The 115,343-nt window shown below is 59.8% G+C and carries 97 protein-coding genes, 6 tRNA genes and 1 pseudogene (2 of these 104 cut by a window edge); 62 read left to right on the top strand and 42 right to left on the bottom strand.

Going from position 1 to position 115,343, the window contains the following annotated elements:
* Nucleotides 1-3,120, bottom strand: partial view of a transcription-repair coupling factor gene (gene mfd, locus BM036_RS02055; protein WP_091848548.1) — the 5' portion only. The gene continues 387 nt to the left of window position 1, outside the view; only the first 3,120 of its 3,507 coding nucleotides appear in the window; the start codon lies at nt 3,118-3,120; the stop codon falls past the left edge of the window.
* A gap of 280 nt (nt 3,121-3,400) precedes the next feature.
* Between mfd and BM036_RS02050 the strand changes: the two genes are divergently transcribed.
* From BM036_RS02050 to sthA, 10 genes are all read left to right on the top strand, one after another.
* The gene (locus BM036_RS02050; protein ID WP_091848547.1) at nt 3,401-4,897 is read left to right on the top strand and encodes a glyceraldehyde-3-phosphate dehydrogenase; all 1,497 of its coding nucleotides are present in this window, start codon (nt 3,401-3,403) and stop codon (nt 4,895-4,897) included.
* A 364-nt stretch (nt 4,898-5,261) separates the two neighbouring features.
* Nucleotides 5,262-6,608, top strand: a complete 1,347-nt coding sequence (locus BM036_RS02045; RefSeq protein WP_091848546.1) for a Na(+)-translocating NADH-quinone reductase subunit A — start codon at nt 5,262-5,264, stop codon at nt 6,606-6,608.
* 3 nt (nt 6,609-6,611) lie between these two features.
* Nucleotides 6,612-7,820, top strand: coding sequence for an NADH:ubiquinone reductase (Na(+)-transporting) subunit B (locus BM036_RS02040; protein WP_091848545.1), 1,209 nt, complete (start codon nt 6,612-6,614; stop codon nt 7,818-7,820).
* Complete coding sequence (locus BM036_RS02035) at nt 7,813-8,616, top strand: Na(+)-translocating NADH-quinone reductase subunit C (protein ID WP_091848544.1); 804 nt, start codon at nt 7,813-7,815, stop codon at nt 8,614-8,616. The genes BM036_RS02040 and BM036_RS02035 overlap by 8 nt, the downstream gene beginning before the upstream one ends.
* Nucleotides 8,617-8,618: 2 nt before the next feature.
* Nucleotides 8,619-9,284, top strand: coding sequence for an NADH:ubiquinone reductase (Na(+)-transporting) subunit D (locus tag BM036_RS02030; protein WP_091848543.1), 666 nt, complete (start codon nt 8,619-8,621; stop codon nt 9,282-9,284).
* A complete protein-coding gene (nqrE, locus tag BM036_RS02025) occupies nt 9,284-9,892 on the top strand; it encodes an NADH:ubiquinone reductase (Na(+)-transporting) subunit E (protein ID WP_091848542.1) in 609 nt (202 codons plus the stop codon). Before BM036_RS02030 ends, nqrE begins: the two co-directional genes overlap by 1 nt.
* A gap of 37 nt (nt 9,893-9,929) precedes the next feature.
* Nucleotides 9,930-11,156 carry an NADH:ubiquinone reductase (Na(+)-transporting) subunit F gene (nqrF, locus tag BM036_RS02020; RefSeq protein ID WP_091848541.1) on the top strand — a complete coding sequence of 409 codons (1,227 nt, stop codon included), beginning with the start codon at nt 9,930-9,932 and terminating at the stop codon, nt 11,154-11,156.
* Between the two features lie 21 nt (nt 11,157-11,177).
* Nucleotides 11,178-12,215 carry an FAD:protein FMN transferase gene (locus tag BM036_RS02015; protein WP_245742403.1) on the top strand — a complete coding sequence of 346 codons (1,038 nt, stop codon included), beginning with the start codon at nt 11,178-11,180 and terminating at the stop codon, nt 12,213-12,215.
* Nucleotides 12,216-12,227: 12 nt separating this feature from the next.
* Entirely contained in the window at nt 12,228-12,470 is a 243-nt protein-coding gene (nqrM, locus tag BM036_RS02010; protein ID WP_091848539.1) for a (Na+)-NQR maturation NqrM, read from the top strand.
* Nucleotides 12,471-12,571: 101 nt separating this feature from the next.
* A complete protein-coding gene (sthA, locus tag BM036_RS02005) occupies nt 12,572-13,966 on the top strand; it encodes a Si-specific NAD(P)(+) transhydrogenase (protein WP_091848538.1) in 1,395 nt (464 codons plus the stop codon).
* A 52-nt stretch (nt 13,967-14,018) separates the two neighbouring features.
* On the opposite strand, the gene BM036_RS02000 is transcribed toward sthA, so the two are convergent.
* The 5 genes from BM036_RS02000 to dusA form a co-directional block, all read right to left on the bottom strand.
* The gene (locus tag BM036_RS02000; protein WP_091848537.1) at nt 14,019-14,810 is read right to left on the bottom strand and encodes a glycerophosphodiester phosphodiesterase; all 792 of its coding nucleotides are present in this window, start codon (nt 14,808-14,810) and stop codon (nt 14,019-14,021) included.
* Nucleotides 14,807-15,934: a 3-deoxy-7-phosphoheptulonate synthase gene (locus BM036_RS01995; protein ID WP_091848536.1), complete on the bottom strand. Its 1,128-nt coding sequence runs from the start codon at nt 15,932-15,934 to the stop codon at nt 14,807-14,809. The genes BM036_RS02000 and BM036_RS01995 overlap by 4 nt, the downstream gene beginning before the upstream one ends.
* 73 nt (nt 15,935-16,007) lie before the next feature.
* Entirely contained in the window at nt 16,008-16,466 is a 459-nt protein-coding gene (locus BM036_RS01990; RefSeq protein WP_091848535.1) for a tellurite resistance TerB family protein, read from the bottom strand.
* Between the two features lie 18 nt (nt 16,467-16,484).
* Nucleotides 16,485-17,450 (bottom strand): transaldolase, encoded by a 966-nt coding sequence (tal, locus tag BM036_RS01985; protein ID WP_091848534.1) that lies wholly within the window; start codon nt 17,448-17,450, stop codon nt 16,485-16,487.
* A 186-nt stretch (nt 17,451-17,636) separates the two neighbouring features.
* Nucleotides 17,637-18,596, bottom strand: coding sequence for a tRNA dihydrouridine(20/20a) synthase DusA (gene dusA / locus BM036_RS01980; protein ID WP_245742401.1), 960 nt, complete (start codon nt 18,594-18,596; stop codon nt 17,637-17,639).
* A 220-nt stretch (nt 18,597-18,816) separates the two neighbouring features.
* Here dusA and potA point away from each other — a divergent pair, with 220 nt between their 5' ends.
* The 5 genes from potA to BM036_RS01955 all read left to right on the top strand — a co-directional run bounded on the left by potA (nt 18,817) and on the right by BM036_RS01955 (nt 23,632).
* On the top strand, nt 18,817-19,938 hold the full coding sequence (gene potA, locus BM036_RS01975) for a spermidine/putrescine ABC transporter ATP-binding protein PotA (RefSeq protein WP_091848532.1): 1,122 nt from the start codon (nt 18,817-18,819) through the stop codon (nt 19,936-19,938).
* Nucleotides 19,931-20,791, top strand: coding sequence for a spermidine/putrescine ABC transporter permease PotB (gene potB / locus BM036_RS01970; protein ID WP_091848531.1), 861 nt, complete (start codon nt 19,931-19,933; stop codon nt 20,789-20,791). Before potA ends, potB begins: the two co-directional genes overlap by 8 nt.
* Nucleotides 20,788-21,558 (top strand): spermidine/putrescine ABC transporter permease PotC, encoded by a 771-nt coding sequence (potC, locus tag BM036_RS01965; RefSeq protein WP_091848530.1) that lies wholly within the window; start codon nt 20,788-20,790, stop codon nt 21,556-21,558. Before potB ends, potC begins: the two co-directional genes overlap by 4 nt.
* A complete protein-coding gene (locus tag BM036_RS01960; protein WP_091848529.1) occupies nt 21,555-22,601 on the top strand; it encodes an extracellular solute-binding protein in 1,047 nt (348 codons plus the stop codon). Before potC ends, BM036_RS01960 begins: the two co-directional genes overlap by 4 nt.
* Nucleotides 22,602-22,708: 107 nt before the next feature.
* Nucleotides 22,709-23,632, top strand: a complete 924-nt coding sequence (locus BM036_RS01955; protein WP_091848528.1) for an AEC family transporter — start codon at nt 22,709-22,711, stop codon at nt 23,630-23,632.
* On the opposite strand, the gene BM036_RS01950 is transcribed toward BM036_RS01955, so the two are convergent.
* Nucleotides 23,603-24,601: a zinc ABC transporter substrate-binding protein gene (locus BM036_RS01950; RefSeq protein ID WP_091848527.1), complete on the bottom strand. Its 999-nt coding sequence runs from the start codon at nt 24,599-24,601 to the stop codon at nt 23,603-23,605. The two genes, BM036_RS01955 and BM036_RS01950, sit on opposite strands and share 30 nt — an antisense overlap.
* Before the next feature lie 176 nt (nt 24,602-24,777).
* On the opposite strand from BM036_RS01950, the gene gltX reads away from it, so the two are divergent.
* The 3 genes from gltX to BM036_RS01935 all read left to right on the top strand — a co-directional run bounded on the left by gltX (nt 24,778) and on the right by BM036_RS01935 (nt 26,533).
* Entirely contained in the window at nt 24,778-26,262 is a 1,485-nt protein-coding gene (gltX, locus tag BM036_RS01945) for a glutamate--tRNA ligase (protein ID WP_091848526.1), read from the top strand.
* Nucleotides 26,263-26,374: 112 nt separating this feature from the next.
* Nucleotides 26,375-26,450: transfer RNA gene (locus tag BM036_RS01940), tRNA-Ala, on the top strand.
* A 7-nt stretch (nt 26,451-26,457) separates the two neighbouring features.
* Nucleotides 26,458-26,533 (top strand) — tRNA-Glu (locus BM036_RS01935).
* A gap of 607 nt (nt 26,534-27,140) precedes the next feature.
* On the opposite strand, the gene BM036_RS01930 is transcribed toward BM036_RS01935, so the two are convergent.
* From BM036_RS01930 to BM036_RS01920, 3 genes are all read right to left on the bottom strand, one after another.
* Entirely contained in the window at nt 27,141-27,989 is an 849-nt protein-coding gene (locus tag BM036_RS01930; protein WP_091848525.1) for a 6-pyruvoyl trahydropterin synthase family protein, read from the bottom strand.
* Nucleotides 27,990-28,123: 134 nt separating this feature from the next.
* Complete coding sequence (locus tag BM036_RS01925; protein WP_091848524.1) at nt 28,124-29,137, bottom strand: response regulator; 1,014 nt, start codon at nt 29,135-29,137, stop codon at nt 28,124-28,126.
* A 102-nt stretch (nt 29,138-29,239) separates the two neighbouring features.
* Nucleotides 29,240-29,713 carry a hypothetical protein gene (locus tag BM036_RS01920; protein WP_177185963.1) on the bottom strand — a complete coding sequence of 158 codons (474 nt, stop codon included), beginning with the start codon at nt 29,711-29,713 and terminating at the stop codon, nt 29,240-29,242.
* Between the two features lie 255 nt (nt 29,714-29,968).
* Between BM036_RS01920 and BM036_RS01915 the strand changes: the two genes are divergently transcribed.
* Nucleotides 29,969-32,893: an insulinase family protein gene (locus BM036_RS01915; RefSeq protein WP_091848523.1), complete on the top strand. Its 2,925-nt coding sequence runs from the start codon at nt 29,969-29,971 to the stop codon at nt 32,891-32,893.
* A gap of 89 nt (nt 32,894-32,982) precedes the next feature.
* Here the strand turns inward: BM036_RS01915 and ppsR are convergent, their stop codons facing one another.
* The gene (ppsR, locus tag BM036_RS01910; protein ID WP_091848522.1) at nt 32,983-33,798 is read right to left on the bottom strand and encodes a posphoenolpyruvate synthetase regulatory kinase/phosphorylase PpsR; all 816 of its coding nucleotides are present in this window, start codon (nt 33,796-33,798) and stop codon (nt 32,983-32,985) included.
* A gap of 191 nt (nt 33,799-33,989) precedes the next feature.
* Between ppsR and ppsA the strand changes: the two genes are divergently transcribed.
* Nucleotides 33,990-36,362, top strand: coding sequence for a phosphoenolpyruvate synthase (gene ppsA / locus BM036_RS01905; protein WP_091848521.1), 2,373 nt, complete (start codon nt 33,990-33,992; stop codon nt 36,360-36,362).
* 38 nt (nt 36,363-36,400) lie between these two features.
* Nucleotides 36,401-36,877, top strand: a complete 477-nt coding sequence (gene rraA / locus BM036_RS01900; protein WP_091848520.1) for a ribonuclease E activity regulator RraA — start codon at nt 36,401-36,403, stop codon at nt 36,875-36,877.
* Nucleotides 36,878-36,934: 57 nt separating this feature from the next.
* On the opposite strand, the gene BM036_RS01895 is transcribed toward rraA, so the two are convergent.
* The 3 genes from BM036_RS01895 to BM036_RS01885 form a co-directional block, all read right to left on the bottom strand.
* Complete coding sequence (locus tag BM036_RS01895) at nt 36,935-37,237, bottom strand: PilZ domain-containing protein (RefSeq protein ID WP_245742400.1); 303 nt, start codon at nt 37,235-37,237, stop codon at nt 36,935-36,937.
* Nucleotides 37,238-37,459: 222 nt separating this feature from the next.
* Nucleotides 37,460-38,167: a TIGR04211 family SH3 domain-containing protein gene (locus BM036_RS01890; protein ID WP_091848519.1), complete on the bottom strand. Its 708-nt coding sequence runs from the start codon at nt 38,165-38,167 to the stop codon at nt 37,460-37,462.
* Between the two features lie 184 nt (nt 38,168-38,351).
* Nucleotides 38,352-38,651, bottom strand: coding sequence for a YciI family protein (locus BM036_RS01885; protein ID WP_091848518.1), 300 nt, complete (start codon nt 38,649-38,651; stop codon nt 38,352-38,354).
* Between the two features lie 83 nt (nt 38,652-38,734).
* Here BM036_RS01885 and BM036_RS01880 point away from each other — a divergent pair, with 83 nt between their 5' ends.
* Nucleotides 38,735-39,607: a PHP domain-containing protein gene (locus BM036_RS01880; RefSeq protein ID WP_091848517.1), complete on the top strand. Its 873-nt coding sequence runs from the start codon at nt 38,735-38,737 to the stop codon at nt 39,605-39,607.
* 29 nt (nt 39,608-39,636) lie between these two features.
* Here the strand turns inward: BM036_RS01880 and BM036_RS01875 are convergent, their stop codons facing one another.
* Together BM036_RS01875 and rne are read right to left on the bottom strand one after the other, a co-directional pair.
* Nucleotides 39,637-40,176: a YecA/YgfB family protein gene (locus tag BM036_RS01875; RefSeq protein WP_091848516.1), complete on the bottom strand. Its 540-nt coding sequence runs from the start codon at nt 40,174-40,176 to the stop codon at nt 39,637-39,639.
* 75 nt (nt 40,177-40,251) lie between these two features.
* Nucleotides 40,252-43,617: a ribonuclease E gene (gene rne / locus BM036_RS01870; RefSeq protein ID WP_091848515.1), complete on the bottom strand. Its 3,366-nt coding sequence runs from the start codon at nt 43,615-43,617 to the stop codon at nt 40,252-40,254.
* Between the two features lie 731 nt (nt 43,618-44,348).
* On the opposite strand from rne, the gene rluC reads away from it, so the two are divergent.
* Genes rluC through BM036_RS01855 form a run of 3 tightly spaced genes read left to right on the top strand, consistent with a single transcriptional unit; the run spans nt 44,349 to nt 47,083 of the window.
* Nucleotides 44,349-45,344 (top strand): 23S rRNA pseudouridine(955/2504/2580) synthase RluC, encoded by a 996-nt coding sequence (gene rluC / locus BM036_RS01865; RefSeq protein ID WP_091848514.1) that lies wholly within the window; start codon nt 44,349-44,351, stop codon nt 45,342-45,344.
* Nucleotides 45,345-45,366: 22 nt separating this feature from the next.
* A complete protein-coding gene (locus BM036_RS01860; protein ID WP_091848513.1) occupies nt 45,367-46,014 on the top strand; it encodes an HAD family hydrolase in 648 nt (215 codons plus the stop codon).
* A 40-nt stretch (nt 46,015-46,054) separates the two neighbouring features.
* The gene (locus tag BM036_RS01855; RefSeq protein WP_091848512.1) at nt 46,055-47,083 is read left to right on the top strand and encodes a S49 family peptidase; all 1,029 of its coding nucleotides are present in this window, start codon (nt 46,055-46,057) and stop codon (nt 47,081-47,083) included.
* On the opposite strand, the gene BM036_RS01850 is transcribed toward BM036_RS01855, so the two are convergent.
* Complete coding sequence (locus tag BM036_RS01850) at nt 47,068-47,676, bottom strand: Maf family protein (protein ID WP_091848511.1); 609 nt, start codon at nt 47,674-47,676, stop codon at nt 47,068-47,070. The two genes, BM036_RS01855 and BM036_RS01850, sit on opposite strands and share 16 nt — an antisense overlap.
* A gap of 151 nt (nt 47,677-47,827) precedes the next feature.
* Between BM036_RS01850 and BM036_RS01845 the strand changes: the two genes are divergently transcribed.
* The 11 genes from BM036_RS01845 (at nt 47,828) to putP (ending at nt 57,180) form a co-directional block, all read left to right on the top strand.
* Complete coding sequence (locus BM036_RS01845; protein ID WP_091848510.1) at nt 47,828-48,385, top strand: YceD family protein; 558 nt, start codon at nt 47,828-47,830, stop codon at nt 48,383-48,385.
* 55 nt (nt 48,386-48,440) lie between these two features.
* Entirely contained in the window at nt 48,441-48,620 is a 180-nt protein-coding gene (gene rpmF / locus BM036_RS01840) for a 50S ribosomal protein L32 (protein WP_091848509.1), read from the top strand.
* Nucleotides 48,621-48,677: 57 nt separating this feature from the next.
* Nucleotides 48,678-49,679, top strand: coding sequence for a phosphate acyltransferase PlsX (gene plsX / locus BM036_RS01835; RefSeq protein WP_091848508.1), 1,002 nt, complete (start codon nt 48,678-48,680; stop codon nt 49,677-49,679).
* A 120-nt stretch (nt 49,680-49,799) separates the two neighbouring features.
* On the top strand, nt 49,800-50,738 hold the full coding sequence (gene fabD, locus BM036_RS01830) for an ACP S-malonyltransferase (RefSeq protein ID WP_091848507.1): 939 nt from the start codon (nt 49,800-49,802) through the stop codon (nt 50,736-50,738).
* 62 nt (nt 50,739-50,800) lie between these two features.
* On the top strand, nt 50,801-51,544 hold the full coding sequence (gene fabG, locus BM036_RS01825; RefSeq protein WP_091848506.1) for a 3-oxoacyl-ACP reductase FabG: 744 nt from the start codon (nt 50,801-50,803) through the stop codon (nt 51,542-51,544).
* Between the two features lie 121 nt (nt 51,545-51,665).
* Complete coding sequence (acpP, locus tag BM036_RS01820; protein WP_091848505.1) at nt 51,666-51,899, top strand: acyl carrier protein; 234 nt, start codon at nt 51,666-51,668, stop codon at nt 51,897-51,899.
* A gap of 79 nt (nt 51,900-51,978) precedes the next feature.
* Nucleotides 51,979-52,812: an aminotransferase class IV gene (locus BM036_RS01815; RefSeq protein WP_091848504.1), complete on the top strand. Its 834-nt coding sequence runs from the start codon at nt 51,979-51,981 to the stop codon at nt 52,810-52,812.
* Complete coding sequence (mltG, locus tag BM036_RS01810) at nt 52,809-53,867, top strand: endolytic transglycosylase MltG (protein ID WP_091848503.1); 1,059 nt, start codon at nt 52,809-52,811, stop codon at nt 53,865-53,867. The genes BM036_RS01815 and mltG overlap by 4 nt, the downstream gene beginning before the upstream one ends.
* A complete protein-coding gene (gene tmk, locus BM036_RS01805; RefSeq protein WP_091848502.1) occupies nt 53,864-54,487 on the top strand; it encodes a dTMP kinase in 624 nt (207 codons plus the stop codon). The genes mltG and tmk overlap by 4 nt, the downstream gene beginning before the upstream one ends.
* Nucleotides 54,488-54,530: 43 nt before the next feature.
* Nucleotides 54,531-55,304, top strand: a complete 774-nt coding sequence (locus BM036_RS01800; protein ID WP_091848501.1) for a helix-turn-helix transcriptional regulator — start codon at nt 54,531-54,533, stop codon at nt 55,302-55,304.
* Nucleotides 55,305-55,689: 385 nt separating this feature from the next.
* On the top strand, nt 55,690-57,180 hold the full coding sequence (gene putP / locus BM036_RS01795; RefSeq protein WP_091848500.1) for a sodium/proline symporter PutP: 1,491 nt from the start codon (nt 55,690-55,692) through the stop codon (nt 57,178-57,180).
* Between the two features lie 182 nt (nt 57,181-57,362).
* On the opposite strand, the gene BM036_RS01790 is transcribed toward putP, so the two are convergent.
* Nucleotides 57,363-59,957, bottom strand: coding sequence for a bifunctional aconitate hydratase 2/2-methylisocitrate dehydratase (locus tag BM036_RS01790; protein ID WP_091848683.1), 2,595 nt, complete (start codon nt 59,955-59,957; stop codon nt 57,363-57,365).
* 195 nt (nt 59,958-60,152) lie between these two features.
* On the opposite strand from BM036_RS01790, the gene BM036_RS01785 reads away from it, so the two are divergent.
* Nucleotides 60,153-60,770: a MiaE family protein gene (locus BM036_RS01785; protein ID WP_091848499.1), complete on the top strand. Its 618-nt coding sequence runs from the start codon at nt 60,153-60,155 to the stop codon at nt 60,768-60,770.
* A 442-nt stretch (nt 60,771-61,212) separates the two neighbouring features.
* Here the strand turns inward: BM036_RS01785 and BM036_RS01775 are convergent, their stop codons facing one another.
* A complete protein-coding gene (locus tag BM036_RS01775) occupies nt 61,213-62,097 on the bottom strand; it encodes a LysR family transcriptional regulator (protein ID WP_091848497.1) in 885 nt (294 codons plus the stop codon).
* A 127-nt stretch (nt 62,098-62,224) separates the two neighbouring features.
* Between BM036_RS01775 and BM036_RS01770 the strand changes: the two genes are divergently transcribed.
* The 3 genes from BM036_RS01770 to BM036_RS01760 all read left to right on the top strand — a co-directional run bounded on the left by BM036_RS01770 (nt 62,225) and on the right by BM036_RS01760 (nt 64,969).
* Entirely contained in the window at nt 62,225-62,995 is a 771-nt protein-coding gene (locus BM036_RS01770; RefSeq protein ID WP_091848496.1) for a ferredoxin--NADP reductase, read from the top strand.
* 188 nt (nt 62,996-63,183) lie between these two features.
* Entirely contained in the window at nt 63,184-64,080 is an 897-nt protein-coding gene (locus BM036_RS01765) for a sulfotransferase domain-containing protein (protein WP_177185962.1), read from the top strand.
* A 31-nt stretch (nt 64,081-64,111) separates the two neighbouring features.
* Entirely contained in the window at nt 64,112-64,969 is an 858-nt protein-coding gene (locus BM036_RS01760; RefSeq protein ID WP_091848494.1) for a hypothetical protein, read from the top strand.
* A gap of 34 nt (nt 64,970-65,003) precedes the next feature.
* On the opposite strand, the gene BM036_RS01755 is transcribed toward BM036_RS01760, so the two are convergent.
* From BM036_RS01755 to BM036_RS01740, 4 genes are read right to left on the bottom strand one after another with little or no spacing between them, the layout of a single operon-like run.
* Complete coding sequence (locus BM036_RS01755) at nt 65,004-66,800, bottom strand: glycerophosphodiester phosphodiesterase (protein WP_091848493.1); 1,797 nt, start codon at nt 66,798-66,800, stop codon at nt 65,004-65,006.
* The gene (locus tag BM036_RS01750; RefSeq protein WP_091848492.1) at nt 66,800-68,656 is read right to left on the bottom strand and encodes an LTA synthase family protein; all 1,857 of its coding nucleotides are present in this window, start codon (nt 68,654-68,656) and stop codon (nt 66,800-66,802) included. The genes BM036_RS01755 and BM036_RS01750 overlap by 1 nt, the downstream gene beginning before the upstream one ends.
* A gap of 32 nt (nt 68,657-68,688) precedes the next feature.
* A complete protein-coding gene (gene lpxH / locus BM036_RS01745) occupies nt 68,689-69,414 on the bottom strand; it encodes a UDP-2,3-diacylglucosamine diphosphatase (RefSeq protein WP_091848491.1) in 726 nt (241 codons plus the stop codon).
* Nucleotides 69,411-69,920 (bottom strand): peptidylprolyl isomerase, encoded by a 510-nt coding sequence (locus BM036_RS01740; RefSeq protein WP_091848490.1) that lies wholly within the window; start codon nt 69,918-69,920, stop codon nt 69,411-69,413. Before BM036_RS01740 ends, lpxH begins: the two co-directional genes overlap by 4 nt.
* 138 nt (nt 69,921-70,058) lie before the next feature.
* Between BM036_RS01740 and BM036_RS01735 the strand changes: the two genes are divergently transcribed.
* The 3 genes from BM036_RS01735 to BM036_RS01725 all read left to right on the top strand — a co-directional run bounded on the left by BM036_RS01735 (nt 70,059) and on the right by BM036_RS01725 (nt 75,533).
* Nucleotides 70,059-71,735 carry a glutamine--tRNA ligase/YqeY domain fusion protein gene (locus BM036_RS01735; RefSeq protein WP_091848489.1) on the top strand — a complete coding sequence of 559 codons (1,677 nt, stop codon included), beginning with the start codon at nt 70,059-70,061 and terminating at the stop codon, nt 71,733-71,735.
* 75 nt (nt 71,736-71,810) lie between these two features.
* On the top strand, nt 71,811-73,217 hold the full coding sequence (gene cysS / locus BM036_RS01730) for a cysteine--tRNA ligase (RefSeq protein ID WP_245742399.1): 1,407 nt from the start codon (nt 71,811-71,813) through the stop codon (nt 73,215-73,217).
* Nucleotides 73,218-73,352: 135 nt separating this feature from the next.
* On the top strand, nt 73,353-75,533 hold the full coding sequence (locus BM036_RS01725; RefSeq protein ID WP_091848488.1) for a malate synthase G: 2,181 nt from the start codon (nt 73,353-73,355) through the stop codon (nt 75,531-75,533).
* Between the two features lie 276 nt (nt 75,534-75,809).
* Here BM036_RS01725 and folD read toward each other — a convergent pair whose 3' ends face one another.
* Nucleotides 75,810-76,667, bottom strand: coding sequence for a bifunctional methylenetetrahydrofolate dehydrogenase/methenyltetrahydrofolate cyclohydrolase FolD (gene folD, locus BM036_RS01720; protein ID WP_091848487.1), 858 nt, complete (start codon nt 76,665-76,667; stop codon nt 75,810-75,812).
* 193 nt (nt 76,668-76,860) lie between these two features.
* Here folD and BM036_RS01715 point away from each other — a divergent pair.
* From BM036_RS01715 to BM036_RS01700, 4 genes are all read left to right on the top strand, one after another.
* Nucleotides 76,861-76,937, top strand: a tRNA-Pro gene (locus BM036_RS01715).
* Between the two features lie 35 nt (nt 76,938-76,972).
* Nucleotides 76,973-77,049 (top strand) — tRNA-Arg (locus BM036_RS01710).
* 88 nt (nt 77,050-77,137) lie between these two features.
* Nucleotides 77,138-77,213 (top strand) — tRNA-His (locus BM036_RS01705).
* 96 nt (nt 77,214-77,309) lie between these two features.
* Nucleotides 77,310-77,394, top strand: a tRNA-Leu gene (locus tag BM036_RS01700).
* A 436-nt stretch (nt 77,395-77,830) separates the two neighbouring features.
* Here the strand turns inward: BM036_RS01700 and BM036_RS01695 are convergent.
* Genes BM036_RS01695 through atzD form a run of 4 tightly spaced genes read right to left on the bottom strand, consistent with a single transcriptional unit; the run spans nt 77,831 to nt 81,502 of the window.
* The gene (locus tag BM036_RS01695; protein WP_091848486.1) at nt 77,831-78,178 is read right to left on the bottom strand and encodes an AzlD domain-containing protein; all 348 of its coding nucleotides are present in this window, start codon (nt 78,176-78,178) and stop codon (nt 77,831-77,833) included.
* Nucleotides 78,160-78,858 carry an AzlC family ABC transporter permease gene (locus tag BM036_RS01690; protein ID WP_091848485.1) on the bottom strand — a complete coding sequence of 233 codons (699 nt, stop codon included), beginning with the start codon at nt 78,856-78,858 and terminating at the stop codon, nt 78,160-78,162. The genes BM036_RS01695 and BM036_RS01690 overlap by 19 nt, the downstream gene beginning before the upstream one ends.
* The gene (locus BM036_RS01685) at nt 78,855-80,348 is read right to left on the bottom strand and encodes an amidase (RefSeq protein WP_091848484.1); all 1,494 of its coding nucleotides are present in this window, start codon (nt 80,346-80,348) and stop codon (nt 78,855-78,857) included. The genes BM036_RS01690 and BM036_RS01685 overlap by 4 nt, the downstream gene beginning before the upstream one ends.
* The gene (gene atzD, locus BM036_RS01680) at nt 80,345-81,502 is read right to left on the bottom strand and encodes a cyanuric acid amidohydrolase (RefSeq protein WP_218144749.1); all 1,158 of its coding nucleotides are present in this window, start codon (nt 81,500-81,502) and stop codon (nt 80,345-80,347) included. The genes BM036_RS01685 and atzD overlap by 4 nt, the downstream gene beginning before the upstream one ends.
* Nucleotides 81,503-81,613: 111 nt before the next feature.
* Between atzD and BM036_RS01675 the strand changes: the two genes are divergently transcribed.
* On the top strand, nt 81,614-82,330 hold the full coding sequence (locus tag BM036_RS01675) for a GntR family transcriptional regulator (RefSeq protein ID WP_091848483.1): 717 nt from the start codon (nt 81,614-81,616) through the stop codon (nt 82,328-82,330).
* Nucleotides 82,331-82,346: 16 nt separating this feature from the next.
* Here BM036_RS01675 and BM036_RS01670 read toward each other — a convergent pair whose 3' ends face one another.
* From BM036_RS01670 to hpxZ, 6 genes are all read right to left on the bottom strand, one after another.
* Nucleotides 82,347-83,606, bottom strand: a complete 1,260-nt coding sequence (locus tag BM036_RS01670; RefSeq protein WP_091848482.1) for an FAD-dependent oxidoreductase — start codon at nt 83,604-83,606, stop codon at nt 82,347-82,349.
* On the bottom strand, nt 83,606-84,373 hold the full coding sequence (locus BM036_RS01665; RefSeq protein WP_091848481.1) for an ABC transporter permease: 768 nt from the start codon (nt 84,371-84,373) through the stop codon (nt 83,606-83,608). Before BM036_RS01665 ends, BM036_RS01670 begins: the two co-directional genes overlap by 1 nt.
* Nucleotides 84,370-85,230, bottom strand: coding sequence for an ABC transporter ATP-binding protein (locus tag BM036_RS01660; protein ID WP_218144748.1), 861 nt, complete (start codon nt 85,228-85,230; stop codon nt 84,370-84,372). Before BM036_RS01660 ends, BM036_RS01665 begins: the two co-directional genes overlap by 4 nt.
* Nucleotides 85,231-85,234: 4 nt before the next feature.
* The gene (locus tag BM036_RS01655; protein WP_091848480.1) at nt 85,235-86,239 is read right to left on the bottom strand and encodes an ABC transporter substrate-binding protein; all 1,005 of its coding nucleotides are present in this window, start codon (nt 86,237-86,239) and stop codon (nt 85,235-85,237) included.
* A gap of 4 nt (nt 86,240-86,243) precedes the next feature.
* On the bottom strand, nt 86,244-86,729 hold the full coding sequence (locus BM036_RS01650) for a VOC family protein (protein ID WP_091848479.1): 486 nt from the start codon (nt 86,727-86,729) through the stop codon (nt 86,244-86,246).
* Nucleotides 86,730-87,017: 288 nt separating this feature from the next.
* Complete coding sequence (gene hpxZ, locus BM036_RS01645; RefSeq protein ID WP_091848478.1) at nt 87,018-87,395, bottom strand: oxalurate catabolism protein HpxZ; 378 nt, start codon at nt 87,393-87,395, stop codon at nt 87,018-87,020.
* 338 nt (nt 87,396-87,733) lie between these two features.
* Between hpxZ and tig the strand changes: the two genes are divergently transcribed.
* The 9 genes and pseudogenes from tig to BM036_RS01600 all read left to right on the top strand — a co-directional run bounded on the left by tig (nt 87,734) and on the right by BM036_RS01600 (nt 99,515).
* Nucleotides 87,734-89,041 (top strand): trigger factor, encoded by a 1,308-nt coding sequence (gene tig, locus BM036_RS01640; RefSeq protein ID WP_091848477.1) that lies wholly within the window; start codon nt 87,734-87,736, stop codon nt 89,039-89,041.
* A 112-nt stretch (nt 89,042-89,153) separates the two neighbouring features.
* Nucleotides 89,154-89,789, top strand: a complete 636-nt coding sequence (gene clpP, locus BM036_RS01635) for an ATP-dependent Clp endopeptidase proteolytic subunit ClpP (protein WP_091848476.1) — start codon at nt 89,154-89,156, stop codon at nt 89,787-89,789.
* Nucleotides 89,790-89,902: 113 nt separating this feature from the next.
* Entirely contained in the window at nt 89,903-91,186 is a 1,284-nt protein-coding gene (gene clpX, locus BM036_RS01630) for an ATP-dependent Clp protease ATP-binding subunit ClpX (protein WP_091848475.1), read from the top strand.
* A 198-nt stretch (nt 91,187-91,384) separates the two neighbouring features.
* Nucleotides 91,385-93,799 (top strand): endopeptidase La, encoded by a 2,415-nt coding sequence (lon, locus tag BM036_RS01625; protein WP_091848474.1) that lies wholly within the window; start codon nt 91,385-91,387, stop codon nt 93,797-93,799.
* Between the two features lie 219 nt (nt 93,800-94,018).
* A pseudogene (locus tag BM036_RS01620) lies at nt 94,019-94,309 on the top strand (HU family DNA-binding protein); the annotation flags it as partial.
* A 231-nt stretch (nt 94,310-94,540) separates the two neighbouring features.
* Nucleotides 94,541-96,388, top strand: coding sequence for a SurA N-terminal domain-containing protein (locus BM036_RS01615; protein WP_091848472.1), 1,848 nt, complete (start codon nt 94,541-94,543; stop codon nt 96,386-96,388).
* Between the two features lie 257 nt (nt 96,389-96,645).
* On the top strand, nt 96,646-98,124 hold the full coding sequence (gene zwf, locus BM036_RS01610) for a glucose-6-phosphate dehydrogenase (protein WP_091848471.1): 1,479 nt from the start codon (nt 96,646-96,648) through the stop codon (nt 98,122-98,124).
* Nucleotides 98,111-98,830 carry a 6-phosphogluconolactonase gene (pgl, locus tag BM036_RS01605; RefSeq protein WP_091848470.1) on the top strand — a complete coding sequence of 240 codons (720 nt, stop codon included), beginning with the start codon at nt 98,111-98,113 and terminating at the stop codon, nt 98,828-98,830. The genes zwf and pgl overlap by 14 nt, the downstream gene beginning before the upstream one ends.
* Before the next feature lie 28 nt (nt 98,831-98,858).
* Nucleotides 98,859-99,515 carry a bifunctional 4-hydroxy-2-oxoglutarate aldolase/2-dehydro-3-deoxy-phosphogluconate aldolase gene (locus tag BM036_RS01600; RefSeq protein ID WP_091848469.1) on the top strand — a complete coding sequence of 219 codons (657 nt, stop codon included), beginning with the start codon at nt 98,859-98,861 and terminating at the stop codon, nt 99,513-99,515.
* Between the two features lie 11 nt (nt 99,516-99,526).
* Here the strand turns inward: BM036_RS01600 and pyk are convergent, their stop codons facing one another.
* Nucleotides 99,527-100,984 (bottom strand): pyruvate kinase, encoded by a 1,458-nt coding sequence (gene pyk, locus BM036_RS01595; protein ID WP_091848468.1) that lies wholly within the window; start codon nt 100,982-100,984, stop codon nt 99,527-99,529.
* Between the two features lie 94 nt (nt 100,985-101,078).
* Here pyk and edd point away from each other — a divergent pair, with 94 nt between their 5' ends.
* Both edd and glpK read left to right on the top strand, forming a co-directional pair.
* Nucleotides 101,079-102,902: a phosphogluconate dehydratase gene (gene edd, locus BM036_RS01590; protein WP_091848467.1), complete on the top strand. Its 1,824-nt coding sequence runs from the start codon at nt 101,079-101,081 to the stop codon at nt 102,900-102,902.
* Nucleotides 102,903-102,945: 43 nt separating this feature from the next.
* Nucleotides 102,946-104,427: a glycerol kinase GlpK gene (gene glpK, locus BM036_RS01585; protein ID WP_091848466.1), complete on the top strand. Its 1,482-nt coding sequence runs from the start codon at nt 102,946-102,948 to the stop codon at nt 104,425-104,427.
* A gap of 22 nt (nt 104,428-104,449) precedes the next feature.
* Here glpK and BM036_RS01580 read toward each other — a convergent pair whose 3' ends face one another.
* The 4 genes from BM036_RS01580 to BM036_RS01565 form a co-directional block, all read right to left on the bottom strand.
* On the bottom strand, nt 104,450-105,700 hold the full coding sequence (locus tag BM036_RS01580) for an ABC transporter substrate-binding protein (RefSeq protein ID WP_091848465.1): 1,251 nt from the start codon (nt 105,698-105,700) through the stop codon (nt 104,450-104,452).
* Nucleotides 105,701-105,724: 24 nt separating this feature from the next.
* Nucleotides 105,725-106,975: an ABC transporter substrate-binding protein gene (locus tag BM036_RS01575; protein ID WP_091848464.1), complete on the bottom strand. Its 1,251-nt coding sequence runs from the start codon at nt 106,973-106,975 to the stop codon at nt 105,725-105,727.
* 212 nt (nt 106,976-107,187) lie between these two features.
* Nucleotides 107,188-107,961 (bottom strand): SDR family NAD(P)-dependent oxidoreductase, encoded by a 774-nt coding sequence (locus BM036_RS01570; RefSeq protein ID WP_091848463.1) that lies wholly within the window; start codon nt 107,959-107,961, stop codon nt 107,188-107,190.
* A gap of 17 nt (nt 107,962-107,978) precedes the next feature.
* Entirely contained in the window at nt 107,979-109,736 is a 1,758-nt protein-coding gene (locus BM036_RS01565; protein WP_091848462.1) for a diguanylate cyclase domain-containing protein, read from the bottom strand.
* A 171-nt stretch (nt 109,737-109,907) separates the two neighbouring features.
* On the opposite strand from BM036_RS01565, the gene BM036_RS01560 reads away from it, so the two are divergent.
* Both BM036_RS01560 and BM036_RS01555 read left to right on the top strand, forming a co-directional pair.
* The gene (locus BM036_RS01560; protein ID WP_091848461.1) at nt 109,908-110,237 is read left to right on the top strand and encodes a TraR/DksA family transcriptional regulator; all 330 of its coding nucleotides are present in this window, start codon (nt 109,908-109,910) and stop codon (nt 110,235-110,237) included.
* Between the two features lie 100 nt (nt 110,238-110,337).
* Entirely contained in the window at nt 110,338-111,792 is a 1,455-nt protein-coding gene (locus BM036_RS01555) for an SLC13 family permease (RefSeq protein ID WP_218144747.1), read from the top strand.
* A 50-nt stretch (nt 111,793-111,842) separates the two neighbouring features.
* On the opposite strand, the gene BM036_RS01550 is transcribed toward BM036_RS01555, so the two are convergent.
* Nucleotides 111,843-112,862 carry a polysaccharide deacetylase family protein gene (locus tag BM036_RS01550; protein WP_091848460.1) on the bottom strand — a complete coding sequence of 340 codons (1,020 nt, stop codon included), beginning with the start codon at nt 112,860-112,862 and terminating at the stop codon, nt 111,843-111,845.
* Nucleotides 112,856-113,533 carry a DNA-J related domain-containing protein gene (locus BM036_RS01545; RefSeq protein WP_091848459.1) on the bottom strand — a complete coding sequence of 226 codons (678 nt, stop codon included), beginning with the start codon at nt 113,531-113,533 and terminating at the stop codon, nt 112,856-112,858. The genes BM036_RS01550 and BM036_RS01545 overlap by 7 nt, the downstream gene beginning before the upstream one ends.
* A 186-nt stretch (nt 113,534-113,719) precedes the next feature.
* Between BM036_RS01545 and ttcA the strand changes: the two genes are divergently transcribed.
* A complete protein-coding gene (gene ttcA, locus BM036_RS01540; RefSeq protein WP_091848678.1) occupies nt 113,720-114,619 on the top strand; it encodes a tRNA 2-thiocytidine(32) synthetase TtcA in 900 nt (299 codons plus the stop codon).
* 25 nt (nt 114,620-114,644) lie between these two features.
* Here ttcA and BM036_RS01535 read toward each other — a convergent pair whose 3' ends face one another.
* Nucleotides 114,645-115,343, bottom strand: partial view of a response regulator gene (locus BM036_RS01535; RefSeq protein WP_091848458.1) — the 3' portion only. Its footprint extends 54 nt past the window's final position; the window shows 699 of its 753 coding nt (coding positions 55-753); its start codon lies beyond the right edge, outside the window — the gene reads right to left on this strand; its stop codon occupies nt 114,645-114,647.

Here is a 115,343-nt window from a genome sequence, read left to right as displayed (position 1 = left end):
GTAGTCGTCCGGGATCAGTGCCGGAATGCGCAGGTTCATTTCCGTACCGTGGCTCAGGGGCAGGTCGGCATTGGGTGTTCGGCCTTCGCGGATCGCCTGCACGGCCTCATCCAGCAACTGCATGTAGAGTGTAAAGCCGATGCTTTCGATCTGCCCGCTCTGTTCATCCCCCAGCAGTTCGCCGGCACCACGGATTTCCAGGTCGTGGGTGGCGAGCATAAAGCCTGCGCCCAGGTCCTGGGCTTCGGAAATGGCATCCAGCCGTTTACGGGCATCCGCTGTCATGGCCTTGGGGGGCGGGGTCAGCAGGTAGGCATAGGCCTGGTGGTGGGAACGGCCGACACGGCCCCGCAGTTGGTGAAGTTGGGCCAGGCCGAACTTGTCCGCCCGTTCGATGATGATGGTGTTGGCGCTGGGAATGTCGATGCCGGTCTCGATGATGGTGGTGCACACCAGCACGTTGAAGCGCTTGTGGTAGAAGTCCGACATGATCTGTTCCAGCTCCCGCTCCCGCATCTGGCCGTGGGCCACGCCCACCCGGGCCTCGGGAATCAGGTTGCGCAGATCTTCGGCGGTTTTCTGTATGGTCGCCACATCGTTGTGCAGGAAATACACCTGACCACCCCGCAGGATCTCCCGCAAAATGGCTTCCTTCACCATGGCATTGTCTTTCTGGCGCACAAAGGTCTTCACCGACAGGCGTCGGGCCGGCGGGGTGGCAATGATGGACAGGTCCCGCAGGTGGCCCATGGCCATGTTCAGCGTGCGTGGAATGGGCGTGGCAGTCAGAGTCAGCATATCCACCTCGGCACGCAGGGCCTTGAACTTCTCTTTCTGGCCGACACCGAAGCGGTGCTCCTCGTCGATAATCACCAGGCCCAGGTTGCTGAAACGGATATCGCCCTGCAGCAGCTTGTGGGTGCCGATGACGATGTCCGCCTTGCCCTCTTCAATGCGCTCAATGGCCTTGCGGGTCTCGCCGGTACTGCGGAAGCGTGACAGCAGTTCCACGGTGACCGGGGTATCGGAGAAACGGTCCCGGAAGGATTCATAGTGCTGCTGGGCCAGCAGGGTGGTGGGCACCAGGACCGCCACCTGTTTGCCGGACCAGGTGGCAATAAAGGCGGCGCGCATGGCGACCTCGGTCTTGCCAAAGCCCACATCGCCACAGACCAGCCGGTCCATGGGGCGCTCACCGGTCATATCCTCGATCACCCGTTCGATGGCTGCCTGCTGGTCCGGGGTTTCCTCGAACGGGAAGCCAGCGGCAAAGTGGCGGTAGGCTTCCTCCGGGTCGCTGAACTGAAAGCCCTGGCGGGCCTCCCGTCGGGCATAGACGTCAAGCAGTTCCGCGGCGGTATCGCGGATCTTCTCCATTGCCTTCTGCTTGGCATTGCTCCAGCGGTCCGTGCCCAGTTTGTGCAGGGGCGCGTGTTCTGTATCCGAGCCGGAATAGCGGGAGATCAGGTGTAGGCTGGAAACCGGTACATAGAGTTTTGAGCCGCCGGCGTATTCCAGGGTCAGGAATTCCGTCGCATCGCCATCTACGGTGATGGTTTCCAGGCCCTGGTAACGACCTACACCATGGTCAATGTGCACCACCGGTGCCCCGACCCGAAGCTCGGACAGGTCTCGATAGCCGGAGTCGTCCACTTCGGTGGGTTTCTCCCGGCGCCGGCGCTGAAGTACCCGCTCACCGAACAGCAGGGTCTCGGTGATGAGGGCAAGGCCCTCCCGCGGTAACAGAAGCCCCGGTTCCAGCGGCGCGACGGTAATGCCCAGGCTGGTGTCGGTAGTGAGGAAGGCGTGCCAGTTATCGACGCCCTCAACCTTGATGCGGTTCTCCGCCAGGTTGTCCCTCAGGGCTTCCCGCCGCCCGGAGGATTCGGCACAGATCAGCACCCGGCCATCGAACTCGCCGATGAACTGACGCAGGCGGGCGGCGGGGTCGCTGGCACGGCCGTCCATGGCGACATCCGGTAACGGCTCGGAATGCAGGGAAGTGATGCCCTGGCCGGAGCGCGTGGTTTCACCGTGCACCAGGGTGACCCGGGGGCGCTGGCGCAGCAGGCCGAACAGCTCATCGGTTTTCAGGAACAGGTGGGCCGGCGGCAGGATGGGACGCATGCGATCATGGCGCCGCTCCTCGTAGCGGTTGGCGGTGTCCTGCTGAAACAGGTCCACCGCTTCATCCAGTCCGTCGGCGGTGAACACCAGGGTTTCGCCGGGCAGATAGTCGAACAGGGTTGCGGTTTCATCAAAGAAAAGTGGCAGGTAGTACTCGATACCGGCCGGAGTGATGCCCTGGGTCACGTCCTGGTAGACCGGCGCACTGCGGTCGGCATTGGGGAAGTACTCGAACCAGCGGTTGCGGAAGCCGGAGCGGGCATCCTTGCTCCATGGGAATTCGAAAGCCGGCAGCAGTTCCACCCGGTCGATGCGATCCAGGGAGCGCTGGGTCTCTGGATCGAAGGTGCGCAGGGTTTCGATTTCATCGTCAAACAGGTCTATGCGATAGGGCTGGCTGGCCCCCATGGGGAAGATGTCGACAATCGCCCCCCGCACAGCGTATTCGCCATGCTCGTAGACGTTTTCCGTATGGCGGTAGCCGGCGGCTTCAAGCTGCAGTCGCCACTGAGCCGGGTCCAGGGTCTGGCCTGCCTCGAGCAGCAGGGTGTTACCCTGCAGATAGGAGGCAGGTGGTAACCGGTGCATCAGGGTGCGTGCCGGAACGATCAATATGGCGTGACGGGTTTGTGGCAACCGGTGCAGGGTGCGAATACGCCGGGAAACGATATCCTGGTGGGGCGAGAACAGGTCGTAAGGCAGGGTTTCCCAGTCGGGCAATGACAGCAGCTCCAGGCCGTCGTCGGTAATGGACGTGGCCTCGTCATCCGGAGGCAGGTCCAGGTAGAAGCGGACAGCCTGTTCCAGCCGTATGGCCTCGTCGGTGCTGCGCGTGATTACCAGGGTCAGGCCGCCAGTGGCCTTGGCGGTTTCACTGATGGCCAGGGCGTCAGCGCTGCCATGCAGTCGGTCCCAGATCCGGTGATCTGCTGCGCGGGTTGGGGCAGCGGGAACAAAGTCGGCAATGGGAGTGTGCGGGGTGCCCGTTTTCATCGGGATGATATGCTCCTGGCCTTGGCATGCTGGATGATATTCAGATCATGAACGGACGGTAAGCCCGCAGCCCGGGTTTCGGCTGGCGACCGTTCCGAAAAGGGGGGTATTCTAGCGGTGACAGCCTCGGCTGTCATGACAGCCCGGTTAAGCTGTGTTGTGAGTCAGGGGTGTCTCGGGTGGTGTAAGCAGTCAGCGCTGGTCGTGGTTTGCGATCACGGGATTTAAATTGGATAATACGCACCCATTTTTTCGAGTGCCAACTTGCAGAGGTTCAAGCGTGAGTCACGAACAGATCAACCAGTACCTGTCCAACTGGACCGAGCGGGAGTCCACCGCAGAAGCGATGATCCCCCTGATCGGCCGTCTGTACCGCAAGAATAACGTGGTCACATCAGTCTATGGCCGTGCCATCATTAACCAGTCGGTGATTGGCATCATTCGTGCCCATCGTTTTGTCCGCCAGGTTGAAGACAGTGAACTGTCGGTGCACGACACCCTGCCGATGCTGGAAGCCATGGACAAGCTGGAACTGGGCCAGGCTCACGTGGATATTGGCAAGCTGGCAGTCAAGTTCAAAGCTGAAGGCAATGGCCGCTCACTGGAAGAGTTCCTGCGGGAGGAGATCGGACCGGTCGTCGGTCAGTATCGCGCCGAATCCGAGAAAAACGCCGTCGAGGAAACCAAGGACGTCGTGCTCTACGGTTTTGGTCGTATCGGGCGCCTGCTTGCACGCATCCTGATCGAGAAGGCCGGTGGCGGCAATAACCTGCGCCTGCGGGCCATTGTGGTCCGCCAGGGTGGTGCCGACAACGACCTGGAGAAACGCGCCAGCCTGCTGCGCCGTGATTCCGTGCACGGCCCGTTCAACGGCACCATTACCGTGGATGAAGAAAACTCTGCGCTGATTGCCAATGGTAACTTTATCAAGGTGATCTACTCCGACGGCCCGGACAAGGTCGACTACACCGCGTATGACATCAATAACGCCATTATCATTGATAACACCGGTAAGTGGCGTGACGAAGAGGGTCTGGGGCTGCACCTGAAGTCGAAGGGGGCCAGTCGGGTCATCCTGACCGCACCGGGCAAGGGCGATATCAAGAACATCGTTTATGGCATCAATAACGACACCATCACCGACGATGACCGTATCCTGTCTGCCGCGTCCTGCACCACCAACGCCATCACACCGGTTCTGAAGGCTATCCATGACGAGTTCACCATCGTTGATGGTCACGTGGAAACCGTGCACTCCTATACCAACGACCAGAACCTGATCGACAACTACCACAAGGGCAGTCGTCGTGGTCGCAGTGCCCCGCTGAACATGGTTATTACCGAGACAGGGGCCGCCAAGGCGGTTGCCAAGGCCCTGCCTGAGCTGAAAGGCAAGCTCAGCGGTAATGCCATCCGGGTGCCCACTCCCAACGTGTCCATGGCTATTCTCAACCTGAACCTTGAGAAGGACGTGACGGTTGACAGTGCCAACGAGTACCTGCGGGAAATGGCCCTGCACTCCGAGTTGCAGAAGCAGATCGATTTCGTGAACTCTCCGGAAGTGGTGTCTACGGATTTCGTGGGCTCCCGTCACGCCGGTGTCGTCGACGCCCAGGCTACCATTGCCAACGGCAAGCGCCTGATTCTGTACGTCTGGTACGACAACGAGTTCGGCTACAGCGCCCAGGTGGTTCGCTGCGTTAACCAGATGGCCGGTATCACCTATCCGATTTTCCCGAAGCGTTCCCGTGAATGGGCCCAGGCCCTGGCTGACTGAGGTCAGCTGAGCGGAAAAACCCCGGCAGCCGTGTGGCTCCCGGGGTTTTTTATCGCCTCGCAACCAGTTAGCCAGGCTCGTCGCCTGGTCGTGGTACCTCCGATGGGCAGGGTAAAATCCGATAACCTGTTCAGGTTACCGGTAGAAATAGGTTCTCTTAATCTCTATAATTGGCGCGATTTTGGGTACGTCTGGCACCCGCTTCTCATCGCTTTCCTGAACACTGACCGTACGCCGTGTGCAATGCCGGGCACGGTCAGCCATCATTCGGGCTGTACAAGCACCGCTTGAAACGTCGGGGAACAGGGCCGCAGGGTCAGGCGTGACAATCCTTTTAACAGTTCCTGATGATTGGACGAGGCTAATGATCAACATCAAAAAAGGCCTGGATCTTCCCATCAGCGGCGCTCCTGATCAGACCATCTCAGAAGGAAAGCCGGTACGCCACGTCGCGCTGATCGGCTTTGATTACAACGGCATGAAGCCGACGATGGAAGTCAAAGAGGGAGACCGCGTCAAGCGCGGGTCGCTGCTGTTTACGGACAAGAAGACTGAAGGCGTTCGCTATACCTCACCGGCAGCCGGTGTTGTAAAAGAGATCAACCGCGGTGAGCGGCGGGTGTTCCAGTCCATCGTCATCGAAATCGACGGTGACGAGGCAGAAACCTTTGCCCGCTACAGCGAAGGCGACCTGGCCTCACTGGAGCGCCAGCAAGTGGTGGATAACCTGGTTGAGTCCGGTTTGTGGACGGCGTTCCGCACCCGGCCCTTCAGCAAGGTTCCTGCTATCGACAGTGCGCCCCATTCCATTTTTGTCTCCGTGATGGACACCAACCCGCTGGCGGCGGACCCGGTTGTCATCATCAAGGAACAGGCTGCCGCCTTCGAAAAGGGGCTGCAGATTCTCACCAGCCTCACCAATGGCAAGGTGTTCGTCACCGGCAAGCCTGGTTCTGACGTGCCGGTGCCAAACTCCGATGCCGTTCAGGTTGAGCAGTTTGACGGTGTGCATCCGGCCGGTAACGTGGGTACCCACATCCACTACCTGGACCCGGTTTCCCTGGGCAAGACCGTCTGGACCATTGGCTACCAGGATGTCATCGCGATCGCGAAGCTGTTCGAAACCGGTGAGCTGCTGGTTGACCGCGTTGTGGCGATTGGCGGACCAAAGGCGAACAATCCCCGCCTGGTGCGTACCCGCATGGGTGCCAGCCTGGAGGAGCTGCTGAAAGACGAAACCGCAACTGACTGCGAGATCCGACCGATCTCCGGTTCTGTGTTCGGTGGCCGCCGTGGCATTGGTCCCTGTGCTTACCTGGGACGCTTCGATAACCAGGTCTCGGTACTAGAGGAAGGCTACAAGCGCCAGTTCATGGGGTGGCTGTCGCCGGGCACCAACAAGTTCTCGGTGTTGAACATCTACCTGTCCAGGCTCATGGGCAACAAGAAGTTCGACCTCACCACTACGACCAATGGCAGTGAGCGGGCCATGGTGCCAGTGGGTGCCTACGAGCAGGTGATGCCGCTGGACATCCTGCCAACGCAGCTATTGCGTACCCTGATTGTGGGCGACACCGAGATGGCACAGAAGCTTGGTGCACTGGAGCTGGATGAAGAAGACCTGGCCCTGTGTACCTTCGTGTGCCCGGGCAAATACGAATACGGTCCGATTCTCCGCGAGAACCTGACCCGAATCGAGATCGAGGGCTAACCGATGGCAATCCGACAGTTTCTCGATGGCATCGAGCATCATTTTGAAAAAGGTGGCAAGTACGAACGCTGGTACGCCCTGTACGAGGCGGTCGACACCATCTTCTATACGCCTAACAGCGTAACCTCCACCACATCCCACGTACGTGACGGCGTTGATCTCAAGCGCATCATGATCACTGTGTGGTTGTGCACCTTCCCGGCCATGTTCTTTGGTATGTGGAACATCGGTTTCCAGGCCAACAGCTTCCTGGCGGAGAACCCGGACGCGCTGGTCGGGGACGGTGGCCTGCGCACGGCCTTTATCCAGGCGCTGGCAGTGACCGGAGCCGGGGCAGGGGTGTGGGATAACTTCGTCTACGGTATGGCGTACTTCATTCCCATCTACTTTGTCACCTTTGCTGTCGGTGGCTTCTGGGAAGTGCTGTTTGCCACCGTGCGTCGCCATGAGGTGAACGAAGGCTTCTTCGTGACCTCCATCCTGTTCGCCCTGATCTGTCCGCCCAGCATTCCCCTGTGGCAGGTGGCGCTGGGTATCACCTTCGGTGTGGTCATCGGCAAGGAAGTGTTTGGCGGAACCGGCAAGAACTTCCTGAACCCGGCCCTGACCGGTCGTGCTTTCCTGTACTTTGCCTATCCGGCCCAGATCTCCGGTGACACTGTGTGGACCGCCGTGGATGGCTTCTCCGGTGCAACTGCCCTGAGCTGGGCGGCGTCTGGTGGCCTGGAAGCACTGGAGCAGAACATTGGCTGGATGAGCGCCTTCCTGGGCACCATCCAGGGCTCCATGGGTGAGACTTCCACCCTGGCGGTGCTGATTGGCGGGATTGCCCTGCTGGTAATGAAGATTGCCTCCTGGCGGATTGTCGGCGGTGTCATGATCGGCATGATCGCCACCTCCCTGCTGTTCAATGTCATTGGTTCGGAAACCAATCCGTTCTTTGCCGTTGGCCCCCACTGGCACCTGGTGATGGGTGGCTTTGCCTTTGGCATGATGTTCATGGCTACGGACCCGGTTTCCGCCGCCATGACCAATACCGGCCGCTGGTGCTTTGGTATCCTGGTGGGTGTCATGACCGTGCTTATCCGCGTGGTCAACCCGGCATTCCCGGAAGGCATCATGCTGGCGATCCTGTTCGCCAACCTGTTCGCACCGCTGATGGATCACTACGTGGTTCAGGCCAACATCAAACGGAGGCTTGCCCGTGGCTAAAGCTAAAGATACTGTCTCCAGAACCCTGATGGTGGCGCTGGTGCTGAGCATCGTGTTCTCGGTGGTGGTGTCCACCGCCGCCGTCATGCTCCGCCCGGCGCAGATCCAGAACCAGAACCTGGACATCAAGACCAACATTCTGTCCGCTGCTGGTATGCTTCAGTCCGGGATGAGTGTTGAGGACATCGAGGAAACCTTCGCCCGTTTCGACGTGCGCCTGGTGGACCTCGAGACTGGTCAGTTTGTGGAGCCTTCTGCCGTCGGCGTGGAAGATCCCATGAAGTACGATATGTACAAGGCAGCTTCTGACCCTGACATGTCCACAAACATCCCGGCAAGTGAAGACAAGGCCGGTATCAAGCGTCGTCCGGACGTGGCCAAGATCTATATGCTGCAGGAAGGCGGTGAAATGGTCCGGGTGGTGCTGCCGATTCACGGTTACGGCCTGTGGTCAACCCTGTACGGTTTCGTGTCCCTGGAAGGGGACCTGAACACCATTGAAGGTCTTGGCTTCTACGCCCATGCGGAAACGCCGGGTCTGGGGGGTGAAGTGGACAACCCCCGCTGGAAGCAGCAGTGGGTTGGCAAGGAACTCTACGGTGATGACAAGACCGAGCCGCAAATCCAGCTGGTCAAAGGCGGTGTGAGCTCCGATACCCGTGACAGGGAACACAAGATTGACGCTCTGTCCGGGGCAACCCTGACCAGCCGTGGTGTCCAGCAGCTGGTTAATTACTGGATGGGCGACCGCGGTTTTGCGCCATTCCTGCAAAAACTTCGTGAAGGGGAGGTCTGATCATGGCAGGCGCTTCAGCCAAACAGGTTCTCTTCGAACCGATTTTCAGTAACAACCCCATCGCCCTGCAGATCCTGGGGATCTGCTCGGCGCTGGCGGTAACCACAAGCCTGAATGTGACCATTGTCATGTGTCTGGCGGTTATCGCGGTAACGGCCTTTTCCAACCTGGCAGTCTCACTGGTGCGTACCCAGATTCCGGGCAGCATCCGGATCATCGTGCAGATGACCATTATTGCGTCCCTGGTTATCGTGGTAGACCAGATCCTCAAGGCCTATGCCTATGAGATCTCCAAGCAGCTGTCGGTATTTGTTGGACTGATTATTACCAACTGTATCGTTATGGGCCGTGCGGAAGGCTTTGCCATGAACAACCCGCCGCTCCTCAGTTTCCTGGATGGTGTCGGTAACGGCCTGGGCTACTCGGTGATGCTGCTTTTCGTGGCTTTCTTCCGCGAGCTGATCGGTGCCGGTTCGCTGTTCGGGCTCACGCTGATGCCGACCGTTAACGAAGGTGGCTGGTACGTGCCCAACGGCCTGCTGCTGCTGCCGCCGAGTGCGTTTTTCATCATCGGCCTGGCCATCTGGGGCCTGCGCGCCTGGAAGCCTGAGCAGGTTGAAGAGCCTGACTTCAAGATGTCACGCCACAAAGCCAAGGAGGCCTTCTGATGGAGCACTATATCAGTCTGATCCTCAAGGCCATTTTCGTTGAGAACATGGCGCTGGCCTTCTTTCTGGGGATGTGTACCTTCCTGGCCATTTCCAAGAAGATCGAGGCCGCCATTGGTCTTGGTATTGCCGTTGTGGTGGTGCTGACCGTCACTGTGCCGGTGAACAACCTGCTGTATAACACCATCCTGCGGGAAGGTGCCCTGGAGTGGGCGGGTCTGCCAAACGTCGATCTGAGCTTCCTGGGGCTGCTGACCTACATTGGTGTTATTGCCGCCATCGTTCAGATCATGGAGATGGTGCTGGACAAGTACATCCCCGCGCTCTATGCCGCTTTGGGTGTGTTCCTGCCGCTGATTACCGTGAACTGCGCCATCCTGGGTGCGTCACTGTTCATGGTGGAGCGTGACTACACCTCTGGCGAAAGTCTGGTATATGGCTTTGGCGCTGGCGTGGGCTGGGCCCTGGCTATCGTTGCACTGGCGGGTATCCGTGAGAAACTGAAGTACAGTGACGTTCCCGAAGGCCTGCGCGGCCTTGGCATCACCTTCATCACTGTAGGTCTGATGTCACTGGGCTTCATGTCCTTCTCCGGTATTTCCCTGTAACCAACCCGGTGATTCGGTTTAACGAAAAGGCGAGACCATGAATACAGAAATCATTCTCGGCGTGGTCATGTTCACCGTTATCGTTCTGGCGCTGGTGGCGATCATCCTCGCCGCCCGCTCCCGGCTGGTAAGCACCGGTGATGTGACCATTGAGATCAACGATGACCCCGAGCACACGGTAAAGACCAGTGCCGGTGGCAAGCTGCTGGGTACCCTGGCCAACAGCGGTATCTTCCTGTCCTCCGCCTGTGGCGGCGGCGGTACCTGTGCCCAGTGCAAGTGCAAGGTGTTTGACGGCGGCGGCGCCATGCTGCCCACCGAAAAGACCCACTTCACCCCGCGGGAAGAGAAGGAAGGCTGGCGCCTGTCCTGCCAGGTTCCTGTCAAGCAGGACATGAAGATCGAGGTGCCGGAAGAGTTCTTCGGCGTGAAGAAGTGGGAATGCGAGGTTATCTCCAACCACAACGTCGCCACCTTCATCAAGGAACTGGTGCTGAAGCTGCCGGAAGGCGAGGAAGTGGACTTCCGCGCTGGTGGCTATGTGCAGCTGGAGTGCCCGCCCTACGAAATCAATTTCAAGGATTTCGATATCGAGGAAGAGTTCCACGAAGACTGGGACAAGCACGATATCTGGCGCTACAAGGCCATCAACAAGGAAGAGACCATCCGCGCCTACTCCATGGCCAACTATCCGGAAGAAAAAGGGCTGCTCAAGTTCAATATCCGGATTGCCACACCGCCCCCGGGCACCGACCATCCGCCGGGCATCATGTCCAGTTACGTGTTCAACCTGAAGCCGGGTGACAAGGTAACGGTGATGGGGCCGTTCGGTGAGTTCTTCGCCAAGAAGACAGACGCGGAAATGGTATTCATCGGTGGTGGTGCCGGTATGGCGCCCATGCGCTCCCATATCTTCGACCAGCTCAAGCGCCTGAACTCCAAGCGCAAGATCAGCTTCTGGTATGGTGCCCGGAGTGTCCGCGAGATGTTCTATGTGGAAGACTTCGACATGCTGGCCCGGGAGAATGACAACTTCGAGTGGCATGTAGCGCTGTCTGATGCGCTGCCGGAAGATAACTGGGACGGCCCGACCGGGTTCATTCACAATGTACTGTACGAGAACTATCTGAAGGACCACCCGGCACCGGAAGACTGCGAGTACTACATGTGTGGGCCCCCCATCATGAATGCTTCCGTGATCAAGATGCTCAAGGATCTTGGTGTGGAAGATGAAAACATCATGCTGGACGACTTCGGGGGTTAAGACACTCAGATGACATCCGGCATGTCTCGACCCGTCAGGGTAGCCAGAGCCAGCATCCTTGCGATGCTGGCTCTGGTCGCCCTGGCGGGTTGTTCGTTTGAGCCAGAGGAAAAGATCTGGGAAATCACCGGGGGAATCTTTGGTACCGGGTACCATATCAATGTCGTATTGACCGACGACAGGGAAACCCTTGAAGATTTGTCGCAAGGTATAACGAAAACCCTGGAGTCTGTGGATGCCAGCATGTCCACCTGGCGGGAGGATTCGGAGCTCAGCCGCTTCAACCTGAAGGATGATCAGTCGGAGTGGACACCGGTCTCCGATGCCATGTTCGAGGTGCTGGCAGCCGCCAGGCAGGTTTCTGAGCGATCGGGTGGTGCCTTCGATATCACCATTGGTCCGGTGGTGAACCTGTGGGGGTTCGGCCCGGAGGGGCGCCCTCAAACGATACCGGATGACCAGCTGTTGGCAGACAAGCTCGCCAATACCGGTTTTCGCTTTCTGGAACTGGACCCTGAGCGGAACGCCATCCGTGCCGAGCGCAAGCAATACCTTGACCTCTCCGGCATTGCCAAGGGCTACGGGGTCGATGCGGTCGCCCGGTACCTTGAAAGCGAGGGTGTGGACCGGTACCTGGTGGAAATCGGGGGTGAGGTCAGGGTGAATGGGCGAAAGCCCGATGGATCTGCATGGCGCCTGGCGGTCGAGCAGCCGGACGTCCAGGGTCGGCAGGTAAACCGTGTCGTGGCCATGGACCGGAGTAGCATGGCAACATCCGGGGATTATCGTAACTATTACGAATCCAATGGCCAGCGATTCTCCCATACCATAGACCCTGTAACCGGAAGGCCGGTTGGTCACAGGTTGGCCTCGGTAACGGTTATTCATGAGTCATCGATGATGGCTGATGCCTGGGCCACAGCGTTTACCGTACTGGGGTTCGAGGAGGGTTATCGGCTGGCTTTGCAGGAAAATCTGGCGGTCTATTTTATCGTGCGTGAAGGTGAGGGGTTCGAAACCCGTCACACCCCTGCCTTTGCCACCTGGCTGATTGAGTGACTGGAGGTAGTCATGGGTACGTTCTTACTGGCGTTGTTGATTGTGGGCCTGCTGGTCGCCGCCATGTCCGTAGGGGTTATTTTCGGGCGCAAGCCCATCACCGGCACTTGTGGTGGTCTGGGCGCGGCGGGCATTACCGGGCCTTGCGAAATCTGTGGCGGTGATACCAGCAAGTGCGAGAACAGCGAAGAAGACCCGGCGGGCAACAACCTGGCCTATGACGCGGCAGACGCAGGCAAGCGTAGCGGGTCTTGATACCGTACTGACATAACACGAGGATCCCTGCTCCCGGTGGCCTGGGGTTGCCGGTGGGCTGTTTTTATTTAACGACCACGCGATAAGGAGTGACCGTCCTGATGCCTGAACATCATTATGACGTCGTGGTGATTGGCGCAGGCCCCGCCGGAGAAGGTGCGGCCATGAATGCCACCAAGCATGGCAAGCGCGTTGCAATCATTGAAGACAAGCCCACTGTCGGGGGCAACTGCACCCACTGGGGCACCATTCCCTCCAAGGCCCTCAGGCACTCCGTCAAGCAGATCATCACCTTCAACACCAACCAGATGTTCCGGGACATTGGTGAGCCACGCTGGTTTTCCTTTCCCAGGGTCTTGCAGAATGCACAGAAGGTAATCGACAAGCAGGTCAAGCTTCGCACCCAGTTCTACTCCCGCAACCGGGTCAACCTGATCAATGGCCGGGCCTTCTTCCTGGACAAGAACCGGCTTGAGGTCCGCGGTGCCAAGACATCAGAGGTGCTCAACTTCAAGCAGGCCATCATTGCCACGGGTTCACGGCCTTACATGCCGCCGGATGTGAACTTCCGCCATCGCCGTATCTACAACAGCGACACCATTCTCAACCTGTCCCACACGCCACGCACGCTGATTATCTATGGTGCCGGGGTAATCGGTTCAGAGTATGCCTCCATTTTTGCGGGGCTTGGGGTCAAGGTTGACCTGATCAACCCGGGTAACCGCCTGCTGTCATTCCTGGATGACGAAATTTCTGATGCCCTCAGCTACCACCTGCGAAACAACGGGGTGCTGGTGCGCCATAACGAAGAGTACGAATCGGTGGACGGCGATGACCATGGGGTGGTGCTGTCGCTCAAGTCCGGCAAGAAGATCCGCGCGGATGCCTTCCTTTGGTGTAACGGGCGCGCCGGCAACACCGACAACCTGGGGCTGGAAAACCTCGAGCTGGAGCCGAACAGCCGGGGCCAGCTGCAGGTGGATGAGCATTATCGTACCGCGGTTCCCAATATCTATGCCGCAGGCGATGTCATAGGCTGGCCCAGCCTGGCCAGTGCTGCCTATGACCAGGGCCGATCTGCATCCTCGGACCTGGTCAAGGACGAGTACTTCCGGTTTGTGTCGGATGTACCTACTGGTATCTACACCATTCCCGAAATCAGTTCCGTGGGCCCGACCGAGCGGGAGCTGACTGAGAAGAAAGTGCCCTATGATGTGGGTCAGGCGTTCTTCAAGGACCTGGCGCGCGCGCAGATCACCGGTGAGAAAGTGGGCATGCTGAAGATCCTGTTCCATCGGGAGACCCGGGAGATCCTGGGCATTCACTGCTTTGGTGACCAGGCGGCCGAGATCGTCCACATCGGACAGGCCATCATGAACCAGGAAGGGGAGGCCAATTCCCTGAACTATTTCATCAATACCACCTTTAACTACCCGACCATGGCGGAAGCCTACCGGGTAGCTGCCCTTAACGGCCTGAACCGGATTTTCGAATAAACCGGGGGCCGTGCGGTCCGGATTCGGCTTGGGCCAGTGTGGCCTCGCCGGATCAGGCTGTCGTGGCGCCGTGTCCTTCCTCTTGCTCCGCCGTCGCCTCAGACGGTCGGGGTAGCCTCACCGCCCGGTTGTCGAAGTAGATCCGGGTGCTGGTGGGGAAGTCCGTGATAATGCTGTTCACGCCCATATCTTCCATGAGCAACATGTCGTGGATGCGGTTTACGGTCCAGACCGACACCTGCATATCATGCCGGTGCGCCTGGTTGACCATATCCGCTGAACATATCCGCCAGCTGGGAATCAGGTAACTGCACTCCAATCGCCGGGCCGTGATGACAGGTCGGGGAAACCGCCGGCCTGCCACGTAACCCGTGTGAATCTTGCGGTTCCGTCGCTTGATCTGTTGCAGGAACCAGCCATCGGACGAGGTAACGACTACGGTTTCGAACAGCTTCCTGCGCTGAATCATCTCCGTTAGCCGGTTGCAGAGGATATTCAGCCGGTTGCGGCCATCCGGCTTGACTTCCAGTTGATAGTGGGCGACCTCGGGGCAGGCATCCAGTACTTGCTCCAGGGTGGGTACGCCCACCGGGTCCGGCCAGGGCGCAGTGTTAGTTCGGGCATCCAGCCGGGAAAGCTCGGCGACGCTCTGGTTGGCCACCTTGCCGGTCTTGCCGGTGGTGCGCTCAAGGGTCAGATCATGAATGACCACGGGGATACCGTCAGACGACAATTGCACGTCCAGTTCAAAGTGCCGGATTCCATGACGGTAGGCCGTGGTGAACCCGGCCAGAGTATTCTCCGGGGCTTCACCCCGGGCTCCGCGATGACCATAGATGATCATTTTGCCCTGGCTTCTCCTGTGTTCCGGTAAAGCTGCTGGCGTTTCTTCCAGAGTTGGTGACATTCGTGGACGTCTTCAAGGTACGCAGGCAGCTCGTCCATCAACAGCGCCTGTGGGCCGTCGACCAGCGCTTTTTCCGGGCGCGGATGGAAGTCTACGAGCACCATGTTGGCACCGGCAACCACGCCCTGGGCGGTAGCGTGCATGACGTCGGGGATGCCATCCGGGGCCTTGTCTCGGCTACCGACGGAGTGGGATGGATCAATGCACACCGGCATACGGGTCAGCCGTTTCACGGTGGGCACATGGGCGAAGTCGACCATATTGCGATGGGGCTGGCCAGCGTCGGTTTTCATGCCGCGCAGGCAGAACACCACGTTGGCATTGCCCTCGCTGGCGAGGTATTCCGCCGCGTTCAGGGATTCGTTCAGGGTAATGCCGAAACCACGTTTAAGCAGTACCGGATAGGTTTTCTGGCGGCCGATGGCCTTGAGCAGCTCGAAGTTCTGGGTGTTACGGGTGCCCACCTGCAGCATGACGCCAGTAGGGCGCCCCAGTTTCTCCAGGCACTCGTCGATTTCCTCGATATGGCTTTCATGGGTAATTTCCATGGCCACCACACGGATATCGTGTTTGCCGGCGGTCTCGAATACCCAGGGCAGGCAGCTTTTGCCATGGCCCTGGAACGAGTAGGGGTTGGTGCGCGGTTTGTAGGCCCCCATGCGAGTGCAGTGCTGGCCCTGCTCACTCAGCGCCCGCATCATGATTTCCACGTGCTCGGGGGTATCCACCGCGCACAGGCCCGCGAACACGTTCAGGTTGTGCTGGCTGAATTCCACGCCGTTATAGGTGAATCCCGACTGGCGCTGGTCGTCCCGGTGCCGGCCCAGAATCCGGTAGTCATCGGAAATCCGGATAACCCGCTCCACTGCTGGCAGGGCTTCGATTTCGTCCTTGTCCAGGCTCTTGGTGTCGCCAAGCAGATAGATTTCGGTCAGTCGCTGACTGGCGCCTACCACTTCATGGACCTTGACCGCCACCCCGGGCAGTTGCTCAAGAAAGCTCATGGTCTGACGATAGCTGTCGCTGTCCAGCTGCGTGTCCGGATGGAGTATGGCGAGCATGTTGGTTCTCCTGAAGCAGGTAGACCCGGGCGACGCAGGGGCGGCCCGGGTTTTGAATGAGTGCAGCCGACGATCAGGCCGGCGCGTCACTGGCCCGGTGGCGGGCCTGCATGTATTCCCGATGATTAAGGTGCAGCAGTTCGGCCATCCGGCGAATCAGGTGTTCTTCGTACTTGTCGATACGGCCATCGGCCAGTGCTACCCGCCAGATACTTTCCAGAACCCGCTGCTTGGCATCCTGACTTAGCTGCTCGTTGAGCTGGCCGGTGAATTCGTAGATCGAGGTGGAGTCATCGGCATGGTTCAGGGCGTCGTCGAGGATCTGCCGGGCTTCTTCCGGTGTCACCTGGTGAACCTTGACCGCACAGTCGACGATGGTTTCCAGCTCCCGTTCATCCTCGTGGTTGTCGATGCGGGAAAGCTGGACCATCAGTGCCGTGGCCGCCACTGCCAACTGGTGATGGTCAGGGTCGGCGGGTGCTCCCCTTGCACCGGTATCCGGAAACAACAATTGACGAAGTTGGTTGATCATCCAGCTATTGTCCTCCGGTCAGGCAGCCCGGGCGAGCTGGCTGACCCTTTGTTCCAGTTCCACCTGGTCAGCGGCAAAGCGACGAATGCCCTCGGCCAGTTTCTCGGTCGCCATGGCGTCTTCGTTGGATTCCCAGCGGAACAGGTGTTCGTCGATAGCCATGGGCCGGTCCGCACTGTGGGCATTGTCTGGTGACAGTTGGCGGGGCAGCTCCCCGGTATCCTCCTTGAGTGCCTTCAGCAGGGCCGGGCTGATGGTCAGCCGGTCACAGCCGGCCAATTGCTCGATCTCACCGGTATTGCGGAAGCTGGCTCCCATGACCACGGTGTCGTAGCTATTGGCCTTGTAGTAATTATAGATACGGCTTACCGACAGCACACCGGGATCTTCTTCCGGGGCGAAGGCATCCCGGTCGCAGTGGGCCAGGTGCCAGTCCAGGATGCGGCCCACAAATGGTGAGATCAGGTAAGCCCCGGCGTCGGCGCAGGCTGCCGCCTGGACAAAGGAGAACAGCAGGGTCAGGTTGCAGTGGATGCCTTCCTTTTGCAGCTGCTCCGCTGCACGGATGCCCTCCCAGGTGGAAGCAATCTTGATCAGTATACGGCTGGTATCCACACCCTGACTGTCGTACAGCTCGACCAGGCGCCGGGCCTTGTCGATGGTGGCCCGGGTATCAAAGGACAGGCGGGCATCCACCTCGGTGGATACCACGCCGGGAATCAGGTCCAGTATCTGCTTGCCGGCCAGTACCGCCAGGGTATCGGTAGCCCAGCTCAGCTGTTCCTGGTCGGAGCCGCCCTGGCGGGCTGCGAAAGCAACCGCCTGGTCCAGCATGGGACGGTAGGCGTCTGAGCCTGCGGCCTTGAGCAACAGCGATGGATTGGTGGTGGCATCCTGTGGCCGCCACTCGGCGATGGCTTCCAGGTCACCGGTGTCGGCGACCACGGTGGTCATGGCTTTGAGTTGTTCAAGCTTGCTGATCATCGATGATTGTTCCTCGTGTCCCTATTGTCGTCAGGCATGCTTCCTGTTGCGGCAAAGCGCGTGGGGCCTTCGGCAAAAACCGGGAAGGGCCGGAATCTGCTGGAAGGCTGTCGTCATATCGTTACGATAACCGGCTGGCGTGGCGGGAACAAGACAGCAAAGGCTTATCGGCTGGTCATGCAGAAGCTATGCAGGGTCTGGTTGAGGGAGAGGCTCCCGAACTTTGGCCAACGCATCAAGTACCACCTCTATGCCGCTGCCCGGACGATGGGCGTTCTCGCTGATATGTCGGCGGAACTGGCGCCCCCCGGGCTGGCCATGGAACAGGCCCATGATATGGCGGGTGATGTGACTGAGGTATACGCCTCGTTCCAGTTCTGCCTCAATAAACGGCAACATGGCCCTGAGGGCGTCGTGGCGACTGGACACGGAGGGCTCTTCGCCGAACAATTCAGGGTCAACACCGGCAAGCAGCCAGGGGTTGTGGTAGGCCTCCCGGCCGAGCATGACCCCGTCAGTGTGTTCAAGGTGCTGGTGACACTCCTCGAAGGTCTTGATTCCCCCGTTTATGATGATTTCCAGCTCCGGGTAGCGAGCCTTGAGGTCATACACCCACGGGTACTTGAGCGGCGGGATATCCCGGTTCTCCTTGGGGCTCAAGCCTTCCAGCACGGCAATGCGGGCATGGACAATAAAGGTCCGGCAGCCGGCCGCCGCCACGGTTTCCATGAAGTGGCAGAGATCTTCCCAGGACTCCCGTCCGTCGATACCGATCCGGTGTTTGACGGTGACCGGCAGGGAGGTGGCGGCGATCATGGATCGCACTCCGTCGGCGACCTTTTCCGGGTGGCCCATCAGGCAGGCGCCGATCATGTTGTTCTGTACCCGGTCACTGGGGCAGCCGACGTTCAGGTTGACCTCGTTGAAGCCATACTCTTCCGCCAGGGCTGCGCATCGGGCCAGTTCGTCCGGGTCACTGCCGCCCAGTTGCAGGGCAAGGGGATACTCCAGCGGGTCATGCTGCAGAAAACGGGCGGTATCGCCATGGATCAGGGCGCCGGTGGTGACCATCTCGGTATACAACAGTGCCCGTCGGCTCAGGATTCTGGCCAGGTAACGATAGTGGCGGGTAGTCCAGTCCATCATGGGTGCCACACAGAAGCGGCGGGACAAAGGAGCAGGGGACTTTATATGTGTCTCTGGCATAGACATGAACGTATGGCCTGATACAGCAGTGAATCTGGCAGGCATTGTACCTGAACGTACCATCGGCGATGTAGCAGAAACCCGTGAAAAATCGCCTGTAGCCTTTGCCCGGGGGGGCATTTTCTGAAAAAATAGCCCGCTCATTTCAGGGGCGCTGCTGATGACACAGAAGACGCTGCTTTCTCTCCGAAATCTGGGCAAACAGTTCTCCGGCAAAACGGTGCTGGACTCCCTCGACCTGGATATCGCGGATGGCGAGTTCATCACACTGCTGGGGCCCTCAGGGTGCGGTAAAACCACCCTGTTGCGGTTGCTGGCTGGTTTTGAAATACCCGACAGTGGCACCATTGAGCTCAACGGCACAGATATCACTGCCTTGCCGCCGGAGCAGCGACCTCTGAACACCGTTTTCCAGCACTATGCGCTGTTCCCTCATATGACGGTGTATGACAACGTCGCCTATGGCCTGAAGATGGAAAAACGGCCAAGGGACGAGATTCGCCAGCGGGTGGAGGATGCCCTCGCCATGGTGCAACTGGGTGACTTTGCCCGGCGCAAGCCCCACCAGCTTTCGGGCGGCCAGCAACAGCGGGTGGCCATCGCCCGGGCTGTGGTCAAGCGCCCGAAACTCCTGCTGCTGGATGAGCCGCTTTCAGCGCTGGATTACAAGCTGCGCCGGACCATGCAGATTGAACTCAAACGGCTGCAGCGGGAGCTGGGCATTACCTTCGTCTTCGTCACCCACGACCAGGAAGAAGCCCTGTCCATGTCAGACCGGGTTGTGGTGCTGCAATCGGGCAAGGTGCAGCAGAAGGGGACGCCGCGTGAAATCTACGAGCGCCCTGCCAACCTTTTCACCGCCCGCTTTGTTGGAGAAACCAATCTTTTCCCGGGTGTCCTGGAACAGGTGGATGAGCAGCGCATAACGGTGAATGTCTCCGGCTACCGGCGCACCATGAGGCGACCACGGTTCCCGGTTTCCGAAGGTCAGGGGGTGCATGTCCTGCTGCGACCAGAGGATATCCGGGTGCTGGAGCCGGACGCAGACCACGGCTTTGCCGGCAAGGTCGTGGAGCGCAACTATAAAGGCAGTACCCTGGACTCGGTGATTCACCTCGACGATGGCACCGAGGTGCTTGCCAGTGAGTTCTTCGACGAGGACGACCCCGCCTTTGACTACCGCCTGGGTGAGCCGGTTCGGGTCAGTTGGGTCGAGGGCTGGGAGTGGCTGCTGCCCCAGGAAGAAGTGCACGCTCCCGAGGACCAGGCAGCGAATGCTTAGGGGGTTGCGGCAACCCTTCCGGACCGGTGTGCTGGTGCTGGTCTGGACTTGGCTGCTGGCACTGGTGTTGGCGCCCAATCTGCTGGTGATCGGTGCCAGTTTCCTGACCCGTGACCCGGGGACCTTCCTGTCGTTACCAGTGACGCTGGAGAATTATCGCAGTCTGCTTGACCCGCTGTACCTCGAGGTCTTCCTCCACTCCCTGTACATGGGCTCGGTAACGACCCTGGTTTGCCTGGTCATTGGTTACCCCTTCGCCTGGGCCCTGTCCCGGGTTGCAAAGGAGCGCCAGCTGCTGCTGATCTTCCTGCTGATCGTGCCCTTCTGGACCAACTCCCTGGTGCGTACCTACGCACTGAAACTACTGATGGCCACTAATGGACTGATCAATACCGGCTTGATGGAGATGGGGCTTATCGATGTGCCGCTGCGCATGCTGTATACCGAAGGCGCCGTTATCGTCGGCCTGGTCTATTTGCTGTTGCCGTTCATGATACTGCCCCTGTACTCGGTCTTTGATGACCTGCGACGGGAGTTGCTGATGGCCTCCCACGACTTGGGGGCCGGGCGTTTCAGCACCTTTATCCATGTGGTGGTGCCCCTGACCCTGCCCGGCGTCCTGGCCGGTGTGATGCTGGTGCTTTTGCCGGCTATGGGGCTCTTCTTTGTCCCGGACATCCTGGGTGGTTCCCGTAACCTGCTGGTGGGCAATGTGATCAAGAACCAGTTCCTGGATGCCCGTGACTGGCCGTTCGGTGCCGCCGCTGCCATCATGCTTACCCTGGCCATGGCCCTGCTGCTGTTTACACACCGTCTCAGTCAGCGGCGCCTGGGTGAGGAGGCCGAGGTATGACTCGCTGGTTGCCAAGGGCCTACCTGGTGCTGGTGTACCTGGCCCTTTATATCCCCATCGGTGTGCTGGTGGTGTTTTCCTTCAATGATGGTCGCACCGGCTACCGCTGGGGTGGCTTCACCTGGCGCTGGTACGAGTCACTGTTCAGCAATGACGCCATGATGCAGGCCTTGTGGAATTCCCTGTGGCTCGCGGTATCGGCGGCCACCCTGTCGACCCTGATCGGTGCTCTGACGGCGCTGGCACTGCACCGTTATCGGTTCCGGGGCAAGAAGGCCCTTCGGGGTATGCTGTTCGTGGTGATGATGTCGCCGGAGATTGTGCTGGCCATATCCCTGCTGTCGCTGTTCCTGCTGGTGGGGGTGCAACTGGGTTACTTCTCCCTGTTACTGGCGCACGTCACCTTCTGCCTGCCCTTTGTGGTGATTACTGTGATGGCCCGTCTCAGCGGCTTTGACGAAAGCTTGCCGGAAGCGGCCAGGGACCTGGGTGCCTCGGATTTCACCATGACCCGCACTGTGCTGCTGCCGGTGATCATGCCGGCGCTGCTGGCGGGCTGGCTGCTGGGCTTTACCCTCAGCCTGGACGATGTGGTGGTGAGCACCTTTGTTAGTGGCCCCGGATATGAAATCCTGCCGCTACGCATCTACTCTATGGTGCGAGTCGGCCTGAAACCCGAAGTGAATGCACTGGGTACGCTGTTGCTGGTGTTTTCACTGCTGATGCTTGTGTTGTCCCAATGGATTCTGATGAGGAGTAAACAATGAAGAAACTTGCCATTGCCGGTCTGGCAGCGGTCACCCTGGCAGGCTGCAGCGACCAGCAGGAAGAGGCGCAAGTGCTGAACCTGTACAACTGGTCAGAGTACATGCCGCAGGAAGTTCTGGACCGGTTCGAGGAAGAAATAGGCATACAGGTGGTCTACACCACCTATGACAGTAACGAGGCCATGTATGCCCGCCTGAAGCTGCTGGATGACAGCAGCCAGTATGACCTTGCCGTGCCGTCCACTTACTATGTGAACAAGATGCGCAAGGAAGACCTGCTGATGGAAATCGACCACAGCCAGATCGAAGGTTTCGATAACCTGGATCCGGAGCTGGTGGACCAGAGCTTCGACAAGGACAACGCCTATTCCGTGCCTTACCTCTGGGGCACCACCGGCCTGGCCATCGACAGTGATGCGGTGGAAGAGGGCGAAGTAACCGGCTGGGCCGACCTGTGGGACCAGCAGTATGAAGGCCAGGTGATGCTGACGAACGACATGCGGGAAGTGTTCCATGTCGGCCTGCGCGTACTGGGTTACTCCGGTAACAGCACCGATCCGGAAGAAATCGAGGAAGCCTATCAGAAGCTCACCGAGCTGATGCCGTCCGTTCGCACGTTCAACTCTGACGCGCCCCGTATGCCGTATCTCGAAGGCGAGACCGACATCGGCATGATCTGGAACGGCGAAGCCTTTATGGGCAAGGAAGATATGCCTTCACTGGAGTACATCTATCCTGAGGAAGGTGTCATCGTGTGGCTCGACAGTTTCGTGATCCCCAAAAATGCCGCCAATCCGGAAGCTGCCCACAAGTTCATCAGCTTCGTATTGCAGCCGGAGATCTCTGCGCTGATCAGCGAGGACATCGGCTACGCCACACCAAACCTGGCTGCCCGTGACCTGCTGCCGGAGGAAGTTGCCAGCAATCGCACCAGCTATCCCACCGCGGAAGATATGGAAAACGCCGAGTTCCAGGAGGACGTGGGGGATGAGGCCATGCAGATCTATAATCGTTACTGGGAACAGCTGAAAACCGGTCGATAGGATCCGGCATCGGGGCAGGGTGCAAGGCCCGGCCCCAGTGCTCACCGGGCAGACCCCGGGGAGCAATAATGATAGTATCCTCAGCTTTTCAGCCTTGAGGGACAGATATGTCAGTTGTGGTTCAGGCCCTGATACCGGTGTTTGTGCTGATCGTGATCGGGCACCTGTTCCGGCGCTGGCAGTTCCCCGGCGAGGGTTTCTGGATCCAGGCTGAACGCTTCACCTACTACGCCCTGTTTCCGGCCATGCTGATCTACAAGCTGGGACAGGCACGCCTCCCCGCGTCCGCCTACGGCGACATCCTGTTACTGATCGTCGCCATGCTGGTGGCCATGACGCTGATTCTCGTGTTGATCCAGCTGATCTGGCGCTGGCCGGGGCCTGTCTATTCTTCCGTGTTCCAGGGTGGTATCCGCTTCAATTCCTATGTGGGGCTGGCGGCGGCAGGTATGTTGCTGGGGGACGAGGGGATCTCACTGATCGCGGTGGCCGTGGCGGTGAAGGTGCCACTGCTGAACCTGCTGTGCATCCTGATGTTCTCGGTGACCTGTCGGCAGGGAAAGTTGCGCCTGGCACCAGTAATCAAGGCCATCGTCACCAACCCGCTGATTATTGGGTCGGTGATTGGCGTGATCTGGAGTTTCTTCCGTATCGGCTTTCATCCGGTGGTGGCCGGTATCCTGGCTCCGCTGAGCGACCTGGCACTGCCCATGGGTCTGATGTGCGTGGGTGCCGGGTTGCAACTGAAAGCCCTGCGTAATGCCTCGGCACCTTTCCTGGTGTCATCTTTCGCCAAGCTGGTGATCTTCCCGGTACTCACCCTGGGCCTGGCCATGCTGCTGGGTATGAGCGGCACCCTGGTGCAGGTCGCCATCCTGCTGGCGGCATTGCCCACCGCCACCTCATCCTACATCCTGGCTCGCCAACTGGGGGGCGACGCCCCCCTGATGGCCGCTATCATCAGCGGGCAGACCTTGTTGGGCATGGTTACCCTGCCGCTGTTACTCGGCGTTCTCTGGCAGGCAGCGTAGAACGGCATCCGCAAGGCTCTGCTGGAATTCCAGGTAACCTGTGGCGGTAGGCTCGATATCACCGGCCAGGGGATCCCAGGTGCTGATCGGTATCTCCACATCGGTCATCAACGACTCCCACCATTGCCGGTTGAACTGGGGTTCCGTCAGCAGACAGGGCTGGTCCGCCTGCTGCAACCGTTGCTGCACCTCTGCCAGGTGACGGGCACCCGGGCTACGCTCGGGACTGAGGGTCAGTACGCCGGCGATGGTCAGCCCGTAGTGCTCAGCGAAGCGACGGAAGGCATCATGGTAGGTGAACAGGTCCAGGTCCTTCGCCGGCTGCAGTTGTACACGGATAGCGGCCTCACGTTCTTTCAGCGCCACTTTGAAGTTCGCCAGGTTCCTGTCGACCTGCTCAGCATCGATGCCCTCAAGGTCTTCGATGCTGTGGGCGACCTTTCCTGCCATGTCCAGTGCCAGGGTCGGGTCCAGCCAGATATGAGGGTCTTCGCCGTCGCCGTGGTCGTGACCATGACCGTGATCATGAGCGTCGGCGCTGTCGTGCTCTTGCCCATGCTCCGCTTCAGTATGGTCGCCCTGACCATCCTGGTCGTGATGCCCTTGGGCGTCATCGCCTGGTGAGTCGGCTCCCTGGGCCAGGGCCACACTCTGGTCGCGAAAATCCGGCCCCGTCAGCAAGCGTTCAAGGAAGCTCTCCATGCCCGGGCCAACCCAGAAAATCCGGTCTGCGGCGGCCAGTTGGCGGCGCTCGGAGGGACGTAGCTGGTAGGTGTGTGGGCTGGCACCGGCGGGCACCAGCGTGGAAACAGTCACCTGATCGCCCGCCACGGCCCTGACCAGTAGCTCGATCGGGGAGAGGGAGGCCACTATCTTCGGCTTTTCATCATTGGCATGGGCAGTAACTGCCCCGAGGGTCAGAGCCGCCGACAGGCCGACTATCGGTAGTAAACGGGAGATCTGTTTCATGATGGAGACTTGCCCTGATCGTCTTAATGGAAATGTTATAATATTACATTAGGGGTGGAGTGGGAAGTTCCATATGCGTATGAACTCATAACGTCCTCAGCATTCATGGGATTTCCGTCGTGGCTCGGTATAATGGCGCCTTTTCATTCATTCACTGCGTCAGGCTGGATCCTTTAATGACTGTACGTACCCGAATTGCCCCGTCGCCCACCGGTGACCCCCATGTGGGCACAGCGTTTGTCGCCCTGTTCAACCTCTGCTTTGCGCGCCAGCACGGTGGCCAGTTTATCCTCCGCATCGAGGACACCGACCAGGCCCGCAGCACCGCCGAGTCGGAACAGGACATTCTCCGGGCACTGCGCTGGCTCGGTCTGGAATGGGACGAAGGTCCCGATGTGGGAGGCCCCAATGGCCCCTATCGCCAGTCCGAGCGCAAGGATTCCTATCGCCAGTACGCCATGGAACTGGTTGAGAAGGGCCATGCGTTCTACTGCTTCCGCACCCCGGAAGAACTCGACGCCATCCGTGAAGCGCGCAAGGCCCGGGGCGAAAACCCGGGTATCAAGGGCGACCTGGAATTGCCGGCAGACGAAGTGCAGAGTCGTCTGGATGCAGGCGAGCCCTATGTGATTCGTATGAAGGTGCCGGATGAAGGCGTCTGCAAGATTGACGATATGCTTCGTGGCGTGATCGAGATTGACTGGTCCCAGGTGGACTGCCAGATCCTGCTCAAGTCAGACGGCATGCCCACCTACCATCTGGCCAACGTGGTGGATGACCATCTGATGGGGATTACCCACGTGCTGCGGGGTGAGGAGTGGATCAACTCTGCGCCCAAACACCAGCTGCTGTATGAGTATTTTGGCTGGGATATGCCGGTGCTGTGTCACCTGCCACTGCTGCGTAATCCGGACAAGAGCAAGCTGTCCAAGCGCAAGAATCCCACCTCGATCAACTTCTACGAGCGTATGGGCTTCCTGCCGGAGGCGGTGACCAACTACCTGGGTCGAATGGGCTGGTCCATGCCGGATGAGCGTGAAAAGTTCACCCTGGACGAGATGATCGCGCACTTCGATATCAACCGGGTGTCCCTCGGCGGTCCGGTGTTTGATGTGGAGAAGCTGCGTTGGCTGAACGGCCTGTGGTTGCGGGAGGACGTTTCCGACGACCAGTTCGTGGAGCGCCTGCACCAGTGGTGGTTCAACGAAGATGCCCTGCGCGCCCTGGTGCCTCATGTAAAGGGCAGGGCGGAGGTGTTCTCTGATGTGGCGCCCATGGCTTCTTTCATGTTCTCCGGCATGCTGGAACTGACTCCGGAGGACTTTGCCCACAACAAGCTGGACGAAGGCCAGGTGAAGCGGGTGCTGCAGTTTGCCCTGTGGAAGCTGGAAGCCCAGCGTCACTGGAGCAAGGAAAATATCTTCGCGGACATCAAGGGTCTGGCCAAGGCTATGGAGCTGAAGATGGGCGACTTCATGTTCGCCATCTTCGTTGCGATTGCCGGTACGCCCAATTCCTGGTCGGTCATGGACTCCATGGCGCTGCTGGGTCCGGACATGACCCGTGCCCGTTTGCGCCATGCGCTGACTGTTCTGGGCGGTTTTTCCAAGAAGGAAACCAAGCGGGTGGAGAAGGAGTACGCTGCACTGATCGCAGAATGAGCGATCTGGTGGTGTTTTGAACGGTCTGGACAGGGATGTCCAGAAAACTGAAAAAAATGCGTTTTAAGTGTTGACGCCCCCCGGGCGGATCCTTAATATACGCAGCCGTTGAGGGGCCATAGCTCAGCTGGGAGAGCGCAACACTGGCAGTGTTGAGGTCAGCGGTTCGATCCCGCTTGGCTCCACCAATTTCTAGTCCCCTTCGTCTAGTGGCCTAGGACTCCGCCCTTTCACGGCGGCAACAGGGGTTCGAACCCCCTAGGGGACGCCAATTTGGTAACACGGTTTAGTCCACCGGGTTATCAGCAAAAAAACCGCCTTCGGGCGGTTTTTTTGTGTCTGCTTTTTGGGGCTCGGTTTTCCGGCTGCAGGGTTGGGGTTCTGGTTTAGGTGCCGGGGACCGGGGCCGGTGACATCTTTCAGGACACGCCCCGTGAATCCATCCCTGGAGGGCTCCGTCGCGCCATCCCTGGCGCTCCAGGGTCCTGAAAGATGTCCCCAACCCCACTCCCTATTTACCTGCTCGATATCGCCGACACGTGTTGTTGGCACCTGAGCTTCGCAAAAATATTGGGCGCAGTGTTAGTTCTGGAACTAGACATAAACAGTCTTTACCTTGCGCAGATTGCCAGTAGGCAGAGTTCTAGAAGTGGTTGTGTCGGTTTATCGTAGAGATATCAAAAAGCTTCGTAAGAGATGGGGTGGGAAGACTTTTCTGGACCCTGGAGCGCCAGGGATGGCGCGACGGAGCCCTACAGGGACGTACTTGCGAGGCGTGTCCAGAAAAGTCTTACCGCCTCAGCTCGACCACCCGGATACAGCAGGCTCCTAAATCAAATCAACAGGCCGCCTCCACAGTCAGAGTGGCAACTACCAACTCAGCGAACAGCAATAGCACCTTTCCCAACCCCCTCAAAAGCCCGAACACGAACCTCATCGCCGGGGTGTGAAGCCTTGATCTGGTCAGCCAGGTAAGCGGCAATTAACTCAACGGTGGTATCGGTTTCCAGGAACCACACCCGCTGACGGGGCAAGGTCAGCCGGAACTCACCCTGCTCGGCGTCGTAATGGAAACTCACATACTCGGTGCCATCCCCATCCGTCCAGCTCTGGCTCAGGTCTTCTCGGGTGCCGATGTAGATATCCTGCCACTGCCGAGCCCAGTGCTTCTCCAGCTCCGCGTCCCGCCGTCCGTTGATATCAATGCGGATCGGCGACCGGTGGCCATGAGCGATGCGTTGGCAGTTGCCAAGGTGCTTCTTCAGGCCATGGACGTAATGGTAATAGGCGCCCTCAATCAGTTCCTCCCGCAGGGTGACCTCTACATCCGTCACATTCGCCGGCAGCACAGCCTTCAGTTCCTGCTCCAACAGGCGCGCTACAGCGGATGGCACGACTTCCGTGTGGTCCAGGAATACTACGGACTGTTCCGGCCCCTCGTGGCGGATCTGGCTGCCGTCTGCCAGGGTCCAGGTGAGATGTCCGGGGCTGTCGCTCCGTGCAAGGCAATTTGCGCCGGCCGGTACCACCAGCCGATGGTCTACCCGTTCGTCGATCACCCGTTTGATGGTGCGCTTCACGTTGCCAAAATCGAATACCATGCCCTGCTCATCCAGCTCGCCGCCCAGCACGATGTCGGCAATCCAGCTCTCGCCGACCAGGCCGCGGTGGTGGTCCAGGTAGGCAAAGTCGATAACGGTGAGGTTGTCGATAAACAGGTGATTCATGAAGGCATCCGGCAGGAAGACTGCGACCGTGGGTTGAGAACTGGTCGCATTCTATCAAAGTTCCGTACCGGTGGGTGAATGTGAAGGCGGCCTTCCCGGGTAGCAAATTCCGAAGTATGCAGGCCCCGGGCTGATTATATCGGCAGCAAGCCGTTCATCCAGGCAAGGCTCAGACCGACGACACCGAGACTCACCAGCAGGATGCCGAGATAAACGTTGCGGGCAGACTTGTGGCGACGGTCAGCGGCCAGCTCGTCCAGGTGTCGAGCCACTTGCTCCGCCTGATGGCGGGCGGCTTCCGTAGCCTGTTGAAGGGTGTCGGTCTGCAATGACTTCCAGAATTCCTGGTCCTGGTCACGCTGCCGGTCCAGTTCTTCGCGCAGGTGGGTGTTCCTGTCGGCAACCAGTGTTTCGATGGCCTTGACGGTGTCCCGCTGGTGTTGGTCGAGCAGCTTTTTCAGTAACTCGTTGACCTCCCGGGTCACCGTCTTTGCCACGGCTTTCTGGTGGACGTCCAGGATGGCTTCCAGGGCCGCCAGTTTTTCGTTGATCAGGGTTGTATTCAGGCTGTTGTGCTCGTCCATGCCCTGGCGGAGGTAGCCCACTTGCTCATCAAAGAGTTGGGTCAGGCGTTCGTGGAGCTGTTCACTGATCTGGGACTGGACTTCGGCCCGGGCCGCCATGGCGATCTGGTCTTCGGTCAGCAGGGGGATGTCCGGGTCGTTGGCCGGGGGTACCTGGCTTTCCTCGCTGACCGTTACCGGCTGGGCCTCGGGCATGGCCCGGAGTTTGTCGAGTACCCGAGTGACCCCATCCCGCTCAGGTGGCTTGGGCAGGATGACGTCCACGCCCATGGCACGGGCGGTTTGCTCGAACTCGGCGGATTTACCGGAGGTACACATCACGATGGGTATGTGGGCGGTGGCGGGATTGTTGCGGATGGCGCGGGCGGCCTCGACGCCGTTCATGCCCGGCATCAGATGGTCGATAAAGATTACGTCGGGGTGATCACTGTTACTCAGCAGGTCCAGCGCCTCCTCGGCGGAGTTGGCAGTGCTGACCTCCATATTGCTGCCCTTGAGTAGCTTGCTGAGGGTAAAGCGGGCCACTTTTGAATCGTCCACCAGCAAGGCGTTCTTGATCTCCATCCGGATACTCTCCCCAGTCCGCTAACTTCTTGGGAGTGTATCCTGATACAGATACAAAAGTTTACAAAAAGACTTGGCTATTGTTGCCGAATCAAACCCTGTTCACACTTCGTCTGGTGGCACCAGCCCCTGGCTCTGTGACCAGGCCCGCATGTGAACGTCGGCCTCTTTCTGGAACGGCGAGCGAAACGGATTGATCACTACGTCGAACAGGAAGAAGAACAAACCGATCGACGCCCAGCCTGCGAGAACCGTACTGATCGAACGGGCCTGGACTTCCGGGTTTGCGGACACGAAGGCGTCCAGGTGGGGCAGCAGTGACTGCACCATCACTACAGGGTTGAATTCGGCCAGAACCAGGGGGACCCAGAAGGCCAGGATGATCGGAAAGAAACCGAACGACCAGGCGCCCCGCAGCAACAGATAACCAGCCAGGTTGCGCAGATACCGCTGGCGCAGGCCTGGGTTGCGGCGGGCCCGGGCGAGGTAGCGGCGCCGTTCACTGTGGTAGGCGCTGGCGTCCGGCATCCTGGGGCTGGTGGAGCGGTGGCTGCGCTCGGTAGATGTGTCGGTCATGATCATGGCTTACCTTGGTCTCTGGTTCTCCGGCGGATACCGCAAACCAGGCAGTGGCGGCATCAGGCATTTTGCGATATTCGTTCAGGGGGCGGGGTTTCAAAAGCTCCGCCTCGTCGCCATCATAGGTGAACTATTATCGGGGAAGTTCGCTCCCGGTCACAACTGGAGGTAGTCCTCCCGGTGACATCCACCGGCGTGTCGAGGATACCGTGATAAGCTACATAACACTATTTTGCCAGACAGGACGAATGCATGACCGTAACCAATGAGTCCATTGTACACCCGGCGTTCGAGCGCGTTCGCAGTCATCCCATTGCAGCCCTGAACCTCACCATGGAGGAGTATGTGCACCGCAAGACCGGCGCGCGGCACCTGCATATGGCTGCAGATAATGACGAGAATGTATTTTTCGTAGCCCTGCGTACCTTCCCAATGGACTCCACCGGTGTTGCCCATATCCTGGAACACACGGCGCTCTGTGGGAGCGAGCGTTACCCCGTGCGGGATCCGTTCTTCATGATGATCCGGCGTTCACTCAATACCTTTATGAACGCCTTCACCAGCAGTGACTGGACGGCCTATCCCTTTGCCAGCAAGAACCGCAAGGATTTCGACAATCTGCTGTCGGTATACCTGGACTCGGTGTTCTTTTCCAAACTGGATCCGCTGGATTTTGCCCAGGAAGGTCACCGCCTTGAATTCGAGACACCGGATGATCCCACCACGCCCCTGGTTTACCGTGGGGTCGTGTACAACGAGATGAAGGGTGCCATGAGTGCACCCACGTCCCAGTTGTGGCAGAACCTGTCCAGCCACCTGTTCCCCACCACCACCTACCACTACAACAGTGGTGGTGAGCCGGACCATATTGTCGACCTGAGCTACGACGACCTGGTGGCCTTCTATCGTCATCACTACCATCCCAGTAATGCGATTTTCTGCACATACGGCGACATTCCGGCCCGTGAGCACCATGAGCGATTCGAGGAGCTGGCCCTCGCCCGGTTCGATGCCCTGGAAGTGGACCTTCCGGTACGGGACGAGAAACGACTGTTCTCGCCATTGAGGGTGGAGCAGGGCTATGCCGTCAGCGCTGGTGAGTCAGTGGAACGCAAGACCCATCTGGTAATGGGCTGGCTGCTGGGGCACAGCTTCGACCTGCAGCAAAACCTGGAGGCCCAGCTGGTGGCCAGTGTATTGCTGGAAAACAGCGCCTCACCCCTGTTGCACGCCCTGGAAACCACAGACATTGCCGCGGCGCCATCGCCCATGTGCGGGCTGGAAGATTCCAACCGGGAAATGACGTTTGTCTGTGGCGTGGAGGGCTCTGAGCCGGAGCGCCGGGAAGACCTGGAAGCCCTGGTGGAAGGCGTCCTGGAAAAAGTTGCCTCGGAAGGCGTTCCCCGTGAACGCCTGGAAGCCATTCTTCACCAGCTGGAGCTGCATCAGCGGGAAATTGCCGGTGACAGCTTCCCCTATGGCCTTCAGCTGATCATGACCGCAATTTCTCCCATGGTTCATGGCGGCGACCCGGTGGAGCTACTGGACCTGGAGCCGGTACTGGAAGCCATGCGCGACAAGATCAGTGATCCGGACTATGTGCCGGGACTGATTCGTCGCCTGCTGATCGACAATCCCCATCGGGTAACGTTGACCCTGCGCCCGGACGACCAGCTGGAAGGTCGCCGTCAGCAGGCCGTACGCCAGGCCCTGGAGGCCCGCAAGGCCCAGCTGTCGGATGATGAGAAGCAGCAGATCGTGACCCGGGCCCAGGCCCTGGAAGCCCGTCAGCTGCAAAGGGACGATGACTCCATCCTGCCCAAGGTGGACCTTCCTGATGTGCCCCTGAAAATCCATGTCCCGGAGGGACGTAACCTGGAAGCCTTCCCGGCAGCCCTGTATGCCCAGGGAACCAATGGCCTGGTCTATGAACAGGCCATCTTCCAGTTGCCGGAGCTGTCCCAGGAAGAGCTGCTTTTGCTGCCCCTGTACACCACCATTCTGACGGAAGTGGGCTGTGGCGACCTGGACTACCTGCGGATGCAGGACCGGATTTCAGCCTGTAGTGGCGGGATCGGTGCCAGCATCTCCGCCCGGGGCACCGTGGATGACGTGCAAAGTCTGAACGGTTATATGATCCTCAGCGGCAAGGCCCTGGCCCGTAATCGCAAGGCGCTCTCTGAGCTTTTGCGGGATGTCTATGACAACGCACGTTTTGATGAAAAAGGGCGTATCCGTGAGCTGGTGGCACAGATCCGTGCCCGCCGGGAGCAGGCCGTGACCGGCAGCGGTCATGGCCTGGCCATGGGGGCGGCATCCCAGGGGCATAGCCCCGGCGCCTGGCTTTCGTTCCGCCTGGCCGGCCTGGCAGGTATCAAGGGCACCAAGGAACTGGACGACCGCCTGGATGACAGCACAGCCCTGGATAAGCTGTGTAGTGACCTGGCCAGCCTGCATCAGAAGTTTCGCAGGCAAAAGCGACAGTTCCTGCTGGTGGCGGAAAGTGAGCACCTCGATGCCATGGCCGAGGGTGTGGCCGGACTGTGGCCCGAGGCTCCTGAAGTCAACGGTGAGCAGTGGCAGATGGAGCCGGTCAGCTATGACACCCGCGAGGCGTGGCTCACCTCTACCCAGGTCAACTTCTGCGCCCGTTCCTATCCCACCGTGGCTCCGGACCATCCGGATGCGGCAGCACTGACCGTGCTCGGTGGCTTCCTGCGCAATGGCTTCCTGCACCGGGCTATCCGTGAAAAGGGCGGCGCCTATGGCGGCGGAGCCGGCCAGGATAACGTCAACGGGACCTTCCGTTTCTTCTCCTACCGGGACCCGCGGCTGGTTGAGACCCTGGACGATTTCGATGCTTCACTGAAGTGGCTGGGAGCGGAGGCCCACGACCGGCAGTCCCTTGAAGAGGCTGTGCTGGGCGTGATCAGTCAGCTGGACAAACCCCGGTCTCCGGCCGGGGAGGCCCGTCACGCGTTCCATAGTCGTCTGTTCGGACGTACGCCGGAGCAGCAGGCCCGGTTCCGTGAGCGGGTGCTCTCGGTAACGGTGGAGGATCTGCAGCGGGTGGCACGGGACTGGCTGCGGCCGGATAAGGCCAGCACGGCGGTTATTACCAGCCACGACAACCGTGAAACGGTGGCAGGGCTCGGCCTGGACATCCGGGAACTGTAACTGCGACGCCCCCGTCCGGAGGAGTGTCCAGCAACAAAAAAGGGTGGCGGGGTCGTCTCGCTACCCTTTTTTGTTGCTGGACGGGTCTATCAGCGCAGTCGTTTCAGGCCGGTGGATACCATAATGCGAGTGGAGATTTCCTCGACAGAGTAGGCCGTAGTGTTCATGAAGGGAATCCGCTCCCGCCGGTACATGGTTTCTATTTCTTCCACCTCGTGCATGCACTGTTTGATGGACGAGTAACGGGAGTTGGGCCGGCGCTCGTTGCGAATCACTGCCAGGCGTTCAGGGTCGATGGTCAGGCCGAAGATCTTTTCCCGGTGGGATCGCAGTACCTCCGGCAGTTGCTGGTCGTCCAGGTCATCCTCGGTGATGGGATAATTGGCGGCTTTTACCCCATATTGCAGTGCCAGGTACAGGCAGGTGGGTGTCTTGCCGGAGCGCGATGCTCCGACCAGGATCAGGTCCGCCTCGTCGTAGTGGCGGGTACGGGCGCCGTCGTCGTTGTCCAGGGCGAAGTTGACAGCGTGGATCCGTTTCTCGTAGTTGCCCTCGTTATTGATCGAGTGGGACTTGCCCACGGTGTACGACGATGAGGCCTGCAGTTCCTGCTCCAGCGGGTCCAGGAATGTACCGAAGATGTCTACCATGAAGCCATCGGCCTCACTGATGATCGCCCGGATATCCTTTTTTACGATGGTATCGAACACCAGCGGACGCATGCCGTCTTCCCTTGAGGCCTTGTTGATGCGGTCGACCAGGGCCTCAGCGCGCTCCTGGTCATCCACGTAGGGAACCGTGACCCTTTCGAATTCGATTTTCTCGAACTGGGCCAGCAGACTGTTGCCGAGTGCCTCCGCGGTAAGGCCCGTGCCGTCAGAGATGAAGAAGACTGTGCGTTTCATGAGCAGAGGTTCCCTAGGTAATCTTCACAGGTTACAGTATGATACACGCCAAATTCGATAGTCGGGAGCAACCTTATCATCCCCGGGGCCCTGTCGTGGAGCCCTGTTCGCCCGTCAGGGGCATGATTTACAGGGGATGAGTGCTCCTCTATTCTTTGCAGTTTGCTCGACTGAACCAAGGGAGACGCGCTTTGGAAGATTACATTATCTGGTTTGAGAACCTGGGCATGTCAGATGTTGAGCTGGTGGGGGGAAAGAATGCCTCTCTCGGCGAAATGATCAGCAATCTGGCCAATGCCGGCGTGTCCGTACCAGGTGGATTTGCGACCACAGCCCATGCCTACCGGGAATTCCTGGCTAAGGACGGGCTGAGGGAGCGTATTGACGAAGCGCTGGATGCCCTTGATATCAATGACGTGAATGAGCTAGCCCGGGTTGGCGCGGATATCCGCCAGTGGGTACTGGAGCAACCGTTCCCCGCCGACCTGGAAAAGCATCTGGAACAGTCCTTCATCAAGCTCCAGGACGGCAACCGTAACCTGGCTGTCGCTGTGCGGTCCTCTGCCACGGCCGAAGACCTTCCCGATGCCTCGTTTGCCGGTCAGCAGGAAACCTTCCTGAACGTGGTTGGTTTCGAGCAGGTGAAAAAATCCGTCAAGGAAGTCTTTGCCTCCCTGTTTAACGACCGGGCCATTTCCTACCGGGTCCACCACGGCTTTGATCACAAGCTGGTGGCCCTGTCTGCAGGCATCCAGAAGATGGTTCGCAGTGAGACCGCCGCCAGCGGTGTCATGTTTACCCTGGACACCGAGTCCGGGTTCCGTGACGTGGTGTTTGTGACTGCTTCTTATGGGCTGGGCGAAACCGTGGTTCAGGGCGCTGTAAACCCGGACGAGTTCTATGTCCACAAACCGACCCTCGAAGCTGGTCGCCCGGCGGTACTGCGCCGTAACCTGGGTAGCAAGGCCATCAAGATGGTCTACTCAACTGACAAGGATTCCGATCATTTCGTCGATACGGTGAAGGTAGAGCAGGACGACCGCAACCGTTTCTGCATCAGCGATGCAGAGGTGACCGAGCTGGCCAAGCAGGCCATGATCATCGAGAAACACTACGATCGCCCCATGGACATCGAGTGGGCAAAGGACGGCGACGATGGCCGGATCTACATCGTCCAGGCCCGCCCGGAAACCGTCAAGAGCCGTGCGTCCGCCAACGTCATGGAGCGCTACCTGCTGAAAGAGCAGGGCAAGGTAATTGTTGAAGGCCGTAGTATTGGCCACAAGATTGGCAGCGGGGCCGTGCGTGTTGTAGACAGCATCAAGGATATGGACAAGGTCCAGCCAGGGGATGTGCTGGTCACCGACATGACGGACCCCGACTGGGAACCGGTGATGAAACGTGCCGCTGCGATCGTGACCGACCGTGGTGGGCGTACCTGTCACGCCGCGATTATCGCCCGTGAGCTGGGTATTCCTGCCGTCGTAGGCTGTGGCGATGCCACTGAGGTACTCAAGGACGGCCAGGCAGTGACGGTTTCCTGTGCAGAGGGCGACACCGGCCTGATCTATGAGGGCAGCCTGGACTTCGAACTGCGGGAGAATACCGTCGAGTCCATGCCGGCCATTCCGTTCAAGATCATGATGAACGTGGGCAACCCGGACCGGGCCTTTGATTTCCAGGCCCTGCCCAACGAGGGTGTGGGTCTCGCCCGGCTGGAGTTCATCATCAACCGGATGATTGGCGTACACCCCAAGGCGCTGCTGAACTATGACAGCCTGCCCCGGGATATTCGCCAGACCGTGGAGAAGCGCTTCTCCGGCTATGCGTCTCCCGTGGACTTCTACGTGGACAAGCTGGTTGAAGGTATTTCCACCCTGGCTGCCGCCTTCCATCCCAAGAAAGTGATCGTTCGCCTGTCGGACTTCAAGTCCAATGAATACGCCAACCTCATCGGTGGTACCCTGTACGAACCCGACGAGGAGAACCCCATGCTCGGTTTCCGGGGCGCGTCCCGCTACATTTCGGATACCTTCCGGGACTGCTTCGAACTGGAATGCCGTGCCCTGAAAAAAGTCCGTGACGAGATGGGCTTTACCAACGTGGAAATCATGGTGCCCTTCGTGCGCACGGTGGGTGAAGCCAGCCAGGTAGTGGACCTGCTCGCTGAGAACGGCCTCAAGCGGGGTGAGAATGACCTCCGCCTGATCATGATGTGCGAACTGCCGGCCAATGCACTACTGGCGGACCAGTTCCTGGAGCACTTTGATGGCTTCTCAATCGGTTCCAACGACCTCACCCAGCTGACCCTGGGGCTGGACCGGGATTCCGGCATCATTGCGCACCTGTTTGACGAGCGGAACGACGCGGTCAAGGCGCTGCTGTCCAATGCCATCCAGGCCTGCAAGCGTGCCGGCAAATACATTGGTATCTGTGGGCAGGGGCCATCGGACCATCCGGACCTGGCGAAGTGGCTGATGGATGAGGGCATAGACACCGTATCCCTTAACCCGGACTCGGTGCTGGACACCTGGTTTTTCCTGGCTGACGAATCCATTGACTGATACCGGCCTTAGAGGCTTGGGATAAGGAGACCGACAACGTGGACATCGTAACCCCCGATATTTGTGATGATCATCCCGAAGTCCAGGTGGTGGAGCCTGGCTTTCGTAACTTTGGCGGCGTCGATGCTTTTGGCGGTGAAGTGGTCACAGTGAAATGCTTCGAGGACAACTCCATCGTCAAGGAGCAGGTGGCCAAGCCAGGTAACGGCTGCGTCATGGTGGTCGACGGTGGTGGTTCGAAGCGGGCGGCCCTGCTGGGCGATATGCTGGCCGAGAAAGCTGCTGCCAATGGTTGGGCCGGGCTGATTATCTACGGTTGTATCCGTGATGTGGACGTTATCGGCAAGACTGAGTTGGGTGTCCAGGCGCTGGGGACACATCCCCGCAAGACTGAAAAGAAGGGCATTGGCGACCTGAATGTGCCAGTCACCTTCGGGGGCGTTACCTTCCATCCCGGGCAGTACGTCTATGCTGATAACAACGGCATCGTTGTATCAGAGACAAAACTGGGCTAAGCGCGGTTACTGCTGACTTCAAGAAAGCCCCGGTGGTTTACCATCGGGGCTTTCTTGTCAGTGGCTGACCCTCTCGATTACGACACCGAGCAGGAAAGCATCTCCGCTAGGCTCCGTGCGCAATACCCGAACCTCGGTCTCGAACGGCGGGAACTGATCACTGGTAGCCGGCAACAGGGTGTGCAGCACTGCGCCTTCAGGAATAAAGTCAGCGACCTGCAGTTGCATGCCTGTGCCACTAAGGTCGCGGCAAATCCCCGTGAATGAACGACCTTCACCGTCGGTAATCTGGATTTCAGAGTTTACCTGCATCCGGTGAAAATCGCGCTTTTCCGAGTAATCCCTCATGGTGATCGACATGACTAACTTTCCCTCTCTGGTCACGAAGGCTGTGGATTGGTCAGCCCCCTGTAAGTCCTTTTAGTGGTTATGCGTCGATTGGTCAAAGAATCTGACGTCATAACCACCATATAGAACCATAGATTTAGTGCCGGGAGAGTGAACGGATCCCCAGATCTGGTGCGTTGGAAGACTGTACGTAACACGACCGAATCCGGGGGGAGGATAATGGCCTGAGATGTATCAGGCCCAGGTGTCGTTCTTCTTGCTGGGTTTCAGCCAGGGCAACACAACGGCGAGGAACATACCCAGAATCAACAGACCAGCGCCCAGTAACATGAAATCGGACTCCTTGCGGGCTTCAAGGCGTTCGACTTCAGCAGTGAGCACTTCGACTTCGTTCTTCAGCTTCTGATTGCTCTCCTGAAGTTCCCGGTTGCGGCGGTCGAGGTTGAGGGCATTGGCGGATACTGAACGGATGTCTTCCAGTTCGGTGGTCACTTCGTCCACACGCTGCTGCAGTTGTTCCTCACGGGACGACAGTTCATCACGTTCTCCGGAGACCTCGCTCATGCGATCCTGGAGTTCCTGCAACTGGTTGCGGGCCTGCTCCAGCTCACGGTTGGCCGCCTCCAGTCGATCCCTGGCGATGGGCTGGTTGGTGAGGTAGCGAGTGGGTACCCAGCCTTCGATACCCTGACTTGTCCGTATTTTGCTGTAGCCGGAGTCCTCGGACTGTTCCAGCAGGGTTACAGCGGTTCCGCTGCGAAGGCCATTGTGGAGAATGCGGAACTGGGTGCCCTGACCGCTACGCACGGGTGCGTAAAGGGTATCATCTATATAGACAGTTCTGGCGTGGGCCAGGCTGCTGGCCAACAGCAATACCACCAGAGGTAGTACAAGCAGTCGAAGACCGACGAATGCGCGGGAAGAAGTTACAGCTCGAGCCATCACAGGGTTATTCCTGGCAGTTGGGGGTCCGGATCAGTGTGGTTCCGCCGATAAGGTGATCGTCCGGAAGTCGATCAGCTGCCCTCGGTCGCTTAGCCGGCAATTTTGTCATATCGTTACTGTTGATCAAGTCGTTGGCTATTACAAAATGCTCATGGAGTCCGGGGCGCGACCTGGTCCGCAGTCAGGGCAGAACGGCCTTGAACGGTTTGACGGTGACTGTGTGATAGACACCGGCCTCTACGTAGGGGTCTGCGTCGGCCCAGTTCCTGGCACCCTCCAGGGAATCGAACTCCGCGATCACCAGGCTGCCAGTAAATCCGGCTTCACCGGGTTCCGGTGTATCGAGTGCCGGGTGGGGGCCGGCGACCAGCAGGCGGCCCTCATCCCGCAGGGACTCCAGGCGTGCCAGGTGCGCCGGGCGAGCCTCGGCGCGCAACGGCAGGCTGTGTTCGATGTCTTCGCTAATGATGGCGTAGTACATAGAGTTGTCGTCCTCGTGAATTCCAGGTCTGCGGGAACGTGTTAGACTGGCGTTCAACGCTTTGAACCCGCTCAGGATAATTCGTGACTATACCCCAGGCCAGCCGCTATTGCATTGATCTCCATTGTCACAGTACCGCTTCTGATGGGGCCCTCAGTCCGGTGGACCTGGTTGCCCGCGCGGTTGAGCAGGGGGTCACGCACCTTGCACTTACCGACCATGACACCCTGGACGGAACCGGCGAGGCCCGGGAGGCGGCTTTGCAGCAGAATCTCGTCCTTATCAACGGTATCGAATTGTCCTGTGTCTGGCGAAAGCATACGATCCACGTGGTTGGGTTGGACATGAGAGAGGGCGACGCTGACTTCGCTGCGAAGGTAGCTAACCAGCAGGCGAATCGGTGGAAGCGGGCCGCGGCCATTGCGGACAAGCTGGTCAGGCACGTCGCTGGCTGTGAACGCACGGTTCTTGACCAGGCGACTACGCTGGCCGGCGGCGATGTCCCGGGTCGGCCGCATTTTGCCCGGGCACTGGTGGAAGCGGGCCTGGTGAAGGACCAGGCCCAGGCTTTCCGCAAGTATCTGGGTAGTGGCAAGCCAGGGGACGTCAAAGCCTTCTGGCCAGAGCTTGAAGAAGTCGTTCAGTGGATTACCGGGGCGGGTGGTATCGCAGTACTGGCCCATCCCCGTAAATACAAGCTGACCGCGACCCGGTTGCGGGCCCTGGTAGCTGACTTCATGGATGCGGGGGGAGAAGCAATCGAGGTGGTAACTTCCGGTCAGTCCAGTGGTGATCTTGGCTTTCTCGCCGAACTGTGCCGCAGGCATTCGCTACTGGCATCTCAGGGCAGTGATTTTCACTTTCCCGGTGCCAGTTGGTGCGAACTGGGACGTATCCCGCCCCTGCCTGATGGTCTTGTGCCGGTCTGGGAGCGGTTCCGGTCACCCCCTCAGTAATGGGCCTTGCGGCTCGTTACTGATTTTGGTCAGTCCGGGGCGTGAAAGTGAAGGTAGAGGTCCGTAAGTGCGTCAGGTAGCGCTTCAGCCATCTGTTGCGCTACCTTTTCGTCCTCCCGGGCCTTGCGGAAGTCCTCGTCATCAAACAGGCCAGACAGGGTCAGCATGGGCACCAGCAGTTCTGCTGTGCCGGCTTCGTCGTCCTGTAACCACTCATCTTCATACTCGAGGAAACTGTCCACAAAGCCGGCACACCAGTTTTCCAGCGCATTCATGGGGTCGCCATCTTCCGGCTCCGGGAGCTCCAGGGCCTGTCCCATATCGAGGGAGTGGGCGAGTCCCCGGGACAGCTGCTCGGTGAGGCGAGTGAACGCCTCAGGCACATCGGCCGGCGACACCGATTCCTGGCCGGTGGCGAGGCGGAATATCTCGGGGGTATCCAGTGGTCTGGGGCCCACTACACTGGCGCAGACCACCCCATGCAGCCCGAAGAAGTCCAGTGACTCCTCTCCCCAGGGTTCTGCGAAGAGGATGTCTTCCAGTACTTCGATTTCGTCGTTATTCAGCATTCAACGGCTCCTGGCACGAGGCCATGGTGAGGTATCACGGATACACCCGTGGTGTATCCGTGAGTCTTGCAACGCTTACTGTTCGGAGCTGTCAGCCCCGCCGCTGTCCCCGGCAGAGCGGTTGCCTTCAGACGCCTCGGCCTTCCTGGCGGTCTCCGCTGCCTTCCGGCGCTTGCGCACTTCCCGCGGGTCATTATAGGCACGGCCTGGCGTTACCGGAATCTGGGGCTCGGCCTTGCCATCCGCACTTCCGGTGGCCTCGTCTTTGCCACGGGGCCCGGCCTTGTCGCTTTCGCCGGCAGTCGCTTCGCCCTTGCCCTCATCGGCGGGCTCATTGGTCGCTCCTGCGGCCTGGTCAGTCGCTTTAGCCGGCTCGGCCGGTGTCGCAGGCGCCGCTGTTTCGGACTCGGCCGGCCTGGCTGCTTCGGGCTGCTCAGCGGTCGTGCCTTCCAAGGCGTTGGCGGCGGCTGGGGCAGCTTCGTCTGACGTTTTCATGCTGGTGGAAGAAGGTGTGTCGGACTTTTCCGGCCCTGCCTCAACTTGCTTGTCCGTTCCGGGACCCTTTTCCGCCGTTGGCTCCTGTTCGGTAGTAGTACCGGTTGGCGCAGCTGCTTCGGTTGCAGGCTTCTCAGCCCCGGCTTCAGACTGGGTGCTGCTTTCACTGTCGTTGGCGTTCTCAGTGGCTGCAGAAACCGTTGCTGCAGTCGCAGCAACCTTTGAACCGGCCCTGGCCCCGGGCGTCGACTCCCGGGTTTGAGCGCCGGTATCCGCGCTGGCCTGCTCAGCTGCGCCCCCTTCCTGGTTGTCGCGTTCGTCTTTGCCACCACTACGAGGTTTGCGACCACGGGTACGGCCTTTGCCAGACGACTTCTCGTCACGGGCTTCGCCAGTGGATTCACCATCAGCCTCTGCGGCGGTATCAGCAGCCGTTGCCTGGTCAGTTCCAGTCGGCTTCTCCGCTTTCTCCTCAGACTCTTGAGCCTTGGAAGCTGCCTGAGCGGCGGGCGCGCCCTTGGCTTCGCCCTCTGGTTTCGGCTCGGATGAGGCGGGCGATTTTTCCGCTATCTTTGCGCTCTCTGTCCTGGCGCCGGCTGCCTTTGCGTTTGGTCCGGTTTCACGGTCAGCAAGCTCGCTCTGATGCTTTTCAGTGCGCGCGGCCTTGCGGCTGGCGGGAGTGCTTTCCGGAGCATCAGCAGGTGAACCGTCACGGTTGCGGTTCCGGCGGGCTCGCTTGGGCCGGGAAGGTTTACTGTCCTGGGATTTCTCCTGGACGTTGTCCCGTGCCTTGTCTGCAGGCTTTTCCTCGCCCTTGCTTTCAGGCTGAACCTGGCGGTCCTGGGGTTTTCCCCCTTTGTCGTCGTCCTTGGCCCTGGTGCCTTTTTGGCCCTGGCCGCCGCGGCGGCTGTCCGGCCTGGAGCTGTCTTTCTGGGTACTATCCCGGTTGTCGGAGCGGGACTGGCTGTCTTGCTGATTCTGCCGGTTGTCGCCGGAGCGCCGGTTGCGACCACCACGGTTGCTGCGGCTACGGCCACTACGGTCGTCTTCGCGGCCCTGGCCGGACTGGTCGCGGCGTTCGCCGCCCTGACGATTGTCCGGTGTGCTGCGATCATCGCGGGCTACCCGTGTCTTGCGGCGGTCCTGGCGGCCCGGCTGGTTACGGTTACTGCCGGAGCCCTGGGCACCTTGCTGGCCGGCCCGGCTTGCTGTCTCATCAGCGGCCTCTGCACCGAAGAAACTGGCAAGCTTGCGGGACAGCTTGCGGAACATGCCTTCCTCGGCAGGCTCTTCGGCTTTTGCGCTGGCCGTGGGTGCTGCAGGCGTTGGGGCAGGGGCCGCGGGGCGAATGGATTTAACGGCCGCCTCTTCCCGGGGCGGTGCCTCGCGGGTGACATGTACTTCTGCCTGTTCTTCTTCCTGGGCAGCGTACTCTTCGGCCATTCTGTAACTGGTCACCTTCTCGCCGGCTTCGTCGTCTCGAACCCGCAGGATCTCGAAATGGGGCGTTTCCATATGGGCGGCCGGTACAACCAGGATTTCCACCTGCTGCCGGGCCTCGATGTCTGCCAGTTGCTTGCGCTTTTCGTTCAGCAGGAAGGTGGCGACGGAAACCGGCACTACGGCACGTACTTCACCGGTCTTGTCCTTGGATGCTTCCTCGAAGATGAGGCGCATGATGCTCAGGGCCAGCGATTCAATGCCGCGAATGGTGCCCTGGCCGCTGCAGCGGGGGCAGACTTCACTGCGGGTCTCGCCCAGGGACGGGCGCAGGCGCTGCCGTGACATTTCCAGCAGGCCGAAACGGGAGATCTTGCCCACCTGTACCCGTGCCCGGTCCAGCTCAAGTGCCTGGCGCATACGCTGTTCCACTTCCCGCTGGTTGCGGGCGGGAGTCATGTCAATGAAATCGATAACGATCAGGCCGCCCATATCCCGCAGACGGAGCTGGCGGGCGATTTCGTCGGCCGCTTCCAGGTTGGTCTGGAGGGCGGTTTCCTCGATATCCTGGCCCTTGGTGGCCCGGGAGGAGTTGATATCGATGGAGACCAGTGCTTCGGTAGGATCAATCACGATGGAGCCGCCGGAAGGAAGCTTCACTTCCCGCTGGAACGCGGTCTCGATCTGGGCTTCGATCTGGTAGCGGCTGAACAGTGGAATTTCGTCTTCGTAAAGCTTGATCTTGTTTTCGAAGGTGGGCATCACCTGGCGTACGAAGCCGAGCACGTTCTCGTAGACTTCCGCCGAGTCGATGAGCACTTCACCAATGTCCTGGCGCAGGTAATCCCGCACCGCCCGGATAATCACGTTGCTTTCCTGGTGCAGCAGGCGCGGTGCCTTATGCTCCTTGGCAGCCCCGGTAATGGCTTCCCAGGTGGCGACCAGGTAGTTGAGGTCCCATTGCAGCTCTTCAGCGGTGCGGCCTATGCCGGCGGTGCGGACGATGATGCCCATGGACTTGGGTACGTCCACCTCATTCAGTGCTTCCTTGAGTTGGGCCCGCTCTTCGCCCTCGATGCGGCGGGAGATGCCGCCTGCACGTGGGTTGTTGGGCATCAGGACCAGGTAGCGGCCGGCGAGGGAGATAAACGTGGTGAGGGCGGCGCCCTTGTTGCCGCGCTCCTCCTTGTCGACCTGGATGATCACTTCCTGGCCTTCGGAGACAACTTCCTTGATGTTGATCTTGCCTTCGATCTGCCCGGGGGGCTTGCGGAAGTATTCCTTGGAGATTTCCTTCAGGGGCAGGAAGCCGTGGCGGTCGGCGCCAAAGTCAACGAATGCCGCCTCAAGGCTGGGCTCGACCCGGGTGATGCGGCCCTTGTAGATGTTGGCTTTTTTCTGTTCGCGGGTGGAGGATTCGATATCGAGGTCAAACAGCCGCTGGCCATCAACCAGCGCGACGCGCAACTCTTCGGGGTGAGTTGCATTAATGAGCATTCTTTTCATGGAAAAGACGATTCCTGTCAATTAGTTAGACAGAAAACCGCGGGTCATCGCGAAGCGCAGCTGCCGGCGGCCGGGCAAACCCGGTTCCGGCGGGGGTCAGGCCTGTAAGGCCGGCCTGTGTCCCGGTCCTTTCAGGTCACTGCATACGCTCTTCCTGTGGTTTGACAGGGAAGGGCGGTATGGAGTCAGTCTCTGTGGACGCATGCTACGTATCTTTCGGTTCACACGGGTACCTGGGTCTCACGTCGTATTGGTCAGCTGACGGCCCGGCCCTGCGTGGTGGTAAAAATCTTCGCGTTACCCGCAGGGTTTCCTGCGTGGTTACTGTCATGTGCCCGGTCTGAACCTGTGAAACTCCGCGTACACGGTTTCCGGTACTGGAGCAGGTGGCTTGCCTTGTCCTGGCGCGCGCTCCGGGCCTGGCTTTGCCAGGATGCCCGACCGGCTGATAGCCTGGCTCGATCGGGTTGCGGGTGCTGGTCTGCCTGGCAGCTATGACTGCCGAGAGGACACCCGGGTTTCTCTGTCTGCTTCTGCCGTGTTGGTTGCCCGCGGGAATGCCCGGTTGTCAGGGCTTCGGGCATTCAAACTCCCGGTCAGTCTCTGTATACTTTCACCGCTCCGGCGGTCGGCGTGTTGGCCGGGCCGTAGACAAACGGAAAAGCATGCCGGAATATAGCAGTAAAGCCTCGTATCATCAATCCCGCATCCTTCAGGAATCAGCCCCTTCTATGGCGTCACCAAAGCGTAGTCAGTCCACGGTTTCCCGGCAGCGCCCGGGGGCGGCCGGCGTCTCCGCAGGTGTGCAATGGATAACGGTCGATCCGGATATGGCCGGCCAGCGGCTGGACAATTTTTTGATGGCCCGGTTGCGCGGCGTGCCCAAGGGCAAGATATACCGCATCGTGCGCAAGGGTGAGGTGCGGGTGAACAAGGGGCGCGTGCGCCCGGACACCCGCCTGAAAGCGGGTGATGAGGTGCGTATCCCTCCGGTGGTCCGGCCTGAGAAGCCGGTCAGCGCCGTCCCCGGGGACCGCGTACAGGCGGTGATGGAAAACGCAGTGGTCTTCGAGAACGACGACCTGCTGGTTGTCAATAAACCCTCGGGCATTGCCGTACATGGTGGCAGTGGTCTCAGTTTTGGTCTCATCGAAGTGCTCAGGGCGGCACGCCCGGACGCCCGTTTCCTGGAGCTTGTCCATCGCCTGGACCGGGATACTTCCGGGTTGGTGATGATCGCCCGAAAGCGTTCTGCGTTGCGTTTCCTGCAGGATGAGCTGCGCCACCGCCAGGTTCGTAAGCATTACCATGCCCTTGTCAGTGGACATTGGCCTGCCTCTGTCACCGAGGTGAGTGAGCCCCTGCTGCGTTACGAGATGCCCAACGGCGAGCGGCGGGTGAAGGTCGATCCCGAAGGCAAGCCTTCCCTGACCCGTTATCGTGTTCTCGACACCTGGCAGGGTTATAGCCTGGTGGAGGCGTCCCCGGTGACCGGGAGAACCCATCAGATTCGTGTCCATTGTGCCTGTACCGGTCATCCGATTGCCGGCGATGACAAGTATATGGATGCGGCCGGCCTGCGTGCTTTCCGTAGTATGGGCGGAAATCGCCTGATGCTTCATGCCCGGGCATTGGAGTTCCGTTTGCCGGGTGCGGGCGAATGGCTTCGCCTTGAGGCGCCCTACGATGAGGCGTTCCGTCAGGTGCTGGCGAAACTGGCCGGCTGAAGTAGTCAGGAGATGAGCGGTTATGACCTATAAGGTGGTGATATTCGACTGGGATGGAACGCTGGTCGACTCAGTGGAGCATATCGCGGGCAGCCTGCACCAGGCAGCCGTTGAGCTGGGTTTTCCCGCCAGGGAGCGGGAGGCTTATCGGGACATTATCGGTCTCGGCATGGTCGAGGCCCTGGAGGCGCTGTACCCGGGTATCTCCCGGGAAGAAATGCAGGCCATCCGTGAGGGTTATGCCCGTTATTTCTTTGCCAGGAAAACCATGCCGCAGAATGTGTTTGACGGGATGGCGGAAGTGGTTGCTGATCTCAAGCTGGATAGCCGCCTGGTGGCGGTGGCCACCGGGAAAAGCCGCCGGGGTCTCGACCCGGCCCTGATATCCAGTGGGCTCGGGCCACACTTTGACGTCACCCGCTGCGCTGACGAGACCCGGTCAAAACCGGATCCGCGGATGCTGGTGGAAATCCTGGAGCATTTCGAAGTTGAGCCCTCCGACGCAGTCATGGTTGGTGACACCCGTTATGATCTGGACATGGCGCGTCGTATCCGCATGCCTGCCATCGGGGTGGAGTGGGGTGTCCACAAGCGGGACGAGCTCGGCAAATATGATCCGGTCTGCGTCGCTACCAGTGTGACGGAGCTTCGCGAGGCGCTGGGTCTGTAATCTCAGGGGCCAGTGACCACATCAGGCAAAGGGGTAATACATGTCAGAATGGAATTCGTCGGGAGACTGGAATGGTCCCACCCAGCGCAGGGCCGGGAGTGAACCAGCGCCGCAGGCGCCTGAGGCTGGCTCCGGGGCTGTCGACTCCCGCGTGCTGGAAAAGCTGGTCGGTGCCCTGACTGCAGAACAGCGCCGGAGCCGGCGGTGGGGTATCTTTTTCAAGCTGCTGACGTTTGCCTATCTGATTGCGTTGCTGTTCCTGTTCCGGGCGCCCCTCACCGGAGGGATCGACAGCGGCAAGGCGTCGGCTCATACCGCGGTTGTCGAGGTTACCGGTGCCATCGCTTCGGATACCCATGCCAGCGCCGATAACCTGGTCGGGGCGCTCCGGCGTGCCTTTGAGGCGGAGAACAGCCGTGCTGTCGTGCTTCGCATCAACAGCCCGGGTGGCAGCCCGGTACAGGCCGGCTATGTCTATGATGAGATTGTGCGGCTGCGGGACGCCTATCCGGACAAAAAGGTGTACGCAGTAATCAGTGATATTGGTGCGTCCGGTGCCTACTATATAGCGGCAGCTGCCGACGAGATCTACGCCAACCGGGCCAGCCTGGTGGGTTCTATTGGTGTGGTTTCCGGCGGATTTGGCTTTACCGGGCTGATGGATAAGGCCGGCGTCGAGCGGCGGCTCTACACCGCCGGCGAGAACAAGGCTTTCCTTGACCCGTTCTCACCGGAGCAGCCGCAGGAGGTGGCCTTCTGGGAGAGTGTCCTGGAAAACACCCATGACCAGTTCATCGAATACGTCCGCAAGGGTCGTGGTGATCGCCTGGCGGATGATGAGCGCCTGTTCAGTGGCCTGGTGTGGACGGGTGAGCAGGCCGTAGGCCTTGGCCTGGTTGACGGGCTTGGCAGCACTTCCTGGGTGGCGCGGGAGTTGGTGGGTGCTGAGGAAATCGTGGACTATACCCCACAGCCATCGCCTTTCCGCCAGTTTACCGATGCCCTGGGTGTCTCTATTGTAAGCGCGCTTCGTACGGAAATGGTGGGCTCCCGCTACGACCTGCGCTGATGCGCGAGGATATTGACGCCCGATGCCTTCAGCAGGTCGGTCAATGCCATCAGTGGCAGGCCGACCAGGGTGTTGGGGTCCCGCCCTTCAAGCCGGTCGAAGAGGACAATGCCCAGCCCCTCCATCTGGAAGCTGCCAGCACACTGGTAGGGCTGCTCAGCTTGCAGGTATTGGTCGATCTCTTCCCCGGTCAAGGTCCTGAAATGTACGTAAAAGGGTTCGCAGATACTCTCGGTTCGACCTGAGCGCGTGTCGTGCAGGGCCAGCCCGGTATGGAAGGTGACGATCCTGCCGCTGCATCTCGCCAGCTGTTCACAGGCGTTTTCATGATTGCCGGGTTTGCCCAGGATGGTGCCGTCGTCCAGCGTGGCCACCTGGTCTGAGCCGATAATCAGGTGTGCCGGGAAGCTGGCGGAGAGGGCCATCGCCTTGGCCCTGGCCAGGCGCTCTACCAGCTCTGGACCGGTTTCCCCGGGTAGCGGGGTTTCGTCAATATCTGGCGAGGCGCACTCAAAGGGAAGGCCGAGGCGTTCCAGCAGGGCTCTGCGCCAGGGTGAAGATGAGGCCAGTACCAGCGGCGGGGTCGGTTCCATAGTAGGGCTCCTCATGGACAGGTCCTGAACCTTATCGGTTTGCACAAGCCCGGTCCATATGCGCAGTTTCCGTGATCCGGGCCCGTTATGGTGGTGGTGATGCAAGGAAGTCTTTGACAGGGCGCTGCTGCGTCCCTAAAATTGCGCGCCTATGTCAAACGCCGAGTTGCCCAGGTCTGTCGACCCACATCGCATGGCGGAAACCGGAGCCGAGCTTACGGGAACCATTCCCCTGGCGGAGCTGACCCGTTTCCGGGATGCGGTATTGGCTATTCCCGAGGGCGGTGTTTGCCGGGTACACCTGGTGTTCAGCGCTGACAGTCAGCGTCGCCGCATTGTCCGCGGCGAACTGGAAGCGGATGTTGAACTCCAGTGCCAGCGCTGTATGGGGAGCATGGGCAAGGCCCTGAGATCGTCCTTCGAGCTGGGGCTCGTGTCCACTGATGAGCGGGCCCGGCAGTTACCTGCCGAACTGGAACCCTTCATTACTGGAGAGGATTCAGCGGACCTCTGGACCCTGGTGGAAGACGAATTGCTGCTGGCTTTGCCGTCCTATCCGCTTCACGAGCGCGAGGAGTGCCCGGCAACATCGGAACTGGAGGCCCTGGAGCCCGGTTCCGGCGAAGATGACAAGGCAGGGGCTGAATCCGGCGAACATCGCGAAAACCCTTTCAAGGTGCTGGAAGGGTTAAAGAAAACCAGACACTAGCATTTATTTTCACGTGCCCGAGTGCACACACAGTTAAAAGGTCAGGAGTACAGTCATGGCTGTCCAGCAAAACCGAAAAACCCGCTCCAAGCGCGGCATGCGTCGCTCTCACGACGCCCTGAGCAAACCGACCCTGTCTACCGATACGACCACCGGTGAAATTCATCGTCGTCACCACGTGTCTCCGGACGGGTTTTATCGTGGCAAGCAGGTCATCGAAGCTCGCGACGAGTGAGTGTGATGTCGGGGCGCCCTGAACGGCATTCCGGCTCATGCACGGTGAGATAGACTGGTGACTTCAGTAACACTTGCGATCGATGCCATGAGCGGTGATCGTGGTCCTGAAGTTGCCGTAGCGGCAGCCCTCGAGGCTGTTGCAGAAAACGAGGCCTTGACGCTGATCCTGGTGGGAAACCAGGCACAGCTCAAGGCCTTGTTGCATTCCGGCCATCCGCGTATCCGGGTAGAGCCCGCAGCGGATGTGGTGCGCATGAATGAACGACCCTCCCATGCGTTACGCCACAAGCAGAATGCCTCCATGGCTGTTGCCTTGCGCCTGGTTCGCGATGGTGACGCACAGGGCTGCGTAAGTGCTGGTAATACCGGTGCCCTTATGGCGTTTGGTCGCTCGTACCTCAAAATGTATCCGGGTATCGAGCGACCGGCTATCACCAAGCTTATTCCTTCGTTGCGTGGTCAGTGCCATGTGCTGGATCTGGGGGCCAATGTCGACGCCTCCGCCGAAAACCTCTACCAGTTTGCCCTGATGGGCTCTTTGATGGCATCGGCCGTCAGCGGTATACCAGAGCCCAGGGTGGCCCTCCTGAACGTCGGAGAAGAGGAGATCAAGGGCAACGAACAGGTCAGGCTCGCCTCCCATATGCTGGCGCAGTGCGAGACCCTGAACTATATCGGGTACGTTGAAGGCAGTGACTTGTTCCGCGACGTGGCGGATGTGGTGGTGTGCGACGGCTTTGTTGGCAATGTTGCACTGAAAACCGGCGAGGGGGTTGCCGGACTGTTGATCGAGTTACTTGAGCAGGCCTTTACCCGCGGCCTGTACAGTCGTCTGGTGGGCTTTCTTGCCAAGCCCATTATCGGTCGCCTGCTGCGGGATATGGATCCCACCCGCCACAATGGCGCCAGTTTGTTGGGATTGCAGGGTGTGGTGATCAAAAGCCACGGTAACGCCAATGAGCTGGCCATGAAGGCCGCTATTCGCCAGGCTGTACGGGAGGTGCAACTGGAAGTGCCCCGCCGCATCAACGAACGGCTGGACGACCTGGTGTTGTAACACCTGCGGTGAGAGTCCTGTAAGTCGACGATCGTCACGGTGCCTTCATGGTCCTGGCAGGCGATTGCTTGTACTATTGGCTAATCTTACTGAACCACCAACCACGGTAAAATTTTCGTCATGAAAACAGCTTTTATATTTCCGGGACAAGGGTCTCAGTCAGTGGGTATGCTCAAGGCCGCGTCTGACGCCTGGCCGGTGGTCGAGCAGACCTTCACCGAAGCCTCCAATGTGTTGGGGTATGACCTGTGGGAGCTTTGCCAGAATGGCCCGGCGGAAGAACTTAACCAGACCATGGTGACCCAGCCGGCCCTGCTTACCGCCAGCATCGCCCTGTGGCGTCAGTGGTTTATTGCCGGTGGCCCCGAGCCTGACTACCTGGCAGGCCATAGCCTCGGCGAGTACAGTGCCCTGGTGGCGGCTGAAAGCCTCGATTTTTCCGATGCAATTCGCCTGGTTCGCCTGCGCGGCGAGTTGATGCAGACTGCGGTACCATCCGGTGAGGGCAGTATGGCGGCCATTCTCGGCCTGGATGACGAGCAGGTTATTGCCGCCTGTGAAGAAGCGGCTGAGGGGGATGTTGTATCAGCGGTGAACTTCAATGCCCCCGGCCAGGTGGTTATCGCCGGCAACAAGGCTGCGGTTGAGCGGGCCATTGCTGTTTGCAGTGAAAAGGGTGCCCGCAAGGCAATGCCGCTGCCGGTGAGTGTTCCGTCCCATTGCGCGCTGATGAAAGGGGCCGCAGAGGAGCTGGCAAAGGCCCTGAACGATGTCAGTTTCGGTAATGCCCTGACACCGGTAGTACAGAACGTGAGTGCCGAGCTGGTACAGGATGCTGACCAGCTCAAGGCGAACCTTGTGCAGCAGCTCTATTCACCGGTTCGCTGGACGGATTCCATGCGCCTGTTGGTGGAAGAAAATGTTGCCGTTGCGGCCGAGTGTGGCGCTGGCAAGGTGCTTGCCGGCCTGGCCAAGCGCATCGATCGCAGCCTCAAAGTGTTCAGCCTGGAGTCACCGGAGAGTCTGGACGGCGCCGTTGAGGCATTCCGCAAAGACTGAATCAGAAGACGCGCCGGCCGTTCTGGCCGGTGTTATCCAACATTGATGGAAGGGAGCATTCCATGTCTCTTGATGGCAAGATCGCACTGGTCACCGGTGCCACCCGCGGTATTGGTAAGGCCATTGCCGAAGCCCTTGGCAAGCAGGGCGCGACGGTTGTAGGTACTGCGACTTCCGAAGGCGGTGCAGACACCATTACCACCAATCTCAAGGATGCCGGCATAGAAGGCTTCGGTATGGTAATGGATGTATCCGATGCCAGTAGTGTCGAGGCCGGCCTGAAGAAAATGGCCGACGAGGTCGGAGCCCCGGTTATCCTCGTGAACAATGCTGGTATTACCCGCGATAACCTTCTGCTGCGTCTCAAGGAAGATGATTGGTCCGCCGTTATCGACACCAATCTTTCCAGCGTCTACCGTTTGAGCAAGGCTGTGCTTCGTGGCATGGCGAAGGCCCGCTGGGGACGCATCATCAACATCAGTTCGGTCGTGGCCGGTATGGGGAATGCCGGGCAGGGCAATTACTGCGCTGCCAAAGCCGGTGTTGAAGGATTTACCCGAAGCCTGGCGAAGGAAATGTCCAACCGCGGTATAACTGCCAACTGTGTAGCACCGGGGTTTATTGACACCGACATGACCAGGCAACTGGATGAAAACCAGCGTGGAGCCATGCTGGAAAATATCCCTGCGGGTCGCTTCGGTGCTCCGGAAGAAGTCGCTGCCGTGGTGGCATTCCTGGCCTCGGATGCGGCAGGTTACGTGACGGGTGATACCATCAACGTGAACGGTGGCATGTACATGGGGTGAGGGTGCTTGCTCCGGCCCCTTAATCCGAAAGGGTTTTATCTTCGTCCCTGCTTGTCTGCAGGTAGGGTTTACCATAAACTGGCAATCTTTCATTGCCTGGTCGACAAAAAGTGAGGAAATTATGAGTACAGTTGAAGAGCGCGTTAAGAAGATTGTTTGTGAACAGCTGGGCGTCAAGGAGTCCGAAGTTCAGAACTCTTCTTCTTTTGTAGAGGACCTGGGCGCTGACTCACTGGACACTGTTGAGCTGGTCATGGCTCTCGAAGAGGAATTCGAAACTGAAATTCCTGATGAGGAAGCCGAGAAGCTGACCAGCGTTCAGGATGCGATTGATTACATCAACGCACATAGCTGATCGTCTGTAAGCCAGGCAGAAGCCGTCCTGCTCCCGAGCAGGGCGGCTTTTTTGTATCTGCCGGAGTGACAGAGGCCTCATGGTGACGATCCATCTCGCAGATAATGAACCAGGGGACCTGGTGGTGCCCGCTGATGATCGTGGGCTTGCCTACGGGGATGGTTTGTTCGAGACCATCCTGGTTCACAATGGGGTGCCTCAGTTGCTGGAGGCTCATTGCTGCCGGCTGCTGGAAGGCGCCGCTCGTCTGGGTATCCCGCTGACGGCAGAAGAATTGCAGCAGGCGTTGGCCCGGGTGAGCCACCGGATGTCTGCGGTTCCTGCCCGGCAGGTGCTGAAGCTCTTGCTTACCCGTGGCAGCGGTGGCAGGGGTTACCGTCCGCCGGCAAGTCCCGGCCCCCGGCTCATTACCTCGGTAATGCCTGCACCGCCAGAACCGCCCGAGGCCGGTGTCGCTGTGGTGATTTCCGAAATCCCGTTGACCGTGAATCCTCGTCTGGCGGGTATCAAGTCACTCAATCGCCTGGAACAGGTCATGGCCAGCCGGGCCATGCCCGATGATTGCTATGAGGCGCTGATGTGCGGGGAGCAGGGTGATCTGCGGGAGGGTACCAGGACTGCTCTGCTGTACCTGTGGCAGGGCCGCTGGTTTACGCCCCCCCGTGACCGGGTTGCTGTGCGTAGCATCATGCTGTCCCATGTGGAGTATGGCCTGTCCCGGGAGGGTGTGCCGGTCAGCGAAGGGGAGCTCTTCCCGGCGCAGTGCTGGCAGCCGGAGTTTGGCGGGCTGTTTCTGCTGAACAGCGTTATCGGGGCAGTGCCGGTTCAAACTCTGGACGGTCGCAAGTTGCCTCGCCCGGAACAGCTTGCGACAATCGTCAGCCTTGCCAAACAACCTGAGGAGTTCCGTTGATCAAGTCTTTCCTTGTTGCCGTTGTCGCTTCGGTACTGGTGGCTGTTGCCGGCGCCGGATTGTGGGGCTGGCAGGGTATTGAGTCCCTGGAGGCTGACGCCGGGCTTGAAGAGCCAACGCTGTACATGGTCCCCCGTGGGTCGTCCTTTAACGCCGTTGCCCAGGACCTGGAAGAAATGGGTGTGGTGGACAAGGCGGTCTGGCTTAAATTGCTCGCCAGGATTGAACCTGAGCTGGCGTCCATTCGTGCCGGGGAATACGAGTTCCAGCCAGGCATGTCGGCCCGTGACATGATTTCGCTGATGGTCAGGGGTCAGACCAAGCCCCGCTTCGTGCAGTTTATTGAAGGCCGTCGCTTCCAGGATGCCCGGGCAGCCCTGGCTGATGCCGAATACCTTGAGCAAGTCACGGCAGACTGGTCGGCTGAGCAGATCATGTCGGAGCTGGGTGATGAAGGTGCACATCCGGAAGGCCGCTTCTTCCCGGATACCTACTCCTACCGACGGGGTGATTCTGACCTTGATATTCTCAGGCGGGCCTACGAGCGAATGAACAACGTGCTGGCCGAAGAGTGGGCCAATCGGGCCGAGGACCTGCCGTATGAAAGCCCCTACGAGGCCCTGATTATGGCTTCGATTATTGAGCGGGAAACCGGTGTTCCGGGGGAGCGCCGGGATATCGCCGGGGTTTTCGTACGTCGGCTGGAAAGGGGGATGAGGTTGCAGACCGATCCCACCGTTATTTACGGAATGGGTGACAGCTACCAGGGGCGCATTACCCGCCGCGACCTGCGTACCCATACACCTTACAATACCTACCGAATCTCCGGACTCCCTCCTACTCCAATCGCGCTACCAGGCCGGGCGGCTATCAATGCAGCGGTTAACCCGGCGGATGGGGATACATTGTTCTTCGTCGCCAAGGGCGACGGAAGCCATCAGTTCTCCCGGACGCTGGAAGACCACCAGCGGGCCGTCAGGGAATACCAGCTTAACCGTCGTGAGGACTATCGTTCGTTTCCGGCGCCAGCGAACGACAGCGAGGCCGGTAAATGACCCGCGGTCGCTTTATTACGTTTGAGGGCACCGAAGGGGTTGGCAAGTCCACCCAGCTGGAAACCGCCCGATCAGCCCTGGAGGCAGCCGGCATCGGGGTGCTGGTCACCCGGGAGCCCGGCGGCACGCCCATGGCGGAAGCTATCCGTGAACTGCTGCTGACACCACGGCAGGAGTCGGTCAATTCGATGACCGAGCTGTTGCTGATGTTCGCGGCCCGGGCCCAGCATCTCCATGAGCGTATAGTCCCCGCGCTGGAGCAAGGCACATGGGTGCTGTGTGACCGCTTTACGGATGCCACATACGCCTATCAGGGCGGTGGCCGTGGTGTCCCGCAGGAGCAGATTGCGGCGCTGGAACAACTGGTCCAGGGCGACCTGCGGCCCGACCATGTCATACTGCTTGACGCACCGGTAGAGGTAGGCATGGCAAGGGCACGAAGCCGCAGTGCGCCGGATCGGTTTGAACGGGAACAGGCAGCGTTCTTTCAGCGTATCCGTGATTGCTACCTGGAGCGGGCGCGGCTACAGCCACTGAGCTACCATGTGGTGGATGCGGCACAGCCCCTTTCGGATGTCAGCCGCCAGGTGTCGGGGCTGATAACGGGCCTTCTGGCCTGACGCCTCCGGAACTTCCTTACGGGCAGGCAAAAGAGAACCCACCATGCTGTCAGCGCGCCTCCAGACACTGCCTGAATTCACCCACCAGCACACCCATGACCACCATCAGGCAGTGATCGGCCTTTACGGGCGGGCGGAAGGGAACGTTGCCGGTCGGGAAGGCCGCCTGGATACCTGGCGAGCCTGCCTGGTGCCGGCCAGGATACCCCACGAATTTTCTGGCGGTCCTGAAAACCAGGTGCTGGTGATCAATGTGGATGCCTGGCACCCCCAGCCCGGGGAGGCGCATTGCCGGGACTTTGCTGCCATCAGGCGACTGTTCAGCAAGACCGTGGTAGTCGGGCTTGATGCCCATCTGCAACAGCTGGTACAGGTCTCGGCCACCGAGATACGACGGCCCGGTGCTGAACAGGGTATCCGCAACCATCTTGCCACGGCCATTTTGCTGGCGTTATCCGACCGGCTTGCCCGGGGAGCGGAGACCGTACCTCTGCGGCGGCCGGGGCTTGATCCGGAAAAGTTGCGGCAGTTTGTTCTCGAGAACCTCAATGAACGGATTACCGTCGAAGACCTGGCCGCCCAGGCCTGCCTGAGTCAGAGCCGGTTTCACGAGTTGTTCCGTAAGACCATGGCCACCAGTCCCTACCGGTTTTTGCTCAACACCCGTCTTGACCAGGCCTGTCAGATGCTCCGCACCACGTCGCTCCCGGTGGCGGATATCAGCGCCCGAACCGGGTTTTCCAGCCAGTCCGCTCTCACCACCGCCTTGCGTAAACACCGTGGCCTTACGCCGACCCAGCTTCGTAGTCACGCCTGAAACTGCCTGATTCCGTGAAACATCGTAGGAATTTGTAAAGTCTCAGAAGGAATTCGGAAGTGTCCCTGTCGGTGTAAGGTTAAATTAAACGATTATTAATCCGCAGCAGGTTTTCTGTTCGGTTGTGGCGCGCGATCAAGGGAAATGCGTGCTTCCAACAAGGTGCAAGTGGAATTTTTCGTTGAGCATCTAAACTGAACAGTACTGATTAATCCTGTCGGGGGCGCAATTATGGCCCTCCGCTGCGGATCAGGAGGAAGAAGGCAAAAGGAATTGGCCACGAAGTGATAAAAAATAACAGGTATTGCCCGCTTGTCCGTCGTGCGGCTCGCGGTTTGCCTGACGGTCGCTATTACCGGCCGTATCAACAAACTGGAGGAATTACATGGCTACGGGTGTATGGATTAGTCTGTTTGTCTACTTCGGGCTGATGATTGTCATCGGGCTCTATGCGATGCGCACGTCGACATCGTCCTCGGAGGACTACATGTTGGGCGGTCGGGCGCTGAGTCCGAAAGTGGCAGCGCTGTCTGCCGGTGCGTCGGATATGAGCGGCTGGTTGCTGCTGGGGCTGCCAGGGGCTTTGTTCGTATCGGGGCTGGCGTCTGCCTGGATCGGCATCGGCCTGTTCGTGGGGGCGTTTATCAACTGGGTTATCGTCGCTCCACGTTTGCGGGAGCAGACGGTCCATTATGGTAATGCCATCACCATTCCCGCCTTCCTGGCCAACCGGTTTCCGACCCAGGCGCTCTCACTGCGAACGGTTTCGGCGATCGTTATCGTAATTTTCTTCGCCGTCTATACGGCATCCGGCCTGGTGGCCGGTGGCAAGCTGTTCGAAAGTGCGTTCTCTGAAATCATCAACGTACCCGGCATGAGTGACTATGCAGTCGGCATCCTGATCACCCTCGGTGTTGTCCTGGCTTACACGGTTGTTGGTGGTTTCCTGGCAGTGAGCATGACTGACTTCGTACAGGGCTGCATCATGATGCTGGCACTGGTCATCATGCCCGCCGTCGTGCTCTTTGGCGAAGGTGGTGGCGGCTATGCCCAGGCATCCCAGACCCTGAACGAAGTGGATCCGACACTGCTGTCCTGGACCGAGGGGCTGACCATTATCGGCTGGCTCTCTGCGGTAACCTGGGGGCTGGGCTATTTCGGCCAGCCACATATCATCGTGCGTTTCATGGCCATCCGTACCCTCAAGGATGTGCCCATTGCTCGCAACATTGGTATGACCTGGATGGGGATCTCGCTGATTGGCGCTATCTCACTGGGCATCTTTGGTCGGGCCTATGCCGTACGTAACGGCCTGGATGTCGCCGACCCGGAAACCATCTTCATTATCCTGTCAGACCTGCTGTTCCATCCGCTGATTACCGGTTTCCTGTATGCAGCGTTGCTGGCTGCGGTCATGAGTACCATTTCCAGTCAGCTGCTGGTGTCTTCCTCATCACTGACTGAGGACTTCTATCGCCTGTTCCTTCGCAAGGAAGCAACAGACCGGGAGTGTGTGAACGTAGGTCGCGCCTGCGTAGTGGCTGTAGGCCTGGTGGCAGCACTGATTGCGTCTGACCCGGAATCCCAGGTTCTGGCGCTGGTGAGTAACGCCTGGGCCGGGTTCGGTGCGGCCTTCGGCCCGCTGATCATCCTGTCCCTGATGTGGCCACGTACTAACGGTGCGGGCGCCATTGCAGGCCTGGTGGTTGGGGCGGCAACGGTGATGATCTGGATCTCCCTGGGCTGGAACGGCTCGTTCATGGGCGGCCCCGGCGTCTATGAAATCATCCCCGGCTTTATTGCCGCCTGGGTTGCCATTATGGTGGTCAGCCTGGCGACTTCCGACGCAGGTGAGTACCAGCATATCGAGCGGTAACACACCGGTGTCACGAACCAGTGATTGACAGGGCTCCTTCGGGAGCCCTTTTTTTACAGGTGCTTACGGAGCCCGGCCGGCGCACCTCCAGGTGAGCCAGCCAGCCTCCAGCCATAAAAAAACGCCAGCCCGAAGGCTGGCGTTTTCGATAGTCAGGGGCCCGATAACACCGGGCCCTGAAATCAGGCTACCTGAGCGGACTTCGCCTTCTCGGAATACTCTTCCATCTGGTCGAAGTTCATGTAGCGGTAGATTTCCGCCGACATGCTGTTCAGGTCCTTGGCGTACTCCATGTACTCTGCCGGTGTCGGCAGTTTGCCCAGTACCGCGCCCACAGCCGCCAGTTCCGCAGAGGTCAGGTACACATTGGCACCATCGCCCAGGCGGTTCGGGAAGTTACGGGTCGAGGTGGACAGAACCGTGGACTTGGCAGCCACACGTGCCTGGTTACCCATGCACAGGGAGCAACCCGGCATCTCGGTGCGAACACCGGCGGTGCCGTAGGTGTTGAAGTAGCCTTCGTCCATCAGCTGCTGCTGATCCATCTTGGTGGGAGGAGACATCCACAGACGTGTTTTCAGAGGCTCTTTGTTCTGCTCCAGCAGCTTGCCGGCTGCACGGAAGTGGCCAATGTTGGTCATGCAGGAGCCGATGAACACCTCGTCCACCTTGTCGCCTGCGACTTCAGACAGGAACTTGGCATCGTCCGGGTCGTTGGGACAGCAGACGATGGGCTCCTTGATGTCGGCCAGGTCGATTTCCACCACGTGGGCGTACTCTGCGTCCTTGTCGGCGCGCATCAGCTTCGGATCCTTCAGCCATTCTTCCATCTGCTGGGCGCGACGCTCCAGGGTGCGCGGGTCGCCGTAACCTTCGGCAATCATCCAGCGCAGCATGGTGATGTTGGAGCGCAGGTACTCAGCCACGGACTCTTCAGACAGGTTGATGGTACAACCGGCTGCAGAGCGCTCGGCGGAGGCGTCAGACAGCTCGAACGCCTGCTCAACAGTCAGGTGCTCCAGGCCTTCGATCTCGAGGATGCGACCGGAGAATTCGTTGATCTTGCCCTTCTTCTCGACGGTCAGCAGGCCTTCCTTGATGCCGTACAGCGGAATGGCATGGACCAGGTCACGCAGGGTGATACCCGGCTGCATTTCGCCCTTGAAGCGAACCAGCACAGACTCAGGCATATCCAGCGGCATAACGCCGGTGGCCGCAGCAAATGCTACCAGGCCGGAACCGGCCGGGAAGGAGATGCCCATCGGGAAGCGGGTATGTGAGTCACCGCCGGTACCAACGGTGTCCGGCAGCAGCATACGGTTCAGCCAGGAGTGGATGATACCGTCACCCGGACGCAGGGACACACCGCCACGGGTACGGATAAAGTCCGGCAGGGTGTGCTGCATTTCCACGTCAACCGGCTTCGGATAGGCAGCGGTGTGACAGAAGGACTGCATGACCAGGTCGGCCTGGAAGCCCAGACACGCCAGGTCTTTCAGCTCGTCCCGGGTCATCGGGCCGGTAGTGTCCTGGGAACCCACGGTGGTCATGTGAGGCTCGCAGTAGGTGCCCGGGCGAACGCCCTGGCCTTCTTCCAGGCCGCAGGCCTTGCCAACCATCTTCTGGCCCAGGGTGAAGCCCTTGGTGCCGGCTTCCGGGTCCTTCGGCAGGCGGAAGATATCGGTGGCGCCCATGCCCAGTGCCGCCCGGGCCTTGGTGGTCAGGCCACGGCCAATGATCAGCGGGATACGGCCACCAGCCTGCACCTCGTCCAGGATTACGTCAGACTTGAACTTGAACTCGGAGATGGTCTCGCCAGCCTCGTTCAGGATCTTGCCTTCATAGGGACGGATCTCGATCACGTCGCCCATGTTCATGTCGTCTACGGGTGCTTCGAAAACCAGGGCGCCTGCGTCTTCCATGGTGTTGAAGAAGATCGGGGCAACCTTGTTACCGATGCATACGCCACCGGCACGCTTGTTGGGAACGCCCGGGACATCTTCACCGAAGAACCACAGTACAGAGTTGGTGGCGGACTTACGGGAAGAACCGGTACCTACCACGTCGCCGACAAAGGCAACCGGCAGGCCCTTGGACTTGATTTCATCGATCTGGCCCATCGGGCCAGTGACGCCAGGCTCTTCCGGCTTCAGGCCATCACGCTCCATTTTATAGGCGGCGCGTGCGTGCAGCGGAATGTCCGGGCGGGACCAGGCATCCGGAGCCGGGGACAGGTCGTCAGTGTTAGTCTCACCGGTTACCTTGAACACTACCATTTTGGTGCTCTCGGGAACCTTCTTCTTGCTGGTGAACCACTCGGCGTTGGCCCAGGATTCGACCACCTCTTTGGCGACGGCATTGCCGGCGTCCATCTTTTCCTTCACGTCGTTGAAGGCGTCGAACATCAGCAGGGTTTTCTTGAGCTTCTCGCCGGCCAGCTTGGCCAGCTCATCATTGTCCAGAAGCTCAACCAGGGTAGCGATGTTGTAGCCGCCCTGCATCATGCCCAGCAGCTCAACCGCTTTTTCCTTGTTCAGCAGCGGGCTGGTAGCCTCGCCCTTGGCGATGGCAGACAGGAAACCGGCCTTCACGTAGGCGGCTTCGTCAACGCCCGGCGGAATGCGATTTTCCAGCAGGTAAACCAGGAACTCTTCCTCACCCTTGGGCGGGTTTTTCAGCAGTTCCACCAGCTCGGCGGTCTGCTCGGCGTTCAAAGGCTTGGGGGGAATGCCCAGAGCTTCGCGCTCTGCAACGTGTTCACGATATGCTTCTAACACGATATAGACCCTCATCAGTTGGGGAAACCCGCGCGGGCCCGTGAGCTGGCGGGCGTTGTTGTGTGGAAAAGGCCACGAATCGGCGCTGCATTCTATAGGAATCAGGGGGTAAAGTTAAGCTGGCCTATGGTCGGAGACTGAACATATCCTGATGTATACTCCCCGCGCCAATCGAACCTTCAGCCGGATTCCGTTATGTCTGATACCAGCGCCGCCCTTGCCGAAATTCACGATTTCCTGCCCTGCCGCACCCCTCAACTGTGGATCGACAATGCCCTGGCGAACCAGGACCTGATGCTGATTGACCATGCCCATTGCGAGAAGAAGGCTGCGTCGACGGCATTGAGTCTGATGTACCGTTACGTGGACAACGCCGATTTGCTGAACAAGATGTCCCGGTTGGCCAGAGAGGAGTTGCGGCACTTTGAGCAGGTGCTGGCGATCATGAAGAAGCGGGGGGTCGAGTACGGTCATTTGTCGCCGGCCCGCTATGCCGCGGGGCTGCGGTCGCTGGTTCGTAGCGAGGATCCTGGCCGGCTGGTGGATGTGTTGATTGTTGGTGCAATTATCGAGGCGCGTTCCTGCGAGCGGTTTGCGGCGCTGGCGCCGTTTCTGGACGACAAGCTGGCGGATTTCTATAACAGCCTGCTGAAGTCCGAGGCCCGGCATTACCAGGATTATCTGAAGCTGGCGGAGCAGGCGAATGGTGGGCCGGTGGAAGATCGAGTGGCGGAGTTTCTCGCCATCGAGAAGGAGTTAATTGAGGCTCCTGATGATGCGTTCCGTTTTCATAGCGGCCCAGTAAATACTTGAGGCCAGGGTTCTACGGGCGGTATCGCTGTAGTTGCAGCGAGTCGGGTTGGGAACGCTTTTCCGGACCCTGGAGCGCCAGGGACGGCGCGACGGAGCCCTACAGGGATGTATTCACGGGGCGTGTCCGGAAAAGCGTTACCGGCCCGGGTCGCCCGGCAGCACATTAACAGGCTGGTTACTGTACCTCAACGAAGCGGGCAAAGGCTGAGCCTTGCCTCCCATGTAAACTTGTTTCTTGAACACGGTCTGCGGAACCTGTGCAAGGGGAGCCGGTCCGGAGAGGTCTGTCCGGAAACGCCTCGCAAGTACATCCTTGTAGGGCTCCGTCGCGCCATCCATGGCGCTCCAGGTTCCAGACAGACCTCTCCGGCCCGTCTCCCTTAATCCTGGGAGTTACCGCCAGTTTGGTGGAGGTTCGTTTGGAAGGTACGGTTATTGGTGACTATCCGAGATTTCTACAAAGCTCCATCCACCGATCAATACCGGCACTTTTGTACTTCTGCTTGTGCAGGATGAAGTAGAACTGCCGGTCAAAGCGGCGGTGGGCTGCGGCTTGCAACGGCACCAGTGAACCTCGCCGGAAGGCATCCTCAAGGCAGACCTTCGACAGACATCCGATACCCAGATTGGCCTCGACGGCCCGCTTGATGGCCTCGGTGTGCTCCAGTTCCAGCAGGATGTTCAGTTTCGGTAACAGCCCATGCATACCCCGCTCGAACGTCTGGCGGGTGCCGGATCCGGGCTCCCGGGCGATCCAGGTTGCGGAAACCAGGTCTTCGTCGGTCAGGCCTCGCTTTTCGGCCAGGGGATGATCCGGGGAACAGAAGATCACCAGCTCATCATTGCGCCAGGGGATGACCTCCAGTTCCGGAGCCTGGAGCTCCCCCTCGATTAATCCGATGTCCAGTTCAAAGTCTGAAACCCGCCGGGCGATGGTGCTGGTGTTGGCCACTTCCAGCGAAACCCGTGGCTGTGTAGGGGAATTCATGTATTGGGCCATGACCCCAACGGCCAGATAGTTACCTATGGTTAGGGTGGCGCCGACCTTGAGTGCGCCAACCTCCGTGTGTTGGCTGAACGCCTGTTCCAGCTCACCCGCTTGGGCGAGCAGACTCTCGACCTTGGGTCGGTAAAGGCGGCCCAGCTCGTTGAGTTGCAGGCGCTTGCCAACACGGTCAAAGAGCTTGATATCAAACTGGTTTTCCAGCTCTTTCAGGGCGCTGCTGGCGGCAGACTGGGACATGGCCAGAGATTCGGCCGCACGGGTGATGTTCTGGAAGTGGGCAGCGGCCAGGAAGACCTCGAGTTGGCGGAAGGTGTACTTCATAATCGGTTTTCCCGAATAACGTTATGAAAATATCCCATTTCATCGATAGGTTACACGTCGGTTACCATGCACACAATGCAGTTAACCTTTCCATAAGGCATTCAGATATTCAGGTGGATTGACGACCATGAGCAAGATGAACGTAGAGACGGTGACCAGCGTAAGGCATTGGAACGATACCCTGTTCAGCTTTACGACCAGCCGTGACCCCGGGTTCCGGTTCAAGAACGGTCATTTCACCATGATCGGGCTGGAGACCGACGGCAAGCCCCTGATGCGGGCCTACAGCATTGCCAGTGCGAACTATGAGGAAGAGCTGGAGTTTTTCTCCATCAAGGTGCCGGATGGCCCGCTGACCTCCCGTTTGCAGAAAATCCAGGTGGGCGACGAGATCCTGGTCAGCCGCAAGCCGACCGGTACCCTGATTCTTGACAACTTGCTGCCCGGGAAAAACCTGTGGCTGATCAGCACCGGCACCGGTCTGGCGCCGTTCATGAGCATCATCAAGGATCCGGAAGTTTACGAAGCCTTCGACAAGGTGATCCTGACCCATGGCGTTCGCTATATTTCCGAGCTGGCGTACCAGGACGAAATTGAAGGGCTGCCGAAGAATGAATACTTCGGTGAAATGGTGGACGGCAAGTTGTTGTACTATCCGACCGTCACTCGCGAGCCGTTCCGTAACGAAGGCCGTCTCACCGACGCCATGAAAAACGGCAAACTGACCAGCGACCTGGGCCTGCCGGAGTTTGACCTGGAGAATGACCGTTTCATGGTCTGCGGCAGCCCCAGCATGCTGAAGGATACCTGCCGTATCCTGGATGACATGGGCTTTCGTGAAGCCCGCGCCGGTGACCTGGGTCATTACGTCATTGAGCGTGCGTTTGTAGAGCAGTAGGTGTTCCAGGCCCCTCGCCTTGTACCCCGGCCCCAGGCCGGGTTTTTTATGTCTGAAAGGGTGAACCTGTAAAATAATTACACTCTTGTTGCCGGAGGAGGTATTGGTTAGTTTCTGCAAATGTTACGGGGGAACACACCATGCTACCAGGCAGTTGGAACCTGCCGGGCGCCAGACAGGAGGCCAGGATGCCAGGGAATATACCGTACGACGGTCACCTGATGATCATTGGGGCCATGAAATGCGGTACCTCATCCCTTTATGATTATCTGTCCGGCCACCCACAAATCTGTCCCGCCGTGACCAAGGAACCGGAATATTTTTCGTCCCTGCAGCGTCACGGGACGGGTGTCGGTGACTACGACGAGCTGTGGAACTTTGACGCAGGCGTCCATCGCTACGCCATGGAGGCCTCGACCGGTTATACCAAGTACCCGCGGGAAACCGGGGTTCCCCAGCGTATCCATGGTTACGGAATCCGGCCGAAGTTTCTCTACATTGTTCGTAATCCACTGGAGCGCATCGTCTCCCACTACAACTACATGCTCCGGGATATGGCATTCAACGACCGGATTGTGGATGATCATCTGATCAATACCTCCAGTTACCACTTGCAACTCACCCAGTTCCGGCGGTTTTTCCCGGAGCGGGATTTTCTGGTGCTGGACTTCGACGACCTGAAAGTCTCCCCGGATCAGGTCGTGGCAAGGGTCTGTCGTTTCCTTGGTATCGATGACCGTTACCGGCCGTCGTCGTTTGAAGTGGTCAACCAAACCCGGGTTCAGAGCACACTGGAACGTTGGGTCAAACGTTCGCCCCTGGGCCGGGTGACCCAGGGCATGCCGGCTGCGGTGAGACGTTCCGGGCAGCGGATACTGGCTTCGGTATCCCCCCGGCGCCCCCGCTTGCTGGCTCCGTCCGAGCAGGCCTATATCATGGCTCAGCTCGCGCCGGACATGCAGCGGTTCTACCAGGCCTACGGATTTGATATACGCCGCTGGGGATTCGAGCTGCCAGTCACGCCGACATCGGGTCCGGGTAGCCCTGCACTTGAGCGTTACCGTGCGGAACCCGGCGCTCATTGACGCAGTGCCACAGAGAGTATGGATCTATCCAATGAGACGTTATTGCGCCTTCAGGCGCACCGTAGTCCGGGTATTGTTGGTTGGGGCGCTGTTAATGGCTACCACGGGTTGTGCCGTGGGCAAGCGGCTATCTGGTTTAAATGAACAGCCACAGCTGGACCTGTCAGAAAAACAACTGGCCTGGATAGGCCAACAGGTCTACCGCAACGAGTGTTCCTCCCGCCGGCCCTGCCTGGTGCACTGGAACCAGGGCGAAGCCTTTCCTTCCCTCGGTATTGGTCATTTTATCTGGTACCCCGAAGGCGTGGACGGCCGTTTTGTGGAAAGCTTTCCGGCCCTGTTGAGTTTTCTGGAAGGGCAGGGAGTGGAACTGCCCGCATGGTTAAAAGCGCAAATCCTGCGCGGGGCGCCGTGGCCGGACCGGCAGGCTTTCCTGCGGGCCGAAGGCCGGGATGAGCGGATTGAAGCGCTGCGGCGTTTGCTGGAGCGTGAGCAGGCAGGGCAGACTGCGTTCCTGTTGCAGCGGGCGCGAGCTGGCCTCGAACAGATTGCATCCGCCTCGGGTGACCCGGCTGCTACTCGTCGCAAGATCCACCTGCTGACGCAAACGCCGGGTGGCGCCTATGCTTTGATTGACTATGTCAACTTCAAGGGCGAGGGGTTGGCCGAGTCGGAACGGTATGACGGTGTTGGCTGGGGCCTTCTGCAGGTGCTGGAGGCCATGGAATCCCCGGGGGCTCGGGAGGCATTGCCAGCGTTCCGTCAGGCGGCAGCCGCAGTGCTGACGGCCAGGGCTCAGCGGGCAGTAAACCCAATAGAAAGGGAGCGGTGGCTGCCGGGCTGGCTGAACCGGGTGGACACCTATCGGGAGCCGGCGGAAACCCTTTGAGATCTCTGCCCAAAATTACACCCGGCGAACGGGGCTATCTCAGCCAGTTCCGCAATTTCAGCGCCAGGCGCTCCCCATCGGTAAGCTCTTTCCGGGCTGACAGCAGCCGGGCCAGAACATCCGGCCGGTCGGTGATGATGTTGTCGACACCCATGTCGATCATGCGGGACATCTCTGCCGGCTGATTGACGGTCCATACGTGCAGTTCATAGCCCAGCTGCCGGGCCCTTGCGACAGCGGCGGCACTGGCCTGGTTATAGCGCAGGCCGAGGATGTCGAACTGCCCGTTATCCAGTGGACCAATTACAAACTGGGCCAGCAGGGCCGTGCGCAGGGCGGGTTCCAGGGCCCTGGTTTCGTTCAGGACGTGCCGCTGTGCCGCAGCTATGATGGTGCCCTCCACCGCGTTTTCCCGTTGCAGGAGCTCAACCACCCTTCGGGCCAGGTCGCGGCTGTTATGGTCTGGTTTCAGGTCCAGGAACAGTCTTGCCCGGCCCCGGGTGATATTGATCAGCTCTTCCAGGGTGAGAATGGGTTCCCCCGCGAAATCCGGAGAGAACCAGCTGCCGGCATCCAGCTCACGGATGTCGTCCCAGAGAAGCGACGAGATCCGTTCTGGCCGTCCCAGGAGGCGCGCAAGGTTCGCATCGTGCCATAACACGAGCTTGCCGTCCCGGGTCATCCGCACATCCACCTCCAGGTAGTCTGCACCATCTTTGATGGCTCGGTGGATGGCGCTTGCGGAGTTCTCGGGGGCAACAAAGGCATTGCCCCGGTGGGCAGTGATCGTGACCTGTTCTGCTGTACCGAAGGCGTTGACTACCAGGCCCGCCTGGACCAGTACGGTAACGATCAGCACGCTCTCAACCAGCCAGGCCCGTGCGCCGGTGTGGGCCGGCGGCGGAACCGCGTGATGCTTCCGGGAGTGGCCGCTGGTGGCAAGGTAGACTCGGTAGATCAGCACACTGTAACCGGCAGAGAGTGCAAAGGTCACGGCAACCATGAGCAGCAGGTAAAGCGCAATGTACGCGGTTATGGCAGGCAGTAACGCCCGGGGGCTGGCGGGCATGAGTGCCAGGTAAGGTGTCCCCAGTAACTGGAACAGCCAGGTGAACAGTATCGGCAGGGCGAATAACAGCACTGCGCCAACCGCCAGCGGTGTGATCAGCGCCCTTTTACTGCCGTGGACTCGCCTGCTGCTGGCGGCCAGTGCACCGATGACTGTTGTTCGTTCCAGGGTGACGATGGGTTCGGCCAGGCTCCAGCGCAGGAACAGCCAGCCATTGCAGATGGCCATTCCCGCGACGGCGACTCCGGCAATGGCGAGGAACCACCAGAGTTCCGATGGTCGTGTCAGGCGAATGAAATAGACTTCGTAGGAAGACAGCAATCCCCACCAGGCCAGGGCAATGAGCAACAGGAAGGGCAGGGCGATGCCTATATGGCCCAGCACCTGGAGTACTGTTAGCCAGAGCAGTTTTCCCGATCGCAGGGCTGTTTGCCAGAGTGCGGCCAGGGTGAGCCGATACTCGCCAGTACGCTCCACTGAGGAGGCGATAACGGTCATCCCGGCCTGTTCCAGGGTCAGGGTGGCCATGAGGCCGGTCAGGGTCGCCGCCATCCAGATAATCCCGCCCGGAGACAGCAGGAAAGTGGCTATGCCGCCAGTGCTGATTGCACCTTCTCCGGTCACAGGCTCCAGCGCCGCCAGCAGGGCACCGACAGCTGGGCCCAGGAGGGCCAGCGTCAGGCCGGTAAAAAACAGATGGTAAAGCAGCAGGCTGCGACGGTGCCGTCGCAGAATACCAAGCGAATCAACAAATAGTCGCATTACTCACTGCTGACAGAAGGGCCTGTGGGCATTCTGGCGGATTCGCCGAACAGCCGCAGCCGTTGTGCCAGGGTCAGAAAGGGTTCGCTGTCGGTTGGTGACAGGGTACCGAACAGGCGCCCGGGTTCAAAGGTCCATGTCTCGCAGCGTAACAGGCTCTCGGTGCAGGCCAGCAGTTCGCCGCTCTCCCGCAGAAAGAATTTCATGCCGGTGTAGGTGTCTGCCAACAGCAGATCCCGGGGGTTTGAGGTTTCCCCGCTCAGCAGGCTGCGCCCTGTCATCGCGATCATCGGCTTACTGGTACCGGTGGCATCCAGAATGGTCAGCGGGATATCCAGCTGGGCGACAATGCGATCGCGATCCGCATACTCGTCCAGTGCCTCGGGCCGGGGCGGCTTGACCGCCAGTACACCGGTGTTGCCGTTGAGGGGAAAGGACTCCTGGTCCTGTCGGACAAAGCCGCCTGACTCGTCAGAGGTGAGTATCACCAGGGTATTGTCCAGGACACCAGCCTGGTCCATTTCATCGAGGAAGGCAATCAGGCTCTGCTCCATGACCTGCATGGCATTACGCCGCGCCTGTAACGGCTCGGTGGGCAAGGGGGGCTCGCCTTGTTCACTGCTGGCCTGTTTGCCGCCGGTATCGAACGGGTGATGGGTGCCCACGTTGAGCAGGGTAACCATCCATCGGGGGGCTTCCTGGTCCAGTGCCCGCAGGCGCTTCGCCACATTGGCAAAGTAGATCGGGTCGGGCGGCCCCCAGCCCTCCGGTGTTTCACCGTCTCGCTCGAAGGCTTCCGAACCGGTAACCCGTATAAATCCGGCGCGCGGCATGAAGCGGTCCTTGCTCATGTAGCTGAGCGGGGCAGCCTGCCAGTACGCGGTGGTGTAACCATGTGAACGCAACAACTCCGGCATGCACAGGGGGAAGGCCTCGCCGTTGGCGACGTCTCTCATCTTTGTCGACAGACGCTGAAAGTCCGGGTACTGGCCACAGAGGATGGCAAATGTGCCCCGGTCTGTCTGGCGCTCCATGCTGAGGGTGTTGCGGTACAGCCGGAAGCCGGTCTCGGCAAGCTTGTTTTCCAGTTCCGGCAGTGAAACCACGGGTGTCAGTTCATGGTACTCGCTGACAGACGGAAAATAGCCTGCGGAAAGGCCTTCCACCATGATCAACAGGACATTGGGGGGCTCCGGTACATCCGGGCTTGCGACGTCTGCTTCGAAGAACTCACGTTCAGCTTGTGATCGCTCCGGAGCGGTGGTGTCGGCGACTTCCTCTCCCACCAGGGCACCTGCGGGCGCCATCAATGCCATGGGTATTTGTGCCAGGAAACTGGCCACCAGGTTATTCCGGGAGGTGGTCAGGCTATGGGAGGCGGCGAGGTAAAGACCCGTGGTTACGACGACCAGCAGGGTCGCAAAGGTAATACGGCGCGGCGGGATAGGAACCAGCCATCGATAGATGCGTACGAGCAGCCAGGCCAGGCCCAGATAAAGGGGGAGCATCAGCAGCTGGCTGTTGAAAACCGATGATGCCAGGAAGACCGGGTCAGCCCCCTTGCTGATCATGGAAAGCCTGGGGTAGGTGCCGTGGGCTGCGAGGTGCATGGCGGAGGCCGTCATCAGGCAGCCCAGCGCCACAACCAAAGCCGTTCTCAGCCAAAAGGAGCGCGCCAGGATCAGCAGTCCTGCAACCGTGACAGCGCCTGCGGCATCGCTAAGGAGCAGCCAGCCTGTTTCCGGCCATACACCACTTTGCAGGAACAGGCACAGCCGAACCACCAGCAGCCAGAAAAAGGCCAACACCACGGTAAGCCCGAGCCGCTGGTCCTGGAGCGCTCTGTAAACCGACATGGGGAGCTCCTGTCGCAGGCACCGGAACCTGCTTAAAGCGGCCGCTTGTGAAGGGCGGGTTCCTGGTCACCGGTGACATCAAGCCACCAGGCATGGGTGTCCCAGTCTCCCAGCACGATACGCCACGCTGGTTGGCCGCTGGCTGTCAGCGGGTGGATCGCCGGCCGATGAGTGTGGCCGTGAATCAGTCGTTGCACCCGATGATGCTCCATTTCCCGGACCACTTCTTCCGGCGTTACGTCCATGATGGTTTCAGCCTTACCCTGATTCTTGGCCATGCTGATTTCCCGCAGCTGGCGGGCAACCATCTGCCGGTCTGCCAGCGGGCGTTGCAGGAACATCTGCTGCCATTGCTCATTACGCATGTTGGCACGGAACTTCTGGTATTCGACGTCAGCCGTGCACAGGCTGTCACCATGCATCAGCAGGGTCGGCGTGCCGTGCAGATCTACCACCGTGGGGTCCGGCAGGAGTTCTGCACCACAACGATTGCAGAAATCCTCGCCGATCAGGAAATCCCGGTTGCCGTGCATCAGGTACAGGGCGGTGCCGCTGTCGCTGACTTCCCGCAGGGCGTCTGCCACCCGGTTTTGCAGCGGGGTCTGCTCGTCGTCGCCGATCCAGGCCTCGAAAAAGTCGCCAAGGATGTACAGGGCTTCGATGCCCATGGCCTTGTCCTTCAGAAAGGCGAGAAAGGCGTCGGTGATATCCGGGCGTGACTCTTCAAGGTGCAGGTCGGAAATGAAGCGAATGGTCACGCTTCGCCCCCATCCTCCAGCACCTCGGCTTTTACGATCACGACGTTCTCTGACGGGACATCATCGTGAAAGCCCTGGCTTTCGGTGCGCACGGCACGGATGCGGTTCACCGTGTCCATGCCTTCCACCACCCGGCCGAAGACACAATATCCCCAGCCCTCGGCGGTCTTGGCGGTATGATCAAGGAAGCCGTTGTTTTCCACATTGATGAAAAACTGGGCGGTGGCCGAATGGGGATCCATGGTGCGAGCCATGGCTACGGTACCCTGCATGTTGCTCAGGCCATTATCGGCCTCGTTCTGGATCGGGTCGCGGGTCTTGCGGGGCTGCATGCCTGGCTCGAAACCGCCGCCCTGAATCATGAAGTTGCTGATTACACGGTGAAAAATAAGCCCGTCATAGAAGCCGTCACGAACGTACTGTTCAAAGTTCTTCGCGGTTTCGGGGGCCTTGTCGTAGTCCAGTTCCAGCTTGATATCACCGTGTGTGGTTTGCAGCAGAATCATTGAAGCTTCCTGTATTGAGGGATCGGTCATCGATATAACGTTTATTGTACGCAAGACTTGGCCGCCATGCATGAGTCCGACCGCCTTTTATGCGTATAATAGGCCGTTTAAGATCCACCTCTTTCATTCCGAGACCCTATGAGCGCCGAGTCGAAGAAAGCCCACAATTTTATCCAAAGCCTGATCGAAGACGCCATTGCCAAAGGTGACCACACCGGCAAGGTGGTGACCCGTTTTCCGCCGGAGCCCAACGGCTACCTGCACATCGGTCATGCAAAGTCTATCTGCCTGAATTTTGGTATTGCCGAGACCTTCGGTGGCGAGTGCAACCTGCGCTTTGACGATACCAACCCGGAGAAGGAAGAGCAGGAGTACATCGATGCCATCAAGCGGGATGTGAAGTGGTTGGGGTATGACTGGGCCGATGACGTCCATTTTGCATCCGACTATTTCGATACCATCCATGATTTCGCGGTGGAATTGATCGAGAAGGGCAAGGCTTATGTCTGCTCCCTGTCTGCCGAGGAGATGACCGAATACCGCGGTACCCTTAAAGAGCCGGGCCGCAACAGCCCCTACCGGGATCGCCCGGTGGAAGAGAATCTGCAGTTGTTCCGTGATATGCGGGACGGCAAGTTCGGCAACGGTGAGCTGGTGCTGCGGGCGAAGATCGACATGGCATCGCCCAATATCAACCTGCGGGACCCGATCCTCTATCGTATCCGCTATGCTGAGCACCACCAGACCGGTAACAAGTGGTGCATTTACCCGATGTACGACTTCACCCACCCGATTTCTGATGCCATGGAGGGTATTACCCACTCCCTGTGCACCCTGGAGTTCGAGGATCACCGCCCACTGTACGACTGGGTGATCGACAATATCTCGGCGCCCTGCAAGCCCCGGCAGATCGAGTTTGCGCGACTGAACCTGAATTACACGGTCACCAGTAAGCGCAAACTCAAGCGGCTGGTGGACGAAGGCTACGTGGACAGCTGGGATGATCCTCGCATGCCGACTATCTCCGGCATGCGCCGCAGGGGCTATACGCCTGAGTCCATTCGCGCGTTCTGTGACATGATCGGCGTCAACAAGGCCGGCGGCACGGTTGATGTGGGCATGCTGGAACACGCCATCCGTGAGGACCTGAACACCCGTGCGCCCCGTGCCATGTGCGTCATGCGCCCGCTGAAGGTGGTGCTCACCAACTATCCTGAAGACAGCTCTGAAACCCTGGAATTGCCGGTGCACCCCCAGAACCCGGATATGGGCACCCGTGAAGTGTCCTGGACCCGGGAGCTGTATATCGATCGGGAAGATTTCGTGGAGGAGCCTCCCCGCAAGTGGAAGCGGCTGGCGCCGGACCAGGCGGTGCGGTTGCGTGGCGGTTACGTGATGACCTGTCGTGAGATTGTTCGGGATGATAGCGGCGACATTGTCGAACTGCGCTGCGAATACGATCCGAATACTCTCGGCGTTAACCCGGAAGGCTACAAGCCCAACGGTGTGATTCACTGGGTGTCCGCAACGGACTCGGTTGAGGCGGACATCAATGTCTATGATCGCCTGTTCAACCATGAGAGCCCGGACAGCGACAAGGAAGGCGACTTCGTTGACCATATCAATCCGGAATCCCTGGTTCGCCTGGAAAAGGTCCGCGCCGAGAAGAGCCTGGGGCAGCCCCGTGCCGACCTGCCTTACCAGTTTGAGCGGGAGGGATACTTTTTCTTCGACGAAGAGGCCTCCGAGTCCGGTCGACTGGTCTTCAACCGGACAGTAACTCTGCGGGATTCGTGGGGGAAGGGTAAGGCGTAAACCCCGCCGGATTCCTTCACCCGGTGTCCGAATGGCTTACGCTGAAGCCTTTTATTCTCGCGATTTGTCAAACCTATGCACAAAGCGAATGCCTTAACCGTGATCAGAATCTACAACACCCTCACCCAGCAAAAAGAAGAGTTCCAGCCTATCCAGCCGGGCAAGGTGCGCATGTACGTCTGTGGTATGACGGTCTACGACTACTGTCACCTGGGGCATGCCCGGGTGCTGGTGGCCTTCGACGTGATTACCCGTTACCTGCGCCACCGGGGCTACGACGTCCACTACGTGCGCAACATTACCGATATTGACGACAAGATCCTGCGTCGGGCCGACGAGAACGGTGAGCCGTTTGACGCCCTCACGGACCGCATGATCCAGGCCATGCATGAGGACGAGCAGAAACTGGGTGTGCTGGCCCCTACGGAAGAGCCCCGGGCGACCGATTATATTGATGAGATTATCGCCATGATCCGCGTGCTGATTGCCAAAGACCACGCCTACGCGGCGGATAACGGCGACGTTTACTTTTCGGTTAACAGCTTTGACGGTTACGGCAAGCTCAGCAAGAAGAAACTGGAAGACCTGCTGGCCGGTGCCCGGGTGGATGTGGAACAGGCCAAGAAAAGCCCGGCGGACTTCGCGCTTTGGAAAGCGGCCAAGCCTGGTGAGGTCAGCTGGCCGTCGCCCTGGGGGGATGGCCGGCCGGGCTGGCACATCGAGTGTTCCGCCATGTCCACCCGTTGCCTTGGGGACACCTTCGACATTCACGGTGGCGGCCCGGACCTGTTGTTCCCGCACCACGAAAATGAGATTGCCCAGTCCGAGTGTGCCACCGGCCATCATTTCGTGAACACCTGGATGCACGCCGGAGCGATCCGGGTGAACAAGGAGAAGATGTCCAAGTCCCTGGGCAACTTCTTCACCATTCGCGAGATTCTCGACAAGTATCCGCCCGAAGTGGTGCGCTACTTCCTGGTGTCCAGCCATTACCGCAGCCAGGTGGACTACTCCGAGGATAACCTGGCGGAAGCCGGGCGTACCCTCGAGCGGCTATACCATGCGCTGCGGGGTGTGGTGCCGGCCAAGAATGTGCCGGAAGGGGAGTTCGACCGCCAGTTCCACGAGGCCATGGACGACGACTTCAACACTGCGGGGTCCATCAGCGTACTGCACGGCGCGGCGAGCGAGCTGAACCAGGCCCGCCGCGATGGTCATGATGACCGGGCGGCTGAGCTGGCTGCCGTGCTGGTTCGTCTGGGCGCAGTGCTCGGGATCCTCCAGCAGGACCCGGAAGCCTTCTTCAAGGCTGGAGTGGAGGGTGATCTCTCTGCTGAACAGATTGAGGCCATGATCCAGGCCCGGGCGGATGCGCGCAAGGCAAAGAACTTCGCCGAAGCCGACCGCATCCGTGATGAACTCCAGGAAAAGGGCATCATACTGGATGACAGCCGTGAGGGTACCAGCTGGCGCCGTGGGTAAAATCGAACGGCGGTATGAAATGACCGGGGAGATGGCGTAAACTATCGCGCCCCGAGGTATGAGTGAGAGGCAATACGTGGAAATCGTAACCACCTTGCTTCTCAGGGAATACAGACAACATTGAGGCAGACAACGATGACTGAACGCGTGCAAGTCGGCGGCCTGCAGGTCGCTAAGAACCTGTTCGATTTCGTGAACAACGAAGCGATCCCGGGAACCGGCGTCGACGCTGACAAATTCTGGGCGGAATTTGACAGAATCGTCCACGAACTGGCGCCCCGTAACAAGGAGCTGCTTGCCAAGCGTGACGATATCCAGGAAAAAATGGACGGCTGGTACCGCAATCACAAAGGTCAGCCATTCAGCATGGACGAGTACAAGTCCTACCTGAAGGAAATCGGCTACCTGGTGGATGAGCCGGGCGAGTTCAGGATCTCCACTTCTAACGTGGATCCGGAAATTGCCACCATGGCCGGCCCGCAGCTGGTTGTGCCGGTAATGAACGGCCGTTTCGCCCTGAACGCCGCCAACGCCCGCTGGGGCAGCCTGTACGATGCCCTTTATGGCACCGATGCGATCTCAGAGGAAGGTGGCGCCCAGAAAGGGCCTGGTTACAACCCGGTGCGTGGTGCCAAGGTCATCGAGTTCGCCCGCAACCTGCTGGATGAGTCTGCGCCACTGGCTTCCGGCAGCCACAAGGATGCCGCGAAGTATCAGGTTGAGGGTGGCAAACTGGTGGTCAAGCTGCAAAACGGTGACACCACTGGCCTGAAAGACGAGTCCGGCTTTGTGGGTTACACCGGTTCTGAGAGCGAACCCACCGGCATCCTGCTGGTGAAAAATGGTATGCATTTCGAAATCCAGATCGATGCCAGTCATCCCATCGGCCAGGATGACGGCGCCCACGTCAAGGACGTGCTGATGGAGTCTGCCCTGACCACGATCATGGACTGCGAAGACTCGGTTGCCGCCGTCGATGCCGACGACAAGGCCCTGGCTTACCGCAACTGGCTGGGTCTGATGAAGGCTGACCTGGAAGAGAGCTTCCAGAAGGGCGGTGAGATGATGACCCGGCGCATGCACGCTGATCGCACCTACACCGCAGCGGACGGTAGTGAGCTGAGCCTCAAGGGGCGCAGCCTGATGTTCGTGCGCAACGTTGGTCACCTGATGACCAATCCGGCCATCCTGCTCAAGGACGGCAGTGAAGTGCCGGAAGGGCTGATGGACGGCCTGATCACTTCCCTGATCGCGATCCACGACCTGAAGGGTAACGGTCAGTATCAGAACAGCACCACCGGCTCGGTCTACATCGTGAAGCCGAAGATGCACGGCCCGGAAGAAGTGGCGTTCACCAACGAGTTCTTTGGCAAGGTGGAGGACGCCCTGGGGCTGCCGCGCTTCACCCTGAAAGTGGGCATCATGGACGAAGAGCGCCGTACCACGGTGAACCTGAAGTCGTGTATCCATGCCGCCAAAGAGCGTGCCGTGTTCATCAACACCGGCTTCCTGGATCGCACTGGTGATGAGATTCACACCTCCATGGAAATGGGGCCGTTTATCCGCAAGGGGCAGATGAAGCAGGCAGCGTGGATCCAGGCCTACGAGCAGTGGAACGTGGACATTGGCCTGGAAACCGGTTTCCGGGGCGTCGCCCAGATCGGCAAGGGCATGTGGGCCATGCCGGACCTGATGGCAGGCATGCTGGAAGCCAAGATCGGCCATCCGAAGGCTGGCGCCAACACGGCCTGGGTTCCGTCTCCGACCGCTGCTACGCTGCACGCGATCCATTACCACCAGGTGAGTGTGGCAGACGTGCAGAAGCAGCTTGAGAGCCGTCAGCGCGCGGCCCTGGAAGACATCCTTACAGTTCCGGTGATGGACGATCCCAAGTCCCTGTCCGAGGGCGAGATCCAGGAAGAACTGGACAATAACGCCCAGGGTATTCTTGGCTACGTGGTTCGCTGGATCGACCAGGGCGTGGGTTGCTCCAAGGTGCCGGATATCAACGACATTGGGCTGATGGAAGATCGCGCCACCCTGCGTATTTCGTCCCAGCTGCTATGCAACTGGCTGCACCACGGTATCTGCAGCGAAGAGCAGATTGTCAGCACCATGAAGCGCATGGCAGCGGTGGTTGATCGCCAGAACGAGGGTGATCCGGCCTACCGCAATATGGCACCGAGCTTTGATGACAGCGTGGCCTTCCAGGCTGCCCTGGACCTGGTTCTGAAAGGCCGTGAGCAGCCGAACGGCTATACCGAGCCGCTTTTGCACGCGTACCGCCTGAAGGCCAAGGAGAAGTTCGGGCAGTAATTGTCTGGGCTGATCCAAAAACCCCGCTCGGTTCTGCTGTGCGGGGTTTTTTATTGGATTCGCCCTTCGACAGGCTCAGGGCGAACGGTCGTTATGGCGGGGCTCAGGGCGAACGGTCTTTATGACGGGGCTCAGGGCAAACGGTCCTTATGGCGGGGCTCAGGGCGAACGGTCCTTATGGCGGGGCTCAGGGCGAACGGTCCTTGTGGCAGGGCTCAGGGCCTCTTTATCCCGTTCGCCCTGAGCCTGTCGAAGGGCGTTGCCAGATCCGTCTTATCAGCCGTCGTGCAGCACGTTCGCCGCATAAAGCGTGTTCTGCAGCAGTGTGGCAATGGTCATTGGGCCAACACCACCCGGCACCGGAGTGATATACGCCGCGCGTTCGCAAGCGGCCTCGAATTCCACGTCCCCGCGCAGCTTGCCGTCTTCCATCCGGTTAATGCCTACATCGATGACGGTGGCGCCGGGTTTGATCCATTCGCCCTTGATCAAACCGGGTTTGCCGGCCGCAGCGATAAGGATGTCTGCCTCACCGACAAACTTCTCAAGGTCCCTGGTAAAGCGGTGGGCAACGGTGGTCGTCGCACCCTTGAGCAGGAGTTCCATGGACATGGGGCGGCCAACGATGTTGGAAGCGCCCACGATAACGGCGTGCTGGCCCTTGTAGGGAGTGTTGATGGTGTCCAGCAGGGTAATGATGCCCCGGGGGGTGCAGGGGCGCAGGGCAGGCTGACGCTGGACCAGGCGGCCGATGTTATAGGGGTGGAAGCCGTCCACGTCCTTGTCCGGGCGGATGCGTACCAGGATGGGGTCGTCGTCCAGGTGGTCAGGGAGGGGTAGCTGCACCAGGATGCCGTCCACCTCCGGGTTTTCGTTCAGCTCGTCTATCAGCGCTTCCAGGGCCTCCTGGGAGGTGTCAGCGGGGAGATCGTAGGACAGGGAGTGAATGCCGGCGGCTTCACAGGCCTTGCGTTTATTACCGACATAGACCTGCGACGCAGGGTCGCTTCCGACCAGTACGACGGCGAGGCCGGGTGCGCGCAGGCCTTTCTGGCGCCGGGCTTCAACACCGGCAGCGACTTGCTGGCGGATACCCGCGGCGATCTCTTTTCCGTTTATGAGTTCTGCGGTCATGGGAATATCTGTCAGGTGAAAATGAAGGCGGCCATTCTCGCATGGAACCGTTCCTGCGCCAATTGCTGGCGCAACCCCGGGGCTTGTGTTCCGGCAGTTTCCGGAGAAAAATGGTGATGTGCTGGTTGACGCCCCCCCGGATCCGCCGGTATTATGCGCGCCAACTTTGCTGAGGCATATGTTGTTCAGGTTACGGGGTATAGCGCAGTCTGGTAGCGCGCCTGCTTTGGGAGCAGGATGTCGGGAGTTCGAATCTCTCTACCCCGACCAACCCACACTGGATATTCAGGTGGGCAAGCGGTCAAGCGCCCGTAGCTCAGCTGGATAGAGCATCCGCCTTCTAAGCGGATGGTCGCAGGTTCGAGTCCTGCCGGGCGCGCCAACAGCCGTTCAGGTAGACTCGGGCACAGGGGCTTCGCAAGGTTGCTGTCAGTCGGTACCATCCGGCAGCAGTGTTTGAAATGATTATGGTGGACGTAGCTCAGTTGGTAGAGCTCAGGATTGTGACTCCTGCGGTCGAGGGTTCGAACCCCTTCGTCCACCCCATTTCCCTCTTTCTGATCTGTTCTCCCTATTTCCCGTGCTCGGCTCAAAGTCCCTTACAGGCCGGGAAAGATGTTGCAGGATGCGGCCACAACGTTTGCGAGAGTGGCGGAACTGGTAGACGCGCTGGATTTAGGTTCCAGTGGGGCAACCCGTGAGAGTTCGAGTCTCTCCTCTCGCACCACCTCTAATTCAACGACTTACGTAAGTTTTCAGAAAAGGACATTTTGAGTTTTATCAGAATGTGTCTTAAATGTGCCTGAATGGGTCACGACATTTTGTTTTCTACCGCTAGTCTAGAGTCAGTCGAAGGTATTCGCTCTGGCCCGGGAAAGCCTCTAGGGATGCCTTAGAGGCTTTTTTGTTTTAGGGGTGGCAGGGGTTGGGCTCAGCATTGAAGGGCTGGTCTAGTGGCTCTCAGGTGTCATGATGAGGCGTAAGCCTCCTTCCGTTACTGCCTATGATTTCCGTTCTGTCAGAAGGCCCCGTGTGCCCGCCAAGCTCAGCTAGCTTTATAAACAGCAGTTACCGCAGCTGGCAGGGGGCAAAGCAGGCATTGGCCCTGAACATCGTCGATGCTACAGACTGGCCGATCAGCCTCCTCGGAGCCGCGGGCACTTTTACAGGGCCAGCCACGACAACACCTGATACAACCCCACACCGGCGAACAGGGGCAGCAGGTTACCGCGCAACTTCAGGCATAAGGCAAAGGTGGCAGCTACAGTCATCAGGCCAACGACCAGCCGGGGATCACTGACCGCGCTGGTCAGTTCGCCGCCGCTGACTAGAGCACTGCCGATGATGCCACCGATGATCGCGTAGGTGGCGTAGTCGAAGAAGCGCAGCAGGTCGGAGCCACTGTCCACCAGGTCCAGCCGCGACATCACCAGCAGCGGCAGGCTGCGAAAGCCGTAGCTGGCCGCCGCGCCCGCCAGGATCACCAGCCAGATCAGATGGTTTTCGGACATGCTTTGGGCTCCAGCAGCATTAAAAGGGCGGCCACCGCCAGGGCTGTGACAATCAGACCAAACCCCGGCAGCAGGCTGTTGGCAACCGGGGTCAGCACCAGCCCCAGCACCCCGGCAGCCAGGAAACGGGTCCGGGGCCAGACTCTGGCAAGAAAGGTGACGAAGTAGATGGGCAGCACCATGGTCATGGTCTGTTGCAGCCAGGGCGGAATGGCGTCCTGCACCAGATAACCGGTGGCGGTGGCGATGACGGCAGTCGGGAAGGAGGCCGCGCAGACCCCCAGAAAATAGCTTAAAGGATACTGCAGGCTCCCCTCCCGCAACGGAATGAAGCTGGTGGCAAAGGTGCTGGCGCTGAGCATCTGCACCGAAGCCAGCAACCGGCCACGACCGGGTTTGCCCAGATAGGGCGCGATCGAGGCGGACATCAGCAGGAAGCGGAAGTTGATGACGATAATGGCCAGCAGCGCCGGAAGCCACGCACCCTGGGCAATCAGGTCGGTGGCGGCCATCTGCGCCGGTGCGGCAAACACCAGGGCGGTCAGGGCCAGGCCCTGTGCCAGATCCAGGCCACTGGCCTGGCTGTGGGCGCCAACCACCACGAACAACACGCTGAAGGTCAGCGTGACCGGAAGCGCGTTGCGGCAACCCTTGAGGAACTCACGGGCGGGGGTGGTCATGGGAGGCTCCTTTCCCGGTTGGCTGCCATATCCTGCGGCGGTATCTGGTGGCTGTGCTCCGCTCTGGCGGGTACCCCGCGATGGGGTGAGGCCAGCCGGAAGGGACCATTGTCCTCAATTCGTTGGGCCAGAGCCAGCGCACGGGCGTCCTGCCAGGGGCCGGTCATGATTTGCAGACCCACCGGCAGGCCACAGTCGGTGAACCCGGCAGGCACCGAAGCCACCGGAAACCCGGGCAGACTCCAGAGGAAGGTCTGGGCCACCCAGTCTATGTAGCTGGTCATGGGCCGGCCGGCAATGTGGCTCGGGTAGTTTTCCGCCACCGGGAATGGCAGTACGGTCGTGGTGGGCGTCAGCAGGGCATCGAAGTCGTCCAGCAGGGCGAGCAGTCGCTGTCGCAGGGCCGCACGCCGATGCTGGGCGTGGGCAATGTCCCGGGTGCTCAGGGCCAGTCCGGTTTCAAGGTTGGCCTGCAGGTTTGGCCCCAGAGCCTCCCGCTGATCAAGCCAGGGCAGCAACTGGCTGACGATCACCTGACCCCGCAGTGTCAGGTAGGCGGGAATCTCGGCCGCAAGGTCCAGCTCAAGATCGACCACCTCACACCCGGACGCGCTCAGGCGACCGGCGGCCTCCCGGCACAGGGTGGCAATGGCCGGATCGATGCCGAAGCCAGCGATGTCCGCAATATAGGCCACCCGGCGTGGCGCCGGTTGCAGCTCCAGAGGCAGGCCACGCCCGGGCAGGTCACCGGCGGTGGACAGGGTAGCGTGGCGACTGCTGCCCGCCATCGCCTGCAGCGCGAGCCAGGTATCGGCTGACGTACGCGCCATGGGGCCGTCCACCTGCAGACTGTCCCATGGGGCCGGATTCGGAGCGCTGGGCACCAGCCCGGGGGTTGGCCTGAGGCCGACCACACCGCAGAAGGCCGCGGGGTTGCGCAGGGAGCCGCCCAGGTCGGTGCCCTGGGCCAGGGCAATCATGCCGGTGGCCAGGGCGGCAGCGCCACCGCCGGTGGAGCCCCCCGCGCTGAGGGCCGGGTTCCAGGGATTACGGGTTGCGCCGAACACCGGGTTGACGGTGTTGGCGCCGGCCGCAAACTCCGGAGTATTGGTCTTGCCGATGACGATGGCGCCGGCCCGGCGCAGGCGGGCAACCACCTCGGCGTCGTAGGCAGGTACATGATTCCGGCACAGGGGTGAGCCAAACGTGGTGCGCAGACCGGCGGTGGCGGTAATGTCCTTGATCCCCACCGGCACACCGGCCAGTGATGGCAGCGGCTCGCCCTGCTGGCGCTGACGGTCCAGGCGGCGGGCATCGGCGATGGCGGCCCCGGTGTTGAGGGTGCACAGTGCGTTGACCACCGGGTTGCAGTCTTCAATGCGGGCGAGCGTGGCCTCGGTGACCTCAACGGCGCTGAGATCCCCTCGCCGGATCGCGGTGGCCAGGTCCGTCGCGCTCAGAGCGCAGAGCTCGTCGGCGAGCCGGCTCATGGGGCCAGCTCCGGTTTGCGGGCGATGGCGGTGACGGTGCCGCCACCATCCGGCCCCTGATGTTCGGCGCCGCCGGACACGAAAATCCGGGTGTCTGAGAAGACGGCGGCGGCGATGGCCCCGACCGCACCGCGGATATGCCGCTGGGGGTTGAGGTCACCGTCGTTGAGCATGGTGTGGGGTTGCCCGCGGATCAGTCCGCGCCGGTCCGGCTCGCATTTTACAAAGGCGGCGGCGATCTCAGGGGCTGCGGGATCCAGCCCGAGCTCATCGATCAGGTCGTAGATGGCCCGGATATCCAGTGCGTCCGCCATGGGCCGGTGGCCGATGCGGTAGTCGCTTTGCCAGTGTCGGCTGTTGCCGAGCAGCACGATTTCATTACAGGACACCTCGATACCGGAGGAACAACTGGCGACTCCGGACCACAGCCGGAAGTCGGTCAGGAAGGCCGCTTCCTCCAACTGGTCCTCCTGAATTTCACCCAGGGCCAGAGCGACGCCAAAGGCCGATGCGACCCGGCTCAGGGCCATGGACTGGTCGGCACTGGTGCCGGCAACGGCCAGACCCTGTGATCTGGCCTCAGCCATCTTTGCGGCGGTCAGGCAGGGGCCTTTGACCTGCACGAAGTGAACGTCAGCCGGGTCGTTGATGCCGGCTGCGGTCATGGCATTGCGCACCGCCTCCGCAGTGGCCAGCGCCTGGCCGTTGCGACCGATGGCATCCGGCGCCAGCGCCGGTGTGAAGGCGGTGGCGATGGCCAGGCCGGGTGAGGCGCTGGTATCGGCACTGGCGCTGTAAATAGAACTGGCCCTGGAACGCTCACCCGGCTCAGCGCAGAATACCGTGATGTGGGGCGTGAGCACGCCCTCGGTACCGCCGGAAAAAATGAACGGCACACGTTCCGTCACCTGCTGCCAGCTCTGACCGGTGTGGCTGCCAATCAGCAAGGCCAGGCTCTGGGTCAGGTAGCCACGGGTATAATCGTTGACCAGACCGTTGCCCGGCGTTTTGCCGATGACGGCCACCACCGTAGCCGGGTCCAGTTGCCCGCTCCGGAAGGCCTCAGCCAGCGGGCTGACGTTGCCGGGATCGGTCAGGGTAAAGCGATGAACATGGCTGCGCATGGTGATTTGATCTCGTTCTGTCTGGGCCATACGGCCCTGGTCGTGTCCGGTTGTGCATGGGCGGTTGCCAAGTGATGCCTGCGACCGTATGTTGTTGAGCAATGTGTCAGGAACCTGTTTCACAACCAGCGGATACCGCCCGTGACGCCTTCAGACTCCGCCTTTGTTTTCCCGGACAACGCCACCGAGGATGTGCATACCGGTCGCCGGTCCAGGCTCTCGGCCCAGCAACGGGCGGTCCAGCAGATCCGTGACCTGATCGTGTCCGGCGAGCTGGCCCCGGGGATTCGTCTTCAGGAACAGGCCCTGAGCGATTACCTGGGCCTTTCCCGGACGCCGGTCCGGGAGGCATTCCGGGTACTGGCCGCGGAAGGCCTGGTGGTTATCCGCACCAACCGCGGCGCAGAAGTCCGGCGTATGGAGCTGGCCGAACTGATGGACACCTTCGAGGTGATCGCCACCCTGGATGGCCATGCCGGCCTGCTGGCCGCCACCCGGGCAACCGAGGCCGACATTGCCGCCATCGCAGAACTGCACAGGCAGATGATCGGCTGTTATCAGCAGGGTGAGCGCCTCAACTACTTCAAGTGCAATCAGGCGATCCACCAGAAGATCATCGAGGCTTCCGGTAACCCGGTGCTGGTGCGTCAGCTGGAGGGGCTCAATGCCCTGGTCCAGCCCTACCGTTACAACGTCAACGCCCTGCCTGAGAGCTGGCGCCGGTCGGTGGAGGATCATGAACGTATCCTTGACGCCCTGCAGCGCCGGGACGGCCCGGCCCTGCAGGCGGTGTTGTGCCGCCACCTGCCAGACAAGTTCAGCGTGCTGAAGCAGCTGGAGGCCATGGCCTCCAGCTGACCACCCCTGCCGCTGCTCAGCTGGCCTTCCGTTGCTCGCCACCGGATTCCGGCGCCTGCCCCGGGGTCGTTGCCCGGAACAGCTCACTGAGCTGGCCCAGAAATTCTGACTGCGTTTTCTTGCGGGTCATAGCCACGGTGTCGGATCCCGGCAACATGGTGTCTGACGCGTCCCGGGACAGGTCCATGATGAACTGCGCCCGGGCCATGCGTGCTTCACCGATACGAGCGGTCAGCGCCGCTACCGACACCGGCCCTGCCCTGACCGCATCCCGTATCATGGCGGCCGCGACGCAGGCGTCTTCAATGGCACTGGTGGCGCCCTGACCGAGGGTTGGCACCATGGCGTGGGCGGCGTCCCCCAGTAACAGTACCCGGCCCCGCTGGTCGGTAAACGCCGGTTCGATCTCGGCCACCCGGGCCCAGTGAATGTCATCCACATACCGGCAGATGTTGTCGATCAGGAAGCGGGCCTGGTCGCTGGCCGTGCCCTGCTGCGGTGTGTACAGGGCCCGCAGGTGCTCAGCACTGCGGGCATCATCGTCGATACTGGCGCCGGGGGTGATCGGGAAGGAGCCGGCAATGTAGATGGCATTGCCCGGCACCCGGAAGGCCAGCAAACGGTAGGGACCGTTAAACCACTGCTCATAGTCATCAATCAGACCGTTGGCGGTGTCCGGCACCAGGACCCGATAGATCACCACCCCCAGGGGCCTTGGCTCTGGTTTGCCGAGAAAGGTTTCCCGCACGGCGGAGTAGCGGCCATCGCCGGCAATCAACAGGTCCACCTCATGGTCTTCGTGGCGGGTGCTGCCATCGGTGGCGGACCAGCTCACCCGCAACGGCGAGTCGCTGGCGTCGGAGGCATAGGCCATGTCGGTGACCTGGGTGTTGAAGTGAATCTGTTCCCGGGCGTGGCTGCGCAGTTGCTGATACAGGTCGGCCCAGCGGATGCGGATGCCGTCGTTGTCCGCCACCTCCGTCAGGGTGAGATTCATCAGCTCGGTGCCATCCGTGAGGGAGGTGCGCCAGCTCTGCCAGGGCAGACTGATGCCCGGCGCCCGCAGTTTCGCACACAGGGCCGGGTCCGCCTGGTGCAGCAGTTTCAGGGCGTTGGGGCCGATATTCAGGCCGGTGCCGGCATTGGAATGATCCTCGGGATCAACCCGCTCGAGGGTGGTCACCCGCACACCGGGCTCATTCTTGAGCAGGCCGGCGACAATAGCACCGGCGACCCCGGCACCACTGATGACAATATTCAGGGGCTTGCCAGACATTATTTACCTCCCCAGTGGACAATGCGTTTCTCGATCATCACCGAGCTCCAGTTAAGGCCGTAACCCAGGGCGCCGGCGGCGAAAATGGCGGCGTACATTTCCGGCATCCGGAACAGCATCTGGGCCTCCACCAGACGGTGGCCGAGGCCTTCGGTGGAGCCGATGAACATTTCCGCCACGATCACGATGACCAGGGCCAGGGAAATACCGTTACGCAGGCCGATGAAGGTTTGTGGCAGGGATTCCCAGAACATCACGTCCCGCAGGGTCTGCAGCTTGTTGGCGCCCATCACTTTAGCCGCCAGCAGGCGAGTCTGACGGGCGTTCATCACGCCATAGGCGACGTTGAACAGGATCACCAGTCCGGCGCCGAAGGCGGTCACCAGAATCTTGGAAAGGTCGCCGGTGCCAAACAGCACCAGAAACAACGGGAACAGCGCCGAGGCTGGGGTCGAGCGGAAGAAATCAATGATGAACTCCACCGATCGGTACAGGGGTACGGACGACCCCAGGAAAATACCCAGCGGAATGGCAATAACAGCTGCCAGGAGAAAAGACACGGTGGTCAGCCTGACGGTAGCCACGAAATCGTGCCACAGGCTGCCATCGGTCATGCCGGACCAGAGGCTGAACATTGTCGCCTGGGGCGATGGCAGCAGCACCGGGTCAGCCACTTTGATCTTCCACACCAGCCACCATACGGCCAGCAGGCCCAGCACGCCCCACAGGGGTTTGGCGGACTGGATAGAGCGTTCAATTGCGTTCATCGGACACTGGCCTCTTTCAGGAAGATTTCCAGGCAATGCTTCTGTACCCGCACGAACTCCGGGTCAGACACAGTGGTGGCGGTACGGGGCCGGTCGGCCTCAAAGGCCACCATGTCGGCAATCCGTGTCGGTTTGCGGGTCAGCAGCAGAATGTGGTCCGCCAGCCAGACGGCGTCTTCGAGGTTGTGGGACACCATCATCATGGTGGTGCCCCGTTCCTGGAAGATCTTCTGCAGGCGATCCCGCATCAGCAGGGTCATTTCGTAGTCCAGTGCCGAGAAGGGTTCATCCAGAAACAGCACCTCCGGATCCACCACCAGCGCCCGCATGATGCAGATGGTCTGCATCTGGCCGCCGGAAAGCTGATAGGGGTAGGCGTTGAAGTCGATGGGCACGTCAAAGCTCTCGATCAGCGCGTCGACCCGGCGTTTGCGCTCGGCAGCCGGCACCCCCATGAGTTTCAGGGGGTAGTGGATGTTGTCGATGGCCCGCATCCACGGAAACAGCGCTTCCCGGTAATTCTGGAACACATAGCTGATGTGGGTCTCGCTCAGGGACTTGCCATCGAACAGGATTTCGCCGCCATCGTAAGGTATCAGCCCGGAGATCATGTTGATCAGGGTGCTTTTTCCGCATCCATTGGGGCCGAACACCGAGGTGATCTTGCCCCGCGGAATGTTCAGGTCGAAACCTTCGTAGATGGTGGTGTCCCCGAAGGCCTTGTCGAGGCCGCGGATGGTGATGTGAGTATTGGGTGGAAACCAGCGCAGGCGCTCTTCCAGCTCCGGGTTGCGGCCGCGACTGTCCTCTGGCGGCGGGGCCATCGGCGGTTCGGGTTTGGCAAGCTTCAGGGCCATGGTGTCAGTTCTCCAGGTCTTTCAGGAAGGTGCTGGCAGCGACGTTCTGGCGCATCAGGCCCAGTTCAGTGCCCCAGTCGAGGAAGGTCTGGAAGTCCGCAAGATCCTGATCGTCCAGGTCCTTGATCATGGTGAATTTCGGCAGCGGCACGGTGGCGGCAATGTCATCCGGGGTAAAGGTGTTGCCTTTCAGGGACTCGCGGGCGCCCGGGTCATTGGCGATGTCGTCTACCGCCTTGCTCCAGGCCAGGGCAAAGCGTCGGGCAACATCCGGATTGGCGTCGATAAAGGCCTGATTGAGAGCAGCACCGGCGGCCCAGGCCTGGGCACCCTCACGCTGGATCACCCGGTTGGCGATGATGCCGGACTCAATAGCCACCAGGTTGCCGCGGCCCAGCATGACCGTGGCATTGGGTTCCAGCGTCATGCCCAGATCAAAGGTGCCCGCCAGCATGGCTTCGACGTGCAGGTTCATGGCCAGCTCGTTGAGGATGTAGTCCTGGCCTTCGGTCAGCCCGACGGCCGACAGACCCGCCCGGGCCACCGCCATATTGGCCGGTCCCGGTGCCGACATGACCCTCAGCGGACGCTTGTCCACATTGACGAGTTCTTCCAGGGTTTCGATGCCGAGCCGGCCATGGGCGACGTACTGCTCCATCGGGTACTCGGTGTTCTGGCCATTGATGGCAATGTAGGTGGCAACGCCGGCACGCAGCAGGTTGCCGTTCATGCCTTCCAGGGTGACCAGGTTGGCAGCCGCGTCGATCTGGCCCGAAATAAGAGCGCTGAGCAGAGCCGGGCCACCCATCAGACGGACCTCCTCGGTTTCAATGCCCTGTTCGGCAAAGTAGCCCCGGTCCTTGGCAACGTAATAGGGCAAGGATGATGCGACCGGGAAGGAGCCGACCCGGACCAGATCGGCGGCAGCGGCCATGCCGGCCGTCATCAGGCTGATACAGACAGTGGTTGCGAGTGCTGCGCGCTGCAGCGGGGGGAAGCGTTTGATCATGGGGTTAACTCCCGAGGTGACGGTAGAGGTCTGGGTTGAAAAAACAGGTTCCGGCGCGGTAGCACCGGTGTTCACTCATTTCTGGTGGCGGCCCTTCCTCCGTCCGGCCGTCGAAAGTCAGTTCCAGCTGCACTCCGCTGGGGTCGTAGATGAACAGTTGCCAGAGATCCGTGCCCGGCACGAGAAACTCCCGCCAGTCGAGGCCTGCGGTTGCGAAGGCGTCACGAAAGCGGTGATAGCCGGTGGCGTTCAGGGAAACGTGGTCAATGGCCGCCGTACCGGTGGCGACAATGCCGTCTGGTCCCAGCGCCGGACCTCCGGCGTAGACATGAATGATGGCTTCACCACCGGGGGTGGCGAGCCAGGCGCCGGGATAGCCGAAATCCGGACGTGTGACCGTGTGCAGGCCGATGAACGCCTCATAGAAGGCCACGGTGGCGGCCAGGTTCGACGTCTTGATGGCGATGTGGAATAGCCCGGTAATCTGCATGCCCGACAGACTCCTGTTGCAGGTAACTTGGATTGCATACAATAAGCACAAGTAATGCCAGTTATAATTTAATGCATAGAAACAGATAGATACTGTCATTATGTCCGTGAATACGGTCGGGCAGTGTTTGGAATGGAGTGGTTATGCACGGAGTTCGTGCAGGTCTGTCCTAAAACGATGCAGGCTCAGGCCGCCATCCATCACAGGATGGTGATGCTGACGACCTGATGAGATGAGGTGTGTACAGGGTTCAGTTCCGGGTTGGTTCCGGTGCCGACAGGGGATGGCTCAGGCGTCCATGAACGAGACGTGGGCGGCCACCACCCGCCAGCCCTCTGGCTGACGGGTCCAGACCTGGCTCTGGCGGCCGACCCGGTTCACGCCGGGCCGCAGGAATTCGGTCCAGACCGTCGCCAGGTCCGTGCCGTGGGTGGTGATGACGGTGTTGCGCAAAGTGCGCTCCAGCCCCTTCGAGGGCCGGGATTTACGGAATTCAGCAATCTGGTCGTAGCCGTAGAGGTTTTCACCGGCGCCGTAGCGGACCACTCGGGGGTCGTTCCAGAACAGGCCGTCGAGTACCTCGACGTCATTCTCGATCAGGGCTTTTTCATACTGCTCGAACACAGCAGTGACTTCCGCGACAACGTCGGGCAGGTTGATCTCCATAAGGTGCTCCGTGTAGATGGGGTATTAATTGCTTAGCTTAAGCAATTATGAGGCCATAAGCAGGGATGGGTGGCTAGCGTATGGGTGTGGGAGGTGGGGTGGGTTGGCTCCTGCACCTACTAATGCGGAAGTTCCTGACGCATTCTGCGATGCTGCGCCGGTTGATATGCGAATCCTAGGCCCTCTCCCGTATTCCGGTCACAAAATCGCTTTCCTGCCATTCGATGCCCGATTTCCTGCGTTCCAGGTGATTCTCTCCATTGTTTGTTCCGTGATAGACTACGCCTTTTAACCAAACCCAAATCCACTTAACTGATTCGGTAATTTGAGGAACTTCCATGCAAGTGTCTGTTGAAACGACGTCAAACATCGAACGTCGGATGACGATTGGTGTGCCCGCCCAGGAAATTGACAAGGCGGTTGAAAAGCGTCTTCAGGAAACCGCGCGCACCGTCCGTATGAATGGCTTCCGTCCCGGCAAGGTGCCCTACAAGGTAGTCAAGCGTCGTTTCGGTGACAGCGTTCGCCAGGAAGTGGTTGGCGAAGTCATGCGTGACAGTTACGTCAAGGCACTGGAAGAGAGTGATGTGTCCCCGGCGGGCTGGCCCCGTTTCGAGCCGAAGACGATGGAAGAGGGCAAGGACCTGGAGTTCGTTGCCATTTTCGAGGTTCTGCCGGAAATCGAACTCGGTGACCTGAGCAAGATCGAGGTCGAGAAGATGGTCGCCGAGGTGACCGACAAGGATATCGACAAGATGATCGATAACCTGCGTCGTCAGCAGGCCACCATGAAGGAAGTCAAGCGCAAGTCCAAGAACAAGGACACCGTAACCATTGACTTCAAGGGTTACATTGATGGTGAAGCCTTTGAGGGCGGCGAAGCCCAGGACCATCGCCTGGAGCTGGGTTCTGGCCAGATGATCCCCGGTTTCGAGAAAGGCATTGTTGGCGCCAAGGCCGGTGAAGACATCGAGGTCGAGGTGACCTTCCCCGAGGACTACCATAACGAGGACCTCAAGGGTAAGCCGGCGAAGTTCGAAATCAGCGTCAAGAAAGTCGAAGAAGCCCAGCTGCCTGAATTGAACGAGGAGTTCTTCCAGCGTTTCGGTATCGAGGCTGACTCCGAGGAAGCCTTCCGCGAGGAAGTGAAGAAGAACATGGAGCGGGAACTCAAACAGGCCATGTCTGCCAAAGTGAAGAATGACGTGGTTGATGGCCTGCTGGAAACGACCGAGGTAGAGGTTCCGCAGGCGCTGATTGACCAGGAAATTGATCGTCTTCGCAATGACGCCGTACAACGTTTTGGCGGACAGATGGATCCGCAGCAGCTGCCGAAGGAAATCTTCCAGGACCAGGCATCTCGCCGCGTCAAAACCGGCCTGCTGTTCCAGGAAATCGTCAAGGCCAACGACCTGAAGGCTGATGATGAGAAGGTTGACGAGAAGATCCGCGAGATCGCCTCTACCTACGAGCAGCCAGAAGAAGTGGTTACCCACTTCAACAGCAATCCGGAGCAGAAGGCTCAGATCGAGTCTGTTGTACTGGAAGATGCGGTGGTTGACTTTGTCCTTGATCAGGCCAAAGTTAAGGAAAATAAAGCCAAGTACGACGACGTCATCCAGGCGGCCCAGCAACAGCGGGGCTAAGTGCCAGGCACTTGCCCCGGGCTGAGCGCCCGGAGGAGAAACAGCCGGTCCGCCCGGCTGTTTCTTTGTTCAGAACCATTCAGTCCGAATCCGATAAGGAGTGCAGGCACACATGTCCCAGAAACCTTTTGATGGTTCCTCCATGGACGCCAACGCGGCATTGATTCCGATGGTCATCGAGCAGACTTCTCGTGGTGAGCGGTCTTTCGATATTTACTCACGGCTCCTGAAGGAGCGGGTCATCTTCATGGTCGGTCCGGTAGAGGACCACATGGCCAACCTGATTGTCGCGCAGATGCTGTTCCTGGAGTCCGAAAACCCGGACAAGGACATTCACCTGTACATCAACAGCCCTGGTGGCTCCGTAACGGCTGGTATGTCCATCTATGACACCATGCAGTTTATCAAGCCCGACGTTGCGACACTGTGCGTTGGACAGGCTGCCAGTATGGGCGCATTCCTCCTTGCAGGCGGTGCCGCCGGCAAGCGGGCGTGCCTGCCCAATTCCAGGGTGATGATTCACCAGCCTCTGGGCGGTTACCAGGGACAGGCCACGGATATCGAGATCCACACAAAGGAGATTCTCAAAATCCGTGACACCCTGAACCGTATTCTGTCGGAACATACCGGACAGGACCTGGAGACGATCGCCAGGGATACCGACCGGGATAACTTCATGGATCCGCACCAGGCGAAGGAGTACGGGCTTATCGATACCGTACTTGATAAGCGCGTCCCGAATAAATAATACTGACGGTAGTCGAATCGGTGTGTGGCCGCGTACTCTTATGAGGTTCCAAGGCGGTAACGGTGCATACCAGGCCACACATTGGCACCGAAAACCAGACCAGAGGTAATTCAATGGCAGATGACAGAAACGGCAGGGGCGACGATAACGGCAAGTTGCTGTACTGCTCGTTTTGCGGAAAAAGCCAGCATGAAGTCCGTAAGCTCATAGCAGGGCCGTCGGTATTCATCTGCGACGAGTGTGTCGACCTGTGTAACGACATTATCCGGGAGGAAATCCAGGAAAGTGCACAGGAAGAGGCCAGTGACCGCCTGCCGACACCTTCGGAAATCCGCAACACCCTCAATGAATATGTGATTGGCCAGGACCGTGCCAAGGTGGTGCTGTCGGTGGCTGTCTACAATCACTACAAGCGTCTGCGCTATGGCGAAGGCAAGGGTGATGTGGAACTCGGCAAGAGCAACATTCTGCTGATCGGTCCTACCGGTAGTGGTAAAACGCTTCTGGCAGAGACCCTGGCACGTATGCTCAATGTGCCATTCACCATCGCCGATGCCACCACGCTGACCGAAGCCGGGTATGTAGGCGAAGACGTCGAGAATATCATCCAGAAGCTGCTGCAGAAGTGTGATTATGACGTCGACAAGGCCCAGCGGGGTATTGTCTACATCGACGAGATTGACAAGATTTCCCGCAAGTCCGACAACCCGTCCATTACCCGGGATGTGTCCGGTGAGGGTGTACAGCAGGCACTGCTGAAGCTGATCGAAGGAACGGTTGCCTCGGTACCGCCCCAGGGCGGTCGGAAGCATCCCCAGCAGGAATTCCTGCAAGTGGATACCGGCAACATGCTGTTCATTTGTGGTGGTGCCTTCGCCGGGCTGGACAAGGTTATCCGGGAGCGTACCGAAAAGAACAGCATCGGGTTCTCGGCGTCTGTCGCCAGTCAGGACGATACCAGGAATACCGGCGATATCATTCGTAATGTCGAGACCGAAGACCTGGTCAAGTATGGCCTGATTCCGGAGTTTGTCGGTCGCTTGCCGGTGGTTGCCACCCTGACGGAACTGGACGAAGAAGCCCTGGTGCAGATCCTGACGGAGCCCAAGAACGCCCTCACCAAGCAGTACCAGAAGCTGTTTGACATGGAGGGGGTTGAGCTGGATTTCCGGGACGATGCCCTGCGTGCAGTGGCCCGCAAGGCCATGGAGCGCAAGACCGGGGCTCGTGGGCTGCGGTCCATCATGGAGGCGACGCTACTGGACACCATGTATCAGATCCCTTCAGAACCTGACGTGACCAAGGTGGTGATTGATGAAAGCGTGATCAACGGCGATTCCGAACCGTTCAAGATCTACGCAAGCAGTGATCACGCCAAGGCGGTTCCGGAAGACTGAAGTCAAAGGTACAGGGATCTTCCCGTGCACGAAGAAAGGGCGGCAACGCCCTTTTTTTGTGCCCGCCGCTCGCCGTTTTCGACTATTGCCTCATGGATGGATTTCTATGGGGCAAAGCCCTTGTAAAAACATTGCAATCCCGCGAATAACCCCAATGTTCGGTGGTATGCTGAAAGAAATGTCGTCAGAGGATTCCTTATGACCCCGACACCTGAAACCCGTACCGAATACCCTATGCTTCCCCTTCGGGACGTGGTTGTTTTCCCCCACATGGTGGTTCCGCTGTTTGTGGGGCGTGAAAAGTCTATCCAGGCCCTGGAAGCGGCCATGGAGGGTAGCAAGGAAATCCTGCTGGTTTCGCAGCGGGATGCAGGCACCGATGATCCTGGCCCGTCGGACGTCTTTGATGTCGGTACCCTGGCTACTGTCCTGCAGATGTTGCGTCTGCCGGACGGTACGGTGAAGGTGCTGGTTGAAGGCAACGCGCGCGCCAGCCTCGATGCCGTGGCTGAAGGTGAATACCTGACCGCTACGGCCAGTGTGCTCGAGACCGATTCCCTGCCAGAGCGGGAAGAGGATGTGCTGGTACGGACCCTCAGTGAAGAGTTCGAGAAGTACGTCAAAATGTCCCGCAAGGTGCCGTCGGAAGTGTCCAGCGCATTGCAGGGCATTGATGAACTGGAGCGCCTGGCGGATACCATGGCTGCGCACCTTGAGCTGAAAGTGCCTGAAAAGCAGGAGTTGCTGGAAGCGCTGGATATACGCAATCGCGTTGAATTGCTGCTGGGCCGGCTGGACAGCGAGATCGACCTGATCGAAGTGGAAAAACGCATCCGTGGTCGCGTCAAGAAGCAGATGGAGAAGAGCCAGCGGGAGTACTACCTCAACGAACAGATGAAGGCCATCCAGAAAGAGATGGGCTCCCTGGGAGAGGGTGGCGGTGACTTCGACGAACTTGAACAGAAGATCGAGGAAGCCGGCCTGCCGGAAGAGGCCCGCAAGAAAGTCGATGCCGAACTCAACAAGCTCAAGATGATGTCCCCGATGTCGGCGGAAGCCACCGTGGTGCGGGGTTATATCGACTGGATGCTCTCCATTCCCTGGAAGAAGCGAAGCCGGGTTCGCCACGATATCGAAAAGGCTCGCGAGATCCTGGACGAGGATCATTACGGTCTGGACGAGGTCAAGACCCGTATCCTGGAATACCTGGCAGTCCAGAGCCGTGTTAAGAAGGTAAAGGGTCCGGTACTTTGCCTGGTTGGCCCCCCCGGTGTGGGCAAGACCTCCCTGGGTCAGTCCATTGCGCGGGCGACCAATCGCAAGTACACCCGCATGGCCCTGGGTGGCGTACGTGATGAGGCTGAAATCCGCGGCCACCGCAAGACCTATATCGGTGCGTTGCCGGGCAAGTTGCTTCAGAAGCTGTCAAAAGTGGGGGTAAAGAACCCGCTGTTCCTGTTCGACGAGATCGACAAGATGGGCATGGATCATCGTGGTGATCCTGCCTCGGCACTGTTGGAGGTACTGGACCCGGAACAGAACCACACCTTCAACGATCATTACCTGGAAGTGGACTACGACCTGTCTGATGTCATGTTCGTGTGTACTTCCAACTCCATGAATATCCCGCCGGCGCTCCTGGACCGGATGGAAATCATCCGTATCCCGGGTTACACCGAGGATGAGAAGGTCAACATCGCCCTGAAATATCTGCTGCCAAAACAGCTCAAGGCCAACGGCCTGAAAAAGGATGAGCTGTTGGTGCCGGAACAGACCCTGCGGGACCTGATCCGCTACTACACCCGGGAGGCTGGTGTACGGGGCCTTGAGCGCGAGTTGGCAAAGATCTGCCGGAAGGTGGTACGTGAGCATGTGCAGAAGGGTGAGAAGACCGCCCTCGAGCTGACCCCGGAAAAGCTCGAAGACTATTCTGGTGTCCGCAAGTTCAAGTATGGCCTGGCTGAAGAGAAGAACCAGGTTGGCTCGGTGACTGGCCTTGCCTGGACGTCGGTTGGTGGCGAATTGCTGACCATCGAAACCGCCGTCACCCCAGGTAAGGGACGTGTGGTCAAGACCGGCTCACTTGGAGATGTGATGCAGGAGTCCATTCAGGCGGCCCTGACGGTCGTCCGGAGCAGGGCGCCGGGGCTTGGGATTCGTGACGACTTTCACGAAAAGCAGGACCTTCACGTTCACGTTCCGGAAGGTGCGACCCCGAAGGACGGGCCCAGTGCTGGCATTGGTATGTGTACTGCGCTGGTTTCCTCGCTCACCGGTATTCCGGTCAGGGCGGACGTTGCGATGACCGGTGAAATTACCTTGCGCGGCCGGGTCCTGGCCATTGGTGGGCTCAAGGAAAAGCTGCTGGCGGCCCATCGTGGTGGTATCAAGACCGTCATCATTCCTGATGAAAATGTCCGTGATCTCAAGGAGATACCGGATAATATCAAGGAGTCCCTGGAGATCCGTCCGGTGAAGTGGATTGATGAGGTACTCGATATCGCACTGGAGTACACCCCCGAGCCATTGACCGAGACCGCCGCCACCCAGGGCCAGGCAAGTTGTGCCCGGGATGACGAAGGTGATGCCGGAGAGCGAATCAACACACATTAAAAGCTGAGTGCTTTGTTGACATGCCGGAGAGCCCGTTGGTATAACTGTTTCGCCGTGAAGCAGCCAATACCAAGGGCTCCCGCGCAATCAAGACCTATTCCGTGGACCGGTTAACAACCGCAGGGAATAAAAAAAGCGAAGAATGGAATTCTCCGACCGCTTATGCGATAGTCGGAAACGTCCGAGAAAAATAAACAGACCGAGAACTTCTCCAACCTAAAATCGAAGGGGTTTAGTGTGAACAAGTCCGAACTTATCGATGCAATTGCAGAGTCTGCCGATATCTCCAAGGCCGCCGCTGGCCGTGCCCTGGATGCGATGACCAACTCCATCACCGGCGCTCTCCAGAAAGGCGATCAGGTCACTCTGATCGGCTTTGGTACTTTCTCTGTCAAGGAGCGCGCCGCACGTACTGGCCGCAACCCGCAGACTGGTGCCGAGATCAAGATCCCGGCCTCCAAGGTGCCCGGGTTCAAGGCAGGTAAGGCTCTGAAGGACGCCGTCAAGTAACGGACTCCTTCGGCAGGCGGTGCCGGGATCGAGTCACCTGTGCCGCCCTGCCCGAATTCAAGGCGCATTCCATTCCGGGTGCGCCTTTTTACGTTCAGTCAGTGTCCAAAGTTCCGGCCCCCTTGTTCCGGACCACCTTGCTGACTGTTTCCAGAGCAACGCTGAACGAGGCCTGACGCTGAACCTGGTGCCATCTGGACGGTACAGAGGGTCGAGCGATCCGGGAGGAACATGCTTCAAGATATTCGGGACAATGCCCAGGGCACCATCGCCAAGATAATCATCGCTGTATTGATCGTTTCCCTGTCAATCTGGGGTATGGACGCCATTGTCGGCGGTTTCCGCGGTGAACCGGAAGTCGCCACCGTCAACGGCGAGGATATTACCGAGCGTGAATACCTGCGGATGGTACAGATTGCCAGCCAGCAACGCCTCAGTGAGATGGAAAACCCGGATCCCACCCTGCTGGACGAAGACCGGATCCGCCAGGAAGTGCTGGAAAGCATGATCCAGGCAGAGGTGCTGGCCCAGGACGCTGGTAACCAGGGCCTGGAACTCACTGACCAGGGGGTCGACCAACTGATTGTCAGCATGCCCCAGTTCCAGGTAAACGGTGAATTCAACCAGCAGAGCTTTACCTCCTTTGTTCGTAACCTGGGAATGGGCGTTGGCGAGTTCCGGGAGTTGCTCAAGCGGGATTATGTCAGCAACCAGATTCGTACCGCGGTGATCCGTGGCGGTATTGCTCCGTCAGAAGCCGCCCGCCAGGTCCTGGCGATTCAGAGCCAGACCCGGGAGTTCAGCACACGGAGGCTTGAGGCGGCATCCGTTGCCGACCAGGTGGACATTTCCGACGCCGACATTGAGCAGTGGTATAACGAGAACCAGCAGCGGTTCACCCGCCCTGAATCGGTGGACGTAGCCTATATCGAGCTGTCACTGGAAGATGTAGCCAGGGAGGTTGACGTGCCTGAAGACGAGGTTCGTCAGCGCTATGATGAGCTGGTTGCCGAGCAAAGCTATGAGGAGCGTCGTTCCGCTCACATACTGATTGAGGATGGTGATAACGCCGCTGAACGTGTTGAGGCCGTACGGCAGCGCCTGGATGAAGGGGAAGAGTTCGCCGACCTGGCCCGGGAGTTTTCCGATGATCCACTGTCAGCGGAGCAGGGTGGTGACCTTGGTTACCTGAGAGAGGGCGACCTTGGTGGTGCCTATGATGAAGCCATGCTGTCGCTGGAAGAGGGCGAAGTGGCCGGTCCGGTGGAAACAGAGTATGGCATCCACTTCATCAAGCTGCTCGATATCCGTACCTCTGAGCCCGCCAGCTTTGACGAAATGGCGCCGGAAATTCGCAATCAGCTGGCCCGGGCCCGCGCCGGTGATGAGTTTGCCCGCCAGCGGACAGAGCTGGCCGACATGGCGTTTTCAGCTGACACCCTGGAGCAGCCGGCAGAGCAGTTTGGCCTTGAGGTAAAAACACGCTCCGGTGTCACCCGGGAGGGTAACGAGGCGCCGTTCAACCACGCCGGCCTGGTGCGTCAGCTCTTTTCCGGCGATGTACTGGAAGACGGGTTCAATACTGAGCTGATCGATGTGGACCAGGCGACCGCGGTTGTGGCACGGGTTACCGAGCATCATCCGGAAGCGCCGCAGCCGCTAGAGGAAGTGACCGGCGAGGTGCGTGATCGTCTGGAGCGTGAGCGTACGCTGGCACTGCTGCAGGAACAGGCTGATCAGTTGCTCGAGCAGCTCCGTAATGGTGAGGTCAGTCCGGAAGGCGACGACTGGACAGTCTATGAGGGTGTGGCACGCAATCAGTCTGCGGTGCCTGCGCCGGTACAAGCGGTCGCGTTCTCGCTGCCCTCTCCGGACGAAGCTGGTTTCAGCTTTGGTACCGCTGAAGCGGGCTCTGACCTGTTCGTTATTGCCCTGTCCGGGGTAGCCGACGGCGAGGTGGACGCCGACAGCGAAGAAGTGCGCAACATGGCGCAGTTCCTGGCGCAGTTGAATGGGCAGCAGGAATATAACGCCTATGCCCGGACACTTCGTGACCAGGCCGAGATTGAACGTCCCTGATCGCTCGGTTACCTGAAACTGTGCTCAACAAGGTCTGCCCCGGGTTTCCCGCGGCAGACTTTTTTTTGGGCAGAGCCTGGCACCCCGGCCTCAGTGGTGTTCCGTCTGGCTAATTCCTTAATCCAGTGCTTGCCTCTGAGGTCTCTGCCCCCCTCGGAAACATTCCCGGGACACCACTGGCAATCCGGCTGGGGTGTTGTCATGCTTTTTGTATGATTCTGTTAAAACCCGTTATCGGACCACCTGGAGGCACCAAAATGGGGAGTGGAGGGCAAGCCTGTGACCTGGTTATATTCGGAGCCATGGGTGACCTGGCCCTGAAAAAGCTGTTTCCTGCACTGTACCAGTTGCATCGGGCGGATCTGTTGTCAGGCGACAGCCGGATCCTGGCGTTGGCGAGGCGTGACTATGGACCGGACGAGGCCCGCCGCCATATCCGCGAGAGCCTGGCTGGACAACTGCACGAAAGCAGCCTGGAGCCGGAGCTACTTGACGGGTTTCTTGCACGGGTAAGCTATCTGAAGCTGGACTTTACTGATGCACCGGGTTACCCGGTGCTGGGTGACTGGCACCGGCAGGGTCCCGGGACGAATACACTGGTGTTTTACTATGCCACGCCCCCCGGGCTTTACGGCAGGATCACCGCGAACCTTTGCAGTGCGGGTATCTGTGACGACCATACGCGGGTCGTGGTGGAAAAGCCTATCGGCCATGACCTCGCTTCCTCCCGGGAGCTTAATGACCAGTTGGCGAGGGTTTTCCTGGAGGAAAATATCTTCCGGATCGACCATTACCTGGGCAAGGAAACGGTGCAAAACCTGATCGCCCTGCGTTTCGCCAACAACCTGTTTGCCTCGCAATGGGACCAGAACCATATTTCCCACGTGGAAATCACTGTTGCGGAAAGCGTGGGGGTGGAAGGGCGCTGGTCGTATTTCAATAGTGCCGGCCAGCTGAGGGACATGGTGCAGAGCCATTTGCTGCAGTTACTGTGCCTGCTCGCAATGGACCCACCCTCGGACCTGTCGCCCGACAGTATCCGTGATGAAAAGGTGAAAGTTCTCAAGGCGCTCTCACCCCTGACGCCGGAGCGGATAAGCAGCCACCTGGTGCGTGGGCAATACACCGCCGGAACGGCCGAAGGCATCCCGGTACCGGGCTACCTGGAAGAGGAGGATGCCGAGGGTCCGAGTCACACTGAAACGTTCATCGCCCTCAAGGTGGAAATCGAGAACTGGCGCTGGGCCGGGGTGCCATTCTATATCCGAACCGGCAAGAGGCTGCCCGAGAAGCGTTCAGAGGTGATTGTTCACTTCAAGCCGGCGCCCCATTACATCTTTGACCCGGACCAGAAACACCTGGCCAACAACAAGCTGATCATCCGCCTGCAGCCGGATGAGGGTATGGCCCTGCAAATACTCACCAAGGATCAGGGGCTGAGTCGTGGCATGCGGCTGCGCCAGGGGCCCCTGGAACTGACCTTTGCGGAGGCGTTTGAGACCGACAGGATTCCGGATGCCTATGAGAGGCTGTTACTGGAAGTCATGAAAGGCAATCAGTACCTGTTCGTCCGCCGTGATGAGGTGGAGTTTGCCTGGCGTTGGGTGGACCAGCTGCTTGCCAATTGCGAGGAATGCGGTGCCCACCCCAAACGTTACGCCGCTGGCACCTGGGGACCGGTAGCGTCTATCGCCATGATCACGCGGGACAATCGGAGCTGGTATGAAGACGCCTGAAGTGATCCCGGGGACGGGAGTTGCCCTGTACCGGGGTGAGGACTCCCGAACACTCGCCGAAGCGCTGACAGTAAGGGTTGTCGATCAGTTACGCCAGGCTCTGACTCAACACGGCGAGGCATTATTGGTGGTTTCCGGTGGCAGGACGCCAGAGGCATTCTTGCGTCGATTGTCGGCTGCCGACCTGGACTGGGCGAGGGTCCACGTGGTGCCGACGGATGAACGCTGGGTGGCGAAGGATGACCCGGCACGCAACAGCCGCATGATCCGGCAGTTTTTGCTGCAGCACAGGGCTGCAGAGGCACAGCTTCACGAGTTAGTGTCTGACGGGCAAGCTGATCCCGTGGCTGCCGCTACTGAGGCCAGCACCCGGCTGAGGGAGCTACCCTGGCCGGCCGCAGTTGTGGTTCTCGGGATGGGTGAGGACGGCCACACAGCCTCCCTGTTCCCTGGTGCCCCCGAACTGCAACAAGGCCTGGCAAAGGATGCGCCCCTGGTGATCGCCATGACACCATCATCGCAGGATACCAGGCGGCTCTCACTCAGCGCGAGCGCCCTCTCGGGGGCAAATGCAACCCTGTTGTTGCTTCAGGGTGAAGGTAAACGAAAGGCACTGGAGCTGGCCCTCGCCCAGCCGCAGGCGTTAAGTGAAAGGCCCATACGGGTGTTTTTCCAACAACCGCTGGAGGTTTTCTGGTGCCCCTGAGGGGGTCGGAAGCAGGAGAAATGCGCTCATGACAGAGTTATCGCACGAACAGAAACAGCGAATTGAAGCGGTTCTCGCGGCGGGTCCCATCATTCCGGTAATTTCCCTGCATCGGGAGGAGGATGCGGCGCCGCTGGCCGATGCGCTGCTTGAGGCGGGCATCCGTGTGCTGGAAATTACCCTGCGAACCCCCGCGGCCCTGCCAGCCATCGAATTGCTGAGCAAGCGGCTACCCGGTGATGTATTTATAGGTGCGGGAACCGTGACCGACCCGGCCGCTTATCGTCGGGCAGAGAGTGCCGGAGCCGGGTTTGTGGTCAGCCCCGGCATAACTCCACGGCTCCTGGATTACGGCCTGACGGCGAACGCGCCCTTGCTGCCGGGCGTGGCAACGGTTTCCGAGCTGATGCTGGGTTATGAGCTGGGTTACCGTTCGTTCAAGTTTTTTCCGGCAGCCGTGTCCGGCGGGGTGAAGGCCCTTCAGGCCTTCGCAGGGCCCTTTCCGGATGTGACTTTCTGTCCGACGGGAGGCATACGCCAGAATACAGCCAGCGAATATCTGTCACTGGATAATGTCATGACGGTGGGTGGGACCTGGCTGACCCCGGAGTCCAGGGTCCGCACGGGGGACTGGGCTGGTATTGGCGAGCTGGCAAGGGAGAGCCTCGCCAGCTGCAAGGGTTAGGCAGACGTCGCTTAACGGATGTCGTCACCAACCCGCAGGATTTTCATGGTGTTGGTTCCGCCCTGCGCATTGACATAGTCGCCCTTGGTCACCACCACCAGGTCACCGGGGTTGACGATGCCCCGGTCCTGCAGCTGTTTGACCGCCAGGGCGTTGGTCTGGTCCGGCGAAACCTCTGCCGAGTCAAAGGGAACCGTCTGCACACCACGGTACAGTGCCACCTTGTGCTGGGTGGAGAAGTGTCGGGAAAAGGCAAAGATGGGCAGTCCGGACTTGATGCGGGACATTAGCAGGGGCGTGGCACCTGTTTCGGTGAGGCAGATAATGGCGGTAACCCCCTGCAGGTGGTTGGCGGCGTACATGGCTGACAGGGCAATGGCTTCATCCACCCTTTCCATTTCCTCGTGCATGCGGTGGCCTGACTGATGCATGGAAGGGTGACGTTCGGCACCCTTGCAGATGCGATCCATGGCTTCTACTGCCTGCACCGGATAATCGCCCACGGCGGTCTCGGCGGACAACATGACGGCATCGGTATAGTCCATCACCGCATTGGCCACGTCGGAGACTTCCGCCCGGGTTGGCATGGGGTTGTCGATCATGGACTCCATCATCTGGGTGGCGGTGATAACGACCCGGTTCAGGGCACGGGCACGACCAATGATGTGTTTCTGGACGGCGACCAGCTCGGCATCACCGATTTCCACAGCCAGGTCACCCCGGGCGACCATAACGGCGTCAGAGGCCAGGATTACCGAGTCCAGCGCTTCGGTGTCGTGGGCCAGTTCGGCTCGTTCGATCTTGGCCACCAGGGCAGCCTGGGAGCCAGCGTCCCTCAGCAAGTGGCGGGCGGTGTGCATGTCGTCGGCGGTGCGGACGAAGGAGACGGCCACATAGTCTGCTGCCAGCCGGGCCGCGGTTACAATGTCTTCCCGGTCCTTGCTGGTCAGGGCATCGGCGGACAGGCCGCCACCGCGTTTGTTCAGGCCCTTGTTATTGGACAGGGGGCCGCCGATCAGCACTGTGGAGGTGATGCTGTGGTCGTCTACCCCGGTGACTTCCATCTCGATCCGTCCATCGTCAAGTACCAGGATATCGCCGGGTACCACGTCGCGGATGAGCTGCTCGTAGTCGATGCCAACGGCCTGGTCATCGCCGGCTTCCTTGTCCATCGCGGCGTCCAGTACGAAGGTCTGGCCTGCCCTCAGGGTCACCTTGTTGTCTCGGAAGCGGGCAATGCGCAGCTTTGGCCCCTGCAGGTCCGCGAGTATCGCCACAAAACGGCCTGCCCGGGCGGAAGCTTCCCGTACCTGTCGCGCCCGCTCGCCATGCTCTTGGGCGCTGCCATGGGAGAAGTTGAGGCGGGTGACATCCACCCCAGCGCGGATAATGCGCTCAAGGGCCTCGGGTGCATCAGTGGCGGGGCCGAGGGTGGCGACAATCTTGGTGCGCCGCAGCTGCTCTGGCATGGTGTTGGGGTTCCTTGTATGGCGACAGTACGTATGGGTAACTCAGTAGTCATGGTACTGTCAGAGTGTAACAGAATGGTGAAGGAGCGCTTCGATGCACCCCACGGTTACCCGGGTTACTGAACGGATTATCCGGCGCAGTCGCGACAGCCGGCAAGACTACCTTCGGCGGATGGACGCCCTGGGCCGTCAGTCGCCCCACCGCGCTGCACTCTCATGTGGCAACCTGGCCCATGGTTTTGCCGCCTGCCAGCCTGGCGACAAGCAGACACTGAAGCTGATGAACCAGGCCAATGTGGCCATGGTGTCGGCATACAATGACATGCTTTCTGCCCACCAGCCCTACGCCACTTTTCCCGATGTGATTCGCCAGGCCGCCCATGGCATGGGTTCGGTGGCCCAGTTCGCTGGTGGTACGCCGGCAATGTGTGATGGCGTCACCCAGGGCCAGCCAGGAATGGAGCTCAGCCTGGTGTCAAGGGATGTGATCGCCATGAGTACGGCTGTCGCCCTGAGCCACAATATGTTTGATGCCGCCCTGCTGCTGGGGATCTGTGACAAGATCGTACCCGGTCTGCTGATCGGTGCGCTCAGCTTTGGTTATCTGCCCATAGTACTGGTGCCGGCCGGTCCGATGCCTTCGGGACTGCCGAACAAGGAAAAACAACGTATCCGCCAGTTGTACGCCGAGGGGAGGGTGGGCCGTGAGGAGTTACTGGAGGCAGAAAGCCAGTCGTACCACAGTCCCGGGACCTGTACCTTTTACGGCACAGCCAACAGCAACCAGTTGCTGGTTGAGGTGATGGGCCTGCACCTGCCTGGCGCGGCTTTCGTGAATCCTGGCACGCCGCTTCGAGAGGCACTGACCCGGGCTGCAACAGAGCAGGTCATAAGGCTTTCGCGGCCCAATGGCGGTGACCTGGGGCTGGCCCACATGGTCTCTGAAAAAAGCATTGTCAACGCACTGGTCGCCCTGCTGGCCACCGGGGGGTCCACCAACCACACGCTGCATTGGGTGGCTATTGCCCGGGCAGCAGGCATCCATATTGACTGGGATGACTATTCAGAGCTGTCCCGCGCCACGCCGCTACTGACTCGCATCTACCCCAATGGCGACGCGGATGTAAACCACTTCCACCAGGCCGGGGGAACACCGTTGCTGATACGCGAACTGCTCGACGCCGGCCTGCTCCATGAGGATGTTGACACGGTAGTGGGCAGGGGCTTGCGGGCTTACATACAGGGTCCGGTGCTCGAAAACGGGAAGCTGCGGTGGCGGCCGGCGGCAACGGCAAGTGCGGATTCCAGCGTCCTGCGACCGGTATCTGCGGCCTTTGCAGCTGAAGGCGGGCTTACGGTCGTCGAGGGTAACCTGGGCAGGGGCATTATCAAGACCTCAGCGGTGGCACCGGAACACCAGGTGGTTGAGGCGCCTGCCCGGGTATTCGATGATCAGTCTCAGTTGGCAGAGGCGTTCGAACGTGGTGAGCTGAACTCGGACTTCGTGGCGGTGGTGCGCTGGCAGGGACCGGTGGCCAACGGCATGCCGGAACTGCACAAGCTGACCCCATACCTGGGCAGCCTGCAGGACCATGGCTACCGGGTAGCACTGGTCACCGATGGGCGCATGTCCGGCGCCAGCGGAAAGGTGCCTGCAGCCATCCACGTATACCCGGAAGCGGCCCGGGGCGGCCCCCTGTCCCGTGTACGTGATGGTGATATGATTCGGGTGGACGCCACCGGGGGGCAGCTTTCCATAGCCCTGAGCGAGGATGAACTGGCCTCCCGTGAGCCGGCGGTCCCGGACCTCACCGGCAATCAGTCCGGGCTGGGCCGAGAGCTGTTCAGCTGGTTCCGCCACGGGGCATCGGAGGCGGAGAAGGGCGCCACGCTGTTTTTCCGGGACCACAATGACTGACGACCGAAAGCGGACACAACAATAACAAGGAGCATGACCACCCATGACACAGTACCTGCTGGCCATTGACCAGGGCACCACGAGTTCCCGGGCCATCCTGTTCACCCGGGAAGGCCGGATCCACGCCGTGGAACAACAGGAATTTGACCAGATCTACCCCGACAGTGGCTGGGTGGAACATGACCCGGAGGCTATCTGGGACACGGTGGTTGCCACCTGCCAGGCGGTGCTGGACCACAGTGGTGTTACCGCTGACCAGATCTTGGGGGTGGGTATTACCAATCAGCGGGAAACGACCATTCTGTGGGACCGGGAAACCGGCAAGCCGGTGCACAATGCCATTGTCTGGCAGGACCGCCGTACCGCCGGCCTGTGCCAGCAGCTGAAGGAGGACGGCCACGAGCCGCTGGTGACCGAGCGTACGGGCCTGCTGATTGACCCTTATTTCTCTGCCACCAAGATCCGCTGGGTGCTGGATAATGTCACAGGTGCACGGGAGCGGGCCGAGCGAGGCGAACTTGCGTTCGGCACCGTGGACACCTTCCTGCTCTGGCGCCTGACCGGCGGCCGATCGTTTTTGACGGATGCCACCAATGCCTCCCGCACCATGTTGTTCAATATCCATGAACAGTGCTGGGACCCGGACTTGCTGAAGCTGTTCGACATTCCCGCGTCGCTGTTACCGGAAGTCCGCGATTGCGCCTCTGACTTTGGCACCATCGCCGATCATCTGCCCGCCGGTGGTGTAACGATCGGCGGTATTGCCGGGGACCAGCAGGCGGCCCTGTTTGGCCAGACCTGTTTTGCCGAGGGTACCGCGAAGAGCACCTATGGCACCGGCTGCTTCCTGATTCTCAACACGGGCGACCGTGCGCTGAAATCGTCCAACCGGTTGCTTACCACGGTAGGGTATCGGCTGAATGGAAAGACCACCTACGCCCTGGAAGGCAGCATCTTCATTGCCGGGGCGGCCATCCAGTGGCTGCGGGATGGCCTCAGCCTGATCCGCATGGCCGATGAGTGTGAAATGCTGGCGGAGCAGACCCCGGTGGACCATGGCGTCTACCTGGTTCCCGCGTTCACCGGCCTGGGGGCGCCCCATTGGGACCCCAAGGCGAGGGGGGCAATGTTCGGCCTGACCCGGGATACCGGTATCAAGGAGATCGTCACCGCCGGGCTGCAGTCCGTGTGCTATCAGACCAAGGACCTGCAGAAAGCCATGGAGGACGATGGCGTCCGCCCGGTGGCGCTCCGGGTCGATGGTGGCATGGTGGTGAATAACTGGGTACTGCAGTTTCTGGCCGATATTCTCGGGGCCACGGTCGACAGGCCAGAGGTGATCGAGACCACTGCCCTGGGTGCCGCGTTTCTTGCGGGCCTGCAAGCCGGGGTGTATAGGGACCTGGACGACATCGAAAAGCTTTGGCGGTGCGAGCGACGTTTCGAGCCGACCATGTCAAAGGATGACCGGGACCGGCTGTACGCCGGCTGGCTGGAAGCGGTCCGGCGCCTGCAGCAAACCTGAGGCTATACAGGCGCCAGAGCCGTTATTGCAGTGTCAGTGGGGCACCGGCTTTGCGCCGGGCCTCCTGCCATTGCTCCAATGTTCGGGCAGCTTCTTCCCCGGGAACCGTGTCCAGGATCTCGTAGAATGCGCTGTAGTACTTGTCTTCAAGCACTTCCGCCCTCGGCTTCATACGCACCACGTAGACCGACTGCACGTTCTGGTGATCAAAAGCCCGCCACTCCTGTTCGTCTTTCAGCAGCGAATAGCGATGGCCCTCAAGCGCTTTGATCACGTCGGCGGTATTGGTGGTGCCGGCCCGTTCCACCGCGTCCTTGTACTGGTAGACAATGCTGTATGCCGAGGCCGCCGCCGAAGACGGCCGCATGTTGTAGGCATCCGAGAAGGCCTCGACGAACTCGATCCCCCGGTCATAGCCTTTCTCATAGGGCAGGTTCCAGAACCATGGGGCAGCACCGATAATGCCCTCCATCAGCGAGGGGCCCAGTTGCAGGGCCGTGCCCAGGCTGGTATTAGGCCAGACAATCTGCATTTTCTCCTTCAGGTCCATGTCATGGGCTATGTTCACTGCGCGAACCATGTCGCCCCCACCGAGAATCAGCACCAGCACGTCGGCATTACTTGCTTCCGCGGCCTCCAACGCGGCCTGGAAGTCCTGGGTACGGGCGTTAGGGAAGGGGGTCCGGGTAACCGGGTGGCGCTCGGTATCGTCAGTTCCGGACTGGGTGCGCATGGATTCCTCCACCGAATAGCCCCAGGAGTAATCGGCGGTAATGTAGAAGTACTTTTTGTCGCTGTAGTGCTCGGCCAGGTACTGTCCGATGGCGCTGGCCGTCATCCAGGCGTTATACGATTCGCGGAACATGTGGGTGTGGCCGGCGCTGCCGGTGGTGGCATTGGCGTATGTCAGGGTACCGAAGTAAATGCGGTCCCGTTCTTTCGCGGCCTTGCCGGAAGCAATTGCTACCGCGGATGAAACACCGCCGAAAATCATCTGGACATCGTGCTCGTCAATCATTTCCTGAACGTTGGCGACACCGCGTTTCGGGTTGAGCCGGGTGTTACGAATCACCATTTCAACGGGGCGTCCCAGGATGCCCCCTGACGCATTAATCTCCTCGACGGCCAGGAAAGCCCCCAGACGCTGTTGCAGGCCGAGGTACTCGTAGCGGCCGGACTGGGGATAGTTGAGCCCGATTTTCAGGGCCTCCTGGGCCACGCAGGACAGGCTTGTCAGCAGCAGAGCAAAGGCCAGGGCAAGGCGGCGTATCATGACGGTGGTTATCTCCTTTATGTGTTATTGAAGGGTTAGGGGCATTCCTGCCTTTCGCCGATCGCTCTGCCACTCCTCCAGAGTTCGGGCAGCCTCATTGCCGGGCAGGGAATAGACAATCTCGAAGTAATTGGCCGAGTATTCATCCGCCAGTACCTGCTCCCGGGGTCGCAGCTTGACTACATAAACAGACTGTACGTTCTGGTGGTCAAATGCCCGCCATTCCTGCTCATCTTTCAGCAAGCTGTAACGGTGGCCGTCCAGGGCCCGGATGACCGCAGCGGTACGGGTGGTGCCGGCCCGTTCCACCGCATCTTTGTATTGGTGCACAATGCTGTATGCGGATGCCGCCGCTGACGATGGACGCATTTCGTACCGGTCTGAAAAGGCCTTCACGAACGCTTCGCCCCGTTCATAACCCTTCTCGACCGGCAGGTTCCAGACCCATGGAGCTGCGCCGATGACCCCTTCCATAATGGTGGGGCCAACCTGTCGCGCCATACCCAGTGTGATATTGGGTACCACAATCTGCATACGTTTCTGGAGTCCCATGGAGTAGGCAATGTTGATCGCGCGAACCATATCATCACCGAACAGCACCAGCACCAGCACCTTGGCGTCACTGGCGGCGGCCTTGTCCAGCGCTGCCTGGAAGTCGCTGGTCAGGGCAGTGGGAAAGGGCGTGGTAACGCCGGGGTGGGCGCTGGTGTCGTCGGTAGCGGTGAACTGTCGCAATGACTCCTCGACAGACCAGCCCCAGGTGTAGTCCGCGGTAATATAGAAGTAGTTACTGTCACGCTGGCTCTCGCTCAGGTACCGGCCCAGTGCCTTTGATGCCATCCAGGCGTTGTAGGGTTCCCGGAACATGTGGGTGTGGCCGGCACTGCCCGTGGTGGCATTGGAGTAGGTCAGGGTGCCGAAGTAAATCCGGTCCCGTTCTTTCGCGGCCTTGCCGGAGGCAATGGCGACGGCAGAGGACACCCCGCCAAACACCATCTGCACGTCATGGTTATCAATCAGGTCTGCGGTGTTGCGAGCTCCCCGTTCAGGGTCGCTGCGGGTGTTGCGGATGACAAGCTCTACCGGTTGTCCCAGGATGCCCCCCTGCTGGTTGATCTCCTCAACGGCCAGGAAGGCTCCAAGCCGCTGCTGCAGGCCCTGGCCCTGGTAGCGGCCGGACTGGGGATAATTCAGGCCCAGCTTGAGCGTTTCAGCAACGGACGTCAGTGAAGCCAGTGACAGGCTCAGAGCGACCAGCAGCGTGCGGATTTTCATCTGTAAAACTCTCCTGCCAGGCGCAACGTATGTGCCGCCTGCATTTGTTGGTTTTGTTAAATGATGCAAAAGGGAATTGGCCCCGGCCAGTTTTGTCGCTGGCGTGGGTTTTGGCAATGGTCCCAGGGTGGAAAATTGTCAGGGAGCTGTAACTGGGCGTAATAAAGCGTTACCCGGGGAACTGGTTCACGCCGGGCAACGCGGTATGCGAATCAGCCGTGGGCGCCCATGCCACCGTCGATGCGATACTGGGCCCCGGTCACGAAACCGGATTCTTCCGACGCCAGGAACACGACGACGTTAGCGATATCGATGGATTCGCCGTAGCGGCCAAGGGGAATACTGGCGGTCAAAGCTGCCTTGGCCTCCTCTGCGTGACCCGGCTGAAAGCCTTCTTCCAGTGAACGCATCATCCGGGTATTCACGGGGGAGGGGTGTACCGAATTGACCCTTACACCATGGGGGCCCATCTCCAGTGCGGCCGACTTGGTAATGCCAACCACGGCATGCTTGGACGCCACATAGGGTGCGACCCCCGGGCTGCCCATCAGGCCGGCCACCGAGGACATGTTGATGACCGAGCCGGAACCCTGTTGCTGCATAACCCTCAGTACATGGTGCAGGCCCAGGAATACGCCGCGCACGTTCACGGCAATAACCTTGTCGAAGTCCTGGATTTTCTGGTCTGTGATGGGGGCAACCTTGCCCTCAATGCCGGCGTTGTTGAAGAAAACATCGATTCGGCCGAATTCATCCATGGTCTTCCTGACGTAGGCGGCGACATCTTCCTCCTGCGATACATCGGCAGCCACCGTCACAACCTTGCCAGCGTCTTTCAATTCCTCGGCGGCGGCTTTCAGGTCCTCTTCCCGGAGATCCACCAGCACCACCCGGGCACCTTCCTCCAGGAAACGACGGGCGGTTACCTTGCCGATGCCGCCGCTGCCACCCGTGATAATCGCTACCTTGTCTTTGAGTCTTGCCATGATTCCTTCCTCCTGATTCAGGCGTGGGGCAGGTTTTCTGCCATCCGCTCTGCCTGGTTGTCGTCAGTTTCCAGTCCGGTGAGCCGGAACTGGTTACGGCCTGCGGCCTTGGCCTGGTACATCGCTTCGTCTGCCCTCTCCATCAGGGCATCGGCGGTTTCGCCGTCGAGGGGGTACAGGCTGATGCCAATGCTGGAGCCCACCCTGAGCAGGGCATCACCGCAGCGATAGGGCCGCGCATTGGCCTCGATCAGGCGATGTGCAACCCGTATGGCGTGCTCGGAACTGTCCAGTTCGGGGAGAAGTACAATAAATTCATCGCCGCCCAGACGTGCCAGGGTATCGTCTTCCCGAAGGCAGCTTTGCAGCCGTCCGGCAATTTCCGTCAGCAGGTGGTCGCCGGCGGCATGTCCATGACTATCGTTGACGGCCTTGAAATGATCAAGGTCTACGAACATGACTGCCAGTATCTGCTGCTTCCTGTGGGCGTGGCGAATGGCATGCTGCAGGCGGTCTTCCAGCAGGCGCCGGTTGGGCAGGCCTGTCAGGGCATCGTAATAGGCCAGCTGGCGAATACGCTCTTCGTTCAGGCGGTGCTGGGTGATGTCGGTGAACAGGCCGGCGTAGTGCGTTACATTGCGGTCCTCATCGCGGATTGCGGTGACGGTGAGTAGCTCGAGGTAAAGCTCGCCACCTTTGCGCCGGTTCCAGACCTCTCCCCGCCACCGGCCGGTACTGCTCAGCGTCTCCCACATTTCCCGGTAGAACTCCGAGTCGTGGCGGCCGGATGAGAGTATGGCCGGTGTTCGGCCAATAACTTCTTCCGGCTGATAACCGGTGAGTTGGGTAAAGGCCGGGTTTACGAACTGAATGGTCAGCTGCGGATCCGTGATTATGATGCCCTCAAGGGAAGACTCGATCACCCTTTCGGCTAGCTGGAGGTGGCGGCGTGACTGGGCGAGGGCTGCGTCACGCTGCTCAAGGGTGGTCCTCAGGTCCTCAAGGTACATGTGTTCAGCACCGGCGATCAGGTCCGAGAAGCCCAGCAGGCCCATCAGCTCGCCGTCATGGTTGGTGACTCCGAGGTGTCGTATACGTTTTTCCAGCAGCAGGTCCCGGGCGCGGATCAGAGGCTCGCTCATGCCGATGGTCTGCAATGGGCGACTGGCCAGCGACGCAACGGGTGTGTCGCCGGGATAATTGCTGATAAACCGCAGCATATCCCGTTCGGTGATCACTCCGGGACCTTCGTCTTCACACAGGATAAGTGCGGCATCATGGTGGGTCTGGTGCATCAGGCGGGCAGCGGCGGAGAGCTTTACCTCGCCAGTGATCATCAATGGACGGTCGCCGAGGGCAGAGTGGACTTCCCGCAACCTCAGGTAGGGTTCCAGGCCCTGGTTCATGGCGATATCACTCTGGCTCAGAATGCCGACAATTTCGCCCCGGGCGTCGGTCACCAGAAAATGCCGCCGGTGTTCCTGCCGGAACCGCATGGCCGCCTCGGCTATACTGGTTCCGGTGATGAGGGTGGCGACCGGTGTGCTCATGACGTCGGCAATGGGACGGTGGAGCGAATCCGGGTCGGAGAAGTTCACCAGCAGTGCATCGTGCTCGGTCCAGATACCCAGCGGCTCCCCGCCGGCCATGACCACAATGGAACTACAGCCATGCTCGGCCATCAGCTGCGCCGCACGGTTCAGGGGTGTGTCCGGGGAACAGTGCACAGGAACGCCGGAGCGCATGATGCTCTCGATCGGTAGATGATTGGCCATGGTACTTCCGCTTGTGGTTATTGGTCCGCAAGGTATACGAGGCATTGTGTGTTGCCGGTCGCGGCCCGGTTTTGACGGACGTCAATTGCTCAGCCATTCTTTCCGATATCCTTACGGTTTTTTACATTTTCGCTTGTCAAAGCACGACGTCACCCCGGAGGTGGTTTTACTATGGCCAATACCCGTACAGAAGAACTTCAGCGCCTGAAGCAGGAACTGACTCGCCGCCTTGAGCGCTACGAGGCCCACCAGCATCGGGAGAGCGGCAAACTGGAAGCCGATTTCGAGGAACAGGCAGTGCAGTTGCAAAATGATGAAGTGGTCGACTCCCTTGAACAGGAAGTGCGGGAAGAGCTGCGCCAGGTCATCCATGCCCTGGACCGCATCGATCAGGGAGAAGGAGGTCTGTGTGAAAGGTGCGGCAACGAAATCAACCCTGAGCGCCTGAATATTCTGCCCTGGACGTCGCTTTGCGTTCGTTGTGCCGAAGCTGCAGAATAGTCCCGTCTTTTCTCCCCCTCACTAAACTCACCACCGGGTGCCGGCGACTTCAGTCTCAGGCTGGGTCGGCCTGTTGCCGATAGAAAAAGGACCGGACCCCATGACGCAGACAGTTGATGACACGTCCTGGAAGATGCCGAAGAGCCGGGTTATCGGATTGTTTACCGGCCTCGCACTTTTTGCCCTTACCCTGGTGGTGCCGCCGCCGGGTGGCCTGGACGGGTCCGCATGGGCGGCACTGGGACTGATGATGCTCATGGCCGCCTGGTGGGCAACTGAAGCGATTCCAATTCCGGCTACGTCGCTGTTACCCATTGTGCTGATCCCGGCGCTGGGCCTGGGAACCGTCACGGATGCTACCGTACCCTACGCCAACCCCATCATATTCCTGTTCCTGGGGGGCTTTACCCTGGGGCTGGCGATGCAGCGCTGGAACCTGCACCGCCGTATTGCCCTGCACATACTGTTGCTGGTAGGGACAAGCCCACGGCGCCAGATTGCCGGGTTCATGGTGGCGACGGCCTTTCTCAGCATGTGGGTTTCCAATACGGCGACCGCCATCATGATGCTGCCGATCGGCCTGTCGGTATTGAGCATGGTGCACGCACCGGATGACGAAAGCCGCCGGCGCTTCGGCGTTGCCCTGCTGCTTGCCATAGCCTATTCCGCCAGCGTTGGTGGTATCGCCACCCTGATCGGAACGCCGCCGAACGCGCTGTTGGCAGCTTACCTGTCAGATCAGCAGGACATTCCCCTGGGCTTCGCCCAGTGGATGATTATCGGCGTGCCGGTGGCGGCACTCATGCTGCTGGTGATCTGGTGGTGGCTGAGTCGTCGGGATTTCGGTATCGGCGCCTCAGCCGGTGCGGGAGAGGCAATCCGTGACGAACTCAGGAGTCTTGGCCCTATGGGCAAGGCTGAAATCCGCGTGGCGACCCTGTTCGGCCTGACCGCAGCAGCCTGGATCTGCAGGCCCCTGCTATCGGGTACGTTGCCGTGGCTTAGTGACACGGTGATCGCCATCTTCGCGGCGGTGTTGTTGTTCATCCTCCGTTCGGGCCAGCGGGATGGTAACGCCCTGATGGACTGGGACAGCGCCCGTGACCTTCCCTGGGGCGTCCTGTTGCTGTTCGGTGGTGGCCTGGCGCTGGCGGGTGTGATCAGCAGTTCCGGGCTGGCGGATGCCATTGCCGAAAGCCTGTCGTCACTGGAAACCCTGCCCATGTTGCTGATGGTGGGACTGGTGGTGGCAGTGATCATTTTCCTGACCGAGGTGACCAGCAATACCGCCACGGCAGCGGCTTTTCTGCCCTTGCTCGGCGCGCTGGCTGTGGGGCAGGGCATCTCGCCGGTGCTGCTGACGGTGCCAGCTGCGATCGCTGCCAGTTGCGCCTTCATGATGCCCGTGGCCACGCCACCCAATGCGATTGTCTTCGGCAGCGGCTATATGGCCATCAGCGATATGATCCGTGCCGGCTTTGTGCTCAACCTGATCGGTATCGTGCTGGTGACCCTGCTGGGTTACCTGCTGATGGGCGTGGCATTTACGGTGTGATCGCAGGGCCGGGACGGCAGCCGGTCACGACAACCGGCTCCGCTCCCGTCTCAGTCTTCCGGTCTTGAGAGGTCTACCCACTGGCGGGAGAACCAGTAAAAGCGCCCGTCGCCGGCAGGATAGGTGCAGTTGTACCGAAAACGACGGCTGCTGAAAGGCTCCGGAGCACGGACAGAAACCGTCTGTTGGTCTGCGGTTAAAGGGATGCGACCCTGGCCGGAGGCAAAGCAGGTCAGTGCTCCGGTGCGGAAACCGTCGGGAAGGGTCAGGCTCAGTTCCGGTGGATTGTCCTGGACGATACTGTTACCCGGGGCATCGTCGATCACCGGTAGCGATCGGCTGCGCAGCTTGTGATCGAGGCCATCAAGCTGGCCATGGGCCGTGGCCAGGGGGAAGCGAGGCAACCGGCTGGTGTCCGAGGTTTGGCCGATGGCGCCGGACTGTTGTCCGTAGGCGAGCCAGCCGCGCTGATCGATCATCTCTTCCAGTGCTGAGTCATATTCACCATAGGGGTAGGCAAACAGTGGTGCCGTTGCCCCCAGTTTCTCGTCAAGGATCGATTGGGCCTGGTCCAGGCTGGCGGTGATTCGCTGGAGCCACGCCCCCTTCGGTTCGTCGGGGCGCCTGGCCAGGTGGCCATGGTCATGGCTGTGGTTGGCGATGGTGACGCCTTCCCGTTCACTTGCCTGTTCCAGTTGCTCCCAGGTCATATAGCCGCGGCTGCCTACGGCATCGGTGTTCACGAAAATGGTGTAGGGATAACCATACTCTTCCAGAATGGGGGCTGCGGTGGTCCACACCGAGGCATAGGCGTCGTCGAAGGTAATGGCGACCTGTTCCTGATCGCTCAGTTCGCCACTGAGGGCAGACCGGGTGGCAGACTCCAGCGGCGCCACGTCCAGCCCCAGTTCCCGGATACGGGACAGGTGGGACCGAAAGAGCTCAACCGTCGTGCTGGTACTTGGCGGTGTCTGGTCACTGACGTGGTGATATTGCAGTACCACCAGGTCGGACTGGGCTGTGAGTGGCGTAAGGGTGACCAGGGCAGCCAGCACGGTCCGGTTCAGCATCGGGACTCTCCGTGGCGGAAGTAGTGTCGCAGTGTCGTAAACGCGTCGTTCAGTTGCTGGACCTGGGCGGTATCACCGCCGCGATCAGGGTGGGCCTGCATGACCGCCCGTCGGAACCGGTGCTTGACCGAGGCAAAGTCCGCCGGCAGCGTTTCGAAGCCCAGTACCGCGGCGGCACTTTCAGCCGAGTCCGCCCCTGGGCCCTGGCCGGCACGTCCGGCCCAGAAATCATCCACCATGCGGTGGATGTCGGCCTCGGGCATTCGGTACTGGTCCAGGTCCAGGTAGAAATCCCGCAACGGGTCTATTTGGCCAGGGAGGCCGGTGCCGGCAATGACATCGTCATGTTGCAGGCTGATCGTAAGGGGTGAGATGACCAGCGTCTCACCGGTGGCAGCCAGGTCATCCCGCAGACGGTAAAGTACATGGAACAGCAGGAAGTGCACCGGGTACAGGGCAGCGGGGTCCGCATAATCTACCGGGCCGATCAGTTCCCAGGGCGGCCGTTGCAGTTGTCGGATCAACTCCAGCTCCGACAGGTTGCCTGCTTCACGCAGGCAGGACTCTGTGGCTGCGGTCAGTAACTGAACGTGGTGCTCAAGGGCCTGGCCCTGATGATCTGCAGGCTCGCCTTCGGTGGACGATTTATCTGAAATGGCATCCTCACTCATGCTGCCATGTTATGTCAGCGGGTGCGGTATCCCAAGCCCGAAAGGGTGAAGAATCGTACCCGGTACGGCGGATGGTGGCTTGTACGCAGCCACAGGGCCTGACTTGGGTGGCGTAGCTCCGGTATAATCGCGGCCGATTGATTCACCCCATTCCATCATGGCCACAGGTTGATTATGTCAGACGTAATGACGCCGGAAGCGGTATCTGTCACACCCGACAGCGAGGCGGAGCGTGAGCGCAAGCTGGAGACCAACAAGCTCCAGAAGCGCCTGCGACGGGAAGCCGGCCAGGCGATCCAGGACTTCCGCATGATCGAGTCCGGTGACCGGGTCATGGTGTGCCTTTCCGGAGGCAAGGATTCCTATACCATGCTAGATATCCTGATGAATCTACAGAAAAGCGCCCCGGTACCTTTCGAGCTGATTGCGGTGAACCTGGACCAGAAGCAGCCGGGATTTCCGGAGCACGTGCTGCCGGAGTATCTCGCTGGTCTGGGGATTGAATATCACATCATCGAAAAGGACACCTACAGCATCGTCAAGGAGAAGGTGCCAGAGGGCAAGACCACCTGTGGCCTGTGTTCCAGGCTTCGACGGGGCATCCTGTACAACTTTGCCGAAGAGCATGGCATCACCAAGATCGCCCTGGGCCATCACCGGGATGACCTGCTGGAGACCCTGTTCCTGAACATGTTCTACGGCGGCAAGATGAAGTCCATGCCTCCCAAACTGTTCAGTGATGATGGTCGCAATACCGTCATCCGTCCCCTGGCCTACAGCCGTGAGAAAGACATTGCCCGCTATGCGACGCTAAGGGAATACCCGATCATTCCCTGCAACCTTTGCGGTTCCCAGGAAAACCTTCAGCGGCAGGTGGTCAAAGATATGCTGCAGCAGTGGGACAGGCAACACCCGGGGCGGATCGAAACCATGTTCCGGGCCATGTGTAATGTGGAACCATCCCACCTCGCCGATACCAGCCTTTATGACTTTGCCGAGGGCCGCTCACGCGCAGGTGGCGTGGCGCCGGTGCAGACCGTTGAGGCAGAGCCGGACTATGGTCGGCTGGACGTGCTGAATCTCTGATTCGTCAGCAGGCCGGGGCGGTGCATCAACCTCCGTCCCCGCCTCCACCAACCAGTTCCATCAGGCCGCCAATCATCTGACTGATCAGCGCGAGCTGGGTGTTCAGGCCATCTACCGTTTCCGAAAGGCTGTTGATCTGTAGCCCCAGAAACAGCGCCACCAGAACGAAGACCAGCGTTGTAAGCATCCACAATCGACGCACCTTGCCCACCCGGGACTCGAGTTCCTCCTGGAACCGGGCATCTACCCGAGCCATGTGCTGCTTCATCGCACGGATGTCCTCGTTGGCCTCTTCATAGGCAATTTCCAGGGTGGAAAGGCGGCCGGTGAGCTTGCGCAGGTAGGACTGGTCGGCCACGGTCTGGTAAGGGCTCAGTTCCGGTGCCGCAAAATCCGGTTCACTGTCGCCGTCTGCCAGGATGGTGTCAATCATCTGGATGAGCTGTTCACGTTCCACCTGCTTGCCGATCACGCCCGCGGCGCCCCGGGCCTTTGCGTCCTGGAGGTAGCGATCAGCGTTCTGGGAGGTGTACATGAACACCGGGATGTCCCGGCTTTCCGGCTGGCCCTTGAGCTTTTCCAGCGCCTCGAAACCGTTCATGCCTGGCAACAGGTGATCCAGGAAGATCAGGTCAAATTGCTCATGCTGAACCAGGCTCAGGGCTTCCTCGGCCGAGCCGACGCCCTTGCTGGTGAGATCGGCTTTCTCCAGCAGCCTGGCGAG

Origin of the sequence: Marinobacter segnicrescens, from assembly GCF_900111555.1 — a bacterium.
Lineage (GTDB): Bacteria > Pseudomonadota > Gammaproteobacteria > Pseudomonadales > Oleiphilaceae > Marinobacter > Marinobacter segnicrescens.
The sequence above is the reverse complement of the archived record's forward strand: the minus strand, read 5'-3'. Positions and strand labels throughout refer to the sequence as shown.

Bases quoted from the DNA above. Each gene is read 5' to 3' on its own strand.
- fabD (WP_091848507.1), top strand. From the start codon at position 49,800: ATGAAAACAGCTTTTATATTTCCGGGACAAGGGTCTCAGTCAGTGGGT.
- BM036_RS01785 (WP_091848499.1), top strand. From the start codon at position 60,153: ATGTCTGATACCAGCGCCGCCCTTGCCGAAATTCACGATTTCCTGCCC.
- BM036_RS01845 (WP_091848510.1), top strand. From the start codon at position 47,828: ATGTCAAACGCCGAGTTGCCCAGGTCTGTCGACCCACATCGCATGGCG.
- BM036_RS01850 (WP_091848511.1), bottom strand. From the start codon at position 47,676: ATGGAACCGACCCCGCCGCTGGTACTGGCCTCATCTTCACCCTGGCGC.
- potB (WP_091848531.1), top strand. From the start codon at position 19,931: ATGCTTAGGGGGTTGCGGCAACCCTTCCGGACCGGTGTGCTGGTGCTG.
- BM036_RS01660 (WP_218144748.1), bottom strand. From the start codon at position 85,230: ATGGCCCTGAAGCTTGCCAAACCCGAACCGCCGATGGCCCCGCCGCCA.
- BM036_RS01545 (WP_091848459.1), bottom strand. From the start codon at position 113,533: ATGAGTGAGGATGCCATTTCAGATAAATCGTCCACCGAAGGCGAGCCT.
- BM036_RS01550 (WP_091848460.1), bottom strand. From the start codon at position 112,862: ATGCTGAACCGGACCGTGCTGGCTGCCCTGGTCACCCTTACGCCACTC.
- BM036_RS01690 (WP_091848485.1), bottom strand. From the start codon at position 78,858: ATGACCACCCCCGCCCGTGAGTTCCTCAAGGGTTGCCGCAACGCGCTT.
- cysS (WP_245742399.1), top strand. From the start codon at position 71,811: ATGCACAAAGCGAATGCCTTAACCGTGATCAGAATCTACAACACCCTC.
- putP (WP_091848500.1), top strand. From the start codon at position 55,690: ATGGCTACGGGTGTATGGATTAGTCTGTTTGTCTACTTCGGGCTGATG.
- BM036_RS01755 (WP_091848493.1), bottom strand. From the start codon at position 66,800: ATGCGACTATTTGTTGATTCGCTTGGTATTCTGCGACGGCACCGTCGC.
- dusA (WP_245742401.1), bottom strand. From the start codon at position 18,596: ATGATGGACTGGACTACCCGCCACTATCGTTACCTGGCCAGAATCCTG.
- BM036_RS01920 (WP_177185963.1), bottom strand. From the start codon at position 29,713: ATGACCGACACATCTACCGAGCGCAGCCACCGCTCCACCAGCCCCAGG.
- BM036_RS01670 (WP_091848482.1), bottom strand. From the start codon at position 83,606: ATGTCTGGCAAGCCCCTGAATATTGTCATCAGTGGTGCCGGGGTCGCC.
- pyk (WP_091848468.1), bottom strand. From the start codon at position 100,984: ATGCCAGAGCAGCTGCGGCGCACCAAGATTGTCGCCACCCTCGGCCCC.
- potC (WP_091848530.1), top strand. From the start codon at position 20,788: ATGACTCGCTGGTTGCCAAGGGCCTACCTGGTGCTGGTGTACCTGGCC.
- BM036_RS01995 (WP_091848536.1), bottom strand. From the start codon at position 15,934: ATGCTCGCCATACTCCATCCGGACACGCAGCTGGACAGCGACAGCTAT.
- nqrF (WP_091848541.1), top strand. From the start codon at position 9,930: ATGAATACAGAAATCATTCTCGGCGTGGTCATGTTCACCGTTATCGTT.
- clpP (WP_091848476.1), top strand. From the start codon at position 89,154: ATGTCCCAGAAACCTTTTGATGGTTCCTCCATGGACGCCAACGCGGCA.
- gltX (WP_091848526.1), top strand. From the start codon at position 24,778: ATGACTGTACGTACCCGAATTGCCCCGTCGCCCACCGGTGACCCCCAT.
- BM036_RS01570 (WP_091848463.1), bottom strand. From the start codon at position 107,961: ATGGCAAGACTCAAAGACAAGGTAGCGATTATCACGGGTGGCAGCGGC.
- fabG (WP_091848506.1), top strand. From the start codon at position 50,801: ATGTCTCTTGATGGCAAGATCGCACTGGTCACCGGTGCCACCCGCGGT.
- edd (WP_091848467.1), top strand. From the start codon at position 101,079: ATGCACCCCACGGTTACCCGGGTTACTGAACGGATTATCCGGCGCAGT.
- BM036_RS01770 (WP_091848496.1), top strand. From the start codon at position 62,225: ATGAGCAAGATGAACGTAGAGACGGTGACCAGCGTAAGGCATTGGAAC.
- nqrE (WP_091848542.1), top strand. From the start codon at position 9,284: ATGGAGCACTATATCAGTCTGATCCTCAAGGCCATTTTCGTTGAGAAC.
- BM036_RS02040 (WP_091848545.1), top strand. From the start codon at position 6,612: ATGGCAATCCGACAGTTTCTCGATGGCATCGAGCATCATTTTGAAAAA.
- BM036_RS01915 (WP_091848523.1), top strand. From the start codon at position 29,969: ATGACCGTAACCAATGAGTCCATTGTACACCCGGCGTTCGAGCGCGTT.
- BM036_RS01650 (WP_091848479.1), bottom strand. From the start codon at position 86,729: ATGCAGATTACCGGGCTATTCCACATCGCCATCAAGACGTCGAACCTG.
- BM036_RS01575 (WP_091848464.1), bottom strand. From the start codon at position 106,975: ATGAAAATCCGCACGCTGCTGGTCGCTCTGAGCCTGTCACTGGCTTCA.
- BM036_RS01960 (WP_091848529.1), top strand. From the start codon at position 21,555: ATGAAGAAACTTGCCATTGCCGGTCTGGCAGCGGTCACCCTGGCAGGC.
- BM036_RS01655 (WP_091848480.1), bottom strand. From the start codon at position 86,239: ATGATCAAACGCTTCCCCCCGCTGCAGCGCGCAGCACTCGCAACCACT.
- BM036_RS01925 (WP_091848524.1), bottom strand. From the start codon at position 29,137: ATGGAGATCAAGAACGCCTTGCTGGTGGACGATTCAAAAGTGGCCCGC.
- BM036_RS02045 (WP_091848546.1), top strand. From the start codon at position 5,262: ATGATCAACATCAAAAAAGGCCTGGATCTTCCCATCAGCGGCGCTCCT.
- BM036_RS01750 (WP_091848492.1), bottom strand. From the start codon at position 68,656: ATGTCGGTTTACAGAGCGCTCCAGGACCAGCGGCTCGGGCTTACCGTG.
- BM036_RS01815 (WP_091848504.1), top strand. From the start codon at position 51,979: ATGGTGACGATCCATCTCGCAGATAATGAACCAGGGGACCTGGTGGTG.
- BM036_RS01775 (WP_091848497.1), bottom strand. From the start codon at position 62,097: ATGAAGTACACCTTCCGCCAACTCGAGGTCTTCCTGGCCGCTGCCCAC.
- BM036_RS01890 (WP_091848519.1), bottom strand. From the start codon at position 38,167: ATGGCTCGAGCTGTAACTTCTTCCCGCGCATTCGTCGGTCTTCGACTG.
- BM036_RS01580 (WP_091848465.1), bottom strand. From the start codon at position 105,700: ATGATACGCCGCCTTGCCCTGGCCTTTGCTCTGCTGCTGACAAGCCTG.
- BM036_RS01560 (WP_091848461.1), top strand. From the start codon at position 109,908: ATGGCCAATACCCGTACAGAAGAACTTCAGCGCCTGAAGCAGGAACTG.
- BM036_RS01885 (WP_091848518.1), bottom strand. From the start codon at position 38,651: ATGTACTACGCCATCATTAGCGAAGACATCGAACACAGCCTGCCGTTG.
- BM036_RS01725 (WP_091848488.1), top strand. From the start codon at position 73,353: ATGACTGAACGCGTGCAAGTCGGCGGCCTGCAGGTCGCTAAGAACCTG.
- atzD (WP_218144749.1), bottom strand. From the start codon at position 81,502: ATGGCCCAGACAGAACGAGATCAAATCACCATGCGCAGCCATGTTCAT.
- BM036_RS01565 (WP_091848462.1), bottom strand. From the start codon at position 109,736: ATGGCCAATCATCTACCGATCGAGAGCATCATGCGCTCCGGCGTTCCT.
- BM036_RS02000 (WP_091848537.1), bottom strand. From the start codon at position 14,810: ATGATCATCTATGGTCATCGCGGAGCCCGGGGTGAAGCCCCGGAGAAT.
- BM036_RS01735 (WP_091848489.1), top strand. From the start codon at position 70,059: ATGAGCGCCGAGTCGAAGAAAGCCCACAATTTTATCCAAAGCCTGATC.
- rluC (WP_091848514.1), top strand. From the start codon at position 44,349: ATGGCGTCACCAAAGCGTAGTCAGTCCACGGTTTCCCGGCAGCGCCCG.
- folD (WP_091848487.1), bottom strand. From the start codon at position 76,667: ATGACCGCAGAACTCATAAACGGAAAAGAGATCGCCGCGGGTATCCGC.
- BM036_RS01990 (WP_091848535.1), bottom strand. From the start codon at position 16,466: ATGATCAACCAACTTCGTCAATTGTTGTTTCCGGATACCGGTGCAAGG.
- ttcA (WP_091848678.1), top strand. From the start codon at position 113,720: ATGACGCCGGAAGCGGTATCTGTCACACCCGACAGCGAGGCGGAGCGT.
- potA (WP_091848532.1), top strand. From the start codon at position 18,817: ATGACACAGAAGACGCTGCTTTCTCTCCGAAATCTGGGCAAACAGTTC.
- BM036_RS01930 (WP_091848525.1), bottom strand. From the start codon at position 27,989: ATGAATCACCTGTTTATCGACAACCTCACCGTTATCGACTTTGCCTAC.
- BM036_RS02015 (WP_245742403.1), top strand. From the start codon at position 11,178: ATGTCTCGACCCGTCAGGGTAGCCAGAGCCAGCATCCTTGCGATGCTG.
- lon (WP_091848474.1), top strand. From the start codon at position 91,385: ATGACCCCGACACCTGAAACCCGTACCGAATACCCTATGCTTCCCCTT.
- tal (WP_091848534.1), bottom strand. From the start codon at position 17,450: ATGATCAGCAAGCTTGAACAACTCAAAGCCATGACCACCGTGGTCGCC.
- ppsR (WP_091848522.1), bottom strand. From the start codon at position 33,798: ATGAAACGCACAGTCTTCTTCATCTCTGACGGCACGGGCCTTACCGCG.
- BM036_RS01685 (WP_091848484.1), bottom strand. From the start codon at position 80,348: ATGAGCCGGCTCGCCGACGAGCTCTGCGCTCTGAGCGCGACGGACCTG.
- hpxZ (WP_091848478.1), bottom strand. From the start codon at position 87,395: ATGGAGATCAACCTGCCCGACGTTGTCGCGGAAGTCACTGCTGTGTTC.
- glpK (WP_091848466.1), top strand. From the start codon at position 102,946: ATGACACAGTACCTGCTGGCCATTGACCAGGGCACCACGAGTTCCCGG.
- BM036_RS01665 (WP_091848481.1), bottom strand. From the start codon at position 84,373: ATGAACGCAATTGAACGCTCTATCCAGTCCGCCAAACCCCTGTGGGGC.
- BM036_RS01600 (WP_091848469.1), top strand. From the start codon at position 98,859: ATGACAGAGTTATCGCACGAACAGAAACAGCGAATTGAAGCGGTTCTC.
- BM036_RS01955 (WP_091848528.1), top strand. From the start codon at position 22,709: ATGTCAGTTGTGGTTCAGGCCCTGATACCGGTGTTTGTGCTGATCGTG.
- BM036_RS01800 (WP_091848501.1), top strand. From the start codon at position 54,531: ATGCTGTCAGCGCGCCTCCAGACACTGCCTGAATTCACCCACCAGCAC.
- BM036_RS01615 (WP_091848472.1), top strand. From the start codon at position 94,541: ATGCTTCAAGATATTCGGGACAATGCCCAGGGCACCATCGCCAAGATA.
- BM036_RS01765 (WP_177185962.1), top strand. From the start codon at position 63,184: ATGCCAGGGAATATACCGTACGACGGTCACCTGATGATCATTGGGGCC.
- BM036_RS01555 (WP_218144747.1), top strand. From the start codon at position 110,338: ATGACGCAGACAGTTGATGACACGTCCTGGAAGATGCCGAAGAGCCGG.
- nqrM (WP_091848539.1), top strand. From the start codon at position 12,228: ATGGGTACGTTCTTACTGGCGTTGTTGATTGTGGGCCTGCTGGTCGCC.
- clpX (WP_091848475.1), top strand. From the start codon at position 89,903: ATGGCAGATGACAGAAACGGCAGGGGCGACGATAACGGCAAGTTGCTG.
- BM036_RS01950 (WP_091848527.1), bottom strand. From the start codon at position 24,601: ATGAAACAGATCTCCCGTTTACTACCGATAGTCGGCCTGTCGGCGGCT.
- BM036_RS01875 (WP_091848516.1), bottom strand. From the start codon at position 40,176: ATGCTGAATAACGACGAAATCGAAGTACTGGAAGACATCCTCTTCGCA.
- BM036_RS01855 (WP_091848512.1), top strand. From the start codon at position 46,055: ATGTCAGAATGGAATTCGTCGGGAGACTGGAATGGTCCCACCCAGCGC.
- BM036_RS01860 (WP_091848513.1), top strand. From the start codon at position 45,367: ATGACCTATAAGGTGGTGATATTCGACTGGGATGGAACGCTGGTCGAC.
- rne (WP_091848515.1), bottom strand. From the start codon at position 43,617: ATGAAAAGAATGCTCATTAATGCAACTCACCCCGAAGAGTTGCGCGTC.
- acpP (WP_091848505.1), top strand. From the start codon at position 51,666: ATGAGTACAGTTGAAGAGCGCGTTAAGAAGATTGTTTGTGAACAGCTG.
- BM036_RS01895 (WP_245742400.1), bottom strand. From the start codon at position 37,237: ATGTCGATCACCATGAGGGATTACTCGGAAAAGCGCGATTTTCACCGG.
- tmk (WP_091848502.1), top strand. From the start codon at position 53,864: ATGACCCGCGGTCGCTTTATTACGTTTGAGGGCACCGAAGGGGTTGGC.
- BM036_RS01695 (WP_091848486.1), bottom strand. From the start codon at position 78,178: ATGTCCGAAAACCATCTGATCTGGCTGGTGATCCTGGCGGGCGCGGCG.
- BM036_RS01740 (WP_091848490.1), bottom strand. From the start codon at position 69,920: ATGATTCTGCTGCAAACCACACACGGTGATATCAAGCTGGAACTGGAC.
- zwf (WP_091848471.1), top strand. From the start codon at position 96,646: ATGGGGAGTGGAGGGCAAGCCTGTGACCTGGTTATATTCGGAGCCATG.
- rpmF (WP_091848509.1), top strand. From the start codon at position 48,441: ATGGCTGTCCAGCAAAACCGAAAAACCCGCTCCAAGCGCGGCATGCGT.
- pgl (WP_091848470.1), top strand. From the start codon at position 98,111: ATGAAGACGCCTGAAGTGATCCCGGGGACGGGAGTTGCCCTGTACCGG.
- sthA (WP_091848538.1), top strand. From the start codon at position 12,572: ATGCCTGAACATCATTATGACGTCGTGGTGATTGGCGCAGGCCCCGCC.
- BM036_RS02030 (WP_091848543.1), top strand. From the start codon at position 8,619: ATGGCAGGCGCTTCAGCCAAACAGGTTCTCTTCGAACCGATTTTCAGT.
- BM036_RS01760 (WP_091848494.1), top strand. From the start codon at position 64,112: ATGAGACGTTATTGCGCCTTCAGGCGCACCGTAGTCCGGGTATTGTTG.
- tig (WP_091848477.1), top strand. From the start codon at position 87,734: ATGCAAGTGTCTGTTGAAACGACGTCAAACATCGAACGTCGGATGACG.